This is a genomic window from Pseudonocardia sp. P-1 (genome assembly GCF_058111925.1).
In genome coordinates, this window is sequence record NZ_JBYJZH010000002.1 from 170,301 (window position 1) to 254,280 (window position 83,980).

Genomic DNA, 83,980 nt, shown 5'->3' on the forward strand with positions numbered 1-83,980 from the left:
CGGGGTGTGTTCGGCCTTGCTGACGGGTTCCACACCCGGGACGTGCGAGAGCTCGCGGAGCGCGAGTTCGGCGTGACATGGGGTCGTCCTCGGCCGAGCGCCAAGCTGGACGAGATCGTGGATCCGCCGTGGCACGAGCACATCAGTCCTTCGGCTGTCCGTGGTGTGTGTCCCGGGCCGTGGGAGGTCCAGGGTGTGCGGGTTGTGGCCGACGAGGAGAGCCTGCGTGTTGCGGCGGAGCAGGAGGTGTTTCTGCGCGCGGAGCTGGAGCGGCGGGCATCCGAGCCCGAGCCGTCGCCGCCGTCGCTGATGGAGCGGTACGCCGAGTTGCTCGGTGATGCGGCGGTTTCACCGCGGTCTCGCTGACCGCGCGGCAACCGCCGCCGTTCCACCGTGTCGGGAGGTATCGTCCGGGCAGACTGCCGCGGGTTCTGAGACACCCCCCTGGGGGAGCCCCCGCGCTCTTGTGCGGAGGTCCTGGCTTCTCGCCGGGCCGCCTGCGGGGCGGCGGGATTAGTCGTCGTAGCCGTAGTCGGTGTCGTAGGGGTCGTAGTCCGCGCCGTGCTCCTGGACCTGTTCGTGGATCTGCTCGGCCTGGCCACTGTGGTGCTGGTGGCGTTCGTTCTCGATGGCGAGCTGGTCGCGGTGGGCCCGTTCGGCATAGCCACTATCGAGGTCGCGGTCCTGGTGGGGCTGGTCGTTCTGGACACGGGCCTGCTGGTGCAGCTCTCGGAGCTGCGACTCACGGGTCACACGGCGTAGACCATCGACTGCGTCGCGTGCCGCGCCCGGGTCGCGCTCGCCGCTGTGGCCAGCACCGTTGTCCACGGAGGGTTCCTCCTGGGAGGCCTCGGGTGTCGCGCTCCCGCGCGGCTCCTGCACGTCCGGTTCGACCGCAGGAGAGTCGACGCGGTGCCCGAGGTCCGGGGCCGGCCCCGACTCCGAGTCCGCGCCCGGCCCCTCATGCTCGGCACTCGACTGCGTGGCGGCTGGGCTGCTCTCGGGCTCTGCGGCCCCGGCGGGTTCCGGGACGTCGGTGGGCAAGGTGAGTTGTTCCCCTGTTGCGGGGGTCGGGGTGTCGCGCCAGGCGGGGAGCTGGCGCCGTTCCAGTTCTCCGGCCGCGGCCTGGTCGGCCTCGCGCAGCGGGGCAACCTCGTCCCACCACTGCTGCCGGGCCTCGTACTCCTCGGCCATGTCCGCCGCTTGGGCGGTGTAGGTCTGGGCGAGGGCGCGGTAGCGGTCGGCGGCCTCGATCAGCTCGTCGCGGTCGGGACCGTCGGCTGTGGCGTCTGCTTCGGCTGCGGTGAGCACGGCGTCGTCGTTGATCTCGGTGGCCAGCCGCTGGGTGGCGGCCAGGTCCTCGCCGACGGCGCGGGGCCCGTACTCATCGGCGTGATACAGCGCGAGCGCCCAGGCTTCGCGGGCCTGGTAGAGCTCGCTGTCGGTCTTGTGCTGCCAGGCCAGCGCGGTCGGGTCGGGGTCGAGGGCTTCGGTGGCCTCGCGCCACAGCGCGTAGGCGAAGGGCTGCTGGGTCGGCGGCGCCTGCCCGAGCGAGGACTGGTGCTCGGGAATGCCTCGGTACTCCCGGTACGCCGCGACCACTCCGGCGCGGTGCTCCCATGCGTGGCGGGCCTCGGTGTCATCCTGGTCAGGGACGTCCGGGAGCCGGTCGAGCGCCCACTGCGGCGGGTCGAGAGCGATCTCGGTTCCGAGCGCGCTCTGCCGGTCGGCGGCCAGTTCCCCGAGCTGGTGGAGGTAGTCGCGGACGGGGCCGGGGGCCAGGGTGTCGGCAACCGCGGTCCAGCCGTGGTCCGGCTCGACAGTTCCGTTCTCCGGTGCGCGGTCGGTGGTGAGCTCACCGACGCGCCAGTGCAGAACCTTCGCGATGGACTCGGCGTCGTCGAACCCGCGGCGTTGCACGGCCTCGGTGAGCAGCGCGCGCGGGTCGTGTCCGTCGAGTTCAGCACCGTAGACGGCGGCCAGCATGCGTCCGTAGGCGTCCTCGTCCTGCAGGCGTTCCATCTGCTCGTCGGTGAGCAGCTCTGTGAGGATGTCGGCGTTGCGGCCGCCGGAGGCCCGCATGCTGACCTGGTTGATCAGGGCACCCAGAGTCTCGAACGAGGCAGTGTCGTGCTCGGCGACCTCGCGCACGGTCAGCGCCGCTTCCGCGACCTCTGTGCGGGCGAGGATGTCGGTGAGCCGCTGGACGGGGGTGTCCTCGATGCGCCGCTGGTCGTGCCCGTCCGGGGCCTGCTCGGTGACCATGTAGAGCAGGTTGTTCTCCCGCCCGCGGCTGATCGGCACATACACCGACTCACGGGTCGCGTCACGGTCGAGCAACCCTCGCCCGACATCGACGGTCACGCCTTGGGCCGCATAGGCGGTGACGGCGTAGCCGAGGATGACGTGCTTCTCGACGTACTCGGGGGTCAGATGCGCGACCGCGCCGCGCTGGTCTCGCGCGAGGATCGCGCCGTCGCGGCTGAGGCCGATGACGGTGTAGCGCTCCTTGTTCAGGACCTCGCCAACGGTGCCGTCCGGAGCGGGATCCACGCGCAGTCGCCGGTCGTTGCGGGTCGCCTGGATCAGGTCCCCGACCCCTATCTTGTTCTCGACACCCCCGCGGCTCACTGTCGCCAGAACGTCGGGGGATACGCGTCCGAGGTCGACGAGGGTCTCGTGAACCTGCCTCGACATCTCCGCTGCTGTCCGGTTGGTGCCGACGATGAGCAGAGCGTCCTTGCCGTCGAGCATGTCGGCCATGTGCCCGCGCACGGCGTGCTCGCTCATCTCCTCCACCGTGCCCGTGCGCAGCCGCCCCCGGTCGGCGTACGCGGCGACCGCTGCAACGTCGCCCACGCGCAGCTGCAGCGACGCCTCGGCCTCCCAGGCGTGGCGGAACCGGTGGACCGTGTCCAGCTCGAGGACGCCGGCCTGGGCGGCGAGGTGGGCGAACATGCCGCCCGCGCCGACCGGCTGGAGCTGGTGGTGATCGCCGACCAGCAGCACCTTGGCCCCGGCGGCCGCAGCGGCGTCACTGATCTCGACCAGCTCGGCGGTGGTACTCATACCGGCCTCGTCGACGACCACCAGATCCCCGGCGCGCAGCCGATCACGAACCTCACCGGTGCTCGGGTCCGGTAGGAACCGCTGCCGCCACTGTGCGGTGTTCATCCCCTCCAGGCCGAGCTCGGCCAGGTTCCGCGCGGCCATCTCCGCGGTCGCCAAGCCCAGCACCCGGCCACCGTGCTCACCCGCCCACACGGCCGACAGGGCCCCGACGGTGTGCGACTTCCCGGTGCCCGCCGGCCCGACCAGCACGTCGACAGTCCGACCGGATCCCAACACCCCAGCCACCACGGCAGCCTGATCAGCAGACAGCTTCTGGACGCCGAGCACCGCACCGAGTTCGACGAGCCGGTTGGCCGGAAGCGGGGTGAGGCTGTCGGTCCGGCTGTAGCCCAGCAGCCGCTCCTCAGCGGTGACCGCCGCGGTGGTCGCGTAGCGCTCGTCGATGTGGGCGCGGAACATCGACCGGCCGTCGCCGCCGGCGCCGAGGCGGCGCAGCTCGTCCGGCACCGGCACCGGGTCGGACGCGGAGACCTGCACGATCCCGAACTGACCAGGTGCGGCCAGCACCGCCTCGGTGAGGGTGGCCATGAACGCCGGACGGGCGGCCGCGGCGACCCCGAGCGCGGCCGCGTGGTCACCGAGGTGGTCGTCGATGGCCGCGGTCAGGTTCCCGACCGTCCACGTCGCATACCGGCTCTGAACATCGGCCACGCCGCCCTCGATGGCGTTGGCCACTGTCCCCGCGAGTGTGGCCGCGCGCTCGCCGACAGGCGTCTTCTGACCGGACACCGCCCGGCCGGCGCCGATGACAGCCAGCACCTCCAGCGCAGCCTCCCGGCCGTCCCTAGCCAGCGCCTGGTCACCACGTGCGGACACCGGATGGGTACCGTTGGCCGCCGCGGCCATGACCACCTCGTCGACCGCGTCCAGCGCGGCCGCGAGCCTGGCCGCCCGCCCCGGCTGGCCGGTCGTCCACGCCAGGACCGCGGCCGGGCCGGCCAGTCCGCGCTTCGGTTCACGGGTGCCCTTGACCGCCTGCTCCACCAACGCCCGCCGCGCCCGCGGCCCCGGGGCCCGCCCGTGCCGGGCTGTGTAGGCCTCCACCAGCTCCGCGACCGCCGGCCGGACACGCTCCAAGGTGCGAGTGCTCGCCTGCGCCAGCAGTTCCGGGTCGAACCCGACGATCTCCCGTGCCAGCCCGTCCGGACGCTGCTGGAACAGCACCCCCATCTGCTCGGTCAGCAGCTGCTGGTATGCCCGCGTGTAGGCCGCCGACAGCGCCTCCTTCACCGGCCGGAACGCCTGCCCATCCAGGGCCAGCACGCGCCCATCCGCGGTCGCAGCACGGTTCAGCACCCCGGCATGCGAGTGCAACTGCGGCTCACCGTCGCGGTTGGTGTGGTGGCCGTAGACCACGGCGGCCAGACCCGTGGCCGCCTCCCACTGACCCACTGTCCGCCCGGCCGGGCCCCGTCCCTCGTGGCGGCCCGAGCGGACATACGCCACGTCGGACTGCACCGCCGACAGAGCGATCCGCACCGCCTCGTCATGCGCCCAGCGGACCGTCTCCGCGCCCGCGTTGTCGCCGGCGGCGAGCAGTGCCGTGTAGTACATCGACACCGACTTCACCGGTGAGAACGTCACGTCGTAGTAGGCCGTCGGAGTACGGGTGTTGCGGTTGGCCGACGTCTCGATCTCGAAGCGCCGCTCCGCCGACGCGTTCGGTTCTTCCTTGAGTGCGTCGGCCACGATCTGGGCTGCTGTGCGGAACTTCCGCGGCTTCGAGCCGAGGAAGACCGGCGTCTTCTCGGTCGACCCGGCGAGCACGTGGTCGGGGTAGCGCAGCTGCCCGAACACCGCCCGAACGTCATCCGCTGCAGCCGTGTCGCCGGCCTCGAACGGCAGTCCGAGAGCCTCGAAACCGGCACCGAACCAGACGCCGTCGGGCTCGCCGCGCTCGGCCGCAGAGGTCAGATACTCGGCCGCCCCGGGGATCCGCTGAAAGCCATCCCCGGCGTTCTCGACACCCTGTTCCGAACCGTGCTCGTGGCCCTGTTCGGGGCGCGAATCGCACCCGTGGAGCAGGTACTCGACAGACCCGGGCGCCATCGCAGTGACCCGCACGACGCCCATGGCGAGAACGCTACGCGACCAGCACCGCATCCGGCAAGATCATTTGATGCATAGGTGTGAGACCTTGAAGCAAGTAAGGGGAGGACATAGGATCATGAGCAGAACAAGTGTGGAGCGCGGCGAAAAGTGCAGTGGGATGCGCGGGCAAAGTTGCAGTAGGCGCGGCGAAAAGTTCAGTGACTCACGTCGGGAGCGGGGGCGCCGGTGAGCAGTCGGCGACGAGAGTCCCCGGGCAGCTCAGGGTCTCCAGCGGCGGCGACGAGGTAGCGAGCCGTGGTCGGGCTGGAGACGCGGTCGGGGCGGGGCTCCTTCGAGCCGGACCCGTCCGGTGTTGACCAGTTCGGCGACGAAGGGCCGTTCGGGACCGAAGTCGCTGCGCTCGAACGAGGGAGGCAGAGCCACCTCGGCGCGCCCGGCAACGCGAGTGATGAGGTTGGCCATGGCCTGCGCGCAGTACGACGTGTCGTCCGTACGCGTCAGGAACGTGTAGGGCGGGAGCCCGCGCATGCGGTGCTCGATCAGGGCGGCCCGCAGGATGACCTGGACCGATCCGGGGATGCGGTAGCGGCCCGGCAACAGGTCGACGTGCCCGCCGTCGGGGCTGACGCTGCGCTGCATGCACCCTGCGATGCGGCCGGGTCGGGCGTCGGTGGCCCACGTAAGCAGCAGCGCGACGGCGCTGGTCGGGCACACGATCCGGCGCAGCCGGGTCACGACCGGTGCCGGTAGGCGTGGACCGATCAGCTCCCGGAGATGTTGCGCGTCGGGCAGCACGAGGGTGAGCCCCTCGATGGCGAACCCGGCGCGCGCGGCGTCTAGGAGCAGGTCCAGCTCGGCCCAGGTGGCGGCGTCGATGCTCAGCCGCTGCAGCAGCGCCCCGAGCTCGCACCCGGGCTGGGTGTAGCGGCGCTGCCGGGGCGGGGCGACCCGCCACAGCCGGGCCTCGCGCCGGGCCTCGGTGACCGCCTCGCGGTGGATCGCGTCCACCGACCGCAGCCGGACCTGCTCCGATGACACCGGTCGGGCGCGGCCACGCCGGAGCGTGTCGACCGCCGCGGGCCAGGACCAGATCTCACCGATCCGGCCCGGCCCGGGTGGGTCGCTGTGGTGCCAGACCAGCCAGATCGTGGTGCCGGTCGCGGCGGCCAGCTCGGCGAACCGGTCGAGCAGCGGCGGCCGCAGCAGGTGCGCACGCAGCACCACCAGGTGCTCGACGCGCTCGGCGCACATCCAGACCTGCACCAGGCGCGCGCCATCGCGCAGGCGCCGTTCCCGGGCGAGCGCGTCGCGCGGCTTGCCCAGGGCCTCGAGCAGGTCCCGGATCAGCACCGGCCAGGTCGCGCCCGGCGTGGGATGACACACCGCCCGACCGCCGGCCAGATCGTGCATCGCGGTCAGCTGCCGCAGGCAGGCGTGGTCGTCATCGGGATCGTGCACCCACCGCAGCCCCGCCCCGGCCGACGACGCCGGCGCCGCGCCCACGCGGCCGCTGGGCGCCGGGGCGGAGCCGGTCACGCGCTCACGCCGCCGCCGTGCAGGGTGAACGCGTTGCGGGCCACGGTCTCATCGACCCGGTCGGCGCCGGTGGTCGCGCACAGCGCGGCCGCGGTCCGGGTGAACGCTGCCCAGTGCCGCAGGTTGCCGTGCGCGAAGTGGTCATCGACCAGCAGGAGCAGCTCGGCGTCGACACCGTCGTAGAGCGCGTGATAGGTCGGGATGAACCGAACCACCTCGGCCGGGGTGAGCGGTTCCACGCTGACCCGGCGGTAGATCCGCGAGCGCAGCATCGGTTCCCGCGACAGCACCTTCCAGGTGCCGTCCCCGCCGACCAGCAGCAACGCGAACCGCGTCGCGCGGTGGTCGTGCAGGTAGCGCAGGTACTCGATGCACTCGGTGTTCAGGCTCTGCGCCTCGTCGACCACCACCACGTGCCCGCCGCCGCCCGGCGGTGGGGCCAGTTCCTCGACCAGCTGCTCGGTGAGCACGAACCGGTTCCCGCGCCCGGTCGGCACCCTGGTGAGTTCGGCGAGCAGGTCGGCCGCGACCAGGCGCATCGTGGGGCGGCTGGGGAACTTCACCCAGCACGGCGCCCGCCCGGCCCGCCCGTCGACCACCGCGCGGGTCAGGGCCTGCTCGACCGCGTAGGTCTTGCCCAGCCCGGCCGGGCCGTGCACCGTGCCCATCGCCTGCACGGCGAGCAGGTCGGTCACCGCCCGCTCGACCATCAGCAACGAGTCGGTGGGCAGCGTGGCCGCGCCCTCGACATCCAGGAAATGCCGCACCATCCCTACCCCTTCCCGTCCTCCACCGTGCCCCCGAGGTCGGCCCCGGCCTTGTCCTCGCCGGGCTTGTCGGCTGCGCCGCGCGCCGGCCCGGCCTCCGGTGCTGCCGCCGGCCCTGCCTCGGGTGCTGCCGCCGGCGTCGGGTCACGCGGCGGGTTCCAGTACTCGAAGTCACGGTGCAGGCCCAGCAGGTCGGTACGGCCCAGCCGGCGCATCTCCCGCCCGTCGTCGTCGCGGCGATGGTGGCGCTCGCGCTGTTCCTGGCGGTCCTGCTCGGCGGTGACCACCGTGGTGTCCTCGCCCGGTCCGGGTGCGGTCAGCGGGGCCAGCCGGGCCCGAGCGCGCCGGCTCGCGCGGCGTTGCCGGCGGCCCAGCTCGGCGGCGTCGGCGTGGCGCCGGGCCAGCACCGCGGCCCGCTGCTCGGCGGTCAGCTCGTCCTGCGGGTAGGCGGTGCACAACCAGGTGTCGCCGCGGAAGATCTCGATCTGCCGCAGGTCGTGCGGGGTGTAGCGGACCCCGACCCGTTCGCCGACCAGCCCGTTGAGCTCCGGGGCGATGAACCGCACCCGCTCGAAGTGCACCCCGTCCTTGTTGATCGTCCGCTCGACGTCGGCCATCAACATCCACCGCAGCTGCTCGCCGGGCACCTCACGCAGCGGGGTCGCGTCCTCCTGCCAGCGCCCGAGCGGGGTCTGCCCGGCCAGCTCGCTGTGCACCCGCCGCAGGTTGTACTCGGTGATCCAGTCGGCGAAGTGATGGCTGAACAGCTCCAGGCTCATCGGGTCGGCGTCCGGCCCGAACAACCGCCCGTCCGCGCCCCGCGGGCCGTGGGTGTAGAACGGCAACCCGGACAGGAACTCCTGGTCCAGGGTCCGGTTGACCCGCTCGACCTTGCCCTTGCGGTGCGGCGTGTAGGGCGGAGTGGGCAACAGGTCGATCCCCAGCGCGGCGCACGAGCGCGCCATCGCGGTCGCCATGAACTCCAGCCCGCGGTCCGGGCGCAGCGCCTCCGGCAGCCCACCGAACGGGCCCCGCGCCGCGTCGAGGACCATGCCTTGCCGCAGCGCCGCGAGTACCACCGCCGAGGTCGGGTACAGCGACAACGCCCACCCCATGATCAGCCGTGAGAAGCCGTCGATGAACAGCGTCGCCCACGGCTTCCGCGGCCGCTGCGCCCGCGGGGCGAGCACCTGCACCGGCAGCTCGGTGTGGTCGCCCTCCCACAACGCGTTGCGCCGATTCGGCGCCCACCGCAGGTACACCTCATGCCGCCGCCGGCCCTCGACCCCGTCCACCACCGCAGCCCGCTCGGCCGGGGTCAGGTCCCGGGTGAAGGCCTCCTGCAGGCGACGCAGCGACGGCGCCCCCGCCCGGCCGGCATGCAGATCCCGATGCACCGCGGCCACGTTGCCGTGCCACTGGGCGTAGGCGTCCCGGTCGGCCTCGGTGACCACGTAACGAGCCCGCGGCCGCCGCTCCAGCCCGGCCGGATCTGTGGCCAGCCACCCCCACACGGTGCGCTCGGCCACCCCCACCCCGGCCGCGGCCCGCCGAACCTCGGCGCTGGTCAACGCACCCGCCGCGCGCTGTTCCCGCAGCCGCGCCACCAACAGCGCCTTCACCTGCGCGTCGACGTGCGTCGTCACGACGACCTCGCCCGACCGAACACCTGCCGGCACGGCGGGCACGTCATCACCGGGTCCAACGCCCAGCCCTGCGCGACCAACCACCCCCCTACCGCGGGGTCGGCCGTGGGGTCGGCGTCGGCGAGCGCCCCGGCCAGCAGCGGCCCGTCCCCGCAGTACGCACACACCACCTCGCTGACCGGTCCGGACGGGACGCAGCCGCGGCAGAACCCGCGGACCACCAGCTCGCCGGCCTCGCGTACCAGCCAGCGCACCGCCAGCTCGGCGCGCAACCGCGCCGCGGACTCGACGCTGCTCGACCGCGCTCCGCACCCGGGACACCCTCCACCCGTGGGAGAGCCTCGGCGCGCGACCGCGGACATAGGCGGCTACTCCTCCCGCTCCGGCGCGCCGGGAGTGCCCGCCGCGGTCAGCGACGTCGCCGGCCGCGGTGGCAGGTGCCGATACAGCGTGGTGCGCGCGATCCCGGTCTTGGCCACGATCTCCGCGATCGTGTCCCCGGCCTCGCGCAGGTGCACCGCGTAGTTCAGCTTGTGCGGGTCCACCACCGACGGCCGCCCGGTCCGGCGCCCCTTCGCCGTGGCGACCGCGCGGGCGTGCGCAGCCCGCTCCAGCATGTAGGTGCGTTCCATCTGCCCGAACAACGCCAACAACACCACCGCCAGCTGCGCCATCGGGTCCTCCGGGCGGGAGGAGTCCACCAAGATCGGGTCGGCCAGGTTGCGCACCCCGACCCCGCGCTCGGTCAGCTCGTGGATCATGTTCAGGGTGTCGCGGACGGTGCGGCCGAGCCGGTCGAGGGTGTGCACCACGATCACGTCGCCGTCGCGGGCGTACCCGAGCAGCGCGCGCAGCCCGGGCCGGTCGGTGGTCGAGCCGGACTTCTTGTCCACGAACGTCCGCTCGGGCGCGATCCCGACCTCGGCGAGCGCGTGCAGCTGCCGGTCGAGGTCCTGCTTCGCGGTCGAGACCCGCGCATAGCCCAGATCCACACCCGGACCGTACCGATGATCAGCCTCGTAGCTGCGCCGCGACACGCGGCGGCGGACCTGACATTCGGGACGGCGCGACCAGCGCCGTTGCTGGCGGGGGAGCGGGGCGGGCGGTGGTGTCCCACAACCAAGGTTGCGGAACACCGCGTCACGCGGCTTATCGCCGCATCTATGCAACGACCAGTTTGTGTCGGATAGTTACCCGCATGAGTGACGTGCTCTCGCCCCCCGTGGCCACTACACGCGCCGCCGCCCGGTGGGACCGGGCCGACAAATTGTCCATCCTTGGCATGGTCGGGTTCGTCCTGCTGCTCAACGTCGTGGGCTGGGGGGTGCTGGTCCTGGTGATCGCCCCGCAGAACCTGGCACTGGGCAGCACCGGGGTGTTCGGAGTCGGACTGGGGTTCACTGCGTTCCTGCTCGGGGTGCGCCACGCCTTCGACGCCGACCACATCGCCGCGATCGACAACACCACCCGCAAGCTGGTCGGCGAGGGCAAGCCCGGCCTTGGGGTGGGCTTCTGGTTCTCCCTGGGCCACTCCAGCGTGGTGTTCGGGCTCTCGCTGCTACTGGCGCTGGGGGTCAGCGTGCTCGTCGGCCCGGTCCAGGACGAGAACTCCCAGCTCCAGCAGACCCTCGGGCTGATCGGCACCATCGTGGCCGGGGTGTTCCTGATCCTGATCGGGCTGATGAACCTGTTCGCCGTGATCGGCATCGCCCGGGTGTTCCGCCAGATGCGCACCGGCGAGCTCGACGAGGCCGAGCTGGAGCGCCAGCTGCACAACCGCGGCTTCCTGGCCCGGCTGCTCGGCCGGGTGATGCGCCGGGTGAGCAAGCCCTGGCACATGTACCCGGTCGGACTGCTCATGGGACTGGGCTTCGACACCGCCACCCAGGTCGCCCTGCTCGTGCTCGCCGCCGGCTCCGCCGCGCTCACCCTGCCCTGGTACGCCATCCTCGTCCTGCCGGTGCTCTTCGCCGCCGGGATGAGCCTGTTCGACACCGCCGACGGCATCTTCATGGCCCGCGCCTACGGCTGGGCATTCCTCAAACCCGTCCGGAAGGTCTTCTACAACCTGACCGTCACCGTGCTCTCCGTCGTCGTCGCACTGGTCGTCGGGGTCATCGTGCTGATCGGGCTGCTCACGGAGAAGCTCGGCATCGACACCGGCCCACTGGCCGCCATCGGCACCCTCGACCTGAACTACGTCGGCTACACCGTCGTCGCCCTGTTCGTGATCACCTGGCTCGTCGCGTTGGCGATCTGGAAGTTCGGCCGGATCGAGGAGCGCTACAGCACCACCCCCAGCCCGGGCAGCCCGCGCCCGGGCCACTGACCACCACGAGCGGTTCGAGCAACAGGCCGGCCCGGCCCCGCAAATCGGTCTAGTCCTGTCGCGAGACGAGTGGCGCGGCGGTGGATCGCAGTGTCCACCGACCAGGCGATCCCCGAAGCTGGGTGGCGGTCAGGGGGGCGATGTCGATGCGCCAGAACGCCGAGAGCGGGGCGCCGATCGCGACGAGCACCGCAGACCGCACGACAGCCGAATGGGTGACCGCCACCGTGTGACCATCGTCGGGCACCGTGTCGAGCCAGTCGGCCACGCGGGCCAGCAGCTGCACGCGCGACTCGCCGCCGTGCGGCGCCGCGTCGGGCTCAGACAACCACGCCGTCACGGCGTGCGGCTCCGCAGCAGCGACCTCGTCAAGCGTCCGGCCCCGCCACCGTCCGAGGTCCCAGTCGGCCAGCGCCGGTTCGATCACGGCCGAGAACCCCAGCCCATCGGCGGTCTGGCAGCACGCCGGCGCCGGCGAGGTCAGGACCCGGACCGCCCGGGGCAGCCGCCCGCGGGCCTGCTCGACCCAGCCCGCCCCCCGGGCGTCGAGCGGCTCGTCCGAGGCGAACGCGGCGGAGTTGGTGGCCGAAGTCGACGAATGGGACACCAGTGTGATCCTGCTGCTCATCAACCCCTCCGAAGCGTCCTGACGGCCCTTGACACCGATCCGGCCCGCACCCACACTTCTCATCTGAATATCTGTTCAGATGAGAGAAGGCGCCGTCCCGGAAGTGCGTGGACGGCAGCCTCCCCGACAAGGAGATCCGATCATGGCTCAGGCGGCGGCACTGCCCGCGTCCACCCCGGTGACCATCCCCCTGAACCAGCTCCTCCCGTGGGCGGTGTTCGCCGGGGTCATCCTGCTCTCGCTGCTGTATCTGGTGGGCCTGGACCAGGGCGCCACGTCGCTGATCTCGGGCAGCATGCTGCACGAGTTCGTGCACGACGGGCGCCACCTCCTCGGCTTCCCCTGCCACTGACGGCCAGGACACCCATCATGGTGAGGACCCTGCTGATCCGGGGCATGATCGCCGGGCTGGTCGCCGGTCTGGCCTACTTCCTGTTCGCCTATCTGTTCGGGGAACCTCCCGTCGAGGCGGCCATCGGCTACGAGGACCAGGTCGCCACCGCGGCGGGCGAGGCCTCCACCGAGGAGCCGCTGGTCAGCCGCGGGATCCAAGCCACCCTCGGGCTGGCCACCGCCGCACTGATCTACGGCGTGGTGGTCGGTGGCATCCTGTCGCTGGTGTACGCCTCGGTGGTCGGGCGAGTCGGACGGCTCAGCGCGCGGGCGACCGCGGCGGTGATCGCGGGGATCGGGTTCGTCGCCGTGGCTCTCGTCCCGTTCATCAAGTACCCGGCCAACCCGCCCGCCTCGACGCTCGACACCACGGTCGGGCAGCGCGCCGGACCCTTCCTGGTGCTGATCATCGCGTCGGTGCTGCTCGCCGTCGGTGCGGTGATGCTGGGCCGCAGCCTCGCCGTGCGGATGGGTTCATGGAACGCCACCCTGGTCGCGGCCGCTGCCTATCTTGGCGCGGTGGGGATCGTCGGGTTCCTCCTGCCGACGGTCGCCGAGACCCCGACCGACTTCCCGGCCACCGTGTTCTACGACTTCCGGGTGGCGGCGATCGGCGGTCAGCTCGTGCTGTGGACCGTAGTCGGGCTCGTGTTCGGTGCGTTGATCGATGGCCGGTCGCGGCGGCGCTCCAGCAGCACAGTCGATGCCGCCGCTGGATAGTCCAGGGCTCGTTCCCCCGTCGTGTCGGCCTGGCCGCCGCGACGGGGAACGCCGCTTCCGCGAACGAGGAATGCGCCGCGAACGAGGAGTGCGCCGGGTGAGCCATCCCCGACAGGTCGTCGGCTGGGCGGCCTGGTTCGCCGTGCTCGGCGATCCCAGCCGTCTCATGCTGCTCGTCCTGATCGCCCGCGACGGTCCGATCTCGGTCTCGGATCTCGCCGCGGCGAGCGGGCTCAAGGCCACCACGGTGTCCCACTCGCTCCGCCTGCTGCGCGTGCACGACATGGTGCGCACCGCGCGTGACGGGCACACCGTCCTGTACCGGTCGGCCCCCCACCCGGTCACCGACCTGCTCGACCGCGTGCTAACCCCCGCCGGACCTGCCCACGAGGATGCCGCCCCCCGATAAGCTTGCTCCTGCTTTGCACCCTCGGCCCTGCTGCCCACCGCCGTGCTGTTGCCCCGACGTCCGGCGCCACCGCTCACGAGGGCGGGCTCGAAACATCTCCGATGGAGGTGCGCAACGTCCCCAGCACGGATCGCCCCCACCACCTTCTGCAGATCGAACGCACCCCGCGGTTCCCATGCAGGAGCGGGTAGCTGGCCGACCGAACACCTACAAGCAGTGTCATTTTGCGTGGCGCCGGCCGGACTGCCGTTCAGCCGTCGTTCCACAGTGGACGGGAACGGCAAGGAACTGGTGACCGTTCTCGACGCTGCAGGGGCACCGACTGGTGACCCTGCGAGCGCCTTCGGGGTCAGCACTGAGTGGCCCAGAACAGGCTCGTGAGGGTCAGAGGAACCGCAGAGGTGGGGCACGTTGGCAGGCAAGGGCAGGACGAAGACGGACCGGCAGGTTCGGGACCGAGTGGCCGAGCTGGCGGCGGCCCGGGATCGGCTCGATGCCGAGGAGGCCGAACGCCGGCGGCGTGAGGACGAGGCGTTCGAGCGCTACGCGCGTGCGGACGCCGAGGCGGCCCAGGTCGTTGCCGAGCGGGACGCCGCGCTGGCCGACCTCGAGGCGCAGAGTCGGCGCGTGAGCGACGACGCCGATGCCCGGCTCGGTGAGATCGAGCAGCGGCAGCGCGAGATCCTCGCCGAGCTCAACCGCTCCGGCCGCAAGGTCGACGACCTGGCCGCGATGTTCGGTCTCGCGGTCAAGCGGGTGCGGACCCTCCTGCGGCAGGCACGGCCCCCGGCCGGGGCTGCCGCCACAGCGGCCGCGCCGCAGGCGCGCGCCGCCAACGACACAGCCCAACAGGCCCCGACAGCGGACGCCGCCGACCAGACCCTCGCATAGGCCGTTGCCGCCGTACGCCGGCCCGCCGACTCGGTGGCCACGCGGACGGGGCTGTGCCGCCGCCAGGCGGGTCCGCCGAACGCTCGGCCCGGCGCGGCCCTGAGCGCCTCGCGGATCCGCCGGCGGCCGCGGAATCCGCTCCGCCGGCGGACCCGTGGTGCGGCGACAGCGTGCCGCCGACCGACCGGCCCGGGGGGCTCGTTCCGCGTCGGCCGGGCACACGCCAAAGGGGCCCCTTTCTCGGTGGTGCGGGTCAGGCGGGCTGGCGGGCGTGCCAGTCGGACACGGTGAACTTGTCCTCGGTGCGCAGGCACCGCCAGTCGCGGTTGAGCCGGGCGTTGCGCTCGACCGGGGTCGCCGACGTGGCGGCGATGTACTCGCAGCGCGCGATCAGGACCTCGGCCCGGGTCGCGGTGGCGGGCAGGATCGCCAGTCCGGCCGTGCCGCTGTCGCGGCAGTCCTCGCACAACCCGTCGTCGTGGCTGCGCTGCTGGTCACGGGTCGACCGCTCGACCCCGCACGGTGCGGCCACGCACGGCAGCCCCCGCATGGGCGGCACGGCGGCGCGGTCGTAGTCGAGCTGCTGGTAATCCGACTGCTCGTCGGTGACCTCGGCCGGGTCGACCTGCTCGTCAAAGTAGCGCCGCGACGCGGTGTCGTTGTCGGTGGCGCGCTGGCCGCGCCGCGGCTGCGGGCTGCCCTGGCGGGTGACCACCGCGCCCGGTCGGCGGCGGGCGTACTCGCGCCGCTCCGCGCGGGTCGCCTGGGCCATCCGCTCGGCCTGCTTGGCGGCCTCGGCGCGGCGCTCCGCGTGCGGCACGCACGCCAGCACCAGCGCGCGCCCGTCCTCGTCGCTGACCTTCCACAGGTCCCGCAGCTTCGCAATGGTGACCGCCGGGTGGGTCTCCAGGGCGGCGAGGATCTCGCCCAGCAGCGCGCGAGTGCTCACCGTCGCCGTGTCGGCGAGCCGCGCGGTACGGCGTCGCGCCTCGCGCGTCGCACCCGCCGCAATCAGGTCGGCCACCTGGCCCATCTCCTCGGCAGCGTCGATCGTGGTGGTTTCGGCGGTCTGGGTGTTCATCGTGACTGCACTCCTTCGCTGGCCGGTGCTCGGTAGCGGGTGGGCTTGTCGGCCCGTGATGGGTAGCGGGCGCCTTGCCCCGCTGCCGCTTCGCGGCGGTTGCACGGCCTCCGAGGCTCGACGTCAAGGGCAGCCCGAAGGCTGTCGCCGAAGGCGACGCGGAGCGCCAGCGGAGCGCCCTTGATGTTGAGTGAGGCCGTGCTTAGCTTTAGGGCCGACAGGCCCATCCGCCCCGCCGCAGGCGGGTCCCTCGGGGTTCTCGGCCCGCCGCGGCCTTGAGCGGCCCCACCCCACCGCCGCCCGCCCGGCCTGGCCGAGATCCCGGCCTGCTCTGGCGCGCGGCCCGGTAGGGCCGATGGCCGCGCCCCGGCGCGGCCGCTCTCCTCGGACCCCGCGCTGATGGCCGACCTGCCCGGGCACCGGCGGGTCGCTCCCGGCGTCGCCTACCTGGCCCGGCCTCGCGGCCGGGCGTGGATTGCTGGCGGCAGCCGCCACCGGCGCGGGCTGCGGCGTCTACGGCGCCGGGTCGGTGCCCTCACCGGCGGTGACGCTCGGGCATCTCGACGATCTCGTCGCGGCGGGAGTCCCAGGCGGTGCAGTGCACCCGCGACCGCCCCGCCCGCGGCCCGGTGAGGTCGACCTCGACCAGGGCGAAATCCGAGAACGGGATCACCGCCCAGGCCACCTCCCCGGTCAAGACTTCCTCGACCCGGTACTGGCAGCCCAGATAGCCGCTGCGGTAGATCCCCCCGACCCGGCGGGGCCCGATCGCGGCCCGTGTCACCTGGTCCAGCTCGCCGAGCTGGTCGCTGCCCTTCGCTGCTGATGCCATCGTGGCTTCTCCTCCCGATCGTGCGTGCGGTGTCCGCGCGCCGATAGCGCGCGAGCTCGGGCCCGGCAGGACCTGTCGCCGCGCTCTACGCGGCGTTGCTACGGCGCAGGGGCCCCGCCGAGAGCGGGACCCCTGCGGGCCGCCCTCAGAAGGCCGGCTCCTCGTCGCCGTAGCTGCCGACCGCCGGCTCCAGCCCGCCGAGCAGCTCGTCCTCGACGAGATCGGCGGCGATCTCGGCCTCACGCCGGGTCAGAACCGGCACGTCAGTCCCGGCGTAGACGTGGTGCCCCAGGACGGGGCTGAACTCGATGGCGCTGGAAGTGGTGACCGTGCTCATCTGGGCCTCCGGTGGTCGGTGCGGCTGGAACGCGGCGCAGCCTCAGCACGCCCGTGCCGGGGTCCCGAGGCGACGGTGACCAGCGGGCCGGGCCGGATCCCGCTGTGCGGCCGGCCACGGGGATGCCGCCGCGCCTAGCCGGGTGACGCCCGCGGGCGGTATCACCCGCACGGGTCGGCGGCGGCTCATCGGCGCGTGCCCCGGCACGGGTGTGCTGACCTCCGGGCGATCCAGCCGTGCCGACCACCGGAGGCCCCACCCGCACCGCTACCGGCACCGACGGCCACCGCCGGTGCCCACCAGCACCGAGCTGGCGACCACACCACCCCGGCCGGCACCGAGCAGGCCCTACGGCTCCAGGCCGAGCGCGTCGACCACGTCGGCGCAGTTGGTGACCAGCGTCGCGCCCTGCCGGAGCAGCTGGTGTGGCCCGGCCGACAGGACCGATGTGGCTGGACCGGGCACAGCCATCACGGCTGCGCCGAAGCCGCGCGCGGCCTCGGCGGTGTGCAGGGCCCCGGAGCGGGCGCCGGCCTCCACGACCACGGTGGCGTCTGCGAGGGCGGCCTGTAGCCGGTTACGGGCGATCACACGGCGGCGGCTCGTCGTGGCCCCGGGCGGCTCGGCGCTGACCAGCAGCCCGGTCTGCGCGATCCGCTCGAGCAGGTTCTCGTGCGCGACCGGGTAGGCCCGGTCGATACCGCACGACAGCACGGCCACCGTGGTCCCGCGCCCGGCCAGGGCACCCCGATGCGCAGCGGCCTCGATCCCGAAGGAGGCCCCGGCCACCACCGCGTAGCCCCGGGCGGCGAGCCCGCCGGCGAGATCAGCAGCAACGTGGGTGCCGTAGCTGCTGGCCGCGCGCGCCCCGGTCACACACACCATCTCCGCGGACAGGACCGCCAGGTCGGCCTGGCCACGCACCCACAACCCCACCGTGCCGCTCAAGGCCGTGGTGGTGGGCCACTGGTCGTCCTCGGGGATCAGCAACCGTGCCCCGCACCGGGAACCGGTCTCGACGTCGGCGGCCGCCCCTGCGGCCGCGGCCCACACCTGCCCGCGGGTCACGTGCTCGGCCAGCGCCTCGGGGATCTCGCCGGTGTAGAGCTGCTCGGCCGCCGCACGGGGCCCGGCCTGCCGGATGAACTGCTCCAGGGCGGTCCCCCCGTGCTCGACCAGCCGCAGCAGGACCGCCCGCGCGGTGCGGGTCTCGGCGAGCGGGTCCGGGCCCGGCATCGGGCCGGGGATGGACAGGCGGATGTGGGTGATGGACATCAGGACACCTCGCGGATCGCAGGAGAAAGGGGGGTGGAAATGGGTGTGCCCGGGGTGGTGGCCACCCCGGGCACATGCGGGTCTCATCGACTGCCGGGCCGCCGCCCTGGCGGCCGGCGCCGCAGGCTGCGGCGGGTCAGTTGCCGGGCTCGTGGTCGGGCTCGGCTTCGCGCTCGGCCTGGTTCTGCATGGCGATGCTGTGGTGCAGCAGCTGCTCGTCATCGGCGAGCCGGAGGCGGGCATCCCCGTCAACGTCGAGCTCCCCGGCGGCCTCACGCTGCTCGGCCTCGGCGAGGGCCTGCTCGGCGCGGTGCACGGCCACGTTGGCGTGGCAGACCCGGTCCAAGGCGGCCAGTGACTGGTCCCCGAAGAAGTCGCGTTGGTCGCGGGCGGCCATTCGCTCGACACAGGCATCCTCGAGCCTGGCCGCGGCGCGGCCCACGGCCGGGGCGCGGAATGACCCGTCGGGCATCAGGCCGAGGTCACGCACCGCGTAGGCCTCGTAGTGCTCCGGCGCCATGATGTCGCCGTAGTAGAACCCCGACCCCGGGGCGATCTCGCTGCTGTCGGCCATGCCGAGCTCGACCATCCGGGCGTCGATCTGGGCCGCGTGGGGGAGTCCCACGCGGTCCCTGCGGGTGTCACTCATGCCGATCTCTCCTGTCAGTCACGGGTGTGTGGGCGTTGCCCCTGGGTGTGCGGTGCAGGAAGTCCGAGGTCAGGGCTCCGGCTGGGGTTCGGGTGGCCCGTACTGGGCCAGGACCCGGCGCGCGGCCGCCACGGCGAGGCAGTCCTCGCCCGAGCAGACCTTTTCCGGGTCCTCGTGGTCGGCGAGTGCGTACTCGAGCCCCGTCTTGACGGCCCGGCTGATCCGGTCATCGCCGGGCTGGGACTCGAGGACGGCGGCCGCGTCGCGCCGCAGACGCTGATGTTCTGGCAGAGACAGCGATGTCATGAGGTTCCTCCTGGCAGGGCTCCGCCCGGGGCCGGTGGTGGGCCGGCCCCGGGCGGGCGAGGGTTGGTCAGGTGCCGGGCTCGTCGTCGTCGGCGGGCTCGGCCTTGGTGACGGTGATGTTGTGGGCGACCTCGACCTGGAGCACGGACGCAATGCGGTACTCGCCGTCGCAGCCCGGGCAGGGCACGACCTCCCCTGCCTCGTGGGTGCCGGGCACGAAGGTGCCCGCGTCGGCGCACCCGTCGGCGAACTCGACCATCGTGGTGTCGCTGAGCAGCAACCCGTTCTCCATGCGGAACTTCTCGGCCATCTCGGATACCTCCGTGTGCTCGGTCGGTGCGGCTGGAACGCGGCGCAGCCTCAGCACGCCCGGGCCGGGGTCCCGGTAGGGACGGCGGGGATCTGGTGCTGGCCCGACCGGTGTGAGACCGCCCGGCGTGCCCACGGCGCACCCGCCACCCGCCCGGGGGGTGCACACGCCCACGTCCGGCACCGGAGGGCAGGTGGAGCCCACGCCCACGGGGCACGGCCAGACTGGAGTCGGGGACCGGCATACCGGCACCGGCCGCCCACTGGAACCGATCGGGCGGTCTCACCCGGGCGGGTCGGCGGCAGATCATCGGCGCTCGCCCCGGCCCGGGTGTGCTGACCTTCGGGCGGTCCAGTCGCACCGACCGAGCACACCCCAAGGGGAGCCCCGTTACCCGGACCCACGACCCCGGATCCGGGGTGGCTGCTCAGATCAGAACGGGGCGCGGCCCTCGGCCCGCCAGACCGCGGTCGCGGCGAGCAGCTCCGCGGCCGTCGAGTCATCCCAGCCCTGCACCACCCGCAGCGCGAACACCGCCTGCTGCTGATCCCCCACGCCGCCGCGGCCGAGGAACTCGAGCAGCTCACAGACGTCGCCGTCGTCGGCTCCGGCCGTGACGGTGGCCGGTCCGCGGCGCAAGCCGCGGCGCAGCCGCCGGGCCTCCCGGGTGGCCTGCATCGCCGACCGCGCCGCCGCGCGGCCCCCGCGCCCGCTCGACGGGTCGAGCAGCCGGCTGGCCCAGTGCCGCCAGATCCGCGTCGTCGAGGGAACGTCGCCGAGCAGCGCGGCTGCCTGGTAGACCGCCGGCTCGCCGCCGGCCCGGTTAGGACCGGGGTGGGGGTCGAGGACGTCCTGGCCGGGGCAGAACGGTTCTCGGCAGGGTTCGCCGTGCTCGGCGCCGCAGTCGCGGCAGCCCGCGGGCAGCGGCGCCCTGCCGAGCACCACCACCGTCGCGTTCTCCGGGGCGTCGGGGTCGAGCCGCCCATAGCGGCCGCACTGACCGCAGGTCACGGTCTGGTGCTCGCCCCAGTCGGGATCGGCCACGATCCGGCCCGCGCGATCGGCCGGGTGCAGGGCCACCGACCGGGTCGAGCAGGGGCACCGGTGGAGGGTGACCCGGTCCGGGATGAACTCGCCCAGCGTTGCGGCGGTCTGGGCGGGTTCGGTGGTGGGTTCGTGAACGGTCATGTGCTGCCTCCAGGTCGTGGCGGTGGGTGAGAGCACCTCCTCTGGGCACGACCGGGTGGGCCCCGGGCGTGGGTTCGCGCTGGCCCATCCGGTGTGGGATCACCACTGCCCACCCGCGGCCGTCGGTGCCTCGCCGGCGCGGTGATCCCGCCCGGATGGCGTCAGCACGCGTTCATCGCCGGGGCCCTCTCGGGCGTGCAGGGTGCGGCAGTCACCCCCCGCCACGACCTCGAGGCGCACCCCGCCGGCTACCTGGTGGTCTCGCCGCCGGCGGGATCCCGGTCGCCGAGCTCGGCGGGGCGGGAGAGGTACTCGATCCGGTCCGCGCGCCCGTGCGGGTTCTCGGTGATCCAGTTGGCGGTCGCGGCGGCGATCGCCTCACCGGCGGTGTGGCCGCGGATCTGGTCGTCGTGGGTGCGGCCGTCGGGCCAGTGCACCCGCACTGCGTGCCAGCGGCGGGTCACGACGCCTCCCCACCTGCAGCATCGGGACTCTCGGTGGCGGCGGTGCTGTGGCGGCGGTCGATACGCCTCGGGGATCGAGCGCCGAACGCCATCCCCCGCGTGACGGTGCGTTCTGCTTCGGCCTGGGTGAACTCGTCGACGCCGATGTGGACCGCCGCGGCGTCGAGCAGCAGGGCGTGGGCGTTGTCGGCGTCGAGCTCCCCGCCCCCGACGAGGCGGCCCAGGGTGCGGGCCGCGCCGAGCAGGGTGATCTGGCGCTGCCCCTTCGGTGCCTGTTCGACGGCGGCGGTCTCGCCGGCGAGGATCGCGGCCACGTAGGCGTTGGCCCGCCGGGTCGGCAGCGACACCGTCGCCGCCGGCCGCACCGGCGGCGGGGCCGGGGTGAGCAGCGTGGCCAGCCAGTCGGGCAGCTCGGCGATCTGGCCGTGCTCGGCCACGATGTAGGCGCCTTCCGGGCGGACGCTGCCGGCCCCGACGGCCATCCCGCCCCACGCCCGGGTGTCGATCAGCGGGCCGAGGCTGCCGCCCGTCCCCTGGGTGGTGTTGTGCAGCTCGAGCCCGGCCGGCATCCGGTAGTAGAGGTGCTCGCCATCGGTGGGGGTGCGCACCGAGTAGGTGTCGGTGAGCTCGCCGCCGTGCTGGTCGGTGAGCTGGTCGAGGACCTCCCGGCCGGTGGTCGCCCCGCCCCAGTCGGGCAGCGGGTCGGTGCTGGTGTCGAGGTCGACGACCACGATCCCGGACGGGCCGCACGCAATCCCCACATTGAACCGAGACGATTCATCGTCGCCGGACCACCAGCGGCAGATCTGGGCACGGTCACGGGTGGCCCGCTGCTCCCAGCCCTGGTGCCCGTCGGCGCACCCGCCGCGGCCGCGGCAGTGCCGCGCGGCGTGCCGCGGCACGGCGGGGTACTTCTGCCCGGGCTTGACCGGAAACACGTACAGCCCGGCGGCGGCCGCATCGAGTGCGACCCCGCGCAGCCGCACGACCTCCGGATCGGGCCGGCGGCCGCGCCGACGGGTTCGGGTGCGTGGCATGCGGTGGTCTCCCTCCCTGCCCGGCCGCGGGGGCTCAGCATCGCACCGACCGGTGCGGTTGCGGGACACATCAGTGCTGGTCTGGGTGCTCATCAGAGGTGGTCTCCGTTCGTGAGAGCCGCGCGGCGCGCAGCGGGGAAGAGGGGTTCGGTGTCGGGCCGGCCGGTGGGGCAGGCCGTGCGCCTGCCCCTTGGGGCGTGCCCGAAGGGCGTGTAGAGGCTCGCGGGTCCAGGGCAGCCCGCCAGGGCTGTCGCGACAGCGACGCGACAGGCGCCCTGGACGCGGGAGAAGCACGCCCGCACCCTCGGCCCGACACCGTCGAGCCAGAGGCAGCGCGGCGTAGCCGCTCCCCTCGCCGCGGTGGTCGTTGCTGCAGCTCAGCTGCGGTGGGAGGGGTGCAGACCCTCCCCGTCGACCGAACCCGACGCGGGCTCGGCGGGCGGTGCGGTGTCGTCTCCTGCAGGACCAGCCGCCGCGCGGGCTTCTCCCTCGGTGCAGTGGTGGACCAAGCCCAGATCGTCGTCCTCAACCAAGTAGCCGTCCCGGGCTGCAGCCCAACACTCCCGGTCGAGCTGCCGGATGGGACGGGGGTCGTTGCCGTCCTCGTCGGCGGCCCGTTTGGCGGCCTGCGCGGCGGCGAACGAACCGGGGTAATGCGGCTGCTCCCACACGTCGTTGCCGTCGACAATCCAGCACGGGCCGGTGATTCGGGCGACCCACGACGCCGGTGCGTCTGCGGCCCGGGGCCGCTGCTCGATCGCGTCCTGCACCCGCATGTGCTCGACGGCGTCTACCGGCTCCTGGGTGGGATCGTGGTGGTCGGCGGGGGACAAGCCCACCGGGCTGTCCTGAGCCCCCTGTGCGTCGAGGAGGCGTGTCACCGCTTCTGCCACCTCGACCGCGGCGTCGTCGCGGGCGTGGTAGAGCCGATCCGGGGGGCAGCCCGCCTCGAAATCGGGGTGGGCGACCAGCGCCGCGTGCGCGGTCGCATACCGCGTGACCAGCCCAGTGAGGTCAGTCAGATCGCTGCTCACGACTGCACCGCCGTCAACTCGTCCTCGGCCGCGCTCCAGGACCGCACCGGTCGATCCGGCCGGGCCAGCAGCACTACCAGGGCGGCGGGGTCGACCGTGCCGGTGGCGTGCCGGTCGAGCGTGGTCGTGGTGGCTGGGAAGGTCTCGCGCAGCGCGTGCTCCTCGGCGGGCAGCGCGTCGTGCAGCGCCTGGCGCAGGACGGTGACGATCGAGCCCTCTCCGGCCAGCAGCAGGGCGTAGTCGCGCAGCGCGGCCGTGGACAAGCCCCAGTGGGTGTCGTCCTCCTCGTTGTCGGCGGCCGCGTGTCCACGCAGCCACACCGCCGCGTCGTCGATGTGTCCACCTGCGGCGATGGCGGCGGCGAGCGCATCAGCTTCCATGCAGGCCATCGTCGGACCGGCCTCGGCTGCGGTCCAGCCGTTGCCGAACACCCACGCCAGGTGCGCGATCACGGCCTGATCGGTGCTGCTCTGCTGGTTCATGACAGTTCCCTTTCGCATGGGACGGTTCAACGGGTTGCCCCGCACGCGGGGCGGCACGGTCGGCGGCGTTTCAGCGGGTGGCCAGGCCGGTCGCGGTCAGGTCGTAGGCGCTGAGGCAGCCGATGCGTTCACCGTTCGCGGCGGTGACCACGTAGCCGTCGGCGGCCGGGGCGACCCCGTAGGGCTGCGGGCGTTGACGGGCGCGGTGGCAGCCGTCCGGGCACACACCCTCGAGCCGGGCCAGGCGGCCATCGGCGAGGCGGACCGGGGCCCGTCGCAGCACACCCTGCTCTGCGGCGGTGAGCCGGGCGGTGCGGGCCGTGACCAGCAGGTCGTGCACGATCAACGCGCGCGGGTGGCAGCGGCGCCGGTTGAGGGTGGCGACACTTCTCACGAGGCCACCGCCCGGCCGCGCAGGTCGTCGAGGGCACAGCGCCAGGTTGCGGGCCGGGCGGTCGCGGCGGCGGCGTGCAGCGTCTGTTCGTCGACCGGTTCCGGGTCGAGCACCTCGACGCTGCCGGCGGGCAGGAACCGCAACCCGTCCTCGCCGCCGGGCTGGATCCCGACGCGCTCACCGGTGCCGCGGGCGTAGCGGTCCGGGCCGATCCACCGGACCTCACCGGTGACGCCGACGTTCTTGCCGCGCCGGGTCAGCGACCGCACCCGGCGACCCACCCGCGGCGCGCTGGCGCGCGCCCGCGCGCGCTCGATCAGCTGCGGCGCCAGCTGGCGCCGGTACCAGGCCAGGGCGGCCTCGCGGACCTGCGGCGTCGCGTCGACCGAGGCGGTGTTGTGGTAGGTCCAGCCCCGCGTGCTGGCGTACTCGCGAGTGGTGACCTGCTCGCCGTCCCAGACCACGGCGAGGAAGTCGCTGTCGTCGTAGCCGTTGTGCTCGTAGGTCTCGAGCACCGCCCCCACAGCGGAGGTCTGGGGGTCCCCGCAGGGCCGGCCACTGTTCTTGATCTCGGTGGTGCAGGCGGGCCCGCACACGGTGATGGACATCGGATACCTCCCGGGTGAAGTGGATCTGCCTCGTCAGCGCTGGGGAGATCAGCCCCGGCGGACGCCGCCGGCGGCGGCGTTTCGGCTCCGGTGGTCAGGCGCTGGCATCGGCGAGCCAGCGGTCGAGGGTGCGTGGGCTGATGCCGTACTGGGCGGCCACCGCGACGCGCGCGGTGCCGCGGTGGACACACGCCACCGCTTCGGCCCGACGGGCCTGCTGGGGGCTGCGCCGGCCAGCAGGCCGGCGCGGGGGACCGGAGCGGGCGCGGCGGCGCTCGGCTTCGGTGGTCGCGCCCCACACTCCGTCGGCGCCGAGCTCGTACGCCCGGGCCAGGCAGGCGGCGGTCGCCGGGCAGCGCCGGCACACCGCCTTGGCATCCTCGACCTGGCGGGCGGCGGGTTGGCCGGTTCCGACGGGGAAGAACAGTTCGGGGTTCTCTGCCCTGCAGGGCAGATCCTGGTCCAGGAAATCCATGACTACTCACCTCACATGCGGGGCTGCGACAGGACCGGCCCTCGGGACGGGGCCGGGTGTGGAGACCGGGCGGGGCGCCGCCGCTGTCGGTGGGGCGCCCCGCCCGGTAGCCGCCCGGGGGTCAGGCGACCGGCTCGGGGGCGGTGGTCGACCCGGTGCGCTCACGCCGGGGCTGGCGCGTGACGGTGATCGCCGCCTTGCGGGTGTCGGCCGTGACGATCTTGGCCTGCACCTCGATGGCCGGGATCTCGCGTGACTGGCCGTCGTCGGTCACGGTGAACGAGTTGTCGGCCAGCTGCCCGATCACGACCACGGGGTCACCGGAGCCCAGGTTGCTGGCGTTCTCGGCGACCGGACCGAACGCGACCACGTTCAGCCAGAGGGTCCGGCCGTCGCGCCACTCACCGGTGTCGCGGTCCTGGTAGCGCTTGTTGATCGCCAGGGAGAACTGCAGCCGCGCCCGCCCGGTGTGCTCGTTGAACTCGAAGGTGGGCTTCTTGCCGATGTTGCCGATGTAGGTCTGGTCGTTCATGGGTGCCTCCTGGATGCGTGTCGGGCTGGTTGGTGACGCGGCCCTGCCTCAGCGCGCCGTGGTGGGGCCCGTCAGGGGCGGCGGGGGTTCGACGCGGGCCCGAGCGGGTGGGATCGGCCGCCAGGCCGACGAGCAGCGCGAGCTCGTCTCACCCGCTCGGTGTCGGCGCCGGTTCATCGCCGCGACCCCCACCGCGGTGTGCTGACCTTCGGGCGTCTCCACACCGAGACCCGACACGTCTCCGGGAGGCACCCCGGTGGCGAGCCGCAGACGCCCCAGGACCGACGTCCGAGCCCTCGCCGCCCGCTACCGCGGGTGCCGTACACCGGCCAGCACGGTGCGGCCCTGGGTGATCGCGTCGTCGATGCCGTAGATGCCCCAGCAGGCCTCGACCTCGACCCAGTCCCCACCGCCGCATCCGCCGTGCTCGCACGCGGTCCCTGCGGGGCACGGTGTCCACTGTTCGGCGATGTAGCCGACGACCTGCCCGCTCGCCCACTGGTCGTAGCTCTCGACTTCGCCGCGCAGGTAGGCGCGGGCCTGCTCGTCACCGGGGTAGCTGTCCCCGCACGCGGTGCGCAGTTCGCTGCGGAGCAGGTAGGCCAGCCCGGCTTGCCCGGAGTCCCACGGGTCGGCGAATGACCCGACCCGTGCCCCGGCGCGCAGGGCGAGGTCGCCGTGGGCGTAGCCCCAGACCGGCACCACGACGGCGTCGTGGAACACCGTCAGGTAGCGGGCGGGCAGGCGCCACCCGCCGCGTTCGCGCAGCTGCTGTAGCTGGCCGGTGTGGTCTTCCCACGGCAACGCGTGACGGGCCACGTCGAGTATCAGGTGCCCGACGGTGCCCCAGTCGCGCGGTGACTGCGGCGCGTCGTCGGGCAGGACCCGTACCCGGCCGCCGGGTACCTCGACGATCTCGATCTCTTCCATGGCTGGTGTCCCTTCACAGACGACGACGGGGGCGCCCCACCGCGTGCGGTGGGCGCCCCCGGTCGGGGAGTGCAGTGGTGGTGGTCAGTGCCAGATGACGTCGCGGGCCTGGTCGCGGGCGAACAGGGCGACTTCGCGCAGAACGTGGAGCCGGTCCTGCAGGTAGCCGGCGCGCCGGCCGAAGTCCAAGACCGTGCCGGCCGTGTTGAGGTCTCGGACCGGTACGCCGGCATCGGCGGGGGCCAGGGCCAGGGCCAGCTCGGCGCGGCCGAGCATCTGCTCGGCCGTGAGCTCCCCGACCAGGGGCGTGTCCGCCCCTGGCCGGGGCGGACACAGCCGCGGAGCCGACCCTCACTGCACCTGTCTGGCCGTCACGTGGTCGTGACCGTGCGGGCAGACCAGCTGGTGTGCGTGAGGGCACTGGTGTGGCGGCACCGCCGTCAGGTCCGTGGCCGCCGCAACCTCGGCCACGGCCACGGCCAGGGCCGGGAGCAGTCGCGGGTGCACCCGTAGCTGCACGTCCGCATACACCGGGGGGCGGTCCCCGCTGCGGGGCTGCCCGGCCAGATAGGGCGCGAAAGCAAGGTGAACCTGGCTGATCTGCAAGCTCTCGAGCGCGCCCCGGTGCGGGTGCTCGGTGGTCAGCCTCAGTGCGGGCAACCGCGAGGACGTGGAGGTGGTGATGCTGCCGGGCAGCACGGCCAGGTGCTGCCCGGCCTCGGCCACGATGGCGGTCTCGGCGTCGGCGAGGGCATCGGCGGCGCGCCGCCACGCCCGAGCCGCCGGGCGAACGTGGCGGTAGGCGGTGATCAGCCTGCGGCGCAGGTCCGCGGCGATCCGCTCGGCCGGCCTGCCGGGATCGACCGTCACCTGGGTGCGCAGGGCAGCCAGGTCGGGCAGGTCCGGTACGTCGCGGGCGTCGTCGGGCTCGGCGCAGCGCACGATCAGCCGCCCGGTCTGCGGGCCGTAGCCGCGGATGTGCAGCTCCAGTCGGTCACCGCCCGCGCTGACCAGCCCCACCCGCCCCTGGGGCTCGGTGACCCGCCAGGTCTGCTCGTCGAAGGTGCTCAGCGCGGCCGCGAGGCGCGCACCGATCTCACCGACGCTGCACTCGGGGCGGTTCACGCGTTCACCGCCCCGGCACCCGGGGCCAGCAGGCCGCTGCGGCGCAGGCCGGCGGCCATCTCGGCGGCCAGGTCGTCGACGGTGAGCACGCCGAGCTGGTGGTCGAGTATCCGGTCCCGGGCCGGTTCGAGGGCCTGGTCCAGAGCCTGGGCGAGGTAGGCCGCGATCATCGGCACCGCCGGGTCCTCACCATCGGGTGCCGGGCCGGGGTCGACGTGGGCGGCGAGCTCGTCGAGCGGGGCGTGCCCGTCGTCGTCGAGCTCGACGTCGGTCAGTCCGATCGCCTCGAACGCCGACCCGAGATGCTCGGTCAGATCGGCGCCGCAGATGCTGCCGTCGGCTTCGCGCAGCTGGGTCCAGGCCACGAACAATCCCAGGATCCACCGATCCGCCGGCACCTGCGTGCTCATCGCCCACGGGCTGTGCCCGCCAGCGGGGGCCAGCGCGCGCAGGGTGTCGTACTGGCGTGGGCTGGCCGGCGCGGTGGCGGAGCTCTGGTGGCGCCCCAGCACAGGCAGCAGCCCCTCGGGGGCGGTGGTGTCGGTGCACCCGGCCTCGGTCAGCTCGCCGTGCCGGTTCCACGCGCTGTAGGCCCAGCCGATGCGCCGGCGGTCCTGCTCGTGCGGGGCGAACCACACCTGCCCACCCAGCCGGGTGGTGAACAAGAACGAGGCCTCCCCCGGCGCGGGGGGCTGGGTGATCCGGTCCGGGTCGAGGCCGCGGACGGAGAAGATGCGGCGAATGTCAGCCAGGGTCGTCATCGACAGGGGTCCAATCTCTGCAAGCGATGCGGGGGACAGCGGCGCCCCGAGCCCGGTGGTCCGGGCTCGAGGCACCGCAGAACGTGCGAGGTCAGGTCGCGGCTGGAGCCGCCTGGCCCGCGGGGCGGTAGAGCTGCGCGACGTGTGTGGCGTGCCCGGCGCGCTGCCATGGCGGCCCGGAGATCACGGTGGGCATGAGCTGCCATCCGCCCTGGGCCAACGCGGCCGCCGCGGCGCGGGCGGCCGGGTCGCTGATCTCGCCGAGCGCCGGCCCGGGTGGGGCGTGCACGATCTGGGTCCCTGCGACCGGATCGTCGATGTAGATCAGCCCACTCGGGCGGTCCCACTCGGCCTCGACCGGCGCACAGACCGGCACAAACCCGGCGGCCGGTGACCCGGCCGCAAGCTCCCGGTGACCCGCGACGATCCGGTCCTGCCAGGCCAGCCCGGTGACGACGGCGAGGGCGCCCGGGTCGACCTGCAGGACCTCGGGCCGGGGCAGGGCGGCGGCCGGGACGTAGATCTCGCCGGAGCTGTCGCACTCGCCGGTCCACACGCCCAGGTCCGGGGCATACAGCGCGGCAGTGCCGAGGCAGCCCTCGTATGGGTCGTCCCAGGCCAGCCAGGTCGCGCCCGGCGCGACCGCGCGCAGCAACCCCGGCAGGTGCTCGTCGGCCACCGCCCCGTACCCACCCTGGGTGCTGGTGTAGGTGGCGCCGAGATAGATCCCGGCCCGCGCCGCGGGCGGGTCGTCGTCGACACACACCAGCTTGAGCTCGTCGAACACCACGCTCAGCGGGGTCGCCTCGCCGGCCGGGAGGTCGACCACGGTCACCGCGAACTCCACGGCGCTCACGCCGCCACCGCCGGCGCCGGGGTGTGGTCCTCGGGCTGCGGGTCGCGTGTGCCGTCGAACGGCGCGATCGGGGCGAGCTCGTCGACGATGTCACGCGCCACCCGCAGGACGGTGGCCGCGGCGGCCCGCACGATGTCGATGTCGCCGTCGGCCCAGCCCATGACGTAGGCGTCGGTGTAGGGCTCGGAGTCCAGCCCGAACGCGGCGCACACGATGTGGGCCACCGACTCGGCCTCGGTCTCGGCGCGCCCGCGGTGCTGTACCGGCGCGACGAAGCTGACCTGGTCGAGGTGTCCGCACCGGATGTGGGCGAGCTCGTGGATGGCGGTCTTGATCCGCTGGGCGTGGCTGACGTCGTCGCGCACCCGCACCAGCCGTGTGTCCGGCCCGGCCACGGTCACCCCGTTGGCCGTGCCCAGATAGCCGCTGCCGGGGGCGGCGAGGGCGTAGTCGTAGCCCTCGGCGCGGATCATGGCGACCACGTCGTCGTAGACCCCGGTCGGGTCGTCACCATCGAGCAGGACCGCCTGCTTGCCGCCGTGCAGCTTCACCTGGCGCCGCACCGCCACGGTGGGCACCTCGTAGTTGTCGGCCCACGGCGGAAGCGGCGCGGTCTGGGACAGCTCGAACGTCCGCTCGAACTTCCAGCCCGCGACAATGATCGGCAGCCGGTTCTGCGCGTCGCGCACGATCTTGCGGCCGGTGCGCTGCTCGTAGTCGGTGACCTCGTCCTCGCGCAGCCGCCGCTTGACCGGCGCCCAGATCTTGAACCCGGTCTCGCCGGCCATCACGGTGCGCTTGTGCTTGCGCCAGCCCGAGGTCCCGTCGTGGGCGCCGAAGGCCATGAACATCCGCGGCTCGATGCCGCGCTCGGCAGCCTGGGTCATGAGCAGGATCTGGTTGCCCAGCGAGTAGCGCGCGCCCCACTCGGCGACGGTCTCGATGAACTCCAGCCACTCGACCGGGTCGGCGGCCAGGCGCTCGAGGCGGGCCATCATGTCCTCGTGCGCGGCCGCCATCGCCTCACGACGTGCCTGCAGCTGCTCCTCGGTCGGCGCCGGCCGCGTGCGCTTGCGCGTGCGGGTCGTCGCCGTCGCGCGGGTGCGAGTGCGGGTGGTGGTCTGTCCCATGAGGGGCTCCGATCAGACGAATCAACCGCTCCCACCGGCCCCTGGGGAAGCAGGGCCGGTGGAAGCCCCACCGCGGTCGCGGTGGGACGTGACTCGCCCGCAGACCGGCGGGCGGCGCGGCGGGGCCGCGCGCTCGCCCGACCGGCGTGACACCACCCCACCCGCCCGAGGCGAGCAGACGTCGTGAAGCCGGTGGTGTCACCCGCGTCGGGTGCGGCCGGCGCGGCATCGTCGGGAAAGCCGCCCGCCGGGCTGCAGAGTCACCACGGCCCACCCCCGCCCGCGGTGCGGCCGAACCGCCACCGAACCCAGGCACTACCGAACCGGGTGGTGGCCCTGTGCCGACGCGCGTTGCGCAGCGCCCGGACCGCATGGGTAGTGGTCCGTAGAGTGCGGTCGGGGTGGACGGGCCAGGTAGCGGCCGACCCCGCAGGTGATCGCGGGCGATGCTGTGCCGCCGAAGGCGGGTCCGCTCTGAGCCCTCGGCCCGGCGCGGCCGTGAGCGCCCCCACCCGGCCGCCGGCCGCGGCCGCCCACTGGCACCGCTTCGCTTCTGGCGCGGTGTGCGCCGACGCCGCGGCCGAGGTCAGTCTCAGCTGCTCGGCGCGACCTCGCGGACGACCACGATCATCCGGCCCGACCGGGCCTCCATGACGGTTCCGCCGTCGAGCACGACCGACACCGGCTCGTCCCTGCCGTGGTGCACGACGTCGGCCACCCGAGCACACGAGGTGGTGTCCACTCGTGCGGGGACGCCGTCGTAGTCGTGTCGTATCCGATCGATCGTGTCCAGGGGCAGCAGGTCCCCTGCCCGGATCTTCGTGGGGTAGGTCTGGTGGATCTCGATCTGCATCGGCTGGGGCCTCCTCGCCGGAACACAAGGGGAGGGGCCCCGCCCGGCGGGCGGGGCCCTTGGCGGGCGAGCCGCCCTCAGAAGGGCGGCTCGTCGTCGCCGGGCTCGGCCTCGCTGAGCCCGGTCGGCTCGTAGAGGTCGGCGAGCAGGTCCTCCAGGACGCGCTGGTCGTTGATGCTGAGCTGGGAGGGAAGGACCCCGTCGAGGGCCCAGAGGCCGGTCTCGGTGTCGATGTCGACGCGTCGGGTAGCGCTGGTGCTGCTCATGTGTGGGCCTCCGGTGCTCGGTGCGGCTGGAACGCGGCGCAGCCTCAGCGCGGCCGGGGTGGGGGCCCGTAGGGCCGGCGGCGGTTCTGGCTGGCCCATCCCGGTGTGACCCTGTACGCAGCCGCCACCGGTGCTGCCCGAGGTGACGGGGTCTCACCGGGATGGGTCGGCCAGGTTCGTCGGCGCTTGCCCCACCCCGGGTGTGCTGACCTTCGGGCGATCCAGTCGTGCCGAGCACCGGAGGCCCACCCCGCACCACCCACTGCTGCGGACGGCAACCCTGCAGACCCGACCGGCACCGCAGCCGGTGACCCAACCACCCCGGCCGGCACCGAGCTGGCCACCCGGCGGTGCCCACCGGCACCGGGCCTGGTGACCCGACCACCCCGGCCGGCACCGAGCTGGTGACCCAGGCACGTGACCGGCACCGCCCCTGGGCGTGCCGCCCGGCCGGCGCAGCCGGACGGCACGCGAGTCGGATCAGTCGCCGGGCTCGGTCTCGGGCTCGACCTCGGTGATGCTGATGTTGTGGGCGATCGGGGCGTAGACCGCCCCGCGGATCTCGTGCTCACCCGGGCACCGCGGGCACGGCACCTGGTCGCCGACCTCGTGCCGGCCGGGCACGATGTCGTGGGCGTCAGCACAGCCGTCCTGCCACTCGACGAACGTGGCGTCGCTCAGCGCCAGGCCCTCCTCGATCCGGGGGTTGACGATCGGGAACTGCTCGCTCATCACGGTCCTCCTCGCGGTGCTGGGTGGTGCGGCTGGAACGCGGCCCTGCCTCAGCACGGTCCGGGTGGGCCCGTCAGGGGCGGCGGGGATCCGGTGCTGGCCCGCCCGGCGTGGGATCGGCCGTAGGCCGACGAGCGAACAGCGAGCTCGTCCCACCCGCGGCGGTGTCGGCGGCGGGCATCGCCGCGGACCCACCTGGGGTGTGCTGACCTCCGGGCGATCCAGTCGTGCCTGCCCCGCCCCCGCGAGGACCACACCGGAGTGAGCAGCCCAGGCGCTGCCTGTCAGGGCTGCGGGAGCAGGGTGGCGCCCTCGGTCACTGCGGCGTGCTCGGCCAGCCGGCGGAACTCGTCCCGGACCTGCGCGACCCGGGACGGGTCACCGACCAGGAGCGTCACCAGCTCGGCCAGCGGCCACCGGACCGTGACGCCGTGCCGGGCCAGGTAGAACGCGAGATGCCCGACCTTCCACCGGTCGCCGGTGTCGAGCCAGGCATAGCCGAGCAGCTGCCACACCCACCGCGCGACCCGCGCGGGCTGATCGGCCCGCAGCACCGTCTTGACCTCCACCAGGGTGTCGCCGACCAACAGATCGGCCTCTGCCCAGTGCGGGACCAGCACCGGCGAGGCAAAGCCCAGGGACTGCCCACGACCGGGATCACCGGCCCACCCGCGCCAGTCCGCGAGCGTGCCGGACGACTCGACGACCCGCGCGATCGCGGCAGCGTCCTCGACGACCGCCGGTAGGGCCAGCGCGCGCAGCTGCTCCACCGTCGCCCCGCCGGCCTGTGCGATGCGAGCGAGCGGCGGCGGGGTGACGCCGGACCGGTAGCGGTCCTCGCCGAGAGTCCACACCGCGTGAGTGCGGGCCAGCGCCGCCTCGACACCGGCTGTGCCGATCACCCCGGTCGGGGCATGGCGGCGGGCGAAGACATGGCCGCGCTGGGCGAGTTCGGTGAAGACCGCGTCGCCGGGCCGCGGCCCGTGCTCGTCAGCCAGCGGCGCGAGCAGTGCGACGACATCGCTGGGGGAGGGGCGCAGCCCCACCGCGACCTCGGCCATGTCGGGCTCCTGGGCCAGCACAGCGCCCTGGGCTGGGTAGCCGGCGGCGATCGCGTTGCTCGCCTGCGCCGAGACCAGCTCAGCGCCGACGAGCCCACACAGGGCCGCGTACGGCGCGGCATCCTGCACCAGCGCGGCCAGCCGCGCGCTGGCGATCCCTCCCACCGCCGGCCAGTGGCCCGCCCCGACACGGCCCGGCGGCCGCGCCACCGTGGCCGTGGTCGCGGCCGCGCGGATCTGGTCGACCACAGCACCGGTGCCGGGCAGGTGTGCCGCGCACCAGCGCGCCAGCGCACCCTGCTGCAACTGCGAGGTCAACGACACCGCCGCCACCACCTTCCATCTCGCGCCTGGGCCGACAGCAGGTGCCGCGCCTGGGGCGCGGCCGACTCATCGACTGCCCGGCCCAGCAGGCAGGCGTCTCGACGGGGTGTTCAGTCCCCGGGCTGGCGGCACAGGTCGGGTAGCCGTTCCCGGACGTCCCACTCGATCAGCGGGGTGCCCGTGCTGCGGTAGTGGCTGACTTTGGCCTCCTTGCGGGCGGTGTAGTCCTCGCGGTCGAGCATCCCCCAGACCTCGACCATGGTCGCGGGTTCGGTGTCGGTGAGTACGAAGTCCGGCAGGACAGCGGAGTCACCGTCGTAGCGCAGGGGTTTGACGAAGGCCCGTTTCGCAGCGGTGAGGGCATCGGCCATGACGACTTCGTGCGTGGAGTCGGCCGGGACGAAGTCAGCGTTGGTCAACATGACCGCGGCGCCGACCGCGGACAGGTTGCCCTTCTCGCTGCGCGAGACCAGGGCGAGTAGGACCTGTTCGCTGCCGGCGGGGCGTCGGTCGGTCATCGCCGATGGCGCGGCGCGACGGATGCGCTCGTGCAAAGCTGTGGAGAAGAAGATCGGTGTGCGGTGGTGGCGCAGGTCGCAGCGCTGCCCGTACCGCGTCGGGTTCCAGGAACGGACTGCGCCGAGTAGCAACCCCCGCTGCACCGTCCCGTTGCGCTCGCCAAGGCGGCCGGTAAACCGCGCGAACGCGACGTCGTGCTGGTCAGGGTGTGCTGGATCGAACGGTGGGACCACGTAGCAGCTCCAGGCCAGAGGTAGCCCAGCCGAGGTCACTCCGGCGGTCGCAGCTTTGACCAGCGGGCTGCACCGGGCCCACCCGCGACGCCCGGCCTGCGGAGGGCTCGATGGGGCCGAGCGGGTCAGGTCGGCGCGTTCCCACAGGTAGTGCAGCAGCCCCAAGAGCCCCATCCGGGATCGTGTAGCTCCCCCGTCGCTGGAGCTTGCACTCGCCGTGACCGGGCTCGTCGTGCGGACCTGCAGCGGGAGCGACAACGCAACGCTCGCACCACCGCCTTCGTTCTCCTGGAGCGCGCTGGCCTGATACTGGCTTCGCCCGGACCACTGGCTGCCGTCGTTGTAGAACTCGCAGTCGCGTGCATGCTGCTGGCCGCCGCCGGGCCAGCAGGCCAGGTAGTAGACCCCTGCGCGGTGACGTATCACCAGCCGAGGGGCTGGATCGCTGCACAAACACCACCCGCACCCGTCCATCAGCTTTGCCTGCTCAATCAGGGCTCGGTAGACACCGGGGGCCCGCCGGAGCTGCGATAGAGCGATGCCCCGCCCGGCGATCTGCACCTGCGTCCCTGAGGTCTGCTTTTTTCGTCCCGGAGGCCCATGCCGCTGGCGGGTATCCCGCGGGCGCCCACGTTGGTCGGTCATGGTGGCCTCCTTGCTTGACCCGTGAGGGAATGTTGGTTCACCGACTCACCAGAGCATCGCCGCCCCAGACCGCGGCGCCGGGCGGCCGCTCCGCCGGGCCCGGCCCCGCAGACCGGCGGGGCGGTCAGTCCAGATCCAGCCCGTCCTCGAGGTCCAGCTCGTCGTAGGCGTCCTGCCCGTACTCCTCGCCCAGGTACTGGGCGAGCCGTTCCTCCTGCGCGGCCTGCCAACGATCTCTCAGATCGTTCTGGACTCGGGCCAGTGGCTCGTTGTCCAACGTGCCGACGCCACCCCTGACGTTCACGTCGACGACCCGGTTCACCAGTTCTTCGTCGGATGTCAGACTGTCGATACCTTCGTGAAGGTGACCGCGGCTGCCGAGAACCCAGTCGCCCTCGGTGAGCGTCGAAGCCGCGACCGGGGTTTCGTCGATCTCCACCTCTACTGTCTGCCCATCGAGGGGGACCGAGCGAAACGTACGGAGCTCATGGTCAGCCCGGAGCTGACCGTACAGGGAATAGCTCTCTCGATCGATAGTCGTCATATCGCGGCGATATTCTCTGTTATGCCGGGACCAATCCTCTGAGCTCGCCGGGCGGTACGACTGGTAGTCCCTTATCAGCTCGCTCTTTCGCGTGTCCAGCTCCGACAGTGAGCCTTTGCCAACCTGATCACGCGCTGGCGATCATGAGGGTCTGAACTGCGGCGATGAGCCTGTCGGCGGTGTTCGGGCTGGACCGGATCTTGCGCAGGGCTCGCCAGTTCTTCAGCTCGGCGTTGGCCCGCTCACCCGGTCCGCGACGGTGGGCGTGGGCGGTGTTCACGTCCTTCTGGTGTCGCGACAGCTTCCGGAATCGGCCGGTGTCGGGGTCCTTGCGTCGACGCCGCTGCGGCACGGCGACCGTAGGACCGGCGCCTTGGTAGGCGGTGTCGGCCGCGGCGGGGATCTCATGCTCGTACAGGGCGTCGATGATCCCGTGCTCGCGGGCTGCGCCCATGTCGTGCTGCGCGCCCGGCATTGGCGGGGAGATCCACACCAGGCGGCCGACCGGGTCCGCGATGACCTGCACGTTCAGTCCGTGGGCTTTGTGCTTTCCAGAGTAGAACGCCCGGTCGTAGCCCGATGCCATCCCGACCCGGTCGATGCGCAACAGGGTGCCGTCGAGGATCACGAACGCCTTCCGTTTCGCGACCTCGATGGCTTGTTCCAGGGTGGGGGCCTTCGCGGCGAGCAGCTCGATCCCTTCCTGGATGTAGCGGTAGACCGTGGAGGTGCCGACCCCGAACCCGCAGGCCAACTCGGCGTAGGTGTCGTTCTTGCGCAGGTGCGCGACCACCAGCAGCGCCTGGCGGCCGGCGGCGAGCTTGCGCCACCGGGTTCCACGGGCGGCGCGGTGTCCGCGCAGGAGATCGGCGAGCAGGTTGAGCGCGCGGCTGGACACGGTCATCCCAGACGGGTAGGACAGCACCTTGAAGCTCCTGGTAGGACGTGTTGATCTAGTCAATCGCCCGTCTACCAGGAGCTTCACCCATTCGAGGCCACGACACGCCGCAGCCCGCTGACCTGCTCATCCAGCAGGTTGGCAAAGGCTCACTGTCGTGTCCATCCGGTAAGAGCGTGTTTGAGAAGATCAAGTCGCGGGTGTGAAGACGTACTTCTGTTGGCGGGCGGCCGGCTTGCCGCGGGCGATGCGGCGGGTGATGGTGTTGATCGCGGCCCAGCGGATCATGGCCTCGGAGACGGCGGGGTGGCGTTCGTAGTCGCGGGCCAGACGGCGGTGTGCGGTCAGCCAGGCCAGTGTCCGCTCGACCACCCAGCGGCGCGGGAGGACGGCGAACCCGCGCTGCTCAGGCGGTTTGCGCACGACCTCGACGCTGGTGCGCAGGATCGTGTTCGCCCACTCCAGCAGGCGTCCGGCGAACCCGGCGTCGGCGTAGACGAACCGCACCCTGGTGCGCAGGTACAGGTCGAGCAGGATCGACTTCGCCCCGTCGCGGTCCTGCACCGACGCCGAGCACACCACAGTGGTCAACAGCAGGCCCAGGGTGTCGGTCACGATGAACCGCTTCCGGCCGTTGATCTTCTTCCCTGCGTCGAAGCCGCGCGAGTCCTGCCCGACGGTGTCGGCACCCTTCACCGACTGCGAGTCGATGATCCCCGCGCTCGGTTCAGGGTCCCGCCCTCGTCGGCACGTAGCTGACGGCGCACGACCGGGAGGATCTTCTCGGTGACCTTCTGCTGTTCCCACCGGTTGAAATACCAGTAGACGGTCTGCCAGGGCGGGAAGTCCGCTGGTAGAGCCCGCCAAGCGCACCCCGCCCGCACGACGTAGAGGATCGCGTCGACCACGTCCCGGCGCGGGTGCTTCTCCGGACGCCCACCCGCCCCGGCCTCGGGCAACAGCGGTTCGATCAACGCCCACTGCTCATCGCTGGTGTCCGAGGGATACCGCCGCTGACGCCGAGCCACCCGTCCACGATGGACCAGAGCGCGGCCCGCGCGGCGCAGACACGCCGACCCTTCTCAAACACGGTCTAAGAGACAGCGCCGGCCACAATCGAGGGGACCGCGTTCATACCGTCCGGTCCGACCCGCTCCTGGCCAGGGTGCTCCGCCGCCGCCGACAAGACCGTGCTCACCCTCGTCGAGGCCGCCACGGTGCTCATCACCAGGAGGACGAGGTCGTGATCCGCCAACACCGCGGCGATTATCAACGTCAAAAAGCGTGGCATAACGTGCATTATCCTGTTGTACGGACGCTGTGGTTTTTGTTGCTTGTGCAACGACACCGTTGTCGATTCTCAGCGAGCTGCACAACTCTCACCTCCCTGAGCAGCGCGCTGAACAGCGTTCTCATCGAAGGTGAACAGCCGGGTCGGGGCGGCGGGCGAAACGGAACTCGCGTGTGTGGGTCTTTCGGGGTCCCGCCGACCGGGTCGTCACCGGTCGACGAGCCCGGTCCACAATGAAGGAGGTACGAGCGCTCTGGGGCTGCGGAACGCGGTCAGGTGGTGGTCCGCGCCGACCGTGAGCGGGTCCAGCCCGGCGGGACGCCCGGGACCGCGGCTCACGACGCAGGCCGGGGAAGCGGACCAGGCCCGCGCGCTCGGCCGGGGAGGGGGCCGGGCGGGATGGCTGCCGGTCAGTCCCGGTCGAGTCGCTCCAGGATCCGGGCGAGGAGCGCTTGGGTCTGCTCGTTTGACCGCTCTAGGGCGTCGAACCGTGCGTCGTGGGCCTCGAACCGAGCGCCCAGGGCGTCGAGCCGGTCGCTTGTGCCCTCCGCGAGCTGGTCGACCTTTGCGTCCAGCGCGTCGACCTTGCCTTCGATGCGGGAGCTGATCTCGTACAGGGAGTCGACGTCGGCGCCCTGTTGCCGTAGACGGGGCTCCGCCTCGGGAGACGACATACCGGGCAGCCTACGACACCCGGCGGCCGCCGATGACCGCGACCGCCGCCCAGGGTGTGGCTGCGGGGCGCCCCTCTTGTTGCGCGCCGCTGCCGCCGGCTACGGCCCGGACGTGCCGGTGCCGCAGCCAGCGGCGGTCAGGGCGGTGACGGCAGCGAGCAGCACCGTGACCGCCCGGAACGCGCGCCTCATGACGTGGCTGCTGCGACCCAGAAGTCCCAGAACCGCGCCAGGATCAGGGCCAGGACGACCAGGAACCAGCCGGTGAGCAGGATGCCGTGCGCTGCGCGGATGCCCGTGAGCAGTCGCCGGGCCCCGGTCGGCATGCGGTCCGCGACGGCGTCGAGGTTGCGCAGGGTGACGTACCAGGAGATCGGCATCGTCACGGCCCAGACCACCATGCAGTAGGGGCACAGCGCGCCGATCGTGTACAGGCTCTGGCCGATCAGCCAGTGCACGAACCCGGCGCCGAAGACCACCCCGGCCTGCAGGCCTGCCCAGTACCACCCGCGCATCCGCGCACCGGCCAGCAACGCTGCGCCGGTGGCGGCGACGACCGCGAACCCGCCGAGTCCGATCAGGGAGTTCGGGAAACCGAACGCCGTGGCCTGCGGCGTCGCCATGACCGAGCCGCAGCTCAGCACCGGGTTGATGCTGCAGCTCGGTTGGTAGGAGGGGTCGGCGAGCTGTGCGATCTTCTCGACCGTCAGCGCGAACGCGGCCAGAAGCCCGACCGCGCCGCCCAGTAGAAGCACCCAGGGAAGGGCGCGCGGGAGTGCGCCGGCTCCACGAGGGGCCTGGGTCGCGATCTCGCGCGAACCATCAAGGAGGTCGGTCATGGCCGGTCAGCTCCTGGCGAGCGCGTCGTCGAGCGCGCGGGTCAGGTCGTCGTAGGACTCCGGGTTCAGCTGCTCGCCGTTGACGAAGAAGGTCGGCGTTCCCTGCACGCCGAGGGCCAGGCCGTCGTCGCGGTCGGCGAGGACGCGATCGAGGGTGGCAGGATCGTTGTAGGCGGCGTCGAAGCGGGCCATGTCGAGACCGAGTTGCTCGGCGTAACCGCGGAAGCGGCCGTCCATCGGGACCTGCTGCTCGCCCCACTCCTGCTGGGTCTCGAACATCAGCTTGTACATCGCCTGCAACTGCCCCTGCTGCGCGGCGGCCTCGACCGCGCGGGCGGCCGGCTCGGCGTTGAAGTGGCCGGGCCCGGGAAAGTAGCGGATGACGAAGTTGACGCGGTCGCCGTACTGCTGGCGGAGCTGCTCGATCGCCGGGTAGACCGCCCCGCAGGCCTCACATTCGAAGTCGAGGAACTCCACGAAGGTCACCTCGGATCCGGGCGCGGTGGACAGCCGGTGGCTGTTGTCCCGGACCGCGACCGATGCGGCCTCGGAGCTGTTGCTCGGGGTGTCACCGCCGAGCCGCGTGAGTCCGAACAGGACGGCCACGACGAGGACGAAGACGCCCGCGACGATCAGGGAGAGCTTCGTGTTCGATATGCCTCGCCGCGGCGCGGCGGACGATGACGTGGGGGTGCGCGAGGCGCGTGACATGAGAAGGCCCTTCGGGGCTGGGCGGCGTCGTGCCGCGGTTGGATCCGGGTTCCCTACGGTCCGGGCACGACGCCGTATCGACCGCCCGACGGGCCGGTCATGCACGGGTCGGGCTCGGCGCCCGGGCGGATCAGTTCCGATTGACGCAGAGCACTGCGACGGGTGTGAGCACCGCCGCCGGAGGCACTGGGCCCGAGACCGATTCGGCCGGCACGGGCGGCTTCACCTGGTCCGCCCCGAAGCTCGCGGAGACGACTGGCGGACCGCCATCCCGTGACGGGTCGACCCCGCGGATCGCCGTGTCACCGCCGGCGTGCCCGCCTCCCGAGCCGTGCTGGCAGGGCCGGTCTGGGGTGCACGGGCCGGACGGTGTCGGCGGGATCGGGACGTCTCCGGTCATCGGAGTCGTGGTCGCCGCTTCGGCGCCGGTACCCGCCTCGGGCAGGCAATCGGGACACGTCGCGGTCTGCTGGACCGGAGTCGTGTCTGCGGCGACCGTCGCCACCGGCCGCTCGGAGGCGGCGGCGTGGCAGGCCAGGATCGAGCCCAGCGCCGTGTGAACTAGCACAGCCGCCAGCAGGACGAGGAGCGTCCGAGCAGGACGTGGTGTCGCGGTCCGCACCGTCATCGTCCCTTCCCTCCGACCGGCTCTCGTTCTCGCCTGTCCGACGCCGGCGACGACCTCGGCACGGTGACCCGCAGGCGAGTGTCGGTCCGTCCGCAGTGCGTGATCGACCGGTCGTCGTGCGATTCAGTCCGACCCACGTGAAACCTTCGACACGGCGTCGTAGGATCGGTGTCGGAACGGTAACGGCAGGCTCCCCCGCTGCGCCGCGCACCCCACTCGCTCCCCCGGCTCCGGGGTGCGGCCGATTCCGACCGAGGAAGGACACCACTGTGTCGAGGCATCGCACCACCGGTGCGGCCGCGGTCCGGGAAACCCCGACCCGGACCCGGCCGTCCGCCACCGCGATCACACCCGACGGGCGAGGCGGGTCTCGCGGGCGGCGCGGCGCAGGGGTCACCGGAATCCTGGCATCCGCCCTGGCCGGTGGCTCCCTGATCGCCGTCCACGGCGCCGTCGGTGACGACCGCGTGCATGTCGAGGAGCTCGCGCTCCAGGCGTTCACGACGTCGACCACCGATGCCGGTCCCGTCGACTCCCTCGCTCCGGCACCGCCGACCCGGTCGGCGCAAAGCTCCGGTGCGGCCGCGGCGCTGGCCGAGCCCCCACCGGTCGACGTCGACGAGATCGTCGGCGCGGCGACCAGCGCGGCACGCGACGCCGGCCAGGCACGCGAGGAAGCCGCGCGCCGCGCCGCCGCCCCAGAACCCGCTCCGGATCCTGCGCCCGCTGACACGTCCGGCGCAGGCGACGGTCCCGCCGGCTGCGCGGCGGGGACCGAAGGGTTCGGCGACGTCGCCGACGGCGTCGCCGAGGCGGGCGAGAAGCTGCGCTGCATGTTCTCCGTCGACACCGTCTACGGCGTCGCCGGGCGCTCCAACGCCTCGGACCACCCGAAGGGCAAGGCCCTGGACCTCATGGTCGATCAGGCCACCGGTGAGAAGCTGGCGGCCTACGCGCGCGCCAACATGGATGAGCTGGGCATCAGCTACGTGATCTACCGGCAGCGGATCGACACCGGCAGCGGCTGGGAGGCCCAGGAGGACCGCGGCGGGGTCACGGCCAACCACATGGACCACGTGCACATCTCGTTCGACTGACATCAGCTGCCGTCGCGCTGCGGGCCGAGGACGTCGGGGGTGTCGTCGGCGTCGTCGGTCAGCCACCAGGGTTCGATGGTCGGACCGGCGCCGTAGAGCCGGTCGAGCTGACGATCGGTGCGGCGGGCGGTGCGCTCGTCGGAGGCGAACCACTGCCGGACGAACGCCGCGACCAGTGCGATCGCGGCGATGTCGCCGAAACCCCACAGGATCGCGCCGCCGAGGTGCTGGTCGTCCAGCAAGGGCGGGCCCCAGTCACGCGCGAGCGACTCGTAGAAGTCCGCGGCGAACAGCGAGCTGGTCATCATGATCGGGACACCGAGCAGGATGTGCACCGGCCCCATCCCCACGACCAGCAGCATCTTCAGACTGAACCGCACCCGGTGCGGGGTCGGGTCGACACCGAGCAGCGCCCAGTAGAACAGGAACCCGACCGCCACGAAGTGCAGGTGCATGAAGTCGTGCACCCACATGTTGGTCAGGGACAGCTCGTAGAGCGGGGTGTAGTAGAAGGCGAACTGGGTGAGGGCGAACAACCCGAACGCGACCGCGGGGTGTGAGACGAACCGGCTCCACGCGCTGTGCAGCACCGCGAGCAGTAGCCGGCGACCTCTGGTGGGCAGCGCGCGCAGCGCCAGGCTGGTCGGTGCGCCGAGGACCAGCCCGACCGGCGCGATCATCTGCAGCACCATGTGCTGGATCGCGGGGACGGAGAACAGCACCCGGTCGTAGACCCCGAGCGCCGACGCCATCCCGACGAAGGCCACGGCGAGCCCGAGCGCGAAGAACGCGGTCCGGCGAACCGGCCACTGGTCGCCACGGCGGCGCAAGGTCTGCACGCCCCATAGGTAGCCGATGCCGGCGAGGGCGAGCGGCACCAGGACCACCGGGTCGAGCGTCCAGCTCAGCAGCATCTCGCGTGTCGTCAGCGGCGGCGGGTCCAGCGGCGGCAACCCGGCCGGGAGCAGCGCGGTCATGCGCGCACCCCTTCCTCGGTAGGGACCCCCGGTTCACTCGACCACCACGACCGGACGACGACCAGGGCGGCCGCGACCATAGCCAGGTCGGACACCACCCACGCCAGGATCGCGCCCTGGCGTTGCCCGGCGAGCAGGTCGGGCACGAACGGCATCGCCACCGCGGCGTAGAACCGCGCGGCCAGCGGCTCGGCCTGGGCCAGTAGCCAGATCGCGAACGCGGCGTGCAGCATCATCACCGCGAACAGCAGTCCGAGCCGGACGAACACGGGGGGCTCGGGTTCGCGGGCACCGAGTACCGCGCGGAACAGCAGCAGCCCGGTGCCGAGTGCGAGCGCGTCCATGGCCGGGTGCGACCAGTGCTCCAGGACGACGGCGTCGAAGAATCCGGTGGCGTACACGCCGAACACCGCCGCGGCGGCGACGCACCAGGCCGCCGCCGGGTGGCGCAGCACCCGCAATGGGGCGGCGTCGGCGAGAGCCACGAGCCGGGCCGCGGTCTCCGGACGCGCGGCGCGCCGGGCCAAGGTCAGCGGGTGGCCGCACACCAGCAGCAGCGGGGCGACCGTGGACAGCAGCGCGTGGCCAAGCAGGTGCATGCTGAACACCGCGGTCGCGTAGGCCCCGATCCCCGACGACGTCGCGACCAGCACCGTCATGCACCCGGCCGTCCAGGCCAGCGTGCGGCCGACCGGCCAGGAGCCGCCGCAGCGGTGCAGCCGGCGGACGGTGAGCAGATAGGCGAGTGCTGCGAGCAGAGCCGCCGGGGCGAAGAGCAGGTCGAACCGCCAGAGCCCGGCCAGCTCGGCCGGCCCCATCCGGGCCGGCAGCTCGTAGCCGAGTAGGAACACCAGCCGGTCCGAGTCGAGCGGTTCCGGAGTCCGCGCCCCGGGCGGAACCAGCCGGGACATCGCCGCCCCGGCGGCGGTCGCCACCGTGAGCAGCCCGAGCTCGACCCCCAGCAGTAGCCGAACGGACCCGGTGCGCCGCCGACCGCGGACCGCGACCAGGCCGCCGGCCAACACGGCCGTGCTGGTGATCACCAGCAGGCCGTAGCCGCTGCCCAGACCGTCGAGTCCGACATCAAGCGCCGTGGGCACCAGCCCGCTCAGCACCAGCACGAGCGACGCGGCGAGTGCGAGCCGGTCGTGGCGGCGCAGCACGGCCGGCCCGGCGGCGCCGCGGCGCAACAACCCGGCCGTGGCCAGGGTGCTGCCGACCCAGACCAGCGCGGCCACGGTGTGCAGGGTGATCGCGTCGCCGTACCAGTCGTGCGAGCGTTCCGAGTTCGCTACCGAGGTCGCCGGCGGCACCGCCAGCCCGGCGAGGAACACGAGGAGCGCCCCGGTCGCACCGCGCCAGGTGAGCACCGCCCCGGCGGCGAGCCCCACGGCGAGGGCGACCAGCGCCGCGATCACCCAACCGGCCGCCATCTCGACCGTGACCAGCGCCAGGACCAGCGCGGGAGGGTCGGCGAGCAACGCCCCGGGGCTGATCCCGACCGACTCGGCGACCGTGAGCAGCGCGACCGCGAGTCCGGCGAGGGCGAGGACGGGGCAGGCCCGGCGGACGACACCGAGCGCCGCGTACCCCGCCGGGGTAAGGACCCCATCCGGTCGGCCCGGCACGAGCACGACGGCGGCGAGCAGGCCGGCGACCGCGGCCGACGCGGCGCCCAGCGCAAGGGTGCGGGCGAAGGGCTGACCGACCGCCGCCACCGGGCCGAGCGTGCGGTAGCCGAACAGCACCGCGAGGTCGGGTCCGAGCGCGCCGACGACCAACCCGGTGACTGCGGCGACCGGCAACCACCACCCCAGCCACGACCAGCTCGACCGACGCGACGGGGCGAGGGTGCCCGCCGCGGTCACCGCAGGCCCTGACCGGCGGGCGAGAACCGGCGCAGCCGCAGGCTCTGCGACACGACGAAGACCGACGACAGCACCATCGCCAGACCCGCGACCAGCGGACTGAGCAGCCCGGCCACGGCCAGCGGCAGCGCCGCGGTGTTGTAGCCGAACGCCCAACGCAGGTTGCTCACGATGGTGCGGTGGGTGCGGCGGGCCAGCTCGATCGCGTCGGCAACAGCGAGCAGGTCGTCCCGGCCGAGGACGAGGTCGGCGGCCTCGATCGCGACGTCGGTGCCGCTGCCTACCGCGACACCGAGCTCAGCGGCCGCCAGCGCGGCGGCGTCGTTGATCCCGTCCCCGACGACCGCGACCGAGCGTCCTTCGGCCTGCAGCCGACGGACCCGGTCGACCTTGTCCTCCGGCATCGCCTCGGCGACGACCCGGTCGGCGCCGATCCCGACCGCGGCAGCCACCGCCGCCGCCGTGCGCGGGTTGTCCCCGGTCACCATCACCGGCTCGATGCCCAGGGCGCGCAACGCGGCGACCGCGGACGGGGCGCTCGACCGGATACGGTCGGTGACCGTGCACAGGCCCCGCACCCGCCCGTCCCAGCCGACGGCAACGGCGGTGGCACCCGCCTCCTCGGCGCGCCGACGCTCGGCGTCGAGCGCGACGGGCAACTCGTGGCCGTGCGCGGCGAGCATCCGCAGGCTGCCCACCAGCACCTCGACCCCGTCGACCGTGCCGCGGGCGCCGAGCCCGGCCGACGCCGCGAACCCGGTCACCGGCCGGGAACGGGCCGGGTCGCCTGCGGCGACCAGCGCGGCGGCGATCGGGTGCTCGGACGCGCGCTCCACCGCAACGGCACGATCCAGCACCAGGTCGGCGTCCTCGCCGGGCGCGGGCAGGACGGCGTCGAGCTGCATCCGACCCTCGGTGAGGGTGCCGGTCTTGTCGAGGACGATCGTGTCGATCCGACGGGTGGACTCCAGGGCCTCGGGACCCTTGAGGAACACCCCGAGCTGGGCGCCGCGGCCGGTCCCGACCAGCACGGCGGTCGGGGTGGCCAACCCGAGCGCGCACGGGCAGGCGACGACGAGGACGGCGAGCGCCGCGGTCATGGCGGCGGCGATCGACGGCCCGAGCAGCCACCACCCCACGAACGTGGCCACCGCGAGCAGCAGCACCGCCGGAACGAACACGGCCGAGACGCGGTCAGCGAGGCGTTGCGCTCCGGCCTTCTCCTCCTGGGCCTGCTCGACCAGGTGCGCCATACGGGCCAGCCGGGTGTCCGAGCCGACCCGCGTCGCGACGAGCACCAGGTGCCCGGCAGCGTTCACCGTCCCACCGATGACCTGGTCGCCCGGACCCACCTCGCGCGGCACGGACTCGCCGGTGACCACGCCAGTGTCGATCGCAGATCGGCCCTGCTCGACGACGGCGTCGGTGGCGATCTTCTCGCCCGGCCGCGCAGTGAACCGGTCCCCGACCCGCAACATCTCCACCGGGACGCGGACCGGGCCCTCGTCGCCGAGCACCTCGACGTCCTTGACCCCCCAAGAAAGCAACGCCCGCAACGCCGAGCCCGCCGAGCGCTTCGCGCGGGCCTCGAAGTAGCGACCGGCCAGCAGGAACGTGATCACGACCGCCGCGACGTCCAGGTACAGCGCATCGTCGGTCCGGGTCAGCGCGGCCCAACCGGTACCGAAGCCCGGTTCGGCGTCGCCGCCACGACCCATGATCCAGAGCGACCACCCGGTCGCGGCCAGCGTCCCCACCGACACGAGCGTGTCCATCGTGGCGCCGCCGTGTCTCGCCGCGTTCGCGGCGGCCCGATGGAACGGCCAGCCGCACCACAGCACCATCGGCAGCGCCAGCGCCAGGAAGACCCACTCCCAGCCCGGGAACCGCAGCTCCGGGAACAGCGACAGGGCCAACGAGAGATCGGCCAGCGGCATCGCCAACACGGCGGCCACGGCCAGCCGCCGTCGCAGGTCACGCACACGCCCCGAACTCCCGGCGCCGGAGGTCTCGGGGCTCGCGGTCAGCAGGCGCGCGGTGTAGCCGGCCCGTTCGACGGCGCCGGTCAGCACCCGCGGATCCGTCCCGGCCGGTGCCAGCACCCGGGCCCGCTCGGTCGCCAGGTTGACCGACGCCCGCACACCGTCGAGCTTGTTCAGCTTCCGCTCGACCCGGCCCGCGCACGCAGCGCAGGTCATCCCGCCCACAGCGAGGTCGTGCACCGCACCCTCGGCCGGCGAAGCCGAGATCTGCTCCGGAACCGACGTCGTCCTCACCTCCCGAAATTCTACGAATCGTAGAGTACGGAACCGGGCCCGACCTCACGGAGGGGATGCTCGACCAGACATACCAATGTGCGTTAGAATATTTTTGTGGCCTCCGACGATACGTGTGACCTGCTCTGCCTAGACCTGCCGCGTGCCGAGCGGATCCGGGCCGCCCTGCCCGACACCGGCCGCCTCGAGCCGGCAGCCGGGGCGGCCCGGGCGGTGAGCGACCCGACCCGGTTGCGTATCGCCGCCACATTGCTCGACGGCGACGAGCTGTGCGTGTGCGACACCGCCTGGATCGTCGGTGCGTCGCAGGCGTTGGTGTCGCACCACCTGCGTCAGCTCCGCGGCGCCGGCGTCGTGACGGCTCGCAAGGACGGGCGGATGGTGATGTACCGGCTGTCCGGGCGGGGGCGCGCGGTGCTGTCCGTGCTGTTCGACCTCGACCGCGAGCCGCTCGCGGAGGAGGCCGACCGTGTCTGAGACCGTGTTTGAGAAGGGTCGGCGTGTCTGCGCCGCGCGGGCCGCGCTCTGGTCCATCGTGGACGGGTGGCTCGGCGTCAGCGGCGGTATCCCTCGGACACCAGCGATGAGCAGTGGGCGTTGATCGAACCGCTGTTGCCCGAGGCCGGGGCGGGTGGGCGTCCGGAGAAGCACCCGCGCCGGGACGTGGTCGACGCGATCCTCTACGTCGTGCGGGCGGGGTGCGCTTGGCGGGCTCTACCAGCGGACTTCCCGCCCTGGCAGACCGTCTACTGGTATTTCAACCGGTGGGAACAGCAGAAGGTCACCGAGAAGATCCTCCCGGTCGTGCGCCGTCAGCTACGTGCCGACGAGGGGCGGGACCCTGAACCGAGCGCGGGGATCATCGACTCGCAGTCGGTGAAGGGTGCCGACACCGTCGGGCAGGACTCGCGCGGCTTCGACGCAGGGAAGAAGATCAACGGCCGGAAGCGGTTCATCGTGACCGACACCCTGGGCCTGCTGTTGACCACTGTGGTGTGCTCGGCGTCGGTGCAGGACCGCGACGGGGCGAAGTCGATCCTGCTCGACCTGTACCTGCGCACCAGGGTGCGGTTCGTCTACGCCGACGCCGGGTTCGCCGGACGCCTGCTGGAGTGGGCGAACACGATCCTGCGCACCAGCGTCGAGGTCGTGCGCAAACCGCCTGAGCAGCGCGGGTTCGCCGTCCTCCCGCGCCGCTGGGTGGTCGAGCGGACACTGGCCTGGCTGACCGCACACCGCCGTCTGGCCCGCGACTACGAACGCCACCCCGCCGTCTCCGAGGCCATGATCCGCTGGGCCGCGATCAACACCATCACCCGCCGCATCGCCCGCGGCAAGCCGGCCGCCCGCCAACAGAAGTACGTCTTCACACCCGCGACTTGATCTTCTCAAACACGCTCTGACGCCTGCTGCGGGCCGGAGTCCGCCCACGGAGAGGCCGGGGCCACCGACGAGAGCCCCGCCTGGGTCTGGCAGGTCCGGGAGCTGCAGCTCGCCGCGGTCGCCGCCGTCCTGCTCGCGGTCGCCTGGCTGGTCGATCTCGTCGCCGGCGGCCCCGCGCTCCTGGTCTCCGGGACCGAGCTCGTCGCGGCGGTGGTCGCGGCGTCGACCTTCGTCCCCGACGCGCTGCGCAACCTGCGCCACGGACGGATCGGCGTCGGCACCCTGATGACGATCGCCGCGATCGGCGCCGTCGCCCTCGGTCAGGTCACCGAGGCCGCCCTGCTCGGGATCCTGTTCTCGATCGCCGAGGGCCTCGAGCACCACGCCGTCGCCAAGACCCGCCGCGGCCTGCGCGCCCTGCTCGGCCTGGTCCCGCCCACCGCCTCGGTCCTGCGCGACGGCCGCGAGGAGACCGTCTCCCCCGACGATCTGGTCGTCGGCGATTGGCTGATCCTGCGCCCCGGCGAGCGGGCCGCCACCGACGGTGTCATCCGCTCCGGCCGCACCAGCCTCGACACCTCGGCGATCACCGGCGAGTCCGTCCCGGTGGAGGCCGGGCCCGGTGACGACCTCTACGCCGGCACGATCAACGGCGGCGGCGCGATCGAAATCGAGGTCACCGCGCCCGCGTCGGACAGCTCGCTGGCCCGGATCGTGCACATCGTCGAGCAAGCCCAGGAGCGCAAGGGCACCGGCCAGCGCCTCGCCGACCGGATCGCCCGCCCGCTGGTCCCGGCGATCATGATCCTCGCCGCGCTGATCGCCGCACTCGGTGCCCTGCTCGGCGACCCCCTGCTGTGGCTGGAACGAGCGCTCGTCGTACTCGTCGCCGCCTCGCCGTGCGCGCTCGCGATCTCGGTGCCGCTCACCGTCGTCGCCGCCATCGGCGCGTCCAGCCGGCACGGCGCCCTGGTCAAGGGCGGCGCCGCACTGGAGGAGCTCGGCCGAGTCCGCGCCGTGGCCCTCGACAAGACCGGCACCCTGACCCGCAACGAACCCGAGGTCGTCGACGTCCACGCCGTACCCGCCCGGGACCGCACCGAGGTACTCGCCACCGCCGCCGCGCTGGAGTCACGTAGCGAGCACCCACTTGCCCGCGCGGTCCTCACCGCGGCCGAGCAGCGGTCGATCACCGTCCGGCCCGCCGAGGACGTGCACGCTGTCGCCGGACACGGCCTCACTGGCACCCTCGACGGGGTTTCGCTGCGGCTGGGTAAGCCCGGCTGGGTCGACACCGGCCCGCTGGCCGCCGACGTCGCGCGGCTGCAGGACCAGGGCGCCACGGTCGTGCTCGTCGAGGGCGACGGCTCGCCGATCGGCGCGGTCGCCGTCCGCGACGAGCTGCGCCCCGAAGCCCGCGAGGCCGTCCGGCGGGTACGCGAGCTCGGCATCGAGGTCGCCATGCTGACCGGGGACAACCAGCGCACCGCCGCCACACTCGGCGAGCAGGCCGGCATCGACACCGTGCACGCCGAGCTGCGGCCCGAGGACAAGGCCGGCCTGCTGCCCGACATCGCCCGCGGGCGCCGGATCGCCATGGTCGGTGACGGCGTCAACGACGCACCCGCGCTGGCCACCGCCGACGTCGGCATCGCCATGGGCGCGATGGGCACCGACGTCGCGATCGAGACCGCCGACGTCGCCTTGATGGGCGAGGACCTGCGTCACCTGCCGCAGAACCTCGCACACGCCCGCCGGGCCCGGACGATCATGCTGCAGAACGTCGGTTTCTCGCTGCTCATCATCGGTGCGCTCATCCCGCTCGCCGCCGTGGGCGTGCTGGGCCTGGCCACGGTCGTCATCATCCACGAGGCGGCCGAGGTACTGGTGATCCTCAACGCCGTCCGCGCCGCCCGGGCACGACCCCTGCCCGGTCTCACCGCCGCGGCCACCGCCACCGGCCCGCACCACGTCACCATCGGGGCCGCCCCCGAGCCGGACGACCCGTGCTGCGCACCGCCGGCTCGGAACACAGCGCTGACCGAGGTGGCCACCGGCCCGGCACCGGTCGACGCGGAGCCGCCGACCCCGGCCGACCGATCCGGAGCGGACGGCAGCTGCGAGAACGGGTGCGCCTGCTGCAGTCCCGACCCGTCCGCACCGGCACCGCAGACGCCCCGCGGGCGCCCCTGAGATCGCACCTGCAACCCCCGGATCTGCACCCTGCGCGCGGGGCCGGCGTGAACCCGGGTGTCTCACGAACCCAGCTCCAGGCCGCGTTCCCGAAGCCACGCGACCGGACCGAGCTGGGGCCCGCGGCGGAGCCCGCGCGGATCTCCAGGCGCAGGAGCGCTCCGGTCGACTATCCCCGATCGTCGACCTCGGCCATCCGGGCCGGCTTTTCGTGCACTGCTTGCGCGTACGGACTACATGCCACTCATGGCGGGCATGGCGAACTCCATGACCAGCAACATGTAGGCCATGCCGGCCGACATCACCGCGAGGGCGATCCGCACCGACCAGTCGTGGCGGCCGCCATCGACCACTCCGCGCGCCACATGGCCGCGCACGGCCCCCACCCGGTCGCGCGCCGCCGACGTCGTGGTCGTCCTACCGGATTGCACCGGCCCGCCCTCGGTGGGCAGCGGGTCGCGGGGCGCAGCGATTGAACGGTCGTCGGGGCACCCGTTCGCCGGGTCCTGACCCGCGGTTGGACGTGCGGTTCGGGTGCTGGAGGTGTCCCCGCGCGCGTGGGTTGACGGGACGGCCTCCCCGAGCCCGCCACGCTCGAGAACGCGGCCCAGTCGGCCGCTCGCCCAGCCGAGCATCTGGACGGCGAACCACACCGCGCCCAGCATGCTGAGCCACGCCAACCGGGTGGTCATCATCACGAACATGTAGGCCATCGCGGTGAGATCAACGACGTTGGCCAGCCACAACGGGCCGAGCCGTGCGCGACGCAACCGCGCGACCACCAGTCCGACCGCCAGTGTTCCCGCGGCCAGCGAGTAGACCGTCACCACGACCGCGGCGGGCACGAGCAGCTTCCCGCCGGGCCAGAACATGACCACCATCCCGACGGCCATGAGCACGTGCGCGGCGTGCCAGATGCAGTGCCGCCCGGACATTACCGCCAGGTGCGCCACGTGCACGATCGCCACCAGCACAAACAGCGTCGCCCACACCGTCGCCACGACCGGACCGGCGATCCAGGAACTCGCCACCAGCACTGCCTCCCGTATCGAGGTCCCTTACACCCTATGGCACCACGTTCGACGTGGCGTAGAAAGACCGGGTCGGGACATGCGCTCCGGAGCGAGGCAGACGTACTCAAGTGATTCAAATATACGCTAGTATATTTTGATAAACGTAGTCTACGATGTCCTCGTCGTCGGCGCCGGCCTAACCGGACTCACCGCGGCGGCCCATCTCGACCGTTCCGGTCGATCGGTGGTGGTCCTGGAAGCAGCCCCCGAGGTCGGAGGACGGACGCGGAGCCGATGGATCGGCGGTCGTCGGCTCGACATCGGTGGGGAGCTCGTCGGTCGTCATTACGTCAGCCTCCGCCGACTCGTCCCCGCGCTCGGACTCCATCTCGTACCCGGTTCCCGCGTTCCGCCCCGACTGCGGGTGGTCCGGCCCGAACTGCGGCATGCGATCACGCTGCGGACGCTGAGGGAGCTCGGTCTCGTCCAGCGCCACCTTCGAGCGGTCATCGCACAGGTCGATCTCAGCGAACCATGGTCCACACCGGGCGGCCGTGCCGCAGACGCCGTCCCGGTCGATCAGTGGCTGCGCGAGGACGTCGGCGCATCACCGGACACGGTGCAGATCCTCGACACGGTGATCCGCGCGTTCGCCCTGACCACGCTGGACCGGCTGTCTCTGCTCGGCCTCGTCCTCTGGGTCGGACCGGCCGGAGGCCTACCCGCGTTGTGGCAGGAGACCGGTTCACGCATCTCCGAGGGGGCCGGTCAGATCTGCCGCCGCCCGGCTGCCACCCTCCACCAACCGGTGCAGCTCAACGCCCGCGTCACCCGCGTCGAGACCCCCGACAACGACACCGGGCCCGTGCGTGTGCATATCGGGAACGAGACAGTGCGCCTCGCGCACCGTGTCGCCGTCTGTGTCCCGTTGGCCGCAATCTCGGCGATCGCGTTCGAGGCGTCGGTGCCCGAATCGACCACCGCGCTCACCTCGGCGATCTCAACCCCACGGTGATCAAGCTGGTCGGCACACCGCGACATCCCCGGAAACGCGGCCTGCACGTCGTGGGCGACACGCAGCTGCCCCTGGTCGGTGTCGACGCGCAGCAGGCCATCGGCTTCGCCTACGGCTCCGACACAACCCGACCCCGATCCGCACTGCACGAGCGGTTCCGGTCGCTGCTCCTCCCCGACGTCGAGCTGGACGAGGTCCACTCCATCGATTGGGGCTCCGAGCCGTTCGCCCTGGGTGGATACCCGGCCTTCGGCCCGGACCAGCTGGTCCGGCACGGACCGTCCCTACGCGCCGACCACGGACGACTGCTGTTCGGCGGAGCGGACCGCAGTACCTGGCCAGGAACAATGGAGGGCGCTGTGCGCGACGGCCTCCGCCTCGCGGACGTGCTCGCGGCCGCCACGACCGTTGCTCACCGGGTCAGCACGTTTGACTGATCGATGCTTACGGACAGCTCCGACACCGCGATCTGCTCTGCCTCGACCTGTCCGAGCCGGGATCCGTCGCAGCCGGTGGTGTCCCCCACGCTGCGTGAGCCTCCTCTCGGTCGCCGGGGCGGCGCGGCCGTCGGGGCGCCTGCGCCGCCCGCACCCCCCATCGACATATGGTTGTATCGCGATCCGTGCATGACAGTGGCCGCGGGTTGGGGCGAGGATCGGATGCGAAACGCCGGGGCACCGGGCGGGCAGGGGGTGCCCGCGAGCGTCACCCTCGACCTGGAGGAGCTGCTGCCCGAGGCGTTGGAGAGCACCGGCGTGATTGCGGCGGCGACCGGAGCATTGACGTCGTCCGGGTACCGCGTGGTGGCGGTGTCACGGTGGCCGCGGTGTGGGCCGCCGCCGGCGTAGCGCACCTGTGGCTGGCGATCGACTCCTCCGAGGCCGACGCCGTGGCTCGCCTGCTGGCGGCGACGCTGGCCGCCGCGGCCGCTGGCGGCGCGATCGCGCTGGTGATCGGCCGGCGGCCGGGGGCCCTGCTTGCCGCCGCGATCACCGGTGCGGTCGGCGTGGCGAGCTTCCTCGCCCCGTTGCTGCTGCCCGTGCCCGGACTCGGCGCCCCGGACCGGTGGCTGGACCCGTGGGCGTTCGGCGCGTTCCTGCTCGACGGGCTGACCGTTCGCCTCGCGGTGTTCACGCTGCGCCGCGCCAGCCCGGCCAGCGACTGACTGTGCAGCACCGGGCAGACGCGGCACCCGGGCAGGCGTCACCCTCGTTGGCGGGCTGCTCGGTGCGTCGGACCAACCAGCGGCGACCGGTAGGTCGATGGAGCTGTGTACCAGGAGCTAAGGATCGACAGCGCGACGCTCGCAGCGATCACGGCGAATTCCGCTGGCGCCTACGCGCCGCCGAGTGACAGTTTCCCGCCCTTACGGGCTGCGGTCGTGCGCGACCCCGGCTTGTTGTCGGAAGCTGCGGTGGCGGTTCTAGGCTCGATCGCAAGTGGAGCCGCCGCGGACCAGGACGATGAAGCGGCCGGACCGGTCCGGATCAGCACCGACGCGCTGCACGAGGCCGTATTCCGGCGGGACCTCGCACAGGACCCGCTCACGGTTAGGACCTGGTCGCTTCCCGGCTGCGGCGCCCCGGGAACACGAAGCGTTCGCCCCCAAAGCAGCTGGCAAGACCCAAGATCAGACGACGGTTACTCGTTGATACCGTCCGGTCGCTGTGAGCGATAGGAGCCAGGTGTTCGGGAACGTGTGGCGGGGACGCGCCACGCGCTTCGGGCTGTTGCTGACCGGGCTGGTCGCCGTCCTCCTGGCGGTGGCCAGCACCTCGCACGCCCCCGATCCGCACATCATCGCCTCCGCCGAGTCGGTCTCGACGTCACCCGACCACGCCCCGACCTGCCACGAGGCCGGGTCGCACGACACCACGAGCGTGTCGTCGAGGACGGTCAGGGCGGTCCCGGACACCGATGGGCCGCCGGTGGGGCTGCCCGCCGTCGAAACAGCCGCCACACATCAGTCTGTCGGCCCCACCGCAGTGCACGGCCGGCGGGTGCCAACGGGTGGCCGTAGACACCTCGTTCTCGCGCAGATCGCGCGGACCTAGATCGGCTTGCCGGAGCCGGTGTGTCCGTCTCCGGTCACGTCGCAGGTCCGTGATCGCTCCCCTTGCGCGGCGACGCCGCGCGTCCGAACGAGGTCTTCCCATGCCCGCACTGCTCGATTCCGGTCTGCCCACGTCCCAGGAGGCTCGGCTGACCCACGTCGTCGGCAACACCCCTGTCGTCTGGATCGACGCTCCTTTCGCGCCCGAGGGGTGTGGCTTCTGGGCCAAGCTCGAGGGCGCCAACCCCGGCGGGATCAAGGATCGACCGGCCGTGCACATGGTCCGCCGTGCTCGTGAACGCGGTGACCTGCGCCCCGCTGGTCGGATCATCGAGTCCACCAGCGGCACCCTCGGCCTCGGTCTCGCCCTGGCCGGTATCGCCTTCGGCCATCCCGTCACCCTGGTCTCCGACCCGGGGATGGAACCGCTGATGTATCGCCTGCTGCGCGCCTACGGCGCGCAGATCGAGACCGTCGAAGAGCCGGCCGCCGAAGGCGGCTGGCAACAGGCCCGCCGCGACCGCGTCATGCAGCTGCTCGTCGAACACCCCGGTTCCTGGTGCCCGGACCAGTACAACAACCCGGACAACGTCGCGGCCTACGCACCGCTGGCCGCCGAGCTCTGGCATCAACTCGGCCGCACTGATGTCCTCGTCTGCTCGGTCGGCACCGGGGGGCACTCGACCGGGATCTCCCGCGCGCTCCGCCGTCACCAGCCCGACCTGGAGGTCGTCGGCGTCGACACCGTCGGCTCGACCATCTTCGGGCAGCCGGCCCGGCCGCGGCTCATGCGTGGTCTCGGCTCGAGCATCCACCCACGCAATGTCGACCACGCCATCTTCTCCGAGGTGCACTGGGTGGCCCCGGGCGAGGCGGTATCAGCCTGCCGGGCGATGGCCAGCTCCAGCTATGCCAGCGGAGGCTGGAGCGTGGGTGCGGTCGGGGTCGTAGCCGGCTGGCTCGCCCGCACCCGACCGCACGGGACCCGGATCACCGCAATCTTCCCCGACGGGCCGCAGCGCTACTTCGACACCGTCTACAACGACGAGTTCTGCGCGGCGAAGGGCATCACCGTCGGTAGCCCTCCACTGCACGACCCAGACGAGATCGACCGACCCGACGCCGCTGAGGTCCGCCGCTGGACCCGCTGTGCCGACGTGCTCCGGCGAGCAGGGCACCAGAGCTGATGCGGGTACTCGACAGATACCGGTCGTTCGACCGGCCGGTTCAGCTGCTGCTACTCAACCAGCTGACCATCAATCTGGGCTTTTACATGCTCATCCCGTACCTGGCCGATCACCTGTCGGCCGGGCTCGGGCTGTCGGTGCTGATGGTCGGACTGATCCTCGGCGTGCGGAACTTCTCCCAGCAGGGCATGTTCCTGGTCGGGGGGAGCCTGGCCGACCGATTCGGCTACAAGCCAATGATCGTCGCCGGCTGCGCGCTGCGGACCGTCGGCTTTGCCCTGATCGGCCTGGTCGACGCGGTCTCGGCGCTGGTCATCGCTTCGGCGATGACCGGATTCGCCGGCGCGCTGTTCAACCCCGCCGTGCGTGCCTACATCGCCCGCGACGCCGGCGAGCGCCGGGTCGAGGCGTTCGCCCTGTTCAGCGTCTTCTACCAGGCCGGGATCCTGATCGGCCCGGTCGCCGGCCTCTTGCTGACCGGGATCGACTTCACGCTGACCTGCCTGGTCGCCGCGGCCGTGTTCGCGGTCCTGACGGTGCTGCAGGTGCGGGCGCTACCGGCCCGCCGCGGGGACGACGACCCCGGCGAGGAGCGCAGTCCACTGCTGCGCCAATGGCGTGACGTCGCCGCAACCCGAGGGTTCTTGCCGTTCGCCGTCGCGATGATCGGCACCTACGTCCTGTCGTATCAGATCTATCTGGCCCTTCCGCTGCACGCGCGCACGCTGCTCGGCAGCGGGGACTCCGCGACCACGCTGGTAACCGGCATCTACATGGTGTCCGGTGCGGTGACCATCGCGTCCCAGATGAAGGTGACGGCCTGGTGCCGCACACGGTGGGGGCCTGCCCGCTCGCTCAGCCGCGGCCTGCTCGTGCTAGGAGCGGCATTCGTGCCGATGCTTGCCGCCGACTCGCTGCTGCTGGTGTGGCCGGAGATCGGGCCCGGCCCGGCCACCGTGGCCGGGATCGTGGCCCTGCTGCTGACGGCGGCGCTGCTGGCGGTCGGGACGGCGGTGGTGCTGCCGTTCGAGATGGACACGATCGTCGCGCTGGCCCGTGACCGCCTGGTGGCCACGCACTACGGCTTCTACAACACGGTGTGCGGCGTAGGGATCCTGCTCGGCAACGCGGGCACCGGGTGGGCGGTGGATCTCGCGCGGTCGGCCGGGTTGGCCCCGATACCGTGGGCGGTCCTCGTCGTACTCGGCGTGCTGTGCGCGGCCGCGCTCGCGGGCCTGTACCGCCGAGGTCTGCTGACCGCCGCCACGGACACCGAAGCACCGGCCGCAGACGACCCCCCCACAGTGCGGTTGCGGGCGATCAGCGGATACGGCGCCGCCGACGACGGCGCACCGACCCGGCCCCTACCCGCGATCGGTGCCGGCACCATCGAGGCTTCACGGACCCGCACCAGCACAGGGGCACGGCGCTGAGGGGCTGGGGCACCGTGGTCGCGGCCCCGGTGCCCCAGCCCCAGGCGAACGAGCGTGTCGTCGGGTCGGTCAGCCGCTGGCCGGGGCGCCGGAACGGGCCTGCTGCTCGGCCGAGGCGTTGACGACCTGAACCTTGTCCCCTTCGACGAGGTCGTTGAAGAACACCTCCGCCTCGGGCAGGTCCAGCTTCACGCACCCGGCCGAGGCGCGGTCGCGGTCACCGCCGTGGAACGCGACACCGCCGTCGGCGAAGAACACCGACCACGGCATCGGAGCCGGCCGGCCGTCGGGGCCGGTGAACTCGCCGCTGACATGGTCCTTGTTCTTGCGATACACGCGAAACGAGTGGCCGAGCGGGGTCTCCTGGCCTGCGCCACCGGAGGCGATCGGGACCGGTCCGCGGGTGACGTTGCCGTCGCGGATCAACCAGGCCCGCTGCGACTCGAGATCGACGCACGCCCGCGCGGAGACCGAGCACGGTGTGCCGGGGGCGAGGGCCTCGGCGTGCGCCTGCTTCGCGACATCGCTCTGCTCAACCTCGGCGAGTGCGGTGCCCGCGAAGCCGATACCCGTCACCGCCACGAGGGCGGCGACGACACTCCTGCCGCGGCGGCTACGTCGGGCCGTCCGGTTCCGCATCCGTGCTCCTGTTCGTACGTCATCCACCCGCCACTCGGGGTAACGACGATCGGCGTCTTCCGTAACGGATGACGCACGAGCTCGCCGAAGGTTGTGACGCTCCGGGAACGAATGTGGCTACGCGTGACGACGGCGAGGTTCCGCCGCTCCTGAGGCCACGACCGGCCGGTGGCCGCCGGTTCCGGGACGACGGCTAACCTCGACTGGTCGGAGGGAGTGCGCGTGCGGCGAGTCGCCCGGTGGTCGGCCGTGATCGCGGTCGTCATGCTCTCTGTGCTCGCTGCCGGGGTGCTCGGCGCCGGACCGGGGGTCACCCCAGGTTCTTCGATCGCGGTCGCGGCCGGCGAAGGTCCCCACGAGTGCCACGGTGCTCCCTTACAGGACATCGAGCACTCCGCCGCGTCCCCGGCTCGAGTCGCGGTACCCGAGGCGCAGGACGGCGCGGCGACCGCGCACCCGGTCTGCGTCCTACCCACCGTGTGGAGCCCGCCGGTATCCCTCGCGTCCGCTCGCGTGCCCGCCGCGGATTCCCGCGTCTCTACCGCCGACCTGCAGGTCTTCCGGATCTAGACCCGGCCGCGTGCCCGCATGCCCGCAGCCCCCGACAGATCCGGGATACCCGCATGTCGTCGTCCTGTCCGTCCGTGCCCCTCGGCCCGCCGGCTCCGCCCGCGGCGGCCGGCGGAGCCCTGTGCGCCCTCGCCGCCGGAGCTCTAGTGGCAGGTGCCCAGACCGCCTACGATCAGCTCGACCCCCCGTTGGTTGACGCAGGCGTCCGTCCGGTGGCGGCGTGGTCACTCCAACCGGTCGCGACTAACCCGGCACCTGCTCCGGCGGCCGGGTCGGTGAGTAGCGCCGACCTACCGGACGCGGCCCGGCCCGAGGCCCTGGCCGCACTCGCCAAAGGGGCCCGCATCGCGCAGGAGACGCAACGCCGTTCCACCCTGCTGTCCGACGCTCGCGCCGACGGCGCTCCGACCGCCGCGGTGTCCGGTGACGAGGCCACGGTGCAGCCCGTTCGGGGCCGGATCACCTCCACGGCGGGGCCACGGTGGGGCACCACGCACTACGGCCTCGACATCGCCAACAAGATCGGAACACCGATCTTCGCCGTCGCCGACGGCGTCGTGGAGAAGTCCGGCCCGGCGTCGGGGTTCGGGTTGTGGGTGGTGGTCCGGCATGCCGACGGGTCCCGCTCGGTCTACGGCCACATCAACCAGGCGTTCGTCGCCGCCGGCGAGCGGGTGTCGGCCGGGGACCGGATCGCCGAGGTCGGCAACCGGGGCCAGTCCACCGGCCCGCATCTACACCTGGAGATCCGGCAGGGCTCGGCTTCAGGGGACAAGATTGATCCAGTCGGGTGGCTGCGCGAGCGCGGCCTGGAGCTGACCGGATGAGGACCCCGGCGGCGCGGGAGCGAACCTCAGATCGGGGGCCAGCCGAGCCGCGCATAGCCGGCCAGCGCCCCTGCCATCAGGGTGGACCAGACCCCGCTGATCATCAGAGCGCCGGTCAGCACCAGCACGAGCCCGCCGCCGATCTCGATCTTGCGGGTGTTGCGCCGCAGCCACGCGAGGCGGTCGCGGCCACGGTCGAGGGCGCGGGCCAGCAACAGGAACGGCACACCGAGGCCGAGCGTGTACGCGACCAGAAGCAGCACCCCGGTCGCGAGCTCCCCCGACGAGGCCGCGATCGTCAGGATCGTGGCGAGGACCGGCCCGACACAGGGTGTCCAGCCGAGTGCGAACGCCGCACCCAGCCCGAAGCCACCGATCTCGCTCGATCCGGCTCGCCGCAGTCCCGGACGGAACTCACGGCCGAGCAGGGGGACGTGTACGAGCCCGGTCATGGCCAGCCCCAGCACGATGACGACCCCGCCGGCGAGCCGGGTGAGAACGTCCAGGTTCTGCCGCAGCAGCAGCCCCACCGCCGATGCGGTGAGCCCCATCGCGACGAAGACCGTACTGAATCCGATGACGAACAGAGCCGGGCCGCGCCCGCTCCGGCGGCCGTCACCGGTGCGCCCGGTTGCTCGGCTCGCATACGACACGTAGCCCGGCAGCAGCGGCAGCACGCACGGCGAGCTGAACGACACCACCCCGGCCACGAGCGCGAGGGCGACGAGGCCCAGAAGTTCCACAACGCCTCCGACGACGGCTGGGGGCCACACGGGGCCGAAACGCGAGATATGTCATCTTTTACGATACGTAGAAGCCCGGTGTCGTCGCGGATTGGGGCGGATGCGGTGAACCCCTCGGTGGTGGCCCGGCTCGACGCCGTCCGCGTCGACCGGCACCGGATCACGATCCTGCGTGACCTGAGCCTGGAGGTCGCGGCAGGAGAGGTCGTCGGCGTGCTCGGAGCCAACGGTTCGGGGAAGTCGACCCTGCTTGAGGTGCTGGCCACCCTCGTCCGGCCGACATCGGGCACGGTCGAGCTGTTCGGCCGCCGCCTCGACCCGGCCGGACGACGTGCGGTCCGGCCGCGGATCGGGCTCGTCGGGCACACCGCAGCGCTCTACGATCGACTCACGCTCGCCGAGAACCTGCGGCTGGTCGCCCGCCTGATCGGACAACCCGCCGAACGGGCGGACGCGGCCCTGGCCGAGGTCGGCCTCGAACGGGCCGCCCATCGCCCCGCGGTCGCGTGCTCGCAGGGCATGCGTCGGCGCGCCGATCTGGCCCGGGTGCTGCTCACCCGGCCCGGTCTGGTGCTGCTCGACGAGGTGCACGCCGGACTCGACCGTGACGCCGCGGCGCTGGTCGACGACGTCGTGCGCGCCGTCGCCGGCCGGGACGGGGGCGCGTGTGTGCTTGTCTCGCACGAGCCCGACCGGCTTTCCGGTCTCTGTGATCGGCGGGTCCGGGTCCGGTCGGGCCGGGTCGAGGCGGAGGAACCCGTATGAGTGCCGCCGTGCCGCCGTTGACCCAGGCGCTCGTCCTGGCGGGCAAGGACTTGCGCCTTGAGCGCCGCACCGGCGAGGCGTTCCTGGTCGTCGCGCCGTTCGGTGCCGTCGCGCTCCTGATGGTGCCCCTGGCCGTAGGGGCAGACACCCCGTTGCTGCGCATGCTCGGACCCGCTCTGTTCTGGGTGGTGGTGTTGCTGTTCGGGGTGCTTGTCACCGTGCGCGGCGGTGCTGTCGAGGGCCCCGCGCAGCGCGCGGTGCTGAGCCTCGCGGGGGTGACCCCGCGGGTCCGGCTCGCCGGTCGCGCGCTCGGCAACACGGTCCTGTTGCTCGGGTTCCAGGCTGTCATCGCGCCGGTCGCGCTGGTGCTCTACGCACCGGAGCCCACCGGCTGGGTGTGGCTCCTGGCGATGGTGCCGCTGGTCGCCGTCGGGCTCGGGACGCTCGGTGCGCTGGCTGACCAGGTCTCGGAGGGCCTTGCGGGGCGCGCCGCGCTGGGGCCGCTGCTCGTCGCCCCGCTCACCGTGCCGCTGCTGCTCGCGGCCACCGGTGTCCTCGATGCGGCCCGTTACGGCCGCCCGGCTTGGCCGTGGCTTGTCCTGGCCGTGACCGTCGATCTCGCCGCCGCGCTGCTGGCCGCGTGGTGCGCCCGTCATCTGGAGGATCCATCATGAGCACCACCGACCCGGCAGAGCCAGCGCCGGTGCCAGCGACCCCGCGGGCGGTGTTCGGCCGCAGGCTCCCGGCCGGCGCTGCGCTCGCCGTGGCCGTCGCGCTGACCACCGCGCTGGCCTCGCCTCCGGACCGGTTGCAGGGCGAACTGGTCCGGCTGATGTATGTGCACGTGCCCGCCGCGTGGACGGCGTTCCTCGCCTACGGGGTGACGCTCGTGGCGGGGCTGGTCTGGTTGTGGCGGCGCACCGCGGTGTGGGACCGGCTGGCCGCGGCCAGCGCCGAGGCGGGGGTGTTCTTCACCGGTCTGGCGATCGCGATGGGTGCGATCTGGGGCCGCCCGACCTGGGGTGTGTGGTGGACGTGGGACGCCCGACTGGTCACGACCGCGCTGTTGTTCTTCGTGTACCTGGGCTACCTCGCGCTGCGTCGGGCGATCGATGACCCGGTCGCGCGGGCCCGCCGCTCGGCCGTGTTCGGGGTGGTCGCCTTCGCGATGGTTCCGCTCGTGCACTTCTCGGTGCTGTGGTGGCGGACCCTGCACCAGCCGCCGTCGCTGCTGCGGCCCGCCGCTCCCGCGATCGGCGGCGGGATGCTGGCCGCACTACTGCTGTCCGTCCTCGCCTTCACCGCGCTGTTCGTGCTGATCGTACGCACGCGTATGCGACTCGGCGCCGCCGACGCGGCGTTGGACGCCGCGGAACTGACCGGGCCCGGTCCCGTCGCCGGGGACGCGGTGACCGCGCCCCGGCCGGAGGCGACCCGATGACGGCCTGGGCGTGGGTGGCACTGGGCTACGGCGTCACCGCGACCGCGGTCACCGCCTACCTGAGCGTGCTCGTGGCGGCGGCCGCGCGGCTCCGCGCACGCGAACGGGGGCGCCGATGACCGCGGTCGACCCGCGCCCACCCGGGATCGTGCGTCGCTACCGGCTGCTGGGGGTGGCCGCGGTCGGCGTGCTTGCGGTCCTGGTCGGCGTGCTGCTGTTCGGCAACCTCAACGGCAACCTCGTCTACTACCTCGAGCCGGACGAGGCGCTCGCCCAGCGGGCCACGCAGTCCGAGGGCACCCGCTTCCAGCTCGGTGGCCTCGTCGCGGCCGACAGCGTCGTCGCCGACTCGGAGGTGGTCCGTTTCGAGGTCACCTCGTCGGCCGGTCCGGTCGGCGTCCGGGTGCCCGTGGAGTTTCGGGGAGCACCCGCTCAACTCTTCGGCGCGGGCGTCGGGGTGGTGCTGGAGGGTTCCTGGCAGGGCACGACGTTCGTCTCGGACTCGATGAAGGTCAAGCACGACGAGAACTATCAGCCACCCGACGACGGGAATCCGGCATGACGACCGCGATACCCGCGGCCGGATGGACGGGCCTGATGCTGGGGCTGGCGGGCTCGGTCGTGCTGGCGGTCTTCGGTCTTCTGGCCCAACGCCGACCCGCAGCCGTGCGACACCGGCAGCTGGTGGTCGGTGCCGGGTTCATGCTCGGCGGCTCCGTGCTGGCCATGGGCGCGCTGCAGGTGGCTCTGCTGACCGACAACTTCGCCGTCGCCTACGTCGCCGAGAACCACTCCCGCGCCACCTCGACGCTGTTCAGCATCACCACCGCGTGGGCCGCGCTCGAGGGCAGCCTGGTGCTCTGGGTGCTGGTGCTCTCCGGGTTCACCGCCGTGGTGACGCGCGGGGTCCCCGACACCGACGACCGGCTCGGCACCGGCGCGCTCGGCGTGCTGGGAGCGGTGGGCGCGTTCTTCTTCGGGCTCGTCGCGCTGGCGGGCAACCCCTTCGAGATCCTCGCCGACGTGCCCGCCGACGGCCCAGGACCCAACCCGATCCCGGCCGACCACGTGCTGATGGCGATACATCCGCCCCTGCTCTACCTCGGCTACGTGGGCCTCACCGTGCCGTTCGCGTTCGCGATGTCCGCGCTTCTCGGTCGCGTGCCGGGGGTCGAATGGCTGCACCGGACCCGCCGGTCGAACCTCGTGGCCTGGAGTTTCCTCACCGCCGGTCTCATCGTGGGGGCCTGGTGGTCCTACGAGGTCCTGGGTTGGGGCGGCTACTGGGCCTGGGACCCGGTGGAGAACGCCGCGCTCATCCCGTGGCTGGTCGCGACCGCGTTCCTGCACTCGGCCGTGGTGCAAGTCCGGCGTGGAATGCTGCAGTCCTGGAACTTCGTCCTGGTCCTGGCCGCCTTCGCGCTCACGATCCTGGGGACGTTCCTGACCCGCAGCGCGGTCGTGCAGTCGGTGCACAGCTTCAGCCAGTCCGACGTCGGGCCACCGCTGCTGGTGTTCTTCGTCGTCGTGGTCGTCGCCGGATTCGTCCTGATCGCCCTGCGCGCCGACCACATCGCCTCGCACGGCAGGCCGGAGTCACCGGCCAGCCGGGAGGGCATGTTCCTGTTGAACAACTTGCTGCTGAGCCTGTTCGCGTTCGTCGTCCTGCTCGGGACCCTCTATCCGGTCGTGCTCGAAGCGATCACCGACGAGCAGGTCTCGGTGGGCCGGCCGTTTTTCGACCGGATGGCGGTGCCGATCGGCTTCGGGCTGCTGCTGGCGATGTGGGCCGGCCCGGTCACGCCGTACCGGCACGCGTCCGTCGCGGTCGTGTGGGGCCGGACCCGTGTGCCGCTGTTGCTCGCCACGCTGGCTGCGGTGGCGGTGCTGCTCGCCGGGGTGCGTTCGGTCGGGATCGTCGCCGTCGCCGCACTGGCCACCGGGATCGCCGCGACCACGGCGCGCCAGGCGGTGGTGACCGCGCCCGCCCGGACCCCGGCCGGTGTCTGGCGGCTGGTCCGGGGCCGGCGTGGCTACTGGGGCGGGCAGCTCGCTCACCTCGGCGTCGCGCTGTTCGCGGTCGTGGTCGCCGTCTCCTCCGGGCTGGCCGACCGCAGCACGGTGAGCCTGGACCGGGGCGACTCGGTGATCTTCGCCGGCTACACGCTCACCTTCGACTACGTCGACGAGCACCAGCTGTCTGACCGGCTGGTCACTGACGCGCACATCACCGTGCGGGCCGGGGACGAGGTGCTACGGACGATGGCGCCCCGACTGAACAGCTTCCCGGGCCGCCCGCAGGCCGTCGGCAACCCAGACGTGTGGAGCACCCCAGCTCAGGACGTGTACGTCGCGCTCGGCAACCTCGAACCCGAGCAGGTCACACTGAACCTGTTCCGCTACCCGCTGATGTCCTGGATGTGGGTAGCCGGCGGGATGGTCGCGGCCGGCGGGTTCTGGGCGCTCAGCGGTCCGCGCCGCGGAGCCCGGAGCCGCGAGCCCGGTCCAACACGGGCTGCAGAACGGGTGAGCGGCGGTGCCTGAACCCGCCATCCGCCGCGGGTCGGCGGTGATCGGCGTGGCGGTCGTCCTGCTGTCCGGTGTCGTCGCCGTGGTACTGGCCCTGGCCCCGGCACCGGAGCGGGACCGGGTCCAGGATCTGGCCGAGCGGCTGCGCTGTCCCGTCTGTACCAGTGTCTCGGTCGCCGAGTCACCGTCGGAGACTGCCGTGGCCATGCGGCAGGTGGTCAGCGACCAGGTGGCGGCCGGGCGCAGCGATGAGGAGGTCGTCGCCTACTTCCGGGCCCGCTACGGCGACTGGACGGTCATCGATCCGCCGGCGTCGGGCAGCACTCTGCTGCTGTGGGTACTGCCTGTCGCAGCGGCGCTTACCGGCATTGTCGTTCTGCTGGCGCGGTCACTCCCACGACGGGGCACCGTGTTCGTGCCGCTGTCCGACGCAGACCGGGTCAGGGTGGATGCCGCAGTCCGACGGCACCGCGAGATGCCGGGCCACCAGGAGGTGGACCCATGAGCTCCCGCCGCGACCGCGAGATCGCCGATCAGGCGCTGAGCGACCTCGTCGAGCTGGAGGCCCAGGTGGTCGACGGCGAGATCGGCGCCGACCGGGCGCGCGAGCTGCGGCGGCGTTACGAGTCGGTCGCGGCCGAGGCGCTTACCGCGATCGACTCGCCGGACCCACCGACGGGCAGGCCCCGAACAGTTCGCGGCCCCCGGGCCTGGACTCTCGCGTACGTTCTCGCCGCTACGGTCGCCCTGGTCGCAGCCGTGGTGCTGTTGCCGGCGGCCGTGGTCGACCGGCCGGCCGGCGGCGCCGCCACCGGGATCGAGCCGATGGCCGGAGGACCCGGCGCGCCGCCGCCGATCGATCCGGCCGCCGTCGACGACGAGCAGCTGGAGCGGGTCGTGGCCGACAACCCGGACGTGATCGGGATGCGACTGGCCCTGGCCGACCGCTACGTCGCTGCCGGTGACTACGGCGCCGCGATGCGCCACTACGTCGAGGCCGCCAACCGACGCCCCGACGACGCGGACGTCCGCACTCGGCTGGCCTGGTTGCTGCTGCAGATCGGCCAGACCGGCCCCGCGCTGGAGAACGTCGACCGCGCGCTCGCCCTGCAGCCCGACTCGGCCGAGGCGGCCTGGGTCCGGGCGAACGTCCTGATCGACGGCACGGGCGACCCGCGCGGCGGCATCGCCGTGCTGGAGGGCCTCGCGACCCGCCCCGATCTCCCGGCGGAGTTCCGTAGCCGGGTCGAGGAGCTGCTCGCCGACACACGCGCGGCGGTCCGGGGGCCCCGGTGACCGCGCGGACCGCCCGGTGGAGCGGGGTCCGGATCGGCGCCGTGATCGTCGTGGTGATCGCGATAGGGGTCGGTGCGGTGTTCGGATGGCGCCTCGTCGACGGTTCCACCGTGGTGGACAGCCCCCTGATCGGGCAGCCTGCCCCGGCGGTCGTCCTGCCCGAGCTCGACGGCGACGGTGAGGTCTCGCTCGCGAACCTGCGGGGCCGGGTAGTCGTGGTCAACTTCTGGGCCTCCTGGTGTGTGGCGTGCCGGGAGGAGCACCCGGTCCTGGTGGAGGCGGCCCGGAGCTACCGGGACCGCGGGGTCGTGGTCGTCGGCGTCGACTACCAGGACTCACCGGCCTCGGCACGGGCGTTTCTCGACGAGCTCGGCCGCGGCGGCGACAACTACCGGTACGTCACCGACCCGGGGTCACGGGCCGCGCTGGATTTCGGGTTGTTCGGGGTACCGGAGACGTTCGTGCTCGACCGTTCGGGCGTGATCGCTGCGAAGATCACCGGGCCGGTGTCCGCAGCGTCGCTCGGCGGAGTCATCGACGCGGTTCTGGCCGGCGCACGGCCCGGCGCGCCGGCCCCGGGCGCGGTGCAGCCCGCGCGCGACGCCCCCTACCGGTCACCCGGATGAGGAGGATCGTGTTGCTGCTCGGTCCTCGTACGGCTGGTGGGCCGGCCAATAACCGCCAGGCGGCGTCCCTCGACTTGCGGGGCGTCGGACCACAGACGAACAGGATGTACGCATGGCTCGTGGCAACAAGCCTTCGAAAGGGCGACCGCCGTCGGTGGCCGCGGTCAACCAGCGCCAGGTTCCCTGGGGGACCGTCGCCGCGATCGTGGTCATCGTGCTGCTGGCCGCGGTGTTCATCGGCTATCCGCTGGTCCAACGCGGCCAGAACGCGCAATGGAGGCCGAGCGAGGAGAACCGCGACCCGTCACTGGCCATTCCGGGGATAGCCACGCAGGAGTACCAGGGTGGCCAGCACGTGCTGGGCGTCCAGCAGGTCGCGTACACCAACAGCCCGCCCTACGGTGGCGCGCACGACGGGTTCTGGGCCGCCTGCAACGGTGCGGTTTACCCGAATCCGGTGCGCAGCGAGAACCTCGTGCACTCGTTGGAGCACGGCGCCGTGTGGATCACCTACAACCCCGCCCAGGTCTCCGGCGACGCGCTGGAGTCGCTGCGCGCGCGGGTCGAGGGCCAGCCCTACACGGTGATGTCGCCCTACCCGGGCCTGGACTCCCCGATCTCGCTGCAGTCCTGGGGCCACCAGCTCAAGGTCGGATCGGCCGACGACGAGCGGATCGAGCAGTTCACCCGCTCGCTGCGGACCAACCGGTTCACCCACCCCGAGGTCGGCGCCTCCTGTGACGCCACCGGCCCGCAGGGCTTCGACCAGGACAACCCGCCGCCGTTCCAGCCGGCGCCGCCGCAGCCCGCGGTCGACCGGCAGACCGTGCTGCCGGAGAGCGAGGGTACAAACCCGGCGTCGCAGCCCGACCAGGGCGGGCCGGGGCAGTGATCGCGTGAGCACCGACCTCGCCGACTCCTCGACCCCCACCCCCGCAACCGGCGGGTCGCCCTGGCGTCACCCGCTGGTGGTGACGCTGGCGGTGCTGGCGCTGGCGGCCGTCGTCGTCGCCGGGTTGGCGGTCCGCGGGGTTTTCGGCCCCTATGTCCCGCAGTCCGGCTCGGTGGATGTCGGATTCGCCCAAGACATGAGCGTGCACCACCGCCAGGCGGTGGAAATGGCGTCCTGGGCGCACGAATACAGCAGCGACCCGCGGGTGCGGCAGCTGGCGTTCGACATCGAGACCACCCAGAACCGGCAGGTCGGGATTATGCAGGGCTGGCTGGGTCTGTGGGACGCGTCGACGCTGCCCACCGGCGGACACATGGCGTGGATGGCCGACGACATGAACCAGCCCGGCGACGCCATGGCCAGCATGAACGCCGACGGCTCGGTGTCCAGGATGCCCGGCATGGCCACCGCCGAGGAGCTAGCCCGGCTGCGGGCGACGCCGCCACCGCAGCTCGACGTGGTGTTCCTGCAGCTGATGCTGCGCCACCACGAGGGCGGCGCGTCGATGCTGCAGTACGGTCGCGACCACGCCGACACCAGCGAGGTGCGGAACCTGGCCTCGCAGATGCTCACCGCGCAGACCGCGGAGTCACAGCTGATGAGGTCGTTGCTGGCCGAGCGCGGCGCACAGCCGCTTCCTACGAACTGAAGGTGCGGCTCCGTACCCCGTCGCCCACGTCAGTGTTCTACGCTGTGTCGGAGGTCGACGGGGGTTGCCGACGAGACGGGACACAGAATGGTGCAGCGGGGTGGGGTCGCTCTGACCTTGCTGGTTGCCCTCGTGGGATTGCTGGCGCTGCATCCGCTGTCCTGGGCCGACGCGAGCCCTGAGGCGCACCCGGCGATGGCCACCGCTTCTGCCGATGCCTCATCGGTGGCTCCTACCGTTGGTGCCCCGGGTAGCGGCGCCCACACGGCGGGTTGCCCGGAATCGCCCCCGGACGGCCACGCCGCGCCGATCGCGCAGGTACGCAACGACGAGCACAGACCCGCTCAGATCGCGGTGGTCGTTCCCGCGCTTGAGCGATCGCAGCCGAGCGGCCCGTCGCCGACAGCGGCGCCCGCACCCACGGGATCGGTCCTCTCCGGTGCTCGACTTCTGATCGGGCTCGGCATCTCACGGACGTAGACGGGCCGGCAGCACTCGCCCGGCTCGGGTCTATGCCCGCGAGAGCTCGGCCGTGACTGCTGCGGTTCCGCCTGCGCCCGCCGCCCGCTGCCGACAGGCACCCCGGACTCGGTGCGCGCCCGCTCTCCCTTCTCCACGGGGCTCATCCCTGCCGTCGGTGGTGCCGGCCAGAGGGAGCTGGGCTCCGGCATCGAAAGGACCTCTCCATGACCCAAGTCGGCCCCCGGCCGGTGTCGGTGCGCACACACCCGCCACGCCGCAGCGGGAAAGGCTCCACGTTCCTGAAGATGCTGCGGACGACCGACCCCAAGGACATCGCGATCCTGTACCTGGTCACGTCGTTCGGGTTCTTCCTGGCGGGCGGCGCCATGGCCCTGCTGATCCGGGCCGAGCTGGCACGGCCGGAGATGCAGTTCCTGTCGACCGAGCAGTACAACCAGCTGTTCACCATGCACGGCACGATCATGCTGCTGCTGTACGCGACGCCGATCCTGTTCGGCTTCGCGAACTACATCGTGCCGCTGCAGATCGGCGCCCCGGACGTCGCGTTCCCGCGGCTCAACGCGTTCTCCTACTGGCTGTTTCTGTTCGGCGGCCTGATCGTCCTGTCGGGCTTCCTGACCCCGGGCGGTGCCGCCGACTTCGGCTGGTTCGCCTACACCCCGCTGTCGAGTGCGATCCGCTCGCCCGGGCCCGGTGCCGACCTGTGGATCATGGGTCTGGTCGTCTCCGGTCTGGGCACGATCCTCGGCGGCGTCAACTTCATCACCACGATCGTCTGCATGCGCGCGCCGGGCATGACGATGTTCCGGATGCCGATCTTCACCTGGAACATCTTCATCACCGCGCTGCTGATCCTGATCGCGTTCCCGATCCTGACCGCCGCGCTGCTCGCGCTGGCCGCGGACCGCCACCTCGGCGCCCAGATCTTCAACCCCGCCAACGGTGGCGTGGTGCTCTGGCAGCACCTGTTCTGGTTCTTCGGCCATCCCGAGGTCTACATCGTCGCGTTGCCGTTCTTCGGCATCGTCTCCGAGATCTTCCCGGTGTTCTCCCGCAAGCCGATCTTCGGCTACAAGGGCCTGGTCTTCGCGACGATCGCGATCGCGGCACTGTCGGTCGCGGTGTGGGCGCACCACATGTACGCCACCGGCGCGGTGCTGCTGGCCTTCTTCTCCTTCACCACGTTCCTGATCGCCATCCCGACCGGGGTGAAGTTCGTGAACTGGATCGGCACGATGTGGAAAGGCAAGATCACCTACGAGAGCCCGATGCTGTTCTCGGTCGGCTTCCTGGTGACGTTCCTGTTCGGCGGCCTGACCGGCATCCTGCTCGCGATGCCGCCGGTGGACTTCAACGTCTCGGACACCTACTTCGTGGTGGCGCACTTCCACTACGTGCTGTTCGGCACGATCGTGTTCGCCACCTACGCCGGCATCTACTTCTGGTTCCCGAAGATGACCGGCCGGTTCATGGACGAGACCCTGGGCAAGGTTCACTTCTGGCTGACCTTCATCGGGTTCCACCTGACGTTCCTGGTGCAGCACTGGCTGGGCAACGAGGGCATGCCGCGCCGCTACGCCGACTACCTGCCCTCGGACGGTTTCACCACCCTGAACACGATCTCCTCGATCGGTGCGTTCGTGCTCGGAGCCTCGACGCTGCCGTTCATCTACAACGTGTTCAAGAGCTACCGGTTCGGCCGGGTCGCCGAGCACGACGACCCGTGGGGCTTCGGGAACTCGCTGGAGTGGGCGACCTCCTGCCCGCCGCCGCGGCACAACTTCACCGAGCTGCCGCGGATCCGCTCCGAGCGCCCGGCGTTCGACCTGCACTACCCGCACATGGTCCAGCGAGCTCGAGCCGAGGCCCACGTCGGCAACCGGGCGCACCCGACCGAGTTCCTCGCCCAGGAGGTCGGCAAGGAGTCCATGCCAGACGACGACCCCAAATCCAACTGACCCCCCTTAGAGCTACCCGACCGGTACAGCGCGGCGCACCGACCGCGCCGCGACCGGCTCTGCAGGAACGGCCCAACGATCCGTCCGCGGCGGCTGACCGATGCCACCCGACACGTTCGACGTCCTCGGACCGGGGGCGCGACGGCAGCTGATGTCAGTCGAACGAGGTGTGCACGTGGTCCATGTGGTTGGCGGTAGTGCGTAGGCCGCCAACTCGGACGCCGGCGTTATCAGGTCCTCGACGTGCACCGTTTCGTCTTCGACGGCGCCGTGTCCTGCAACGAGCCCGACGCCAGCCGACCCGTCAGCCTCCCCGATCCTCGGCCCGCCTGACACTGCGGCCCCGGTCGCGGAGCCTGCCGCTCGATCCCCTCGAGAGAGCACGGAGAACTCAATGAGCCTTTGCCAACCTGATCAAGCGTTGGCGATCACGAGGGTCTGAACTGCGGCGATGAGTTCGTCGGCCCGGTTCGGGCTGGAGCGGATCTTGCGGAGGACTTTCCAGTTCTTCAGTTCGGCGTTGGCCCGCTCGCCCGGTCCGCGGCGGCGGGCGTGCGCGGCGTTGACCTCCTTCTGCGCCCGCGACAGCCGCCGGTAGCGGCCGGTGTCGGGGTCCTTGCGTCGCCGGCGCTGGGGAACCGCGACGGTCGGGCCGGCGCCCTGGTAGGCGGTGTCGGCTGCCGCCCGGATCTGGTGCTGGTCCAGAGCATCGATGATCCCGTGCTCGCGGGCGGCTCCCATGTCGTGTCGTGCACCGGGCAGCGGCGGGGAGATCCACACCAACCTGCCGATCGGATCGGCGATGACCTGCACATTCAACCCGTGGGCCTTGTGTTTCCCCGAGTAGAACGCGCGGTCGTAGCCGCCGGCCATGCCGACCCGATCGATCCGCAGCAGGGTCCCGTCGAGGATCACGAACGCCTTCCCGATCGCGACCTCGATCGCCTGCTCCAGGGTCGGGGCCATCGCGGCGAGCAGCCTGATCGCCTCGCGCAGGTAGCGGTACACCGTCGAGGTCCCGACGCCGAATCCACAGGCCAGATCCGCGTAGGTCTCGCCCTTGCGCAGGTGCGCGATCACCAGCAGGGCCTGGCGGCCCGGGGTGAGCTTGCGCCACCGGGTGCGGCGCTGGTTGCGGTGTGCGCGCAGCGCGTCGGACAACACGTGCAGGGCGCGGCTGGACACGGTCATCCCGGACGGGTAGGACAGCACCTTGAAGCTCCTGGTCAGGCGGTCAGATCTAGTCAATCGCCCGTCTACCAGGAGCTTCACCCATCTCAGGTCACGCCACGCCGGACACTCGCTGACCAGTACGAACACGAGGTTGGCAAAGGCTCACTGTCGTGCTTCGGCCATTCGAGGCTGTCAGGGTGAGTTTCGGAGTATTCGAGTCGGGAATCACGAACGCGATCCTGGTCGGAGGGATTGGCCCTGTTCCTGAAGTTGACCCTGGATATCCAACCATGTAAGTGTTGTTCAGGTGGTGCCAGCTGTTGGGGAGCTTGTCCTCAATGGGGACGCGAAGCTGTACACCGCTGGTTTCGATGTCAACCCAGGTGACAGGCGGACTGAGTTTGTAACCGTAGAGAGACAGTGACATCGCTATGAGTCGGTGTCCCGGCGGTGGGGAAAATGCTTCATCCGGATTCGGCGGTTCGACGGCTGCGACGAACCGGATATCGGTAACCGATAGAACGCTGGCGTCGCCTGCCGAGAGGGTGCCTTCGTCGGTAAACGGGAGTGAGGTCGACTTCCCTCCTCCTATTCCCCTGCTGACAGGCTCCCATGTTTCGTCCACGGAGGGTCCGCCGTATAGCGCCCCGCTCCAGGCACCGACCCAGTTCCGGGGGTCGGCAGTAGGCTCCGGAGTGGCCGGGGCGGGCGCCGGCGCAGGAGCTGCCGGGGGCGTCGCAGAGCAAGCCGTGACGGCCGCACATAGGCAGGCAATAACCAGCAAGAACGGCCGTCGCCCGCGGCCCTGCGCTGACCCCATATGTCCGAATACTAGGCCATGTGGAGTAGTCGTAGGGAGAGGACGCTGTCGGGAGCTTCGGAAACGGTGGCAGAAATGCCGCTGGCGCTCGCCCCATCTGGCCGGCCGGGATCCACGCGTGGGCTGACCTACGCCCACAGGGTGCCGCCGAGCGCGCCGCGCGTCATGGCGGTGGCCCTGCTCCACCCGGAGCCGCAGCGCCCGGGAAAGGTCCGAGTCCGGCGAACCCGTTGCTTCATATCGGCTGCAGCCGAAGCCGCTGACCGGGTCAGCCCGATAGACGTCTGTAGGGCGGGTGTCATGGTGTGGTCCGTGGAGCGCTGGCGGCGCCGCGGGTGCCGAGCTGGCGAGCGGCGCGGGACTGGTGGAGTTGGCGCAGATGTTCGCTGAGGGCAGCGCGGGCGGCTTGGCGGGCGCCCCGCCCGGCGGGGCGGTCGAGCAGTGCGGGATCGAGTCGCGCCGCAGGCCTACTTTCGCCGCTGCTCGGACCGCCGCCCCGGCCGGTGGTGGTGTCGTGGGTCCGCATGCGTCCGATCTGGTTGGCGCGGATCTCGTCGAGGCGGCCGCGCCACGGCTTGAGTCGGGCCCCGATGATCCGTAGCGGATCCCGTGCCCCGGCCGAGAGGTCGCCGCGGCGGTGGTTGGGGTGCCGTTAAGGAACTTGTCACCAGGGGCAAAGTAGGTCTGTCGGCGCACGTCCCGGGCTGAGCTGGGGGTCCTACAGCGTGACGTACTCGCGGATCTTGCCGCGGACGTGGGGGCGTGGGTCGCCGAGCGAGATCCCGAGGGTGGGGAGCTGGCGGGCGATCTGGAGGTCGGTCAGCGGTGGGCCGAGCGGGATGTCGGCGTAGCCGCGGTCGTCGTCGTTCCAGGCGCCGAGGTCGCCGATGACGGCGCGGACGCGGACCACGATGCTGTCGGCGACGTAGACCATCGCGCGCAGCCGGGGGCGGCGGGCCGGGGCGATGGGGAACCATTTGCGGTCGGCTTCGAGCTGGAACTTCTCGGCGGCGCCGGTTTCGCCGTAGCGGCGGTGGGTGTGGTCGGTCTTCGGGCGGGTGTTGCGGTAGACGATCAGGGCGCAGTCGCGGCCGTCGCCGTGGGCGTGCAGGGCCCGGTAGAGGGTGCTGCGCCCCACCCGCAGGGTCTCGGCGATCTCGGCGACGGTGTGCCGGCCGGTGTCATACATCTGCTGGGCGGTATCGAGCTGGCGCTGCGAGAGCGCCGGAGGCCGTCCGCCGACGCGGCCGCGGGCCCGCGCGGCAGCGAGTCCGTCGAGGGTGCCGTCGACGATCATCTCCCGGTCGTACTCGGCCAGGGCGGCCAGGAAGTGGAACACCAACCGCCCTCCGGGGGTGGAGGTGTCGATGCCCTGTTCGAGCACGACGAAGTCGACCTGCTCGTCGCCGAATCGGCGTACGAGGTCGAGCAGGTGCTGCTGGGAGCGCCCGATGCGCTTGAGCCGGGTCACCACCACCTCGTCGCCGGGGGCTAGGAGGTTGAGCAGGGTGTCGAGTTTCGGGCGGGACGCGAGCTTGCCGGACACTTTCTCCACGAACAGGTGCTCCGGAGCGACGCCAGCGGCGGCGAGGGCGTCGATCTGGTGGTCGGTGTTCTGTTCGCGGGTGGAGACCCGCGCGTACCCGTAGCGCGTCACGACACGAGTCCCCTTAACCGTGGCTGGGCTGGGTTCCGGGATGATGATTTCCGGACCGAGATACGGGACTCATCGTAGCTGAGTGTCCGCCGTGCGGGTGGATGAATCTCGTTAACGATCGTTTCCGGGACTCATGACTGCCGGACTCCGGGTGAGCGGACCTCACGTGGGAGCGCCGTCGTCCGGTTGCTCACGACGGTGTTGGTGTTCCGGGCATCGGCGTGGTCCGAGATCAACGTGAGTCAGTCGGGTATGAGGTCGTGCTCGTAGGCGACGATCGCGGCCTGTACCCGGTTCCGGAGGCCGAGCCGGTCGAGGATCGTGCTGACGTGGGCTTTGATAGTGCCTTCGACCAGGTGTAGCTCGCGGCCGATCTCGGCGTTGGACATCCCAGCGCCCAGAAGCCCGAGAACGGTGCGTTCGCGGTCGGTCAGGACCGTCACGGCGCTGCGCTGGGCCGGGGTGCGTCGGTGGCGGCGGGTGTAGAGATCCAGTACTCGTCGCGCCATCCGCGGTGACAGGTAGGCGCCACCAGTGGCGACGGCTCGTACGCCGTCGATGATCTCGCGGGGGTCGCCGGTCTTGAGCACGAATCCTCCGGCGCCCTCGGCGAGGGCGCGCACGAGATAGTCGTCGTCCGCGAACGTCGTCAGGATCAGCACCGCGCAGCCTAGTTCGCGGCGGCGGATCTCGGCGGCGGCGGCGAGACCGTCAATACCAGGCATCCGCACGTCGAGAACCGCGACGTCGGGACGGCGGACGGTGGCGAGGTCGATGGCTTCGCGGCCGTCGGCGGCCTCGGCCACGATGTCGATCGTGGGCTCGCTGGCCAGGATCGCTGCCACCCCGGCCCGTACGACGGGCTCGTCGTCGGCGAGCAGCACGCGGGTCATGTGCCGATCGTGCCCGGATCGGCCGCGGGACGGCGCAGGAGGTCCTTGCTCGTGAGGTGCCCATCGACCCAGCACAGCCGGTAGAGGTCGGCGGAGAGCAGGTCCGGGGAGCTGCTGTAGTGCTCGCACCAGCTGCCGGCCGGTGCCGGGATGCCGGTGGCGTCTGTGCGTGTCCGCAGGGGCAGCGCGTCGGCCACCGCAGTGCGAGTGTCTCCGAGGGCCAGCGCGGTGAACGTGTCGGTGGGCAGCACCGAGGTTGCGACGTCCGCGGCGCGGTAGGCCACGACCAGCAGGATCGATACCGCGATCACGGCCGCGGTGCCGCGCACGGCGGTGGTCCGCGAGCGCCGCACATCGCCGAGCGCGAGCCGGTGGGCATGGTCGACCTGCGTCGGGCCTGCCGGGGCGGGGTGGTGGACCGGCAGGCGGACGGCGAGCAGGTAGTCGTCGTGGGAACGGCCGTGCTCGAGTGCGCCGCCGATCTCGTCCACGTCCCGGCGCAGGGCGGCGAGCCCGTGCCCGGAGCCCGGCGCCGGGTGCTGGTTGGCGCCGTGGCTGCGCACGACGACCACGATCTGCGCGGGCCATCGGGCGAACGACACCTCGATCGGCCCGTCGCCGCCGTGCTTGACCGCGTTGGTGAGACCTTCGCGCACCACCCGCACCAGCAAGGCGGCGATCGCGGGGTCGGTCCCGTCGAGCAGCGGCGACGGATCTGCAGGGACCAGGGCGACGTCGCTGCCGTCGGCACGCAGGTCCGTGACCAGGTCGTCGAGTTCGGCTCCTGTGGGGGTGGCCGTCGGGGTGGCGTCGATCGCGGTCACCGCCTCGGCCAGGTGTTCGGCCGCGGTGCTGACCTGTTGGCGGGCGCGCGCGACCGCGCGCTGGGCCGGCGCGGGCAGGGCGGTGTCGAGTTCGAGTCCGCCGAGGGTGAGCGCGGCCCGGGCTAGGTCGTGGCCGACGAGATCGTGCATCCGGGCGGCGAGCCGATCCCGTTCCCGCCGGCGGGCGTCGTCCTCGGCCTCCCGGGCCTGGTCCTCCCACCGGGCTGCTGCCTGCCACCCGGCCTGTCCGAGTGCGGCGCGTGCGCGCAGCCAGCGCCCCGCAAGCCACGGAGTCCACAACAGGACCCCGATTGCGATGAACGCGCCGGTCGCCGAGTCCAGGCCACCGGTTGCGAGCAGCACGACCAGCGCCGCGGCCGCGGGAACGACGGCCGGTAGCCACACGGTGTGTCGTCGGCCCCAGCGTCCGGCGACGCCCGCGGCGCCCAGCACGGCTGGCGCCAGCAGCGCGAGCACGACGACGCCGTCCCCGTCGGACGTGAGCAGGTAGGCGATCACCCACAGCGCCGCCGCGACCAGCATGACGGAGCTGAGGGCGAGCGTCGCGCGGTCGGTCACCGACCCGGCCCACGGCCGCGGGGTGGGGCGGTGCCGAGGAGCAGCACGGCTCGTTCTTGCGCCCGCAGGCGCCCGAGCGGCCGGGGCGCGACCCGGTCGAACACGAGGATGACCACGGCCGCCACGATGCCACCGAGCACGGCGCCGGCCACGACGTCGTGCGGGAAGTGCGCACCAGCCAGGACCCGCGACCCCGCGGCGCCCGGCCCGGCGACCAGCACCACTACCGCCGCCGCTGGTGTGCCGATCCGCCACGCGGCCACCGTGACCGCGACGGTCAGCGCCCCGGCGATCGCGGCGTGGTTGCTGGGCAGTGACCAGTCACCCGGTGCCGCGCACACCGCCCAACCGGGGAACGACGCAAGCAGACGACACGGCCGATCCACCTGCAGCGCCTGCTTGAGAGCCTCGCTCGCCCCCCACGCGAGCACAGCCCCCGCGGGCGCGGCCAGGACCACCGCCATCACCACCGCCATCACCCGGGCATCAGCGCCGCGGGCCAGAGCCCACACCCGCAGCCACACCACGAGCACCAGCACCAGCAGGAGCTCCCCGGCAAGCTCGATGACCGACCCCGCCCACGGCGGTAGCGGACCGAGCCAAGCCAGCAGATCGGCGAGCAGCTGCGCGCTCGCGTCGGGCACATCCGGAATCGACACCATGCCCGGGAGCCTCGTCAGCAGCGGCGACGGCCGGATCCAACGATCGGCAGGCACCACCCACGACGATCGGGAACGATCCGCGATCGGCAGGATCGACCACGTCGGATCGCCAGGGCAGCCCTCTGGCGTGGTCAGGTCCGCAGGCGTAGCCGCGCGGTCATGTCGAGGTGGACCTGTCCGTAGGGCAGCACGTGGGTCCAGAACAGCGGGGACAGGCCTCGCCGGTCGGCCGGCGACAGGCCGTCGGCCCAGTCGGGGTCGTCAAGGACGTCTTGGAGCATCAGCGTGTTCACGTAGACCAGCGCAGCCTGCAGGATCCGCAGGCAGGCCACGATCATCTCCTGCTCGTCGCGCCTGTTCGTCGCGAGCCCGCCGCCCTTGCCGTAGGCGATCACCGAGTTCGCCCGGTTCCACGACTCCACTACGTTGAGCCCGGCGTTGATCTCGCGCTGCAGCTCCCGGGTGCGCAGGTAGCGGGCGACGAAGATGGTCTTCTGGGCGCGGCCGAGCTCCAGCATCGCTTGGTAGGTCGGATGGGAGGCCGCGCGGGTGAACCGGCGCAGGATCGCCTCCGTGCTCGCGGTGCCGGTGCGGATCGCGGTCGCGTACTTGATCATCTGGTCGTACTGCTGCGCGATCAGGTCCCAGCGGATCGGGCGCGTCATCGCCGACGCCAGCCGCGGGTGCCGGTCGGTCTGCCCGGCCGCGGGCCGGTAGAGCTTCACGCGGTTGATCTGCTTGATCCGCGGCAACAGCTCGAACCCCAGCAGCCGGGTGATACCGAACCCGATCTCGGACTGGCCGTGGGAGTCCACGTAGTTCCCGTCGACCTGCATTGACGTGCCATGCCGCACGGCGCCCTCGACCATCGCCGCAACCTCGGATGCCGTGCAGGAGATCAGCTGGGAGTGCACGGCCATCGAGTCCCGCTCGACGTGCCAGTAGATCAGCACCCCGCGGCCGCCGTAGCGGGAGTGCCACTGGGTGAGCAGGTTCTGATCCAGCGCCGCGACATGGGTGGAATCCGAGGCCACCGTGGTCGACCCCGCGCCCCAGACGGCGTCGCGGCGGGCGCGGAAGGTGGCATCAGCGATCGCGACCGCGATCTCCCGCGCCGCGCCCGGGTTCAGGTAGCGGCGCCGCACGTAACGCAGATCCTCCTCGCTGTGCGGGTGCCCACCCGCAGCGACGGCGCGCAGCCCGGTGTTCGTGCCGTAGCCGTAGATCGCCAGCACCAGCCGCTCGGCCAAGACCTCGGGGCTGATCCCGGTTCGCCCGGCCCGAGAGGTGACCGTCGCGAGGCAGCCGGTGCGTAGCACGGTCTCCTTGAGCATGTCCACCAGCGGCACCGCACCCCATCGCCGCGCCACCTCCGCCTTGAGCCGGCGCAACCCGGTCGGTTCCGGGACGGCGTCCAGCGGGGTCAGCCTGATCGCCCCGCTGGGGCGGTCGGTCACCTCCAGCCAGCCCAGGCCGGGCAACGCTCCTTCGAGGGCGTCGAGCTCGTCGCCGAGCTCGTGGCGGACCTCGTCGACGAACGCGGCTGGGTCCAGCGGCTTGCGCAGCTCCCGGTAGTGCTCGACCCGGTGGACCTCGAAGTCGGCCGGCAGATCAGCATCCGGATCACGCCACCGCTGCGCACCGGCGACCCAGACATCCTTGCAGCGCAACCGCTCACGCAACGCCTGGAACGTCGCGATCTCATACGCCATGCGCACCGCGCGGCGCCGGCCACGGGTATCGGTGCGCCACACCAGCGGCTCCCAGTCCCCACCCAGCCCCGCATGCAGCGGCACGCCCTCCTCGACCGGGTAGTAGGAGCGGTTCCCCGACGCCGCGTGTCGCCCGATCAGCTCGAGAGCGTCCAGCACCGGGCGGTGGATGTTCGACGAGCGGAACTCCAGCACCTCCAGCAGGCGAACCAGGCCGCGTCGGTAGTGGTTGGTGTACGAGGCGCGCAGCGTGGTCCGCACCGTGCGCTGATACACCGGCCCTTTGGTCTTGTACTCATGGACCAGCTCTCGCAGCGTCTGCTCGCCACCCGACACCGCCGGGAACACCACCTCCCGCACCGCATCATCCGGGTGGGCTAAGGCGGCGTCGGCGATCGAAAACAGGATGTTCTCCTTGCCGGTGACCCGCTTGAACGCGTTCACCAACTCTTCGGTCACGCGCCGCTCCGCCCGCGCCCCGACCCGGTGCACCGTGGCGATCAGCAGATCCACCAGCGCGTCGGTCACCTCCCCATGCCGGGAGTGCAGCAACGCCGCCAGCAACGTCACCGCCTGCTCCCGGCGGTGCGCGCGCAGATGCGACGGGGACTCCACCATCGCCTGGGTGCGCCAGCCAGCCAAGACCTTCGGGGCGACGTCGTCGAACAGGCCGTCCGGGAGCCCGACCCGGCGGATCGCGATCAGCTTGTCGATCTCGGTGAGCATGCTTTCCAAGCTCACTGCCCCGGGCTCGCTGCGGATCAACCCCAACAGCTCCGCACCCGCACGGACGGCCGAGTCCCCCGTCGTCGCGCGGCCGGGGCCATCGTCATCGAGCTCGACAACCGCTGGGACGCCAGCGCCCGCCCGGACGCCCGGACCGGAATCAACGACGGTGTCATCCACAGCGGCCGTGACCAGGTCAAGCACTCGGGCGGTCTCCACGACCGACAGCCGGCCCGCGACACGGTCGAACAGCGCTTCCTCGGCGCGGTGCAGCGCGGCCGCGACGATCCGCCCTACCCGCGCCGGCGCGGGCGGCTCGACCCGCTCGTCGCGGCAGCGGCCCAGCAACGCCTCACGCACCAGCTCCGGTCGGCGCTCGACCTGAGCGACCTGCTCGATCAGCCAGTCGGTGAGCTTCTCGGCGTCGGCCACCGAGCACTCCCGGAACCCCAGCACCCGGCGTACCTCGGCCCGGTGCGCTTTGATCGTGCGCCCCGACCAGTCGTAGAACCCCAGCTCGGAGGCCGGAACCCCGACCTGGCGGGCGACGAACTCCACCACCTCATCGCCCAGCTCCGAGCGCCCGGTCGGGAACCGACCCGCGCGCACGAAGAACTTCAACAACAGCGCGAACCCCAACCGGGTCGCGCCGAACTTGTTGCGCAACAACGCCGACTCGTCCGGCAGCAACGTGAAGTGCTCGACCAACTCATCGAGCTCCAACACCCGGGCCACGCACGCCTCCTCAGACCGGCCCCGACCAGCAGGAACGAACGTTAGCGCGTTGCCAGCAGCGGACTACTTCGCCCCTGGTGACACGTTCCTTAACGGCACCCCGATGAGTGAGAACACGTTGCCGGTCGTGGTGGTCGGAGCCGGGCCGGTCGGGCTCGCCGCCGCCGCGCATCTGCTCGACCGCGGCCTGGAGCCGCTGGTGCTGGAGGCCGGTGAGCAGGCCGGTGCGCACGTGCGGCAGTGGCACCACGTGCGACTGTTCTCCCGGTGGGCCGAGGTGGTCGACCCGGTGGCGGAGAAGCTGCTGGCCCCGACCGGATGGACCCACCCGGACCCGGAGACCTACGCGACCGGGCAGCAGTGGGCGCAGCGCTACCTGCAGCCCCTCGCCGAGGTGTTGGGCAGCCGGGTGCGGTTCGGCGCCCGAGTGTCGGGTGTGGCCCGGCGCGGGCGGGACCGGGTGGTCGACGCCGGTCGCGAGACCGAACCGTTGACCGTGCACGTGCAGACCGCCGCGGGAGAGGAGCGGATCCTCGCCCGCGCCGTGGTGGACGCCTCCGGGACCTGGGACTCGCCGAACCCGCTCGGCGCGGACGGGCTGCCCGCCGCGGGCGAGCGCGCCGCCGCCGACCGGATCGCCTACCAGGTGCCAGACCTGGCCGACCCGAGCGTGCGGGCCCGCTACGCCGGCAAGCGGGTCGCGGTGGCCGGCAGCGGGCACTCGGCACTGACCGCACTGGTGGCGTTCGCCGAACTGGCCGAGACCGCGCCGGGCACGCACGTGGACTGGCTGCTGCGCCGTGGGCAGGTCGGTGACACCTTCGGCGGTGGGGAGGCCGACCAACTGCCCGCCCGCGGGGCCCTGGGCCGGCGCGCCGCGGCCGCGGTCGAGGCCGGGCACATCAGCACGGTGACCGGGTTCCGCACCAGCGCGGTCGCCCAGACCGGCGACCGGCTCGTGCTCGAGTCCCTCGACGGGCGCCGGCTCGCCCCGGTCGACGAGGTCGTGGTGCTGACCGGGTTCCGCCCGGACCTGTCATGGCTGGCGGAGGTGCGGCTGGACCTGGACCCGACCCTGCAGGCCGCCCGGGCCCTGGCACCGTTGATCGACCCGAACGTGCACTCCTGCGGCACCGTGTACCCGCACGGCGCCCGCGAACTGACCCAACCCGAGCCCGGGGTGTTCGTGGTCGGGATGAAGTCCTACGGGCGCGCACCGACGTTCCTGGCGATGACCGGCTACGAGCAGGTCCGCTCCGTGGCCGCCGCACTGGCCGGGGACCACGAGGCCGCCGAGCGGGTCGAGCTGGTGCTGCCCGACACCGGGGTCTGCGGCGGCGCCGGCCTGTTCGACGACCCCGCCGCCGCCACCGCGGAGGCCGAGGGCGGCTGCTGCGGCCCGGCAGAACCGATCGACCAGACTGCACAGGCGGCATCCTGACTGGCCGACCCGCCTGACTGCTGTCCGTCCCGGCGCGACCCATCGCCGCGTATCGGCACCATCGCCGGAGGCGGCGAGGCCGCGTCGGGCCTCGCTGGGAGGCCAACCGCGAATGTCCTCTGTGAAACCCACCGCCGCGACCGCGTCGCTGAGCTCGAGCGGGGCTGCGTCGGGTGATGGTCGTGCTGTGCGTGACCGAGATCGTCAGCTGGGGCGTGCTGTACTACGCCTTGCCCGTGCTGGCCCCGGCCATCACCCGCCGACCCCGGCTGGTCACTCTCGATGATCACCGCCGGGTTCGCCACCGGCCTGGCTGATACGCCCACGGGAAGGACGCGACGATGGCCAGCAAGAAGACGCCGAACCTCCTACCCCCGCTGGCCGGCGACCCAGGCCGAGCCCCCTCCGGATGAGTAAGAGGCGCGCGCTCACCGGCGCAGTGCTGCTCGACCTGGCGGTGAGCCCACTATTCGCCTGGGACGTGTTCACCGCGTCCCTGTGCCGGGAACTCCGGGTCGGCGATACCGGGCTGGCCAGCGTCTTTTCCGTCGGCCTGGTGGCCTTCATGGCCGGGGTCCTGGTCGGTGGCCGGGTCGCCGACGCGGTCTCACCTCGGCGGCTGGCCATCGTCGCCGCGATCGGTACCGTGATCGGTCTGCTGGGCAGTGCTGTCGCGACCTCAGTGGTCACACTGATCCTCGCCTTCGGTGTCCTACTCGGCGGCTCGACCGGGCTCGGCTACGCCACCGCGGTCCGGGTCGCCGGCACCGTGCAGTCCGGGCGCGGCCTGGCGCTCGGCCTCGTGGTCAGCGCCTACGCGGCCGGCACAGCCGTCCTGGCACCCGTGGCAGCTGCGCTGCTCATGGCGTTCGGACGTGGCTGGACCTTCGTCCTGCTGGCCGCCGCGCTGGGGGGCGTTCTGGCCGTCGCGGCCGTGCTCGTTCCCGGTCGCGTGGCCCATCCGCGCGTAGCACGACGTCGGCCCCGGAGCACCGGCCGGCGCCACCCGAGCGGGCCGGTCGTCGCGCTGTGGCTGGCTTTCGCGCTGGGCAGCGCGCCGGCCCTCGCGGCCTTCGCGCAGGCCGGACAGCTGGCAGGGACTGCGGGGGCCGTGGCGCTGGCGGTGACGTTGCTCAATGCCGGCAACTTCGTCGGTCGGCTCATGGCCGGGCCGCTATCGGATCGGGTGGGACCATCCGCGGCCCTGCACGCCAACTCCGCCCTCCTCCTTCTTGCCTGTCTGCCACTGGCCCTGAGTGCGAGCGGGCCCGTCGCGCTTGCCACCCTGTTCCTACTCGGAACCCAATACGGCGCACTATCCACGCTCACCCCGGCGGCAGTCTCGGACGTGGTGCCCAGCGAACGGTTCGGCGCCACCTACGGCCTGGTCTTCACCGGGTGGGGCCTCGCGGGTCTGCTAGCCCCCGTCGGCGCCGCGTCCCTTGCCCCCGAAGTCGGGTACGACGGCGTCTACCGCTCCTTCCTCGTCGTCGCGGCGGTGGCGTGGGCATGCGTGGCGACCTACGCGAGGCTGGTCCGCGCCCACAACGAACCGGCCGGCCACCCGGGATGAAAGGCTGATGTTGACCCGACCGGCTGTACTTCCGGGCGGGGCGCTCACCGGGATCGGGCAAGCTTGGCCAGGCCCGCTGCGGGCAGACAGGCGAACGTCGTCACACCACCTGCTGTGAGATCGGCGTCGCCGGCCAGGAATCCCCACAGGACCAGGACGACCGCGACCGCGATGATCGCCTGCCCGATGGCGCGCGAGACTGGATCCCTGACGGGCATCGGGAGCCGGTGGCGGTGAGCACGTCCGTGATGCCGTGACACCGCAGTGCGGTCGCCGGCCTCACCGGGGTCGAGCATGCGATCACTCCAGTCGCGCAGGGTTGGATCGACGACGCTCGATCCGGGGCGGCCCTGCGAGGTTGCACTCTTATTCGATAGACGTCAAGATAGAAGTATGTCGAATAAGGAGCCGCCGGGTGTGGCGCCGTCGTGCTGGTCGCCGCTGGTCGGGCAACCGCTCTCCCCGGAGCACGCGAGCGAGATCTCCCGCGTGTTCAAGGCCCTCGGAGACCCCGTCCGGCTGCGCCTGTTGTCCCTGATCGCCTCCCACGCTGGCGGGGAGGCCTGCGTGTGTGACCTGACCGAGGTCTTCGACCTGTCCGGCCCGACGATCTCGCACCATCTCAAGGTCCTACGCGAGGCCGAGCTGATCATCGGTGAACGTCGCGGCACCTGGATCCACTACC

The 83,980-nt window shown here is 72.2% G+C and carries 83 protein-coding genes, 1 other RNA gene and 3 pseudogenes (1 of these 87 running past the window's edge); 32 read left to right on the plus strand and 55 right to left on the minus strand.

Annotation, left to right across the window (positions count from 1 at the left end):
• On the plus strand, positions 1–366 hold the 3' portion of the coding sequence (locus tag AC0GKK_RS27515; protein WP_489884138.1) for a hypothetical protein. It extends 330 nt beyond the left edge of the window; 366 of the gene's 696 nt are visible here — the last part of the coding sequence; the start codon falls outside the window, past its left edge; its stop codon occupies positions 364–366.
• A gap of 147 nt (positions 367–513) precedes the next feature.
• Here AC0GKK_RS27515 and mobF read toward each other — a convergent pair whose 3' ends face one another.
• From mobF to AC0GKK_RS27545, 6 genes are all read right to left on the minus strand, one after another.
• Positions 514–5,205, minus strand: coding sequence for a MobF family relaxase (gene mobF, locus AC0GKK_RS27520; RefSeq protein WP_489884139.1), 4,692 nt, complete (start codon positions 5,203–5,205; stop codon positions 514–516).
• A gap of 237 nt (positions 5,206–5,442) precedes the next feature.
• Positions 5,443–6,720, minus strand: a complete 1,278-nt coding sequence (locus tag AC0GKK_RS27525; RefSeq protein WP_489884140.1) for a hypothetical protein — start codon at positions 6,718–6,720, stop codon at positions 5,443–5,445.
• A complete protein-coding gene (locus AC0GKK_RS27530; RefSeq protein ID WP_100877258.1) occupies positions 6,717–7,490 on the minus strand; it encodes an AAA family ATPase in 774 nt (257 codons plus the stop codon). Before AC0GKK_RS27530 ends, AC0GKK_RS27525 begins: the two co-directional genes overlap by 4 nt.
• Before the next feature lie 2 nt (positions 7,491–7,492).
• A complete protein-coding gene (locus AC0GKK_RS27535; protein ID WP_100877259.1) occupies positions 7,493–9,133 on the minus strand; it encodes a TnsB C-terminal domain-containing protein in 1,641 nt (546 codons plus the stop codon).
• On the minus strand, positions 9,130–9,405 hold the full coding sequence (locus AC0GKK_RS27540) for a hypothetical protein (RefSeq protein ID WP_489884141.1): 276 nt from the start codon (positions 9,403–9,405) through the stop codon (positions 9,130–9,132). The genes AC0GKK_RS27535 and AC0GKK_RS27540 overlap by 4 nt, the downstream gene beginning before the upstream one ends.
• Before the next feature lie 96 nt (positions 9,406–9,501).
• The gene (locus AC0GKK_RS27545; RefSeq protein WP_100877261.1) at positions 9,502–10,125 is read right to left on the minus strand and encodes a recombinase family protein; all 624 of its coding nucleotides are present in this window, start codon (positions 10,123–10,125) and stop codon (positions 9,502–9,504) included.
• Between the two features lie 206 nt (positions 10,126–10,331).
• Between AC0GKK_RS27545 and nicT the strand changes: the two genes are divergently transcribed.
• On the plus strand, positions 10,332–11,462 hold the full coding sequence (nicT, locus tag AC0GKK_RS27550) for a Nickel transporter NicT (protein ID WP_208622871.1): 1,131 nt from the start codon (positions 10,332–10,334) through the stop codon (positions 11,460–11,462).
• Positions 11,463–11,511: 49 nt separating this feature from the next.
• On the opposite strand, the gene AC0GKK_RS27555 is transcribed toward nicT, so the two are convergent.
• Positions 11,512–12,090 carry a histidine phosphatase family protein gene (locus tag AC0GKK_RS27555; RefSeq protein WP_100877378.1) on the minus strand — a complete coding sequence of 193 codons (579 nt, stop codon included), beginning with the start codon at positions 12,088–12,090 and terminating at the stop codon, positions 11,512–11,514.
• Between the two features lie 142 nt (positions 12,091–12,232).
• Between AC0GKK_RS27555 and AC0GKK_RS27560 the strand changes: the two genes are divergently transcribed.
• The 4 genes from AC0GKK_RS27560 to AC0GKK_RS27575 all read left to right on the plus strand — a co-directional run bounded on the left by AC0GKK_RS27560 (position 12,233) and on the right by AC0GKK_RS27575 (position 14,503).
• The gene (locus AC0GKK_RS27560; protein WP_100877263.1) at positions 12,233–12,442 is read left to right on the plus strand and encodes a CbtB domain-containing protein; all 210 of its coding nucleotides are present in this window, start codon (positions 12,233–12,235) and stop codon (positions 12,440–12,442) included.
• 17 nt (positions 12,443–12,459) lie between these two features.
• Positions 12,460–13,203, plus strand: a complete 744-nt coding sequence (locus AC0GKK_RS27565; protein ID WP_100877264.1) for a CbtA family protein — start codon at positions 12,460–12,462, stop codon at positions 13,201–13,203.
• Between the two features lie 97 nt (positions 13,204–13,300).
• Positions 13,301–13,612, plus strand: coding sequence for an ArsR/SmtB family transcription factor (locus tag AC0GKK_RS27570; protein ID WP_208622872.1), 312 nt, complete (start codon positions 13,301–13,303; stop codon positions 13,610–13,612).
• Positions 13,613–14,071: 459 nt separating this feature from the next.
• Positions 14,072–14,503, plus strand: a complete 432-nt coding sequence (locus AC0GKK_RS27575) for a translation initiation factor IF-2 (protein ID WP_489884142.1) — start codon at positions 14,072–14,074, stop codon at positions 14,501–14,503.
• 253 nt (positions 14,504–14,756) lie between these two features.
• On the opposite strand, the gene AC0GKK_RS27580 is transcribed toward AC0GKK_RS27575, so the two are convergent.
• The 35 genes and pseudogenes from AC0GKK_RS27580 to AC0GKK_RS27750 form a co-directional block, all read right to left on the minus strand.
• Positions 14,757–15,584 carry a hypothetical protein gene (locus AC0GKK_RS27580; RefSeq protein ID WP_489884143.1) on the minus strand — a complete coding sequence of 276 codons (828 nt, stop codon included), beginning with the start codon at positions 15,582–15,584 and terminating at the stop codon, positions 14,757–14,759.
• A 535-nt stretch (positions 15,585–16,119) separates the two neighbouring features.
• Positions 16,120–16,416: a hypothetical protein gene (locus AC0GKK_RS27585; protein WP_489884144.1), complete on the minus strand. Its 297-nt coding sequence runs from the start codon at positions 16,414–16,416 to the stop codon at positions 16,120–16,122.
• A gap of 145 nt (positions 16,417–16,561) precedes the next feature.
• Positions 16,562–16,753: a hypothetical protein gene (locus tag AC0GKK_RS27590; protein WP_281010754.1), complete on the minus strand. Its 192-nt coding sequence runs from the start codon at positions 16,751–16,753 to the stop codon at positions 16,562–16,564.
• Between the two features lie 348 nt (positions 16,754–17,101).
• Entirely contained in the window at positions 17,102–18,028 is a 927-nt protein-coding gene (locus AC0GKK_RS27595) for a DNA-processing protein DprA (RefSeq protein WP_357440256.1), read from the minus strand.
• A gap of 136 nt (positions 18,029–18,164) precedes the next feature.
• On the minus strand, positions 18,165–18,677 hold the full coding sequence (locus AC0GKK_RS27600; protein ID WP_489884145.1) for a hypothetical protein: 513 nt from the start codon (positions 18,675–18,677) through the stop codon (positions 18,165–18,167).
• Positions 18,678–18,746: 69 nt separating this feature from the next.
• Entirely contained in the window at positions 18,747–18,983 is a 237-nt protein-coding gene (locus tag AC0GKK_RS27605) for a hypothetical protein (RefSeq protein ID WP_489884146.1), read from the minus strand.
• A gap of 67 nt (positions 18,984–19,050) precedes the next feature.
• Positions 19,051–19,293, minus strand: coding sequence for a hypothetical protein (locus tag AC0GKK_RS27610; protein ID WP_489884147.1), 243 nt, complete (start codon positions 19,291–19,293; stop codon positions 19,051–19,053).
• Between the two features lie 432 nt (positions 19,294–19,725).
• A complete protein-coding gene (locus AC0GKK_RS27615) occupies positions 19,726–20,481 on the minus strand; it encodes a hypothetical protein (RefSeq protein WP_489884148.1) in 756 nt (251 codons plus the stop codon).
• A gap of 248 nt (positions 20,482–20,729) precedes the next feature.
• Positions 20,730–20,945 (minus strand): hypothetical protein, encoded by a 216-nt coding sequence (locus AC0GKK_RS27620; protein ID WP_281010748.1) that lies wholly within the window; start codon positions 20,943–20,945, stop codon positions 20,730–20,732.
• Positions 20,942–21,982: a bifunctional DNA primase/polymerase gene (locus AC0GKK_RS27625; protein WP_482638817.1), complete on the minus strand. Its 1,041-nt coding sequence runs from the start codon at positions 21,980–21,982 to the stop codon at positions 20,942–20,944. The genes AC0GKK_RS27620 and AC0GKK_RS27625 overlap by 4 nt, the downstream gene beginning before the upstream one ends.
• Positions 21,983–22,359: 377 nt before the next feature.
• Positions 22,360–23,016 (minus strand): hypothetical protein, encoded by a 657-nt coding sequence (locus tag AC0GKK_RS27630; protein WP_489884149.1) that lies wholly within the window; start codon positions 23,014–23,016, stop codon positions 22,360–22,362.
• Positions 23,013–23,498 carry a hypothetical protein gene (locus AC0GKK_RS27635; protein ID WP_489884150.1) on the minus strand — a complete coding sequence of 162 codons (486 nt, stop codon included), beginning with the start codon at positions 23,496–23,498 and terminating at the stop codon, positions 23,013–23,015. Before AC0GKK_RS27635 ends, AC0GKK_RS27630 begins: the two co-directional genes overlap by 4 nt.
• Before the next feature lie 70 nt (positions 23,499–23,568).
• Positions 23,569–23,892, minus strand: coding sequence for a hypothetical protein (locus AC0GKK_RS27640; RefSeq protein WP_489884151.1), 324 nt, complete (start codon positions 23,890–23,892; stop codon positions 23,569–23,571).
• A complete protein-coding gene (locus AC0GKK_RS27645; RefSeq protein WP_489884152.1) occupies positions 23,889–24,500 on the minus strand; it encodes a hypothetical protein in 612 nt (203 codons plus the stop codon). The genes AC0GKK_RS27640 and AC0GKK_RS27645 overlap by 4 nt, the downstream gene beginning before the upstream one ends.
• A gap of 19 nt (positions 24,501–24,519) precedes the next feature.
• Positions 24,520–24,587, minus strand: an RNA gene (locus tag AC0GKK_RS27650) — hammerhead ribozyme type II.
• Positions 24,588–24,594: 7 nt separating this feature from the next.
• Positions 24,595–24,711 (minus strand): annotated as a pseudogene (locus AC0GKK_RS27655) (helix-turn-helix domain-containing protein); the annotation flags it as partial.
• Positions 24,712–24,735: 24 nt separating this feature from the next.
• Positions 24,736–24,975 (minus strand): annotated as a pseudogene (locus AC0GKK_RS27660) (WhiB family transcriptional regulator); the annotation flags it as partial.
• Positions 24,976–25,096: 121 nt separating this feature from the next.
• Positions 25,097–25,507 (minus strand): single-stranded DNA-binding protein, encoded by a 411-nt coding sequence (locus AC0GKK_RS27665; protein ID WP_489884153.1) that lies wholly within the window; start codon positions 25,505–25,507, stop codon positions 25,097–25,099.
• A gap of 306 nt (positions 25,508–25,813) precedes the next feature.
• Positions 25,814–26,437, minus strand: coding sequence for a hypothetical protein (locus tag AC0GKK_RS27670; RefSeq protein WP_281010741.1), 624 nt, complete (start codon positions 26,435–26,437; stop codon positions 25,814–25,816).
• Between the two features lie 84 nt (positions 26,438–26,521).
• A complete protein-coding gene (locus AC0GKK_RS27675; protein ID WP_357440234.1) occupies positions 26,522–26,713 on the minus strand; it encodes a hypothetical protein in 192 nt (63 codons plus the stop codon).
• A 75-nt stretch (positions 26,714–26,788) separates the two neighbouring features.
• A complete protein-coding gene (locus tag AC0GKK_RS27680; RefSeq protein ID WP_482638823.1) occupies positions 26,789–27,562 on the minus strand; it encodes a hypothetical protein in 774 nt (257 codons plus the stop codon).
• Positions 27,559–28,323, minus strand: coding sequence for a hypothetical protein (locus AC0GKK_RS27685; protein ID WP_482638824.1), 765 nt, complete (start codon positions 28,321–28,323; stop codon positions 27,559–27,561). The genes AC0GKK_RS27680 and AC0GKK_RS27685 overlap by 4 nt, the downstream gene beginning before the upstream one ends.
• A 91-nt stretch (positions 28,324–28,414) precedes the next feature.
• Positions 28,415–29,179 carry a hypothetical protein gene (locus tag AC0GKK_RS27690; RefSeq protein WP_482638825.1) on the minus strand — a complete coding sequence of 255 codons (765 nt, stop codon included), beginning with the start codon at positions 29,177–29,179 and terminating at the stop codon, positions 28,415–28,417.
• On the minus strand, positions 29,176–30,309 hold the full coding sequence (locus AC0GKK_RS27695) for a hypothetical protein (protein ID WP_482638826.1): 1,134 nt from the start codon (positions 30,307–30,309) through the stop codon (positions 29,176–29,178). Before AC0GKK_RS27695 ends, AC0GKK_RS27690 begins: the two co-directional genes overlap by 4 nt.
• Positions 30,310–30,901: 592 nt before the next feature.
• Positions 30,902–31,162: a hypothetical protein gene (locus tag AC0GKK_RS27700; protein ID WP_489884154.1), complete on the minus strand. Its 261-nt coding sequence runs from the start codon at positions 31,160–31,162 to the stop codon at positions 30,902–30,904.
• A gap of 77 nt (positions 31,163–31,239) precedes the next feature.
• A complete protein-coding gene (locus AC0GKK_RS27705) occupies positions 31,240–31,428 on the minus strand; it encodes a hypothetical protein (protein WP_482638827.1) in 189 nt (62 codons plus the stop codon).
• Between the two features lie 480 nt (positions 31,429–31,908).
• The gene (locus tag AC0GKK_RS27710; protein ID WP_357440216.1) at positions 31,909–32,160 is read right to left on the minus strand and encodes a hypothetical protein; all 252 of its coding nucleotides are present in this window, start codon (positions 32,158–32,160) and stop codon (positions 31,909–31,911) included.
• A gap of 284 nt (positions 32,161–32,444) precedes the next feature.
• Positions 32,445–33,545: a hypothetical protein gene (locus tag AC0GKK_RS27715; RefSeq protein WP_489884155.1), complete on the minus strand. Its 1,101-nt coding sequence runs from the start codon at positions 33,543–33,545 to the stop codon at positions 32,445–32,447.
• A gap of 110 nt (positions 33,546–33,655) precedes the next feature.
• Positions 33,656–34,942 (minus strand): DUF1173 family protein, encoded by a 1,287-nt coding sequence (locus AC0GKK_RS27720; RefSeq protein ID WP_482638829.1) that lies wholly within the window; start codon positions 34,940–34,942, stop codon positions 33,656–33,658.
• Positions 34,943–35,066: 124 nt separating this feature from the next.
• The gene (locus AC0GKK_RS27725) at positions 35,067–35,381 is read right to left on the minus strand and encodes a hypothetical protein (protein ID WP_482638830.1); all 315 of its coding nucleotides are present in this window, start codon (positions 35,379–35,381) and stop codon (positions 35,067–35,069) included.
• Between the two features lie 232 nt (positions 35,382–35,613).
• Positions 35,614–36,411 carry a transposase family protein gene (locus tag AC0GKK_RS27730; protein WP_489884156.1) on the minus strand — a complete coding sequence of 266 codons (798 nt, stop codon included), beginning with the start codon at positions 36,409–36,411 and terminating at the stop codon, positions 35,614–35,616.
• Positions 36,412–36,573: 162 nt separating this feature from the next.
• A protein-coding gene (locus AC0GKK_RS27735) for an IS5 family transposase (protein WP_489884172.1) occupies positions 36,574–37,430 on the minus strand; the annotation gives its coding sequence in 2 pieces (ribosomal slippage) (positions 36,574–37,133 and positions 37,133–37,430; 858 coding nt in all).
• A gap of 655 nt (positions 37,431–38,085) precedes the next feature.
• Positions 38,086–38,349, minus strand: a complete 264-nt coding sequence (locus AC0GKK_RS27740) for a hypothetical protein (RefSeq protein ID WP_482638831.1) — start codon at positions 38,347–38,349, stop codon at positions 38,086–38,088.
• 188 nt (positions 38,350–38,537) lie between these two features.
• The gene (locus tag AC0GKK_RS27745; RefSeq protein WP_482638832.1) at positions 38,538–39,188 is read right to left on the minus strand and encodes a vitamin K epoxide reductase family protein; all 651 of its coding nucleotides are present in this window, start codon (positions 39,186–39,188) and stop codon (positions 38,538–38,540) included.
• 6 nt (positions 39,189–39,194) lie between these two features.
• Positions 39,195–39,899, minus strand: coding sequence for a DsbA family protein (locus AC0GKK_RS27750; protein WP_482638833.1), 705 nt, complete (start codon positions 39,897–39,899; stop codon positions 39,195–39,197).
• Positions 39,900–40,994: 1,095 nt separating this feature from the next.
• On the opposite strand from AC0GKK_RS27750, the gene AC0GKK_RS27755 reads away from it, so the two are divergent.
• On the plus strand, positions 40,995–41,624 hold the full coding sequence (locus AC0GKK_RS27755; protein ID WP_482638834.1) for a VldE C-terminal domain-containing protein: 630 nt from the start codon (positions 40,995–40,997) through the stop codon (positions 41,622–41,624).
• A 2-nt stretch (positions 41,625–41,626) separates the two neighbouring features.
• Here AC0GKK_RS27755 and AC0GKK_RS27760 read toward each other — a convergent pair whose 3' ends face one another.
• From AC0GKK_RS27760 to AC0GKK_RS27770, 3 genes are read right to left on the minus strand one after another with little or no spacing between them, the layout of a single operon-like run.
• Positions 41,627–42,601, minus strand: a complete 975-nt coding sequence (locus AC0GKK_RS27760; RefSeq protein ID WP_482638835.1) for a cytochrome c oxidase assembly protein — start codon at positions 42,599–42,601, stop codon at positions 41,627–41,629.
• Positions 42,598–44,406, minus strand: a complete 1,809-nt coding sequence (locus tag AC0GKK_RS27765; protein ID WP_482638836.1) for a cytochrome c oxidase assembly protein — start codon at positions 44,404–44,406, stop codon at positions 42,598–42,600. The genes AC0GKK_RS27760 and AC0GKK_RS27765 overlap by 4 nt, the downstream gene beginning before the upstream one ends.
• A 59-nt stretch (positions 44,407–44,465) precedes the next feature.
• On the minus strand, positions 44,466–46,667 hold the full coding sequence (locus AC0GKK_RS27770; RefSeq protein ID WP_489884173.1) for a heavy metal translocating P-type ATPase: 2,202 nt from the start codon (positions 46,665–46,667) through the stop codon (positions 44,466–44,468).
• Between the two features lie 174 nt (positions 46,668–46,841).
• Between AC0GKK_RS27770 and AC0GKK_RS27775 the strand changes: the two genes are divergently transcribed.
• The 3 genes and pseudogenes from AC0GKK_RS27775 to AC0GKK_RS27785 all read left to right on the plus strand — a co-directional run bounded on the left by AC0GKK_RS27775 (position 46,842) and on the right by AC0GKK_RS27785 (position 50,321).
• The gene (locus AC0GKK_RS27775) at positions 46,842–47,222 is read left to right on the plus strand and encodes an ArsR/SmtB family transcription factor (RefSeq protein WP_482638838.1); all 381 of its coding nucleotides are present in this window, start codon (positions 46,842–46,844) and stop codon (positions 47,220–47,222) included.
• Between the two features lie 27 nt (positions 47,223–47,249).
• A pseudogene (locus tag AC0GKK_RS27780) lies at positions 47,250–48,114 on the plus strand (IS5 family transposase); the annotation flags it as partial.
• A 224-nt stretch (positions 48,115–48,338) separates the two neighbouring features.
• The gene (locus tag AC0GKK_RS27785; RefSeq protein ID WP_489884157.1) at positions 48,339–50,321 is read left to right on the plus strand and encodes a heavy metal translocating P-type ATPase; all 1,983 of its coding nucleotides are present in this window, start codon (positions 48,339–48,341) and stop codon (positions 50,319–50,321) included.
• A 233-nt stretch (positions 50,322–50,554) separates the two neighbouring features.
• Here AC0GKK_RS27785 and AC0GKK_RS27790 read toward each other — a convergent pair whose 3' ends face one another.
• Positions 50,555–51,352 (minus strand): DUF5134 domain-containing protein, encoded by a 798-nt coding sequence (locus AC0GKK_RS27790; RefSeq protein ID WP_489884158.1) that lies wholly within the window; start codon positions 51,350–51,352, stop codon positions 50,555–50,557.
• 136 nt (positions 51,353–51,488) lie between these two features.
• On the opposite strand from AC0GKK_RS27790, the gene AC0GKK_RS27795 reads away from it, so the two are divergent.
• The 5 genes from AC0GKK_RS27795 (at position 51,489) to AC0GKK_RS27815 (ending at position 57,022) form a co-directional block, all read left to right on the plus strand.
• Positions 51,489–52,349, plus strand: coding sequence for a flavin monoamine oxidase family protein (locus AC0GKK_RS27795; protein ID WP_482638841.1), 861 nt, complete (start codon positions 51,489–51,491; stop codon positions 52,347–52,349).
• Between the two features lie 50 nt (positions 52,350–52,399).
• Positions 52,400–52,786 carry an FAD-dependent oxidoreductase gene (locus AC0GKK_RS27800; RefSeq protein WP_482638842.1) on the plus strand — a complete coding sequence of 129 codons (387 nt, stop codon included), beginning with the start codon at positions 52,400–52,402 and terminating at the stop codon, positions 52,784–52,786.
• Between the two features lie 380 nt (positions 52,787–53,166).
• Entirely contained in the window at positions 53,167–53,514 is a 348-nt protein-coding gene (locus AC0GKK_RS27805) for a hypothetical protein (protein ID WP_482638843.1), read from the plus strand.
• 989 nt (positions 53,515–54,503) lie between these two features.
• A complete protein-coding gene (locus AC0GKK_RS27810) occupies positions 54,504–55,589 on the plus strand; it encodes a PLP-dependent cysteine synthase family protein (protein WP_482638844.1) in 1,086 nt (361 codons plus the stop codon).
• Positions 55,589–57,022 carry an MDR family MFS transporter gene (locus tag AC0GKK_RS27815; RefSeq protein ID WP_482638845.1) on the plus strand — a complete coding sequence of 478 codons (1,434 nt, stop codon included), beginning with the start codon at positions 55,589–55,591 and terminating at the stop codon, positions 57,020–57,022. Before AC0GKK_RS27810 ends, AC0GKK_RS27815 begins: the two co-directional genes overlap by 1 nt.
• A gap of 69 nt (positions 57,023–57,091) precedes the next feature.
• Here AC0GKK_RS27815 and AC0GKK_RS27820 read toward each other — a convergent pair whose 3' ends face one another.
• Positions 57,092–57,661: a L,D-transpeptidase gene (locus tag AC0GKK_RS27820; RefSeq protein WP_482638846.1), complete on the minus strand. Its 570-nt coding sequence runs from the start codon at positions 57,659–57,661 to the stop codon at positions 57,092–57,094.
• Positions 57,662–58,506: 845 nt separating this feature from the next.
• On the opposite strand from AC0GKK_RS27820, the gene AC0GKK_RS27825 reads away from it, so the two are divergent.
• Positions 58,507–59,058: a M23 family metallopeptidase gene (locus AC0GKK_RS27825; protein WP_482638847.1), complete on the plus strand. Its 552-nt coding sequence runs from the start codon at positions 58,507–58,509 to the stop codon at positions 59,056–59,058.
• A 26-nt stretch (positions 59,059–59,084) separates the two neighbouring features.
• Here the strand turns inward: AC0GKK_RS27825 and AC0GKK_RS27830 are convergent, their stop codons facing one another.
• The gene (locus AC0GKK_RS27830; protein WP_482638848.1) at positions 59,085–59,801 is read right to left on the minus strand and encodes a cytochrome c biogenesis CcdA family protein; all 717 of its coding nucleotides are present in this window, start codon (positions 59,799–59,801) and stop codon (positions 59,085–59,087) included.
• 105 nt (positions 59,802–59,906) lie between these two features.
• Between AC0GKK_RS27830 and AC0GKK_RS27835 the strand changes: the two genes are divergently transcribed.
• The 12 genes from AC0GKK_RS27835 to ctaD all read left to right on the plus strand — a co-directional run bounded on the left by AC0GKK_RS27835 (position 59,907) and on the right by ctaD (position 70,500).
• Positions 59,907–60,566: an ABC transporter ATP-binding protein gene (locus AC0GKK_RS27835; RefSeq protein WP_489884159.1), complete on the plus strand. Its 660-nt coding sequence runs from the start codon at positions 59,907–59,909 to the stop codon at positions 60,564–60,566.
• Complete coding sequence (locus tag AC0GKK_RS27840) at positions 60,563–61,240, plus strand: heme exporter protein CcmB (protein ID WP_482638850.1); 678 nt, start codon at positions 60,563–60,565, stop codon at positions 61,238–61,240. Before AC0GKK_RS27835 ends, AC0GKK_RS27840 begins: the two co-directional genes overlap by 4 nt.
• Positions 61,237–62,007, plus strand: a complete 771-nt coding sequence (gene ccsA, locus AC0GKK_RS27845; protein ID WP_489884160.1) for a cytochrome c biogenesis protein CcsA — start codon at positions 61,237–61,239, stop codon at positions 62,005–62,007. Before AC0GKK_RS27840 ends, ccsA begins: the two co-directional genes overlap by 4 nt.
• A complete protein-coding gene (locus AC0GKK_RS27850; RefSeq protein ID WP_482638852.1) occupies positions 62,004–62,126 on the plus strand; it encodes a hypothetical protein in 123 nt (40 codons plus the stop codon). The genes ccsA and AC0GKK_RS27850 overlap by 4 nt, the downstream gene beginning before the upstream one ends.
• On the plus strand, positions 62,123–62,569 hold the full coding sequence (locus AC0GKK_RS27855; protein ID WP_482638853.1) for a cytochrome c maturation protein CcmE: 447 nt from the start codon (positions 62,123–62,125) through the stop codon (positions 62,567–62,569). Before AC0GKK_RS27850 ends, AC0GKK_RS27855 begins: the two co-directional genes overlap by 4 nt.
• Positions 62,566–64,551, plus strand: a complete 1,986-nt coding sequence (locus AC0GKK_RS27860; protein ID WP_489884161.1) for a heme lyase CcmF/NrfE family subunit — start codon at positions 62,566–62,568, stop codon at positions 64,549–64,551. Before AC0GKK_RS27855 ends, AC0GKK_RS27860 begins: the two co-directional genes overlap by 4 nt.
• Positions 64,544–65,041, plus strand: coding sequence for a cytochrome c-type biogenesis protein (locus AC0GKK_RS27865; RefSeq protein ID WP_489884162.1), 498 nt, complete (start codon positions 64,544–64,546; stop codon positions 65,039–65,041). Before AC0GKK_RS27860 ends, AC0GKK_RS27865 begins: the two co-directional genes overlap by 8 nt.
• A complete protein-coding gene (locus tag AC0GKK_RS27870) occupies positions 65,038–65,832 on the plus strand; it encodes a tetratricopeptide repeat protein (RefSeq protein ID WP_482638856.1) in 795 nt (264 codons plus the stop codon). Before AC0GKK_RS27865 ends, AC0GKK_RS27870 begins: the two co-directional genes overlap by 4 nt.
• On the plus strand, positions 65,829–66,458 hold the full coding sequence (locus AC0GKK_RS27875) for a TlpA family protein disulfide reductase (protein ID WP_482638857.1): 630 nt from the start codon (positions 65,829–65,831) through the stop codon (positions 66,456–66,458). Before AC0GKK_RS27870 ends, AC0GKK_RS27875 begins: the two co-directional genes overlap by 4 nt.
• Positions 66,459–66,570: 112 nt before the next feature.
• The gene (locus AC0GKK_RS27880; protein WP_482638858.1) at positions 66,571–67,350 is read left to right on the plus strand and encodes a thioredoxin-like domain-containing protein; all 780 of its coding nucleotides are present in this window, start codon (positions 66,571–66,573) and stop codon (positions 67,348–67,350) included.
• A gap of 4 nt (positions 67,351–67,354) precedes the next feature.
• A complete protein-coding gene (locus AC0GKK_RS27885) occupies positions 67,355–68,059 on the plus strand; it encodes a DUF305 domain-containing protein (RefSeq protein ID WP_482638859.1) in 705 nt (234 codons plus the stop codon).
• Positions 68,060–68,745: 686 nt separating this feature from the next.
• Positions 68,746–70,500, plus strand: coding sequence for an aa3-type cytochrome oxidase subunit I (ctaD, locus tag AC0GKK_RS27890; protein WP_482638860.1), 1,755 nt, complete (start codon positions 68,746–68,748; stop codon positions 70,498–70,500).
• A 414-nt stretch (positions 70,501–70,914) separates the two neighbouring features.
• On the opposite strand, the gene AC0GKK_RS27895 is transcribed toward ctaD, so the two are convergent.
• The 6 genes from AC0GKK_RS27895 to AC0GKK_RS27920 all read right to left on the minus strand — a co-directional run bounded on the left by AC0GKK_RS27895 (position 70,915) and on the right by AC0GKK_RS27920 (position 80,281).
• Positions 70,915–71,712 carry a transposase family protein gene (locus tag AC0GKK_RS27895; protein ID WP_345651138.1) on the minus strand — a complete coding sequence of 266 codons (798 nt, stop codon included), beginning with the start codon at positions 71,710–71,712 and terminating at the stop codon, positions 70,915–70,917.
• Between the two features lie 1,499 nt (positions 71,713–73,211).
• A complete protein-coding gene (locus tag AC0GKK_RS27900) occupies positions 73,212–74,150 on the minus strand; it encodes a recombinase family protein (protein ID WP_346109419.1) in 939 nt (312 codons plus the stop codon).
• Positions 74,151–74,392: 242 nt separating this feature from the next.
• Complete coding sequence (locus AC0GKK_RS27905; RefSeq protein WP_346864807.1) at positions 74,393–75,043, minus strand: response regulator; 651 nt, start codon at positions 75,041–75,043, stop codon at positions 74,393–74,395.
• On the minus strand, positions 75,040–76,446 hold the full coding sequence (locus tag AC0GKK_RS27910; RefSeq protein WP_346109117.1) for a sensor histidine kinase: 1,407 nt from the start codon (positions 76,444–76,446) through the stop codon (positions 75,040–75,042). Before AC0GKK_RS27910 ends, AC0GKK_RS27905 begins: the two co-directional genes overlap by 4 nt.
• Positions 76,443–77,165: a phosphatase PAP2 family protein gene (locus AC0GKK_RS27915; RefSeq protein ID WP_489884163.1), complete on the minus strand. Its 723-nt coding sequence runs from the start codon at positions 77,163–77,165 to the stop codon at positions 76,443–76,445. Before AC0GKK_RS27915 ends, AC0GKK_RS27910 begins: the two co-directional genes overlap by 4 nt.
• Positions 77,166–77,239: 74 nt before the next feature.
• Positions 77,240–80,281 (minus strand): Tn3 family transposase, encoded by a 3,042-nt coding sequence (locus AC0GKK_RS27920; RefSeq protein ID WP_489884164.1) that lies wholly within the window; start codon positions 80,279–80,281, stop codon positions 77,240–77,242.
• A gap of 103 nt (positions 80,282–80,384) precedes the next feature.
• Between AC0GKK_RS27920 and AC0GKK_RS27925 the strand changes: the two genes are divergently transcribed.
• From AC0GKK_RS27925 to AC0GKK_RS27935, 3 genes are all read left to right on the plus strand, one after another.
• Positions 80,385–81,722, plus strand: a complete 1,338-nt coding sequence (locus AC0GKK_RS27925) for an NAD(P)-binding domain-containing protein (protein WP_224400981.1) — start codon at positions 80,385–80,387, stop codon at positions 81,720–81,722.
• A gap of 191 nt (positions 81,723–81,913) precedes the next feature.
• Complete coding sequence (locus AC0GKK_RS27930; RefSeq protein ID WP_255624031.1) at positions 81,914–82,039, plus strand: hypothetical protein; 126 nt, start codon at positions 81,914–81,916, stop codon at positions 82,037–82,039.
• 122 nt (positions 82,040–82,161) lie between these two features.
• The gene (locus tag AC0GKK_RS27935) at positions 82,162–83,295 is read left to right on the plus strand and encodes an MFS transporter (protein WP_224400970.1); all 1,134 of its coding nucleotides are present in this window, start codon (positions 82,162–82,164) and stop codon (positions 83,293–83,295) included.
• Between the two features lie 44 nt (positions 83,296–83,339).
• Here AC0GKK_RS27935 and AC0GKK_RS27940 read toward each other — a convergent pair whose 3' ends face one another.
• Positions 83,340–83,591, minus strand: coding sequence for a hypothetical protein (locus AC0GKK_RS27940; RefSeq protein WP_224400969.1), 252 nt, complete (start codon positions 83,589–83,591; stop codon positions 83,340–83,342).
• Positions 83,592–83,688: 97 nt separating this feature from the next.
• On the opposite strand from AC0GKK_RS27940, the gene AC0GKK_RS27945 reads away from it, so the two are divergent.
• Positions 83,689–83,980, plus strand: a 292-nt coding sequence (locus tag AC0GKK_RS27945; protein ID WP_489884165.1) for an ArsR/SmtB family transcription factor, incomplete at its 3' end; no start/stop codon positions are given.

What these genes read in the sequence shown, in the direction of transcription:
- AC0GKK_RS27815 (WP_482638845.1), top strand. Translation starts at nt 55,589, where the DNA reads ATGCGGGTACTCGACAGATACCGGTCGTTCGACCGGCCGGTTCAGCTG.
- AC0GKK_RS27580 (WP_489884143.1), bottom strand. Translation starts at nt 15,584, where the DNA reads ATGAACACCCAGACCGCCGAAACCACCACGATCGACGCTGCCGAGGAG.
- nicT (WP_208622871.1), top strand. Translation starts at nt 10,332, where the DNA reads ATGAGTGACGTGCTCTCGCCCCCCGTGGCCACTACACGCGCCGCCGCC.
- AC0GKK_RS27860 (WP_489884161.1), top strand. Translation starts at nt 62,566, where the DNA reads ATGACGACCGCGATACCCGCGGCCGGATGGACGGGCCTGATGCTGGGG.
- AC0GKK_RS27700 (WP_489884154.1), bottom strand. Translation starts at nt 31,162, where the DNA reads ATGCAGATCGAGATCCACCAGACCTACCCCACGAAGATCCGGGCAGGG.
- AC0GKK_RS27840 (WP_482638850.1), top strand. Translation starts at nt 60,563, where the DNA reads ATGAGTGCCGCCGTGCCGCCGTTGACCCAGGCGCTCGTCCTGGCGGGC.
- AC0GKK_RS27740 (WP_482638831.1), bottom strand. Translation starts at nt 38,349, where the DNA reads ATGTCGTCTCCCGAGGCGGAGCCCCGTCTACGGCAACAGGGCGCCGAC.
- AC0GKK_RS27635 (WP_489884150.1), bottom strand. Translation starts at nt 23,498, where the DNA reads ATGAACCAGCAGAGCAGCACCGATCAGGCCGTGATCGCGCACCTGGCG.
- AC0GKK_RS27870 (WP_482638856.1), top strand. Translation starts at nt 65,038, where the DNA reads ATGAGCTCCCGCCGCGACCGCGAGATCGCCGATCAGGCGCTGAGCGAC.
- ccsA (WP_489884160.1), top strand. Translation starts at nt 61,237, where the DNA reads ATGAGCACCACCGACCCGGCAGAGCCAGCGCCGGTGCCAGCGACCCCG.
- AC0GKK_RS27585 (WP_489884144.1), bottom strand. Translation starts at nt 16,416, where the DNA reads ATGGCATCAGCAGCGAAGGGCAGCGACCAGCTCGGCGAGCTGGACCAG.
- AC0GKK_RS27710 (WP_357440216.1), bottom strand. Translation starts at nt 32,160, where the DNA reads ATGAGCGAGCAGTTCCCGATCGTCAACCCCCGGATCGAGGAGGGCCTG.
- mobF (WP_489884139.1), bottom strand. Translation starts at nt 5,205, where the DNA reads ATGGGCGTCGTGCGGGTCACTGCGATGGCGCCCGGGTCTGTCGAGTAC.
- AC0GKK_RS27770 (WP_489884173.1), bottom strand. Translation starts at nt 46,667, where the DNA reads ATGACCTGCGCTGCGTGCGCGGGCCGGGTCGAGCGGAAGCTGAACAAG.
- AC0GKK_RS27615 (WP_489884148.1), bottom strand. Translation starts at nt 20,481, where the DNA reads ATGACCGTTCACGAACCCACCACCGAACCCGCCCAGACCGCCGCAACG.
- AC0GKK_RS27560 (WP_100877263.1), top strand. Translation starts at nt 12,233, where the DNA reads ATGGCTCAGGCGGCGGCACTGCCCGCGTCCACCCCGGTGACCATCCCC.
- AC0GKK_RS27940 (WP_224400969.1), bottom strand. Translation starts at nt 83,591, where the DNA reads ATGCTCGACCCCGGTGAGGCCGGCGACCGCACTGCGGTGTCACGGCAT.
- AC0GKK_RS27675 (WP_357440234.1), bottom strand. Translation starts at nt 26,713, where the DNA reads ATGCTCGGCCGCGCCGAGCTGGCCCTGGCCCTGGCCCCCGCCGATGCC.
- AC0GKK_RS27565 (WP_100877264.1), top strand. Translation starts at nt 12,460, where the DNA reads ATGGTGAGGACCCTGCTGATCCGGGGCATGATCGCCGGGCTGGTCGCC.
- AC0GKK_RS27820 (WP_482638846.1), bottom strand. Translation starts at nt 57,661, where the DNA reads ATGCGGAACCGGACGGCCCGACGTAGCCGCCGCGGCAGGAGTGTCGTC.
- AC0GKK_RS27600 (WP_489884145.1), bottom strand. Translation starts at nt 18,677, where the DNA reads ATGAGTGACACCCGCAGGGACCGCGTGGGACTCCCCCACGCGGCCCAG.
- AC0GKK_RS27880 (WP_482638858.1), top strand. Translation starts at nt 66,571, where the DNA reads ATGGCTCGTGGCAACAAGCCTTCGAAAGGGCGACCGCCGTCGGTGGCC.
- AC0GKK_RS27645 (WP_489884152.1), bottom strand. Translation starts at nt 24,500, where the DNA reads ATGTCCATCACCGTGTGCGGGCCCGCCTGCACCACCGAGATCAAGAAC.
- AC0GKK_RS27685 (WP_482638824.1), bottom strand. Translation starts at nt 28,323, where the DNA reads ATGACGACCCTGGCTGACATTCGCCGCATCTTCTCCGTCCGCGGCCTC.
- AC0GKK_RS27695 (WP_482638826.1), bottom strand. Translation starts at nt 30,309, where the DNA reads ATGGGACAGACCACCACCCGCACTCGCACCCGCGCGACGGCGACGACC.
- AC0GKK_RS27850 (WP_482638852.1), top strand. Translation starts at nt 62,004, where the DNA reads ATGACGGCCTGGGCGTGGGTGGCACTGGGCTACGGCGTCACCGCGACC.
- AC0GKK_RS27595 (WP_357440256.1), bottom strand. Translation starts at nt 18,028, where the DNA reads ATGTCCATCACCCACATCCGCCTGTCCATCCCCGGCCCGATGCCGGGC.
- AC0GKK_RS27905 (WP_346864807.1), bottom strand. Translation starts at nt 75,043, where the DNA reads ATGACCCGCGTGCTGCTCGCCGACGACGAGCCCGTCGTACGGGCCGGG.
- AC0GKK_RS27760 (WP_482638835.1), bottom strand. Translation starts at nt 42,601, where the DNA reads ATGACCGCGCTGCTCCCGGCCGGGTTGCCGCCGCTGGACCCGCCGCCG.
- AC0GKK_RS27610 (WP_489884147.1), bottom strand. Translation starts at nt 19,293, where the DNA reads ATGGCCGAGAAGTTCCGCATGGAGAACGGGTTGCTGCTCAGCGACACC.
- AC0GKK_RS27745 (WP_482638832.1), bottom strand. Translation starts at nt 39,188, where the DNA reads ATGACCGACCTCCTTGATGGTTCGCGCGAGATCGCGACCCAGGCCCCT.
- AC0GKK_RS27665 (WP_489884153.1), bottom strand. Translation starts at nt 25,507, where the DNA reads ATGAACGACCAGACCTACATCGGCAACATCGGCAAGAAGCCCACCTTC.
- AC0GKK_RS27605 (WP_489884146.1), bottom strand. Translation starts at nt 18,983, where the DNA reads ATGACATCGCTGTCTCTGCCAGAACATCAGCGTCTGCGGCGCGACGCG.
- AC0GKK_RS27625 (WP_482638817.1), bottom strand. Translation starts at nt 21,982, where the DNA reads ATGCCACGCACCCGAACCCGTCGGCGCGGCCGCCGGCCCGATCCGGAG.
- ctaD (WP_482638860.1), top strand. Translation starts at nt 68,746, where the DNA reads ATGACCCAAGTCGGCCCCCGGCCGGTGTCGGTGCGCACACACCCGCCA.
- AC0GKK_RS27925 (WP_224400981.1), top strand. Translation starts at nt 80,385, where the DNA reads ATGAGTGAGAACACGTTGCCGGTCGTGGTGGTCGGAGCCGGGCCGGTC.
- AC0GKK_RS27855 (WP_482638853.1), top strand. Translation starts at nt 62,123, where the DNA reads ATGACCGCGGTCGACCCGCGCCCACCCGGGATCGTGCGTCGCTACCGG.
- AC0GKK_RS27530 (WP_100877258.1), bottom strand. Translation starts at nt 7,490, where the DNA reads ATGGTGCGGCATTTCCTGGATGTCGAGGGCGCGGCCACGCTGCCCACC.
- AC0GKK_RS27590 (WP_281010754.1), bottom strand. Translation starts at nt 16,753, where the DNA reads ATGAGCACGGTCACCACTTCCAGCGCCATCGAGTTCAGCCCCGTCCTG.
- AC0GKK_RS27555 (WP_100877378.1), bottom strand. Translation starts at nt 12,090, where the DNA reads ATGAGCAGCAGGATCACACTGGTGTCCCATTCGTCGACTTCGGCCACC.
- AC0GKK_RS27720 (WP_482638829.1), bottom strand. Translation starts at nt 34,942, where the DNA reads ATGACCGACCAACGTGGGCGCCCGCGGGATACCCGCCAGCGGCATGGG.
- AC0GKK_RS27750 (WP_482638833.1), bottom strand. Translation starts at nt 39,899, where the DNA reads ATGTCACGCGCCTCGCGCACCCCCACGTCATCGTCCGCCGCGCCGCGG.
- AC0GKK_RS27670 (WP_281010741.1), bottom strand. Translation starts at nt 26,437, where the DNA reads ATGGAAGAGATCGAGATCGTCGAGGTACCCGGCGGCCGGGTACGGGTC.
- AC0GKK_RS27705 (WP_482638827.1), bottom strand. Translation starts at nt 31,428, where the DNA reads ATGAGCAGCACCAGCGCTACCCGACGCGTCGACATCGACACCGAGACC.
- AC0GKK_RS27810 (WP_482638844.1), top strand. Translation starts at nt 54,504, where the DNA reads ATGCCCGCACTGCTCGATTCCGGTCTGCCCACGTCCCAGGAGGCTCGG.